General features: G+C 58.4%; 110 protein-coding genes and 2 tRNA genes (1 of these 112 cut by a window edge). 66 read left to right on the top strand and 46 right to left on the bottom strand.

The genetic code is table 11. From position 1 onward, the window contains the following. Positions 1-95 precede the first annotated feature (95 nt). From ACFQY0_RS01260 to ACFQY0_RS01235, 6 genes are all read left to right on the top strand, one after another. Positions 96-353 carry a FeoA domain-containing protein gene (locus tag ACFQY0_RS01260; protein ID WP_379708254.1) on the top strand — a complete coding sequence of 86 codons (258 nt, stop codon included), beginning with the start codon at positions 96-98 and terminating at the stop codon, positions 351-353. Positions 354-368: 15 nt separating this feature from the next. Further along, entirely contained in the window at positions 369-2,249 is a 1,881-nt protein-coding gene (feoB, locus tag ACFQY0_RS01255; protein ID WP_379708252.1) for a ferrous iron transporter B, read from the top strand. A 1-nt stretch (position 2,250) separates the two neighbouring features. Further along, a complete protein-coding gene (locus ACFQY0_RS01250; RefSeq protein ID WP_379708250.1) occupies positions 2,251-2,376 on the top strand; it encodes a hypothetical protein in 126 nt (41 codons plus the stop codon). A 27-nt stretch (positions 2,377-2,403) separates the two neighbouring features. Further along, entirely contained in the window at positions 2,404-2,661 is a 258-nt protein-coding gene (locus ACFQY0_RS01245; RefSeq protein ID WP_379708248.1) for a hypothetical protein, read from the top strand. A 328-nt stretch (positions 2,662-2,989) separates the two neighbouring features. Further along, positions 2,990-5,977 carry a beta strand repeat-containing protein gene (locus ACFQY0_RS01240; protein WP_379708246.1) on the top strand — a complete coding sequence of 996 codons (2,988 nt, stop codon included), beginning with the start codon at positions 2,990-2,992 and terminating at the stop codon, positions 5,975-5,977. A gap of 35 nt (positions 5,978-6,012) precedes the next feature. Then, entirely contained in the window at positions 6,013-6,804 is a 792-nt protein-coding gene (locus ACFQY0_RS01235) for a PEP-CTERM sorting domain-containing protein (RefSeq protein WP_379708244.1), read from the top strand. 361 nt (positions 6,805-7,165) lie between these two features. On the opposite strand, the gene ACFQY0_RS01230 is transcribed toward ACFQY0_RS01235, so the two are convergent. From ACFQY0_RS01230 to ACFQY0_RS01205, 6 genes are read right to left on the bottom strand one after another with little or no spacing between them, the layout of a single operon-like run. Beyond that, positions 7,166-7,831 carry a response regulator gene (locus ACFQY0_RS01230; RefSeq protein WP_379708242.1) on the bottom strand — a complete coding sequence of 222 codons (666 nt, stop codon included), beginning with the start codon at positions 7,829-7,831 and terminating at the stop codon, positions 7,166-7,168. 46 nt (positions 7,832-7,877) lie between these two features. After that, positions 7,878-8,951: a sensor histidine kinase gene (locus tag ACFQY0_RS01225; RefSeq protein ID WP_379708240.1), complete on the bottom strand. Its 1,074-nt coding sequence runs from the start codon at positions 8,949-8,951 to the stop codon at positions 7,878-7,880. Then, positions 8,945-10,183, bottom strand: a complete 1,239-nt coding sequence (locus ACFQY0_RS01220; RefSeq protein WP_379708238.1) for a hypothetical protein — start codon at positions 10,181-10,183, stop codon at positions 8,945-8,947. Before ACFQY0_RS01220 ends, ACFQY0_RS01225 begins: the two co-directional genes overlap by 7 nt. Before the next feature lie 33 nt (positions 10,184-10,216). Then, positions 10,217-12,220, bottom strand: coding sequence for a cytochrome c biogenesis protein (locus ACFQY0_RS01215; protein WP_379708236.1), 2,004 nt, complete (start codon positions 12,218-12,220; stop codon positions 10,217-10,219). Position 12,221: 1 nt separating this feature from the next. Further along, positions 12,222-13,454 carry a cytochrome c biogenesis ResB family protein gene (locus ACFQY0_RS01210; protein WP_379708234.1) on the bottom strand — a complete coding sequence of 411 codons (1,233 nt, stop codon included), beginning with the start codon at positions 13,452-13,454 and terminating at the stop codon, positions 12,222-12,224. A gap of 48 nt (positions 13,455-13,502) precedes the next feature. After that, the gene (locus tag ACFQY0_RS01205) at positions 13,503-14,132 is read right to left on the bottom strand and encodes a hypothetical protein (protein ID WP_379708232.1); all 630 of its coding nucleotides are present in this window, start codon (positions 14,130-14,132) and stop codon (positions 13,503-13,505) included. Positions 14,133-14,390: 258 nt separating this feature from the next. Here ACFQY0_RS01205 and ACFQY0_RS01200 point away from each other — a divergent pair, with 258 nt between their 5' ends. Next, the gene (locus tag ACFQY0_RS01200; protein ID WP_379708230.1) at positions 14,391-15,272 is read left to right on the top strand and encodes a phosphatidylserine decarboxylase; all 882 of its coding nucleotides are present in this window, start codon (positions 14,391-14,393) and stop codon (positions 15,270-15,272) included. A 108-nt stretch (positions 15,273-15,380) separates the two neighbouring features. On the opposite strand, the gene ACFQY0_RS01195 is transcribed toward ACFQY0_RS01200, so the two are convergent. Further along, entirely contained in the window at positions 15,381-15,806 is a 426-nt protein-coding gene (locus ACFQY0_RS01195; protein ID WP_379708228.1) for a gamma-glutamylcyclotransferase family protein, read from the bottom strand. A gap of 172 nt (positions 15,807-15,978) precedes the next feature. Then, complete coding sequence (gene obgE / locus ACFQY0_RS01190) at positions 15,979-17,025, bottom strand: GTPase ObgE (protein WP_379708226.1); 1,047 nt, start codon at positions 17,023-17,025, stop codon at positions 15,979-15,981. A gap of 138 nt (positions 17,026-17,163) precedes the next feature. Here obgE and ACFQY0_RS01185 point away from each other — a divergent pair, with 138 nt between their 5' ends. Beyond that, positions 17,164-17,712, top strand: a complete 549-nt coding sequence (locus ACFQY0_RS01185; protein ID WP_379708224.1) for a YqgE/AlgH family protein — start codon at positions 17,164-17,166, stop codon at positions 17,710-17,712. 306 nt (positions 17,713-18,018) lie between these two features. On the opposite strand, the gene ACFQY0_RS01180 is transcribed toward ACFQY0_RS01185, so the two are convergent. Continuing rightward, positions 18,019-18,399, bottom strand: coding sequence for a YraN family protein (locus tag ACFQY0_RS01180; RefSeq protein ID WP_379708222.1), 381 nt, complete (start codon positions 18,397-18,399; stop codon positions 18,019-18,021). After that, complete coding sequence (locus tag ACFQY0_RS01175; RefSeq protein ID WP_379708220.1) at positions 18,386-19,009, bottom strand: ribonuclease HII; 624 nt, start codon at positions 19,007-19,009, stop codon at positions 18,386-18,388. Before ACFQY0_RS01175 ends, ACFQY0_RS01180 begins: the two co-directional genes overlap by 14 nt. Before the next feature lie 223 nt (positions 19,010-19,232). On the opposite strand from ACFQY0_RS01175, the gene ACFQY0_RS01170 reads away from it, so the two are divergent. Further along, on the top strand, positions 19,233-20,003 hold the full coding sequence (locus tag ACFQY0_RS01170) for an SDR family oxidoreductase (protein ID WP_379708218.1): 771 nt from the start codon (positions 19,233-19,235) through the stop codon (positions 20,001-20,003). Between the two features lie 5 nt (positions 20,004-20,008). Here the strand turns inward: ACFQY0_RS01170 and dgt are convergent, their stop codons facing one another. Further along, positions 20,009-21,298, bottom strand: coding sequence for a dGTP triphosphohydrolase (gene dgt, locus ACFQY0_RS01165; RefSeq protein ID WP_379708216.1), 1,290 nt, complete (start codon positions 21,296-21,298; stop codon positions 20,009-20,011). A gap of 277 nt (positions 21,299-21,575) precedes the next feature. Between dgt and ACFQY0_RS01160 the strand changes: the two genes are divergently transcribed. From ACFQY0_RS01160 to ACFQY0_RS01140, 5 genes are all read left to right on the top strand, one after another. Further along, positions 21,576-23,492: a cation:proton antiporter gene (locus tag ACFQY0_RS01160; protein ID WP_379708214.1), complete on the top strand. Its 1,917-nt coding sequence runs from the start codon at positions 21,576-21,578 to the stop codon at positions 23,490-23,492. A 14-nt stretch (positions 23,493-23,506) separates the two neighbouring features. Beyond that, entirely contained in the window at positions 23,507-25,189 is a 1,683-nt protein-coding gene (locus tag ACFQY0_RS01155) for a DUF4407 domain-containing protein (RefSeq protein ID WP_379708212.1), read from the top strand. A 143-nt stretch (positions 25,190-25,332) separates the two neighbouring features. Continuing rightward, on the top strand, positions 25,333-25,854 hold the full coding sequence (locus ACFQY0_RS01150) for a type II secretion system protein GspG (RefSeq protein WP_379708210.1): 522 nt from the start codon (positions 25,333-25,335) through the stop codon (positions 25,852-25,854). Between the two features lie 83 nt (positions 25,855-25,937). Next, positions 25,938-26,726: a class I SAM-dependent methyltransferase gene (locus ACFQY0_RS01145; RefSeq protein WP_379708208.1), complete on the top strand. Its 789-nt coding sequence runs from the start codon at positions 25,938-25,940 to the stop codon at positions 26,724-26,726. A 241-nt stretch (positions 26,727-26,967) separates the two neighbouring features. Beyond that, complete coding sequence (locus ACFQY0_RS01140; RefSeq protein ID WP_379708206.1) at positions 26,968-27,732, top strand: hypothetical protein; 765 nt, start codon at positions 26,968-26,970, stop codon at positions 27,730-27,732. Positions 27,733-27,940: 208 nt separating this feature from the next. Here the strand turns inward: ACFQY0_RS01140 and ACFQY0_RS01135 are convergent, their stop codons facing one another. The 3 genes from ACFQY0_RS01135 to rpsN form a co-directional block, all read right to left on the bottom strand. After that, entirely contained in the window at positions 27,941-29,377 is a 1,437-nt protein-coding gene (locus ACFQY0_RS01135; protein ID WP_379708204.1) for a hemolysin family protein, read from the bottom strand. Between the two features lie 7 nt (positions 29,378-29,384). Continuing rightward, the gene (locus ACFQY0_RS01130) at positions 29,385-29,645 is read right to left on the bottom strand and encodes an FmdB family zinc ribbon protein (RefSeq protein ID WP_379708202.1); all 261 of its coding nucleotides are present in this window, start codon (positions 29,643-29,645) and stop codon (positions 29,385-29,387) included. Between the two features lie 61 nt (positions 29,646-29,706). Next, entirely contained in the window at positions 29,707-29,976 is a 270-nt protein-coding gene (gene rpsN, locus ACFQY0_RS01125; protein ID WP_379708200.1) for a 30S ribosomal protein S14, read from the bottom strand. 165 nt (positions 29,977-30,141) lie between these two features. Here rpsN and ACFQY0_RS01120 point away from each other — a divergent pair, with 165 nt between their 5' ends. The 14 genes from ACFQY0_RS01120 to ACFQY0_RS01055 all read left to right on the top strand — a co-directional run bounded on the left by ACFQY0_RS01120 (position 30,142) and on the right by ACFQY0_RS01055 (position 41,141). Next, entirely contained in the window at positions 30,142-31,041 is a 900-nt protein-coding gene (locus ACFQY0_RS01120; protein ID WP_379708198.1) for a D-alanyl-D-alanine carboxypeptidase family protein, read from the top strand. Positions 31,042-31,083: 42 nt separating this feature from the next. Beyond that, the gene (locus tag ACFQY0_RS01115) at positions 31,084-32,205 is read left to right on the top strand and encodes an aminotransferase class I/II-fold pyridoxal phosphate-dependent enzyme (protein WP_379708196.1); all 1,122 of its coding nucleotides are present in this window, start codon (positions 31,084-31,086) and stop codon (positions 32,203-32,205) included. Between the two features lie 226 nt (positions 32,206-32,431). Beyond that, positions 32,432-33,691, top strand: a complete 1,260-nt coding sequence (locus ACFQY0_RS01110; RefSeq protein WP_379708194.1) for a tyrosine-type recombinase/integrase — start codon at positions 32,432-32,434, stop codon at positions 33,689-33,691. Further along, positions 33,688-34,263 carry a hypothetical protein gene (locus ACFQY0_RS01105; RefSeq protein ID WP_379708192.1) on the top strand — a complete coding sequence of 192 codons (576 nt, stop codon included), beginning with the start codon at positions 33,688-33,690 and terminating at the stop codon, positions 34,261-34,263. Before ACFQY0_RS01110 ends, ACFQY0_RS01105 begins: the two co-directional genes overlap by 4 nt. Positions 34,264-34,318: 55 nt before the next feature. After that, positions 34,319-34,534, top strand: a complete 216-nt coding sequence (locus tag ACFQY0_RS01100; protein WP_379708190.1) for a helix-turn-helix domain-containing protein — start codon at positions 34,319-34,321, stop codon at positions 34,532-34,534. A 182-nt stretch (positions 34,535-34,716) separates the two neighbouring features. Further along, complete coding sequence (locus ACFQY0_RS01095; protein WP_379708188.1) at positions 34,717-35,469, top strand: hypothetical protein; 753 nt, start codon at positions 34,717-34,719, stop codon at positions 35,467-35,469. Next, positions 35,466-36,833 (top strand): primase-helicase family protein, encoded by a 1,368-nt coding sequence (locus ACFQY0_RS01090; RefSeq protein WP_379708186.1) that lies wholly within the window; start codon positions 35,466-35,468, stop codon positions 36,831-36,833. Before ACFQY0_RS01095 ends, ACFQY0_RS01090 begins: the two co-directional genes overlap by 4 nt. Positions 36,834-37,563: 730 nt before the next feature. Further along, positions 37,564-37,812: a hypothetical protein gene (locus tag ACFQY0_RS01085; RefSeq protein ID WP_379708184.1), complete on the top strand. Its 249-nt coding sequence runs from the start codon at positions 37,564-37,566 to the stop codon at positions 37,810-37,812. Between the two features lie 3 nt (positions 37,813-37,815). Next, positions 37,816-38,613, top strand: coding sequence for a head maturation protease, ClpP-related (locus tag ACFQY0_RS01080; RefSeq protein ID WP_379708182.1), 798 nt, complete (start codon positions 37,816-37,818; stop codon positions 38,611-38,613). Positions 38,614-38,622: 9 nt separating this feature from the next. Further along, the gene (locus ACFQY0_RS01075; protein ID WP_379708180.1) at positions 38,623-39,171 is read left to right on the top strand and encodes a hypothetical protein; all 549 of its coding nucleotides are present in this window, start codon (positions 38,623-38,625) and stop codon (positions 39,169-39,171) included. An 80-nt stretch (positions 39,172-39,251) separates the two neighbouring features. Further along, positions 39,252-40,094: a hypothetical protein gene (locus ACFQY0_RS01070; RefSeq protein WP_379708178.1), complete on the top strand. Its 843-nt coding sequence runs from the start codon at positions 39,252-39,254 to the stop codon at positions 40,092-40,094. After that, on the top strand, positions 40,091-40,315 hold the full coding sequence (locus tag ACFQY0_RS01065) for a hypothetical protein (RefSeq protein ID WP_379708176.1): 225 nt from the start codon (positions 40,091-40,093) through the stop codon (positions 40,313-40,315). Before ACFQY0_RS01070 ends, ACFQY0_RS01065 begins: the two co-directional genes overlap by 4 nt. A 206-nt stretch (positions 40,316-40,521) precedes the next feature. After that, positions 40,522-40,968 (top strand): hypothetical protein, encoded by a 447-nt coding sequence (locus ACFQY0_RS01060; RefSeq protein WP_379708174.1) that lies wholly within the window; start codon positions 40,522-40,524, stop codon positions 40,966-40,968. Further along, on the top strand, positions 40,965-41,141 hold the full coding sequence (locus ACFQY0_RS01055) for a hypothetical protein (protein WP_379708172.1): 177 nt from the start codon (positions 40,965-40,967) through the stop codon (positions 41,139-41,141). The genes ACFQY0_RS01060 and ACFQY0_RS01055 overlap by 4 nt, the downstream gene beginning before the upstream one ends. Positions 41,142-41,297: 156 nt before the next feature. Here ACFQY0_RS01055 and ACFQY0_RS01050 read toward each other — a convergent pair. Beyond that, a tRNA-Leu gene (locus ACFQY0_RS01050) sits at positions 41,298-41,381 on the bottom strand. 137 nt (positions 41,382-41,518) lie between these two features. On the opposite strand from ACFQY0_RS01050, the gene ACFQY0_RS01045 reads away from it, so the two are divergent. Continuing rightward, positions 41,519-44,476 (top strand): M16 family metallopeptidase, encoded by a 2,958-nt coding sequence (locus tag ACFQY0_RS01045; RefSeq protein WP_379708170.1) that lies wholly within the window; start codon positions 41,519-41,521, stop codon positions 44,474-44,476. A 94-nt stretch (positions 44,477-44,570) separates the two neighbouring features. On the opposite strand, the gene ACFQY0_RS01040 is transcribed toward ACFQY0_RS01045, so the two are convergent. Further along, positions 44,571-45,578, bottom strand: a complete 1,008-nt coding sequence (locus ACFQY0_RS01040; RefSeq protein WP_379708168.1) for a hypothetical protein — start codon at positions 45,576-45,578, stop codon at positions 44,571-44,573. Positions 45,579-45,752: 174 nt separating this feature from the next. Here ACFQY0_RS01040 and ACFQY0_RS01035 point away from each other — a divergent pair, with 174 nt between their 5' ends. Further along, on the top strand, positions 45,753-46,388 hold the full coding sequence (locus ACFQY0_RS01035; RefSeq protein WP_379708166.1) for a metallophosphoesterase family protein: 636 nt from the start codon (positions 45,753-45,755) through the stop codon (positions 46,386-46,388). Positions 46,389-46,531: 143 nt separating this feature from the next. Here ACFQY0_RS01035 and ACFQY0_RS01030 read toward each other — a convergent pair whose 3' ends face one another. Then, positions 46,532-46,810, bottom strand: coding sequence for a hypothetical protein (locus ACFQY0_RS01030; RefSeq protein WP_379708164.1), 279 nt, complete (start codon positions 46,808-46,810; stop codon positions 46,532-46,534). Positions 46,811-46,944: 134 nt separating this feature from the next. On the opposite strand from ACFQY0_RS01030, the gene ACFQY0_RS01025 reads away from it, so the two are divergent. Further along, positions 46,945-48,105, top strand: coding sequence for a class I SAM-dependent rRNA methyltransferase (locus ACFQY0_RS01025; RefSeq protein ID WP_379708162.1), 1,161 nt, complete (start codon positions 46,945-46,947; stop codon positions 48,103-48,105). Between the two features lie 9 nt (positions 48,106-48,114). On the opposite strand, the gene ACFQY0_RS01020 is transcribed toward ACFQY0_RS01025, so the two are convergent. Further along, positions 48,115-48,612: a hypothetical protein gene (locus tag ACFQY0_RS01020; RefSeq protein ID WP_379708160.1), complete on the bottom strand. Its 498-nt coding sequence runs from the start codon at positions 48,610-48,612 to the stop codon at positions 48,115-48,117. 91 nt (positions 48,613-48,703) lie between these two features. Here ACFQY0_RS01020 and ACFQY0_RS01015 point away from each other — a divergent pair, with 91 nt between their 5' ends. Together ACFQY0_RS01015 and ACFQY0_RS01010 are read left to right on the top strand one after the other, a co-directional pair. Next, positions 48,704-49,627 (top strand): SAM-dependent methyltransferase, encoded by a 924-nt coding sequence (locus ACFQY0_RS01015; RefSeq protein WP_379708158.1) that lies wholly within the window; start codon positions 48,704-48,706, stop codon positions 49,625-49,627. Between the two features lie 42 nt (positions 49,628-49,669). Continuing rightward, the gene (locus ACFQY0_RS01010) at positions 49,670-50,392 is read left to right on the top strand and encodes a L,D-transpeptidase family protein (protein ID WP_379708156.1); all 723 of its coding nucleotides are present in this window, start codon (positions 49,670-49,672) and stop codon (positions 50,390-50,392) included. On the opposite strand, the gene ACFQY0_RS01005 is transcribed toward ACFQY0_RS01010, so the two are convergent. The 3 genes from ACFQY0_RS01005 to proB all read right to left on the bottom strand — a co-directional run bounded on the left by ACFQY0_RS01005 (position 50,384) and on the right by proB (position 53,868). Further along, the gene (locus ACFQY0_RS01005) at positions 50,384-51,574 is read right to left on the bottom strand and encodes an MFS transporter (protein ID WP_379708152.1); all 1,191 of its coding nucleotides are present in this window, start codon (positions 51,572-51,574) and stop codon (positions 50,384-50,386) included. The two genes, ACFQY0_RS01010 and ACFQY0_RS01005, sit on opposite strands and share 9 nt — an antisense overlap. Before the next feature lie 223 nt (positions 51,575-51,797). Beyond that, entirely contained in the window at positions 51,798-53,060 is a 1,263-nt protein-coding gene (locus ACFQY0_RS01000; protein ID WP_379708150.1) for a glutamate-5-semialdehyde dehydrogenase, read from the bottom strand. A gap of 46 nt (positions 53,061-53,106) precedes the next feature. Continuing rightward, positions 53,107-53,868, bottom strand: coding sequence for a glutamate 5-kinase (gene proB / locus ACFQY0_RS00995; RefSeq protein ID WP_379708148.1), 762 nt, complete (start codon positions 53,866-53,868; stop codon positions 53,107-53,109). Between the two features lie 110 nt (positions 53,869-53,978). Between proB and ACFQY0_RS00990 the strand changes: the two genes are divergently transcribed. From ACFQY0_RS00990 to ACFQY0_RS00945, 10 genes are all read left to right on the top strand, one after another. Then, positions 53,979-54,200, top strand: coding sequence for a ribbon-helix-helix protein, CopG family (locus tag ACFQY0_RS00990; RefSeq protein ID WP_379708146.1), 222 nt, complete (start codon positions 53,979-53,981; stop codon positions 54,198-54,200). After that, positions 54,187-54,441: a type II toxin-antitoxin system RelE family toxin gene (locus ACFQY0_RS00985; RefSeq protein WP_379708144.1), complete on the top strand. Its 255-nt coding sequence runs from the start codon at positions 54,187-54,189 to the stop codon at positions 54,439-54,441. Before ACFQY0_RS00990 ends, ACFQY0_RS00985 begins: the two co-directional genes overlap by 14 nt. 63 nt (positions 54,442-54,504) lie before the next feature. Then, the gene (gene hisI, locus ACFQY0_RS00980) at positions 54,505-54,942 is read left to right on the top strand and encodes a phosphoribosyl-AMP cyclohydrolase (RefSeq protein ID WP_379708142.1); all 438 of its coding nucleotides are present in this window, start codon (positions 54,505-54,507) and stop codon (positions 54,940-54,942) included. 118 nt (positions 54,943-55,060) lie between these two features. Beyond that, entirely contained in the window at positions 55,061-55,408 is a 348-nt protein-coding gene (gene rplS, locus ACFQY0_RS00975; RefSeq protein WP_379708140.1) for a 50S ribosomal protein L19, read from the top strand. Positions 55,409-55,537: 129 nt separating this feature from the next. Then, entirely contained in the window at positions 55,538-56,458 is a 921-nt protein-coding gene (locus tag ACFQY0_RS00970; RefSeq protein WP_379708138.1) for a hypothetical protein, read from the top strand. 43 nt (positions 56,459-56,501) lie between these two features. Next, complete coding sequence (locus ACFQY0_RS00965; RefSeq protein ID WP_379708136.1) at positions 56,502-57,263, top strand: YdjY domain-containing protein; 762 nt, start codon at positions 56,502-56,504, stop codon at positions 57,261-57,263. Positions 57,264-57,265: 2 nt separating this feature from the next. Next, entirely contained in the window at positions 57,266-58,423 is a 1,158-nt protein-coding gene (locus ACFQY0_RS00960; RefSeq protein ID WP_379708134.1) for a prenyltransferase/squalene oxidase repeat-containing protein, read from the top strand. 126 nt (positions 58,424-58,549) lie between these two features. Then, positions 58,550-59,149, top strand: a complete 600-nt coding sequence (gene pgsA, locus ACFQY0_RS00955; protein WP_379708132.1) for a CDP-diacylglycerol--glycerol-3-phosphate 3-phosphatidyltransferase — start codon at positions 58,550-58,552, stop codon at positions 59,147-59,149. 74 nt (positions 59,150-59,223) lie between these two features. Beyond that, positions 59,224-60,615 carry a ribosome biogenesis GTPase Der gene (der, locus tag ACFQY0_RS00950; protein WP_379708130.1) on the top strand — a complete coding sequence of 464 codons (1,392 nt, stop codon included), beginning with the start codon at positions 59,224-59,226 and terminating at the stop codon, positions 60,613-60,615. Between the two features lie 168 nt (positions 60,616-60,783). After that, the gene (locus ACFQY0_RS00945; RefSeq protein WP_379708128.1) at positions 60,784-61,758 is read left to right on the top strand and encodes an ABC transporter ATP-binding protein; all 975 of its coding nucleotides are present in this window, start codon (positions 60,784-60,786) and stop codon (positions 61,756-61,758) included. 133 nt (positions 61,759-61,891) lie between these two features. Here the strand turns inward: ACFQY0_RS00945 and dnaN are convergent, their stop codons facing one another. The 3 genes from dnaN to ACFQY0_RS00930 all read right to left on the bottom strand — a co-directional run bounded on the left by dnaN (position 61,892) and on the right by ACFQY0_RS00930 (position 66,566). Continuing rightward, complete coding sequence (dnaN, locus tag ACFQY0_RS00940; protein WP_379708126.1) at positions 61,892-62,989, bottom strand: DNA polymerase III subunit beta; 1,098 nt, start codon at positions 62,987-62,989, stop codon at positions 61,892-61,894. Positions 62,990-63,114: 125 nt separating this feature from the next. Beyond that, a complete protein-coding gene (gene dnaA, locus ACFQY0_RS00935) occupies positions 63,115-64,563 on the bottom strand; it encodes a chromosomal replication initiator protein DnaA (protein ID WP_379708124.1) in 1,449 nt (482 codons plus the stop codon). Between the two features lie 341 nt (positions 64,564-64,904). After that, positions 64,905-66,566 carry a sodium:solute symporter family transporter gene (locus ACFQY0_RS00930; RefSeq protein ID WP_379708122.1) on the bottom strand — a complete coding sequence of 554 codons (1,662 nt, stop codon included), beginning with the start codon at positions 66,564-66,566 and terminating at the stop codon, positions 64,905-64,907. A 34-nt stretch (positions 66,567-66,600) separates the two neighbouring features. On the opposite strand from ACFQY0_RS00930, the gene ACFQY0_RS00925 reads away from it, so the two are divergent. The 5 genes from ACFQY0_RS00925 to ACFQY0_RS00905 all read left to right on the top strand — a co-directional run bounded on the left by ACFQY0_RS00925 (position 66,601) and on the right by ACFQY0_RS00905 (position 70,123). Then, a complete protein-coding gene (locus ACFQY0_RS00925) occupies positions 66,601-66,846 on the top strand; it encodes a hypothetical protein (RefSeq protein ID WP_379708120.1) in 246 nt (81 codons plus the stop codon). 91 nt (positions 66,847-66,937) lie between these two features. Next, positions 66,938-67,672 carry a 3-deoxy-manno-octulosonate cytidylyltransferase gene (gene kdsB / locus ACFQY0_RS00920; protein WP_379709396.1) on the top strand — a complete coding sequence of 245 codons (735 nt, stop codon included), beginning with the start codon at positions 66,938-66,940 and terminating at the stop codon, positions 67,670-67,672. Positions 67,673-67,694: 22 nt separating this feature from the next. Beyond that, the gene (locus ACFQY0_RS00915) at positions 67,695-69,323 is read left to right on the top strand and encodes a CTP synthase (RefSeq protein ID WP_379708118.1); all 1,629 of its coding nucleotides are present in this window, start codon (positions 67,695-67,697) and stop codon (positions 69,321-69,323) included. A 12-nt stretch (positions 69,324-69,335) separates the two neighbouring features. Then, positions 69,336-69,881, top strand: a complete 546-nt coding sequence (locus ACFQY0_RS00910) for a DUF4136 domain-containing protein (RefSeq protein ID WP_379708116.1) — start codon at positions 69,336-69,338, stop codon at positions 69,879-69,881. A 167-nt stretch (positions 69,882-70,048) separates the two neighbouring features. After that, positions 70,049-70,123: transfer RNA gene (locus ACFQY0_RS00905), tRNA-Arg, on the top strand. 113 nt (positions 70,124-70,236) lie between these two features. Here ACFQY0_RS00905 and ACFQY0_RS00900 read toward each other — a convergent pair. The 5 genes from ACFQY0_RS00900 to purD form a co-directional block, all read right to left on the bottom strand. Beyond that, complete coding sequence (locus ACFQY0_RS00900) at positions 70,237-76,224, bottom strand: alpha-2-macroglobulin family protein (protein WP_379708114.1); 5,988 nt, start codon at positions 76,222-76,224, stop codon at positions 70,237-70,239. Between the two features lie 158 nt (positions 76,225-76,382). Beyond that, entirely contained in the window at positions 76,383-77,303 is a 921-nt protein-coding gene (locus ACFQY0_RS00895) for an aspartate carbamoyltransferase catalytic subunit (RefSeq protein WP_379708112.1), read from the bottom strand. Then, positions 77,293-78,165, bottom strand: a complete 873-nt coding sequence (locus ACFQY0_RS00890; protein ID WP_379708110.1) for an NfeD family protein — start codon at positions 78,163-78,165, stop codon at positions 77,293-77,295. Before ACFQY0_RS00890 ends, ACFQY0_RS00895 begins: the two co-directional genes overlap by 11 nt. Beyond that, a complete protein-coding gene (gene pyrR / locus ACFQY0_RS00885) occupies positions 78,162-78,686 on the bottom strand; it encodes a bifunctional pyr operon transcriptional regulator/uracil phosphoribosyltransferase PyrR (RefSeq protein ID WP_379708108.1) in 525 nt (174 codons plus the stop codon). The genes ACFQY0_RS00890 and pyrR overlap by 4 nt, the downstream gene beginning before the upstream one ends. Beyond that, positions 78,686-79,945 carry a phosphoribosylamine--glycine ligase gene (gene purD, locus ACFQY0_RS00880; RefSeq protein ID WP_379708106.1) on the bottom strand — a complete coding sequence of 420 codons (1,260 nt, stop codon included), beginning with the start codon at positions 79,943-79,945 and terminating at the stop codon, positions 78,686-78,688. Before purD ends, pyrR begins: the two co-directional genes overlap by 1 nt. A gap of 394 nt (positions 79,946-80,339) precedes the next feature. On the opposite strand from purD, the gene ACFQY0_RS00875 reads away from it, so the two are divergent. Both ACFQY0_RS00875 and ACFQY0_RS00870 read left to right on the top strand, forming a co-directional pair. Next, positions 80,340-81,584, top strand: a complete 1,245-nt coding sequence (locus ACFQY0_RS00875; RefSeq protein WP_379708104.1) for an MgtC/SapB family protein — start codon at positions 80,340-80,342, stop codon at positions 81,582-81,584. Positions 81,585-81,592: 8 nt separating this feature from the next. Beyond that, on the top strand, positions 81,593-82,297 hold the full coding sequence (locus ACFQY0_RS00870; protein WP_379708102.1) for a TVP38/TMEM64 family protein: 705 nt from the start codon (positions 81,593-81,595) through the stop codon (positions 82,295-82,297). 23 nt (positions 82,298-82,320) lie between these two features. Here ACFQY0_RS00870 and ACFQY0_RS00865 read toward each other — a convergent pair whose 3' ends face one another. The 3 genes from ACFQY0_RS00865 to ACFQY0_RS00855 form a co-directional block, all read right to left on the bottom strand. After that, positions 82,321-83,691, bottom strand: coding sequence for an NAD-dependent succinate-semialdehyde dehydrogenase (locus ACFQY0_RS00865; RefSeq protein WP_379708100.1), 1,371 nt, complete (start codon positions 83,689-83,691; stop codon positions 82,321-82,323). A 149-nt stretch (positions 83,692-83,840) separates the two neighbouring features. After that, positions 83,841-84,056 carry a DUF3008 family protein gene (locus ACFQY0_RS00860; RefSeq protein WP_379708098.1) on the bottom strand — a complete coding sequence of 72 codons (216 nt, stop codon included), beginning with the start codon at positions 84,054-84,056 and terminating at the stop codon, positions 83,841-83,843. A 106-nt stretch (positions 84,057-84,162) separates the two neighbouring features. Then, entirely contained in the window at positions 84,163-84,813 is a 651-nt protein-coding gene (locus ACFQY0_RS00855) for a PRC-barrel domain-containing protein (protein WP_379708096.1), read from the bottom strand. A gap of 351 nt (positions 84,814-85,164) precedes the next feature. Here ACFQY0_RS00855 and ACFQY0_RS00850 point away from each other — a divergent pair, with 351 nt between their 5' ends. From ACFQY0_RS00850 to ACFQY0_RS00840, 3 genes are all read left to right on the top strand, one after another. Next, on the top strand, positions 85,165-86,730 hold the full coding sequence (locus ACFQY0_RS00850) for an NAD(P)H-dependent oxidoreductase (RefSeq protein ID WP_379708094.1): 1,566 nt from the start codon (positions 85,165-85,167) through the stop codon (positions 86,728-86,730). Positions 86,731-86,903: 173 nt separating this feature from the next. Beyond that, on the top strand, positions 86,904-87,797 hold the full coding sequence (locus ACFQY0_RS00845; RefSeq protein WP_379708092.1) for a glucose 1-dehydrogenase: 894 nt from the start codon (positions 86,904-86,906) through the stop codon (positions 87,795-87,797). A 246-nt stretch (positions 87,798-88,043) separates the two neighbouring features. Continuing rightward, positions 88,044-88,238, top strand: a complete 195-nt coding sequence (locus tag ACFQY0_RS00840; RefSeq protein WP_379708090.1) for a CsbD family protein — start codon at positions 88,044-88,046, stop codon at positions 88,236-88,238. A gap of 84 nt (positions 88,239-88,322) precedes the next feature. Here ACFQY0_RS00840 and ACFQY0_RS00835 read toward each other — a convergent pair whose 3' ends face one another. Next, a complete protein-coding gene (locus ACFQY0_RS00835) occupies positions 88,323-89,039 on the bottom strand; it encodes a ubiquinone/menaquinone biosynthesis methyltransferase (RefSeq protein WP_379708088.1) in 717 nt (238 codons plus the stop codon). A 3-nt stretch (positions 89,040-89,042) separates the two neighbouring features. Then, complete coding sequence (locus ACFQY0_RS00830) at positions 89,043-89,513, bottom strand: GNAT family N-acetyltransferase (protein ID WP_379708086.1); 471 nt, start codon at positions 89,511-89,513, stop codon at positions 89,043-89,045. A 266-nt stretch (positions 89,514-89,779) separates the two neighbouring features. Between ACFQY0_RS00830 and ACFQY0_RS00825 the strand changes: the two genes are divergently transcribed. The 4 genes from ACFQY0_RS00825 to nagZ all read left to right on the top strand — a co-directional run bounded on the left by ACFQY0_RS00825 (position 89,780) and on the right by nagZ (position 92,364). Further along, positions 89,780-90,148 carry an Hsp20/alpha crystallin family protein gene (locus ACFQY0_RS00825; RefSeq protein WP_379708084.1) on the top strand — a complete coding sequence of 123 codons (369 nt, stop codon included), beginning with the start codon at positions 89,780-89,782 and terminating at the stop codon, positions 90,146-90,148. A gap of 12 nt (positions 90,149-90,160) precedes the next feature. Then, positions 90,161-90,556 carry an Hsp20/alpha crystallin family protein gene (locus ACFQY0_RS00820; protein WP_379708082.1) on the top strand — a complete coding sequence of 132 codons (396 nt, stop codon included), beginning with the start codon at positions 90,161-90,163 and terminating at the stop codon, positions 90,554-90,556. Between the two features lie 433 nt (positions 90,557-90,989). Then, a complete protein-coding gene (locus ACFQY0_RS00815) occupies positions 90,990-91,286 on the top strand; it encodes a KH domain-containing protein (RefSeq protein ID WP_379708080.1) in 297 nt (98 codons plus the stop codon). A 4-nt stretch (positions 91,287-91,290) separates the two neighbouring features. Next, complete coding sequence (gene nagZ, locus ACFQY0_RS00810; RefSeq protein WP_379708078.1) at positions 91,291-92,364, top strand: beta-N-acetylhexosaminidase; 1,074 nt, start codon at positions 91,291-91,293, stop codon at positions 92,362-92,364. A 131-nt stretch (positions 92,365-92,495) separates the two neighbouring features. Here the strand turns inward: nagZ and ACFQY0_RS00805 are convergent, their stop codons facing one another. From ACFQY0_RS00805 to ACFQY0_RS00790, 4 genes are all read right to left on the bottom strand, one after another. After that, positions 92,496-92,849 (bottom strand): dihydroneopterin aldolase, encoded by a 354-nt coding sequence (locus ACFQY0_RS00805; RefSeq protein WP_379708076.1) that lies wholly within the window; start codon positions 92,847-92,849, stop codon positions 92,496-92,498. Then, positions 92,846-93,895 carry an NUDIX domain-containing protein gene (locus tag ACFQY0_RS00800; RefSeq protein WP_379708074.1) on the bottom strand — a complete coding sequence of 350 codons (1,050 nt, stop codon included), beginning with the start codon at positions 93,893-93,895 and terminating at the stop codon, positions 92,846-92,848. The genes ACFQY0_RS00805 and ACFQY0_RS00800 overlap by 4 nt, the downstream gene beginning before the upstream one ends. 151 nt (positions 93,896-94,046) lie before the next feature. Then, positions 94,047-94,418: a DciA family protein gene (locus tag ACFQY0_RS00795; RefSeq protein WP_379708072.1), complete on the bottom strand. Its 372-nt coding sequence runs from the start codon at positions 94,416-94,418 to the stop codon at positions 94,047-94,049. A gap of 1 nt (position 94,419) precedes the next feature. Beyond that, positions 94,420-94,656 (bottom strand): ferredoxin, encoded by a 237-nt coding sequence (locus ACFQY0_RS00790; protein WP_379708070.1) that lies wholly within the window; start codon positions 94,654-94,656, stop codon positions 94,420-94,422. A gap of 134 nt (positions 94,657-94,790) precedes the next feature. Between ACFQY0_RS00790 and ACFQY0_RS00785 the strand changes: the two genes are divergently transcribed. Together ACFQY0_RS00785 and hemQ are read left to right on the top strand one after the other, a co-directional pair. Continuing rightward, complete coding sequence (locus ACFQY0_RS00785; protein WP_379708068.1) at positions 94,791-95,705, top strand: hypothetical protein; 915 nt, start codon at positions 94,791-94,793, stop codon at positions 95,703-95,705. Positions 95,706-95,713: 8 nt separating this feature from the next. Continuing rightward, positions 95,714-96,544, top strand: a complete 831-nt coding sequence (hemQ, locus tag ACFQY0_RS00780; protein ID WP_379708066.1) for a hydrogen peroxide-dependent heme synthase — start codon at positions 95,714-95,716, stop codon at positions 96,542-96,544. Positions 96,545-96,548: 4 nt separating this feature from the next. Here the strand turns inward: hemQ and ACFQY0_RS00775 are convergent, their stop codons facing one another. Next, a complete protein-coding gene (locus ACFQY0_RS00775) occupies positions 96,549-97,739 on the bottom strand; it encodes a S1C family serine protease (RefSeq protein ID WP_379708064.1) in 1,191 nt (396 codons plus the stop codon). Between the two features lie 23 nt (positions 97,740-97,762). After that, on the bottom strand, positions 97,763-98,749 hold the full coding sequence (locus ACFQY0_RS00770; RefSeq protein WP_379708062.1) for a S1C family serine protease: 987 nt from the start codon (positions 98,747-98,749) through the stop codon (positions 97,763-97,765). 100 nt (positions 98,750-98,849) lie between these two features. On the opposite strand from ACFQY0_RS00770, the gene ACFQY0_RS00765 reads away from it, so the two are divergent. Together ACFQY0_RS00765 and ACFQY0_RS00760 are read left to right on the top strand one after the other, a co-directional pair. After that, on the top strand, positions 98,850-101,216 hold the full coding sequence (locus ACFQY0_RS00765) for a transglycosylase domain-containing protein (protein WP_379708060.1): 2,367 nt from the start codon (positions 98,850-98,852) through the stop codon (positions 101,214-101,216). A gap of 126 nt (positions 101,217-101,342) precedes the next feature. Continuing rightward, positions 101,343-103,055 (top strand): transglycosylase domain-containing protein, encoded by a 1,713-nt coding sequence (locus ACFQY0_RS00760; RefSeq protein WP_379708058.1) that lies wholly within the window; start codon positions 101,343-101,345, stop codon positions 103,053-103,055. A 30-nt stretch (positions 103,056-103,085) separates the two neighbouring features. Here the strand turns inward: ACFQY0_RS00760 and ACFQY0_RS00755 are convergent, their stop codons facing one another. The 3 genes from ACFQY0_RS00755 to ACFQY0_RS00745 form a co-directional block, all read right to left on the bottom strand. Then, positions 103,086-103,571, bottom strand: coding sequence for an MgtC/SapB family protein (locus ACFQY0_RS00755; protein ID WP_379708055.1), 486 nt, complete (start codon positions 103,569-103,571; stop codon positions 103,086-103,088). Between the two features lie 33 nt (positions 103,572-103,604). Continuing rightward, positions 103,605-103,868 (bottom strand): hypothetical protein, encoded by a 264-nt coding sequence (locus ACFQY0_RS00750; RefSeq protein ID WP_379708052.1) that lies wholly within the window; start codon positions 103,866-103,868, stop codon positions 103,605-103,607. 209 nt (positions 103,869-104,077) lie between these two features. Beyond that, the gene (locus ACFQY0_RS00745) at positions 104,078-105,535 is read right to left on the bottom strand and encodes a glycoside hydrolase family 75 protein (RefSeq protein WP_379708050.1); all 1,458 of its coding nucleotides are present in this window, start codon (positions 105,533-105,535) and stop codon (positions 104,078-104,080) included. A 169-nt stretch (positions 105,536-105,704) separates the two neighbouring features. Between ACFQY0_RS00745 and ACFQY0_RS00740 the strand changes: the two genes are divergently transcribed. Continuing rightward, positions 105,705-107,078, top strand: coding sequence for a sulfatase family protein (locus tag ACFQY0_RS00740; protein ID WP_379708047.1), 1,374 nt, complete (start codon positions 105,705-105,707; stop codon positions 107,076-107,078). On the opposite strand, the gene ACFQY0_RS00735 is transcribed toward ACFQY0_RS00740, so the two are convergent. Next, on the bottom strand, positions 107,068-107,487 hold the full coding sequence (locus tag ACFQY0_RS00735) for a GAF domain-containing protein (protein WP_379709393.1): 420 nt from the start codon (positions 107,485-107,487) through the stop codon (positions 107,068-107,070). The genes ACFQY0_RS00740 and ACFQY0_RS00735 overlap by 11 nt on opposite strands. A 104-nt stretch (positions 107,488-107,591) precedes the next feature. On the opposite strand from ACFQY0_RS00735, the gene dnaX reads away from it, so the two are divergent. The 4 genes from dnaX (at position 107,592) to polX (ending at position 112,565) form a co-directional block, all read left to right on the top strand. Continuing rightward, positions 107,592-109,076, top strand: coding sequence for a DNA polymerase III subunit gamma/tau (gene dnaX / locus ACFQY0_RS00730; RefSeq protein WP_379708044.1), 1,485 nt, complete (start codon positions 107,592-107,594; stop codon positions 109,074-109,076). A 122-nt stretch (positions 109,077-109,198) separates the two neighbouring features. Continuing rightward, positions 109,199-109,504: a YbaB/EbfC family nucleoid-associated protein gene (locus tag ACFQY0_RS00725; protein WP_379708042.1), complete on the top strand. Its 306-nt coding sequence runs from the start codon at positions 109,199-109,201 to the stop codon at positions 109,502-109,504. A gap of 76 nt (positions 109,505-109,580) precedes the next feature. Then, positions 109,581-110,597 carry an endonuclease/exonuclease/phosphatase family protein gene (locus ACFQY0_RS00720; RefSeq protein ID WP_379708040.1) on the top strand — a complete coding sequence of 339 codons (1,017 nt, stop codon included), beginning with the start codon at positions 109,581-109,583 and terminating at the stop codon, positions 110,595-110,597. A 243-nt stretch (positions 110,598-110,840) separates the two neighbouring features. After that, on the top strand, positions 110,841-112,565 hold the full coding sequence (polX, locus tag ACFQY0_RS00715) for a DNA polymerase/3'-5' exonuclease PolX (RefSeq protein WP_379708038.1): 1,725 nt from the start codon (positions 110,841-110,843) through the stop codon (positions 112,563-112,565). A gap of 210 nt (positions 112,566-112,775) precedes the next feature. Here the strand turns inward: polX and ACFQY0_RS00710 are convergent, their stop codons facing one another. After that, complete coding sequence (locus tag ACFQY0_RS00710) at positions 112,776-113,321, bottom strand: hypothetical protein (RefSeq protein WP_379708036.1); 546 nt, start codon at positions 113,319-113,321, stop codon at positions 112,776-112,778. A 72-nt stretch (positions 113,322-113,393) separates the two neighbouring features. Beyond that, a protein-coding gene (hrpB, locus tag ACFQY0_RS00705; protein WP_379708034.1) for an ATP-dependent helicase HrpB crosses the window boundary here: on the bottom strand, positions 113,394-114,383 show its end. It continues 1,617 nt past the right edge of the window; the window shows 990 of its 2,607 coding nt (coding positions 1,618-2,607); its start codon lies beyond the right edge, outside the window — the gene reads right to left on this strand; its stop codon occupies positions 113,394-113,396.

The raw sequence follows: 114,383 nt of genomic DNA, 5'->3' as shown, positions 1-114,383 counted from the left end.
CATTTCGGAAGCACAGCTTACGGGATGCCGAAAGCCTGCGAAAACTCCTTTTTCTTGTTGCAACACGATCTCAATTACCGGACCTTCTCCACGTCATGTCGCAAGTGCTCGCCCACGAACTGGAAACCGATAGCATGCAAAGCCTTGCTCAGGCGACGGTGGGCTGTGATTTCCACATCAAAATGCTGGATGGCCCTGCTTGCGACCAGCTTCGCCGCCTCGGTTTCTGTGAAACCATGCAGGTCCGCAAGCTCGCCAACGGACGCAACATGATTTGCACCGTCTGCGGCACCCGGATGGCCCTGAGTCGCGATCTTGCGCATCAGGTAAAAGTTGTCCCAATTCCCGCCTAAGCCCCTTTGGCAACCATGGAGGATGGATTCGAAACGGTCGCTCTGGCCGGCAACCCCAACGCTGGCAAAACCACACTTTTCAACGCCCTGACCGGTTCCACCGCCAAGGTCGGTAACTATGCAGGCGTCACCGTTGAACTCAAAACCGGCCAGACGTTCACGCCTCACGGCCGGAAGCTTGAAGTCGTCGACCTCCCCGGTTGCTACTCACTGGAGGGCGGTTCGCCCGATCAGGAAGTCGCACGCCGCGCACTTCTCGGTGAGATCGAGGGGCGCAAACGACCGGACCTCGCGATCTGTGTGGTCGATGCCTCAAACCTCGAACGCCATCTGATTCTCGCCATGGAGGTGATGGAAACCGGCATCCCGGTGATCCTCGCCCTCAACATGGTCGATGTGGCCGAGAAAAGCGGTCTGCGTCTCGACCCCCAGAAGATTTCCGAAGAACTCGGCATCCCCGTGGTTCCGATGCAGGCGAATTCCGGCAAGGGCATCGTCGAGCTCAAGCAGGCCATCCGCCACCCTTTGCCACCTGCCGCCAGAACGCCGTGGAGCGATGCCGAAGATCCCGCAGATGCCCGCCGCAAGTTCGCCTACGGAATTTGTGAGATCGCCGCGCGTCGCCCGAGCACGCAGACCGGCACGCTTTCCGACAAACTCGACCTCGTCTTTCTCCACCCCATCCTCGGCTGGATCTTCCTCATCGGCATCATGCTTGTCGTCTTCTGGTCGATCTTCTCGTGGGCCAGCATCCCCATGGGCTGGGTCGAGTCCGCACAAGGATGGCTCGAAGGACTTGTCGAAAGCTCCATGGCCGAAGGCGACCTGCGCGATCTGATCACCGGCGGCATCATTGGAGGCGTCGGCTCCGTGGTCGTTTTCCTGCCGCAGATCCTGATGCTGTTCTTCTTCATCGGATTGTTAGAAAGCTCCGGCTACATGGCGCGCGCCGCCTACATCATGGACGGCCTGATGTCGAAAGTAGGCCTCAGCGGAAAAGCCTTCCTTCCCCTGCTCAGCTCTTACGCCTGCGCCATCCCCGGCGTCATGGCCACCCGCACGATCGATTCCGCCAAGGAACGACTCGTCACCATCTTTGTCGCCCCCTGGATGAGCTGTTCCGCTCGACTTCCGGTTTATCTGCTTCTCGTTCCGATGCTTCTCGGCGGCAGCGAAGGCGGACTCACCCAGGCCCTCATTCTAACAGGCATCTACGTTCTCGGCACACTGACCGCCTTTGTCGTCGCCAAGATCCTGCGCAGCCGGCTGGGTCCTGATGACGTGACCCACCACTTCATTCTCGAACTCCCTCCGTACCGGGCTCCGCAGTGGGGATACATCTTCCGCCACGTCGCCGACCGGGGCTGGGCCTTTGTTAGAAAAGCGGGCACCGTGATTCTCGGGCTGATGATCCTTCTCTGGGCGGCTCAAACCTATCCGAAGACCGATAGCGAAGACCCGGCGGTCCAACTCGATCACTCCATTGTCGGCCGCATTTCCCACGTCATCGAACCCGTGGTCCGCCCGATGGGCTTCGACGGCCGCACCGGCACCGCCATTCTCACCTCATTCGCCGCGCGTGAAGTTTTCGTCGGCTCGATGGCCCAGCTTTTCCGTGTCGAGGAAAGTGACGACGAGGACGAGACCGTCAACAACCTCCGCAGCACGCTTGCAGAGGAAACCTGGGAGGACGGCAGCCCCATGTTCACGCCCCTGACGGTGATCTCACTGCTGATCTTCTACATTTACGCCCTTCAATGCCTGCCGACCTCTGCGGTGGTGGCACGTGAAGCCGGTTCGTGGAAGTGGGCGATCGGACAGTTCTTCTTCATGTCCTTTTTCGCCGCCGGCGCCTCTCTGGTCGTGTATCAGGTCGGATCCATGCTAGGTTTCTGATATGGAAGACTGGCAATCATGGGCCGCCGCCGGCATCGTGCTGATCACCCTCGTGATCTTCCTCGTCCGCGCCCTACTCCCCAAGCACGGCAAAGGCCACTGCGACGACTGCTCCTGCGGGAAATAGCGGGAAATAGCGGCTTTCGGGAAGCGCTTGACCAAGAGGAAATCGAAACGAGTCAGCATTCCATTGGGTGTCTGCCTCAACACCAACGATCGCCGAAGAGAGATCTCTTTCTTCGAGCACATGGTGGAACTTCAGCAGGATAGTGGCGCCGGGGACGAACTCCGCGGCGAAATTGATTCCAGCAATGCGGCGCACGGCGTGGCTGTCGCAATCCGCATCCTCGAGAGCCTCGTCGGCCATGCCCTTCCTCTGCCGCGGGTGGTAAAGACGCAGGATGCGCTCTAAGATTCATAAGACGACGGCTCCGTTTGTCACCGGGACAGTGGGTTCCAAGCGCGGTGACTAACCCATCCCGGGGAACGACTTCCTCGCCCGAAGCCAAGGGCCTCTCACCCTTCGCACGCTTGCACTTCTCTGTCTATACCGGGTCAGAATTTCCCTGCTGATGATTCATGAGCAACACGGTCGGAATCCTATCTCGGCGGCTGCCGGGACTCAGCCACCGCTTCCCCAAAATCCGCACCACGCAAATACATGATAAACGAAACCACGTATTCACGCGGTATACAGAGCCCCTCGATCTCCTTAGCTTCAAATTCCCTAAGAAAACCCTATGAAACCCTCTCCATTCTCAATCTTCAGAGCATCAGGCCTTGCCATGCTCTGCGGAGCCGCCGTTCCTTCCATTAGCTTGGCAGATTATGTGTGGCCCGCCACTGACGGAACTTCCAACTGGGATCAAAATTGGGAGAATGCTACCGTTGCTTCCGCAAACTCCCCCTTCAACTTCCTGCCTGCGGCTTCGGTGCCTGACACCGTCTACCTCAGTGATGACCAAGTGGTCGAAGTGGACAGTGCGATCGATATTGTCGCTGGAGAGGTCATCATCAACGACTTGAGCGAACTTAGCGCCACGCTGAATATCAATCCCGGAGGCTCCTTGACTACGGGTATGGTGACCCTTGGACTTGGCAGTGGTGAGGGCTACTTGAATGTTCAAGGAGGCACCCTTTCCGCTTCCGGCATAACGATTACGGCGAACAACCCACTGAACGAGGTCAACGTCAGCAGCGGCACGCTCAATACCGGCACCATCACAGCAGGCGGCGGGAGCTTCCATGTGAGCGGAGGCACGGTCAATACATCGGAGGACGCCCCCCTCACCATCACGGAAGGAGAGTTCAATCTATCGTCCGGAACCGTGACACTCACCGACCCGATGCCTGGCAGTGGCACCTTCTATCTGATGGGGGGGAGCAGCACGGGCCCTCTGAATATCACCGGCGGCAGCCTTATCGCGGCCGGTTCTACAGCGGCCAGCGAAACGTTTGCCATCAGAGGCACGGTCAATATCAGCGGAGGAATTCTCAGTGCCATGGTAGGGAATACATTTTTCTCCAATAACCCCGTAATCAACGTTACCGGCAACGACGCAACCATTGATTTCCAAATCCTCAGTATCAACTCTGCGGGCCGCGCGGGAACATTTAACTTTAAGTTCGATTCTGACGGGGTCAGCCCGATCAATTGCGCAACCCGGATACGTTTGCCCAATGCAACCATCACCGTGGATGGATCCAATTACACCGGCGGACCAGGTGTCTTTCCTCTCATCGCGTCGGGCAATGTCGGAAATCTTGTAAACGATGCGCCACTCTCGGCCACCATCATCAATCCCTTCCCGGGCTTGGACGCCGATATCAAGTTCCAGTCGAATGGCTTGGTAGTGGTTCTCACCGAACCGATTACCAATGCATCGACTTGGGATGGTGAAACCGACGCCGATTGGGCCGTCGCCACCAACTGGGCCGCTGACCTGGCACCCGTGGCGGACGACACGCTCTTCTTCTCGGGAGTCGCCAACACCGCGACGAACAATAATCTAACCGCCGGAATCCCGTTCAAAGGCATCAACTTCACCAACAGTGGCAACGGCGAGGGTTTCACCCTTGACGGAGAAAGCATCCAACTGACGGGAAATATCAATTCCACTGCCGTAGCGACTCCTGGCGTCGATGCCATCGTCGACACTATTTCACTGAACATGGAGCTCAAGGGTGACGATCGCAGCATCGATCTCGGCGCGAACCACGATCTTGCGATCTCTGGAGTCATCAGCGAGGATGCCTCCCCCCGGGAACTCAAGAAAACCGGTCTTGGAACCCTGACTCTCTCGGGCGCAAATTCCCACACAGGCGGCACCACGCTCAGCGGCGGCTTCCTGGTCGTCAACAGTGACGGCGCACTAGGCTCCGGTGCACTGACAGTCGCTGGCGGTACCATTGGCAACACCAGCCTCGGGCTTGTAACCCTTGCCAACCCCGTGACCATTGGCAGCGCGGCGACTTACAACAGCACCTCCGATCTGGTGATGAACGGAGATATGACCCTCGCGGGCAACTTCACGATTTCCGCGACTACGCCCGATACGACCTCATGGACTCTCAACGGGGTGATCAGTGATGGCGGCAATGGCTATCCTTTAAATAAGTTCGGTGCCGGCAATCTGGTCGTCACCAATCCGGCGAACTCATTCACGGGACCAATCAGTGCAAACAATGCCAGAAACCTCAGAGTGTCGTCTATTGGAATGAGCGGAGTCAACAGTGCCGCGGGAGCCGGGTCCCTGATCAATGTTAGCAACAATGCAACCTTGAGCTACATCGGCACCGGCGACACGACCGACCGCGCCCTCAATCTGGGTGGTGGCGGCAGTTCCGCTCTCGATAACAGCGGAACCGGGCCGCTCATCTTCACCGGAGGGAGCTTCACCAATACCTCCACTGTCGCTAAGAACTTCTTCCTTCGCGGCACCAACGCCGACGACAATGAGCTCGACATGGTCTTGACGGACAGCAGCAATGTCGGTGCCTTTCCACTGTCTGTTGTTAAAGAAGGAGCCGGCAAATGGAATCTCTCCGGTGCCAACACATATACCGGAAGCACGACCGTGAATGGAGGAATTCTGGCACTCTCCGCCGCAGCTGACCTCTCTAACGCCACCTCCGTTCTGATCAACACCGGTGGGGTCCTCGATCTCGCCGCTGGCCTCAACATCACCGTCAGATCACTGGCTCTCGACAATGGTGCGCCGTTGGCGGACGGAACCTACGGATCCAGCACCTCGGGCGCGACCAATGCCGGTGTGGCCGATCCGGACCTCTACTTCACCGGTGCTGGCATCCTCACCGTTGAACTCGGTGATCCCTACGTCACCTGGTCAGGTGGAGCAGAGTTCGAGGCCGATGCCAATGGCGACGGCGTAAGCAACGGCCTCGCGTGGATCCTTGGTGCAACTGATCCAGATGCCAATGCCCTCGGCTTGCTTCCGGTTCCTGTCCAAACCAGCGGCGATCTGAGCATGGTGTTCGCCCAAGTGAACCCAATGGCTCCCAATAAGCTCTTCGTTGAATACAGCAACGATCTCGGTGGATCGGACCCATGGCATTCCGTGCAAGTCCCCACCACCAGCAGCACCGTGGATGACATCACCTTCACGATCACTCCCGGCAGTCCGTCATCCAGCGTCAGCGTGTCGATCCCTGCCTCCAAGTCCTCGAATGGCAGACTCTTCAGCCGTCTCACAGCGACTGAGAACTGAGACGGGGACTTAGCTAACCACCAAACAAACCACGTATGAAAACAAACTCCAGAATCAAACTCCTCCTTACCACCGTCGCCGTTCCAGCAGTGCTCATTCCAGTCAGCAATGCGGCTACCATCGTCGACGACAATTTTTCGTCAGGAAACACCACAAACAATGCCCGCTTTCGTTATGATCAAATTGATCTTGGTTGGTATAAGGACGCCAGCTCCGATTGGACCATCAGCTCTGGAGTGCTTTCAAACCCCGGCACCACGACGGGAATCGCTTCGGAGGGACCGGTTGGTCAGTTGATTTCAACTTTAGGATTGGGTGCCGGCTTGACCCAAATCAGCGTCTCGTTCGACTACACTGTGGGTGCCGGAACGTCGCTCTATTTTCATCTCATCGGCTGGACCCAGAACGGTTCCCCGGATGCGAACGAGATTATCGGAAACACCCAGCCCCAGAATGGGGGACTTCAAAATCAGGGAGATACCGATTTTGGCGACGTGAGTATCCTTACCGGTGCCGATCCCGGAAACGGAACTGCGGATACAATCTCGTTTGCGGAAAATACCTCGGGCACCTACAGCCAGACCTTCACCCTCACGGGCTATTCCTGGAGCGTGGATGAAAGCCCAGGGCTGACGGGAAGCATCACGAGTGTCCTCGATTTCGACTTCATACAGGTCGCCTTCGCTACCGACATGGCCAATGCCGATGGCTCCGGCGCGGTCTCCATCGACAATTTGAGTATTCAAGCCATTCCCGAACCGAGTTCCGCCGCCCTGCTCGGCTTGGGCCTTTCAGGACTGCTGCTTCGCCGTCGCCGGGTGATCTGAACGTCTTTCCTACATCCAAGTCCTCGCCCGGTTCAGCTCGGGGACTTTTCAGTTGCGTGGGGCACGGCGTCGGCAGTGCCCCACGCCTTTTTATTAACTTAAAGCCAACACCAGATCCAGCACGCGAAGTCTATCCCTCCATCATAAGCGCCAAAACCCTGCAATTTGGAGCAGTCAGCACAGATTAGAGCATCAGTCGGACCGATACCACTTCCGCCAACGGGGGTCCCAATGTCATGACAAACCATTGGACCTCCGTCACACTTCGGTGAAACCCATTTGAACTCCATCGGATATCCTCTACTTCTTTTGGTTCTGGCAAGCGAATGCCCTCGACGGGCAAGCGGCTCCCGTTCCGAAATTAAACTTCGGGCGGAAATATGCCGACCCGGTAGGCCCTTCTCACGGCGGCCGGAGCATTATTGACGTCGAGTTTTTCGTAAATATGGCGCACGTGAGAGTCCACGGTGGGATACTTGATTCCAAGGCGGTCACAAATTTCCTTTTTCGACAGCCCATCAGCCAGTAACTCAAGAATTTCAACCTCCCGATGGGTCAGCAGATGATCCATCACTGCGGTGGATGGTTTCGATTTGATAACGTCGACGAGATAGCGGGCGATCGTCGGATCCAGGCTGGCACCACCGGCGATGACGCTGCGGATCGCCCCCTTAAGCTGTTGGACGCTGGATGATTTCAGAAGGTAGCCCGCTGCTCCCAAGGTGATTGCCTGAATGACATCGGCTTCGCTATCCGACTGGCTGAGAATGATGATCTTGGCACTCGGCACCTTCTCCCTGAAGTAGGGAAGTGCTTGCAGTCCACTCATTCCAGGCAGGCGCAGGTCCAACAGAACGATGTGAGGAGCGATCGCCGACTGATCCTCCCTGAGGCTGCCAAGTGCCATTTCTGCAGTGGTGAATTGGGCGAGTATTTCCATCTGAGGTTCATCCTCGAGAGCAAAGTGAATCACATCGCGGTATTCGCAATTGTCTTCGACCAGCATGATTCGGATGGGAGAGGTCATTGGAAATTTCGGCTTTTGATGAGGGACGTCGGATCTTGATACTCGATCAACTCCACCACCGTGAAGTCTGCAGTTGCAATATGACGCTTGTTCCGCCCGAGTCGGGATGCTCCACGCTGACGACCCCGCCCATCAGGCGGGCGCGTCGCTGAAGGGCAGCGGGAACCTCACCGGAGAATCCGCAGCCATCATCAGTGACTGTGATTACGATGTCACGGTTATTGGCAGAGACGCTGATGGAGACCTGGCTGGCATGCGCGTGGCGGATGATGTTGGTGAGGCACTCCTTGTAGAACAAGAAGATGTCCACTCGTCTGCGTCGCTTCAGACCGTTCAATATGTCCTCACCCTCGAACGAAATTTCGTGATCAAGATCCGCCAGCAAACGGGCGGCATCCCGCTTCATTTCCTCCACCAGATCCTGGCACACATCGCTGGCTTCCATCATGTTTGCACAGATACGCGTGGCGGTTCCCGTCCGCTGGGTGAGACTGCGGATTCGTCTAACGGTTTCAATCAGACGGTCAGGCGAATGCACCGAATTTTCCGCGATATCACCGAGCATACCGATGGCGTAAAGATTTGCACCCAACTCGTCGTGGAGATTGGCTGCAATGCGTTCACGAACTCTCGCTTCCTGTCGGATTCTCATGCTGCGCCCGTAAAGAATGACGCATCCAATGATCAAAACCAAGGCGAGGATCGCCCAACTCATGAAAGTCATGATCGATTTCTGTCGCGCATACTGTCGATTCAAGGCGCTGGTCACGGCACTCCGCTCGTTTGTCAGCTCGTGACGCCGTGCCAATTGATTCACCCATTTTCGGAGCGGAAGGATTCTCCCGTAGAGGTTCTCTCCGTCGGTCAGGGCGGATGGGGTTCTATTCACATCTCTCGATTTGATCGAAACCGTAACCTCGCGACCCAGCGCCACATTTCGCCCATGGGAAAGAAATTCAATCTCGGCAAAGCCGACCCGCAGCGTGCTATCTGGCATCTCGAGCGAAGGTCCCGGCTCGATGACCGACAGCTTCACATACCGACAATTCGTTTCCGGAATGTTCCACATCATGAAGGGGCTGATATCGTTGCTGCTTTCCCGTCGATAGTCGATCAGCACGGTCTCATCCGAAAATCCGGAAGTTTCGCCCCGGCAATACGGAAGTGCCTCGGAATTCCCATGTCTCCCGCGAAAGCCTGAGGCACCGTATCGTCCTGTTCCACTGCATGAAGGTGGATTTCCGATAGTGGGTATTCGGACCCGAGATCCAATGTCATGTCAGGCAGCAGACCGGAATCGCTTACATAGGCCAGACTTTGTCCCCCTTGAGGGGAGTTCATCACATAGGGCATGGCTCCATCCACCAAAAACCTTCGGCCCCAGGCACCTGACACATCAGCAGGCATTTCGAATGAGGTGGTGACCGGTTGATGGAGAGCGACATTATCCGGGCCGCTGAAAACCAGCAATTCCGAGAGCTGAAACACATACCTTCCGTCAAAGCCACGCGGGGTGAGGCGGGAGACCTCAACCCTTACCCATGAAGCCATCACACCCCCGCAAGGAACCACCAGAGGCGCGATCCGAGGCAGAAGTGCATCCGACTCCGTGTATTCGGCAAGCACGGTGCCATGCGGGTCGTCAGCAGTACCAGCAAGCACTTGGAAGACTAAGGGAAACGCGTCGGCCTGAAAGCTACCGTCAATATCCCTCCGCAATACCGGAACCAGCACCACCTGATCGATCTTCTGGGTTTTCCCCAGATCGATCTCCATCCAACTCGAGTGATCCACAACCTTATACCAAGGTGATCGGCAACCGATTGAACCCACACCGCTGCGAAGGCTTAGATCTGCCAACTCCTTTAGTTCACATTCAATCGCCTTTAAACGGCTCTCCTTTGCGGAGATCGACGAGTCATCTGTCTTCGTGCATCCAATGAAACAGAGAGCGAAACAAACGAAAAATAGATAAGCTGCTTTCATAATTCCGCCAGCCCCTCGGAACTGGTCGCGAATCGACTCTCTGATGGTGATGGCGAACCCGATCATCATCAAGGCTGGAAACATGCTCAGCCACCCGACCCGCAACCCTTCTCCGGACAGATCGCACAAAATGGCGCTCCGCCCACCACTCATTGGACGATGACGACCAAGCCCCTTTCGCCCGCCCTCCGGTCCGGCTCGACGGCTGTTCCAGGGACTTTCCGCAAAAAGGCCAATTTCTAGGGAAGCGCTGAACTGAGAGGAAGTCCTCAAAGAATCCCGGCTGATGACCCATGACCGACAATGTCGGAAATCCATCTCGGCGGCTACCGGGACTAAATCAGAGCTTCCGTAGTCGCGGACCAATGAGGATGCGACTAATGTCGCTTCTCCTTGATCCTACCCTTCCACTTCCTTCAAGCCCTTCGAGGACTTCTCCTCCGAAGCCTGGAAGTTCTCCACGGTCCGGGCAATCAGGCCGAAGACGATCAGCAGGGCGACGAGGCCGTAAAGGAGCCAGATGTACTGCCCTCCCTCGGCGAAACCATAGCTGTGCAAACCAGTGCCGAGGAGATTCACACCCCACCAGGAAAAGGTCACCACGGCGGCCATGAAGATCGCCGCCAGATGAATCCCCCACTCCCGGAGGAAGCCACCAAGACGCGCGTGCAGGATCGCCAGATTCATCAGCACGATCAATAGCGCGCCATTCTCCTTCGGATCCCATCCCCAGAAGCGACCCCAGGAATCATTCGCCCAGATGCCACCGAGCACGGTGCCAACCAGCGACAGGAACAAGGTCAAACAGACCATCCCGTAAACCGCCCGCGTCAACGAGCGACGCAGGTCCTTGTCTCCGCCGTCCAGGCGCAAGCCGCGCAAGAGCACGTAGATCATGCCAAGCAAAGCCGTCACCAGGCCGCCGGCATACCCGAGCGTGATGCAGATCACGTGGGTCGTCAGCCAGTAGTTCGAGCGCAGCACTGCCACCAGCGGGTCCATGTGATCCTTCGCGTCGCCGACTTCGAACATGCGCGCCAGCAGGATCAGCATCACCCCGGCAATCGGCAGCGCTCCGAGCGCGAAGCGACGCTTTGTTAGAAGCTCGATCAGCGCACCCAGAATGATCACGGCCGCGCAGATGAAGATGATCGTATCGTAGAGATTCCCGACGGGCGGGCGTTGCATGATAATGCAGCGTTTGACGATTGGAATGATCACAAACACCAAACCGCAGAGCGTCGTCGCCCACACACTCCAGGTGAAAATCGTCCCTGCCAATGTCCGCCCCGTCATCCACATGCCGATCGCCAATACCGTTCCCATCAGGAAAAAGACCAGCGCATAGAGGAACCAATTCATTTTATAGTAATCAGCCTCAAGCTGGATCTGTGCGTATTCGCCACGCGCTTCAGCCCGTTCGACGACGCTGTCCTTGAACTCGCCGAACCTGGCGCGGAACACCTCTTCACCCTCGGGCAGGGCCCGTGCCGTGGCCTCCATCAGCGCGATGTCCTTGATCGACTGTTCGGCTTCACGGGTTTTCATCTGCATGACATTCATCACGCGCTCCCCCGGACTCAGCCATTTTTCATCTTCCTCGTTCGAGGAAGGAAAGACAAAGAGTCCGAACTTCGCAGCGTTTGCCCCATTGATGATCTGCTCAAGCAGGCTCTGAACGTGGGCAGGAATCGGTGTCTTCTCTGCCTGGCTTCGCTGGAGCACTCCCTGAATCACCTCAGCCGTGGCCATCACCGAGCTCACATCCGCACGCTTCGGGTGATCATCAGAGCCACCCAAGGACTCCATCACCAGTCCGCCGCGGGCCATTCCAAAGGTGCCAAGCAACTGCTCATAGGTCTGCACATTGCTCGCCAGCGCGATGATCTGCTTCTCCATCCCATCGCGACGCTCGGCAGGAATCTCGCCGTAGCCCCTCGCCAGCTCAAACAAACGATCCCGGCCCGGCTCGAGGTCCTCATAGCTGTAGCGGTCGCGTCGATCACCCGGCTCCACACCGATCGCCCGCAGAATTTCCGAATCCTCGATTCGGAACGACGGCATCTGGATCGAATACTGAGGCCTGAAGAAGACATCCATCAGCCACGCCAATGGCTTGATGCGGATCTTCTCCCCACCCTCTTCGGGCATGATCTCCATCGAGCGCGCCCCATAGATGCGGAGCATGGAAAATCCCGCATAAGTCGTCAGCGGCTTGATCCGCCCCCCATCTTGGACCGGCAAGGTGTCGGCAAGTTCAAGCGTCTCCTTGTCCCAAGGCTTGTAGCCTTCCACCACCCGGACTTCATCCGGCGGCGTGGCATTATCATAGGTCTTCTTCAGAGCCACTACGAAGAGCAGCAAGCCGAGTCCGAAAAGTATCCAGCGAGCGGGTTGGTTCATCTCAGGCTTTGGTTTGGGAACGGTTGGACGCACCGAGGTACGACGAGAATTTCATGACGAAGTGGATCAACAGTCCAACAGTGACCACATAAAGACTGTACTCCGGCCATTTGTCCGCCGGATTGGAAACGACCTCGAAGCCCGAGAACTGAGGCCCTTGCTGCATCTGCGGACCGCCACCCATCGTTCTTTGGAAGAAGGTAAATCCTCCGGCTCGCATCGGCTCATTCATCTCGATGCGCAAGCTGACCGGTTCGTCCTCACCGTCGATGCGCAGGATGTCACTGTGGAAGGACTTCGGCTTGCTGGAATTCGGATAATACTCCGACTCCGCGTCTTCAAGCTTCACCGTGAAAGGAACCGGAATGGTTTGCTTCACCATTCTAACAGCGAATTTCTTCCCACCGGTTTCGATCGACACGGGAGGATAGTCATCGAGCCCGCTTCGTCCGTTCGGCACGGCCAAAATGAAGTAATCACCCATCGTTCCATCCTCAAATACCGCACGGGCGTAGCAGGCAGGTCCATTCAGCTCACCCTCCTTTTCCTTCTCACGCTCTTCCAGAGTCCAGCCGTCCACCGTGGGATTCCGCGAACCTTCACCGCCAGGCCGGACCTGGGCGTTGACCAGCCATCCGGTGATCTCCAGATCAAATGGCTCGCCGGGGAACTTCACCAAGCGGCTGTCCCTTTGTTCCAGCCCACTCAACTCCTTGCCGCGCGCCACACTGACGTCACCGCTGACTTTCCCATCGACGACCTCCAGCACCTCAATCGTCGGCTCGGTCAGCGAGATCGCATAGTCCGCCTGATCCCCTTCCACGAGCATCATCACCCCGCGCTCTTCATAGAGCTGGGCCACCCCACCGGCCGCGATCATGAAAATGATCCCGAAATGGGAGATCAGCACGCCCGCCGTTTTCCAACCTTTCCGAGCGCGGATCAGACCGCCGCAGATCATGTTCACGAGGAGCAAGGCACAGACCCAGTAGCCGCCCGGAAGCGGGATGATCAGGGGGCGCTTCAAAGTCTCCGGGAAGACCCATAGCTCTGCCGGCACCCACCAGGCCCGCCAGTGAAAGTACTTGTCGAGCGTCGCCAGCAGACCGTGCTCAACCTGTTCCAGCGTCGCCAGCCAGGTGAGAATGCCGAGAAGCACCAGCAGGATCGTCGCCAGTCCAAATCCGGACAGCAGCTTCCACACCTTGAGGGGCAGTGAACTTGATTGACTCATGAAATCTTTTGAAAAAACGCCCCGTCCTTACGTCGCGGCATGCTCCGATCATTCAACCGGTTTCAACCCGCTCACGAAGGCGCGCAGATTGGCCTCCTCCGCCGCGACTTCGGCCGCCGGCCCCACCATTTTCACGGTGAAAATATCGCCGCCTTTCTCGGCCACGATCCCCCGAAGCGCGTAGTCGGATACATTCGGACGCCCCATCCCCGGAGCGTAGTCTCCCTCGGCCTTCAGCCAAACACCCTCGAAACCCACCACCGAAGCCTTTTCCAACTCCGCCATCCCCGCCGCATCGATCGCCGGGCTGCCAAACTGTCCCATCCAGCGGTTCACGTTGTCGACCACTCCTCCGCGACTCATCGAAACCGAAACCTCACCGCCCGTTCCAAAGCTGTAGTTGAGCAGGCGGAAAGCATTTCCCGGCAGCTCGGTCCAGCCTTCCGGCAAATGATCCGCCGCAACAGGAGACTCCGGTGCCTCGCCCGAGGGCATGCCGGGCATCGAAGGAGCCGGCATTCCGGCGCCATTTCCGAAGCGCTCGTTGCTCGTGGCATCCAACTTCAGATTCTCATCGCGCATCGTCACCGGCCGCGTCTCGGAAGCCGTCGTCTCGGACCGTTTTTCGCAGGCCCCCAGCGCCAAGGCCGCAGGTATCACCAAAGTGAGCATTCTCATCGCGCGTCCGATAGCGCCGTAAATCAGGACAAGCAAGGGGGATCGGGAACCAAAAAGTCGGAATCCGAACGCCGACAACAAAATCGCGCGGAAATCCGCGAAATCGAAAAAAGACACTGAGCTTGGCGCTCTTGGCGACTTGGCGTTTCAGAAACAGCGGAGAATCCATAAACCTTCGTTAACGCCCGCCTCTCAGAACTCTCGAAATTTCCGCTATTCCGTGATTCCCTCATCCCAATTGTCCGGCATTCTCCCGCTGTGGATCCGATCCAGTATTTCAACCGCCACAGCGGGCAGCTCGAGACCGAAAAAGTCTACGGCGAGGGCTTCCTCAACTTCTCCTACGCCAACCCGCTCGGGGCCATTCCGCTTCACGCGATGGTCAAACGCGCCGCCTTCTCGAAATGGTATGGCCAACGCATGGATGACCCCAAGACCCGTGCCAAGATCGCCCCCTTCCTCGAAACCTACGGTCTCGATCCTGCCGACTTCGCCGACTCGCCCGATTCCTACGCCAGCTTCAACGAGTTCTTCTACCGCAAGCTCAAACCGGAGGCCCGCCCGATCGATCCCGATGCCCCCGCCGTCTTCCCTGCCGACGGCCGCCATCTCGGATTCCCGAAAATCAGCGCCATCGACTCCTTTTTCGTCAAGAACCAGCGCTTCGATCTCGGTCAGCTGCTTGCCGACGACGAGCTCACCAAACGCTTCGCCGACGGCACCCTCGTGCTCTCGCGGCTGTGCCCGGTCGACTACCATCGCTTCCACTTTCCCTGCGCCGGAACTCCCGGAGAGACCCGCCTCATCAACGGCCCCCTGTTCTCCGTCTCGCCCATCGCCCTGCGTCGCCGCCTCGCCTACCTCTGGGAAAACAAGCGTACCATCACCCGCCTCGAAACTCCCGATCTCGGTCTCGTCCTCTGCTTGGAAATCGGCGCCACCTGCGTCGGCTCCATCCACCAGACCTACACCCCCGGTCAACCTGTTAGAAAAGGCGATGAGAAAGGCTACTTCGCCTTCGGCGGCTCCTCCACCATTACCATTTTCGAGCCCGGTGCCGTCACCCTCGCCTCCGACCTGTTAGAGAACACCGCCAAGCAGATCGAGCTCTACGCGAAAATTGGGACCGCGATGGCCTAGGAGGCGGCACGCCCCCGTGCCGCAACGCAGGACTCCCCTCCTCCAATCAGTTGCTGCAATCTAGACCCGCCAGGTTCCTCGATAGCGCAACAGTGCCATCCCGCCCCTTTACCCACCATCATGGAACTTCCTCGGTTCCGTCGTCTCGAAGTGCATCCAATTCCCGCTCTCCATCCACTCGAGCGAATCGACCTCACCCTTCCACTCCCAAATCCAAGCCTCGGTCTGATCTCCATCCCACTCATTTACTGCCCGCGCCGAGTGCCCGGAGAAAACCGTAACCTTTGTTCGCCGGTATTCATCCCCTTCAAAGGCGTCCAACTCCCTGAGCTGATCCTCGCTCACCCTCCACAGTTCGCCCTCAACCTTACCTCCGGTCTCATCGAGAACCACAGCCGGATACCAATCCACCTTGTAGAGCCGACCTTTCACAAAGCCCGGATAGAGCCACTCCGCCCCCTCCATCCGAAACGCATTCGACGCCCCGCGCCTCAGCGTTCCGTAAACAAAAACGAGATGCGCTTCTTCACTCATGACGACCTCCACACTCTAACGGCTCTTCCTCACTCCACCAACCACAATTGCTCCAGGTATTGGAGCGCGGATCTTTAGTCCGCCCGGACAGCGATTGGAGTATGGCCGATCGATGGAACGCTCACTTTCTCACCTCGTCGGCAATGCGGACTAAAGATCCGCGCTCCAATCATCACCCGCGATACCCAATTTCGTTATCGAGGTAGTTTCTCAAATCATCCATCCCTTCCCCGGACTCAGCGGACACGGGAAGCACCTTGATCTTTGGAAAGCGTTGCTCGAAAATCTTCAGGTTCTCTTCAGCTCCTTCGACGTCCATCTTGTTGGCGATTACCATCCAGGGGAAATTCGCCAACTCCTCATCATACTCCTTCACTTCCTTACGAAGAATCTGGAGATCAGAAATCGGATCGCGTCCTTCACTCCCCGCGATGTCCACCACGAAGAGCAGCATCCGACAGCGGGTGATGTGACGCAGGAACTCGTGACCCAAGCCACGGTTCTCATGCGCCCCTTCGATCAAGCCCGGAATGTCCGCCAGGGTGCAGCGCCGATATCCCGGAAACTCCACCACGCCGACCACCGGCTGCAGCGTCGTGAAGGGATAGTTCGCCACCTTCGGCTTCGCTTCTGAAAGCTTTCCGATCAGCGTCGATTTCCCTGCATTCGGGAAACCTACCAGACCCGCATCGGCGATCCGTCGCAGCTCCAAATAATAGACCCCGACTTCACCCTCCGTCCCCGGAGTGCTCTCGGTCGGAGTTTGATGGGTCGCCGTCTTGAAATGCACGTTGCCTTTGCCACCAATGCCTCCTTCACAAATCCGGAATTCCTGCCCTTCCTCGGTCAAGTCCACGACCGGCTCCAGATCGATGCCTTCGTCACTGCGCTCCATCTGAACCGCCTCCTGCATGCTCTTCGCATTCGAGCGGTAAACCACTGTGCCCGGTGGCACCTTGCCAATGATCGTTTTGCCGCCCTTGCCGGTCTTCTTGTGCTTGCCGCCGGGATTGCCGTTGGGCGCGATCAGCTTGGGATCGAAATGATACTGACGCAGGTGATCCGTCGAAGAATCGACCTTCAGGATCACGTGGCCTCCGTTGCCACCGTCACCTCCATCCGGTCCACCACGGGGGACGAACTTCTCACGACGGAAGGAAACGTGACCGTCTCCCCCGTCGCCTGCTTTGGCGAAAATCCTGATATGATCGATGAACATGCTTGCTGCGCGGTATGCTGCCTGTGGCCTGTGAGCTTTACAATCCTTCCCGTCCAGTGATTTCACAATGAGAATCAGGCTCTTCTTCTCGAAGATCTCCTTTTCCCCGGCCAATTCGGGCTTACCTTCGGTCCAGCAATGTCCGATTCGCAGATCAAACTTGAAGGCACCCTCATCCTAGCCGACCCCTCGTTGCGCGATGGTTTCTTCAATCGATCCGTCATCCTCCTTGCCAGCCACACCGCCGAGGAAGGAGCCCTCGGCCTGATCCTCAATCATCCCACCGGCCACAACGTCGGGCATTTCCTCAAGGACGAGGCCTTCGCCAATCTGGCGAAGATCCCCGTTCACATCGGCGGACCGGTCGCCAAAGAGCAACTGAGCTTCTCCGCCTTCTGGTGGAATCCTCACGACGGCCTCCATTGGCAACTCCGCCTGCCGGCCCACGAAGCCATCGAGCGATCCAAACAACCCGGCATCATTGTCCGCGCCTTCGTCGGGTATTCCGGGTGGACCCCCGGACAGCTTGAATCCGAGCTGCGCCGCGACTCCTGGATCCCCGCCCGCCCCGAGCCCTCACTGCTCGGCAGGGAGCACAATGAAAAACTCTGGTCCGAGATCCTCAAGGAGATGTCTCCCTATCACCGGATCCTCGCCGAGGCCCCGGAGCATCCCGAGGCGAACTAACTCGGCCATTCTTTCTTCATACAGAGTGGAGAGTAACACCGCTTCACCAAGACCGGTTACCGCTCGATCCTGTGAATAACTCCGGTTTCAAACAGTCGATTGCTTCGTGGCAAAGCGATTTCCACCACATACACACCGTTACGTTTTCGTCGTATTTATCGTCTTATTCGTCTAGTCTTTCGTTCTTTATGGGCATTTTAAAATTGTTGATTAAAACAATAAATCACCTCTTGAAATCCTGATTAAAACAATTGATTCAAACGAGAAGATCTCATCTGGTGACTCTGTGAATAACAGTGAATATCCTTAAGTCACATTCTCCACGCGGTTCACCCGGGGCTTTTCTCCATCGAGCAAGACCACCTCGATCACATCGTATCGCCACGGGATTTCTCGGGTCCCGAGGAGTCGTAGCCACTCATTCGCGCCACGCCGGATCAGCTTCCGTTTGGCTTTGTTCACGGCGTCCAGCGGCCGACCAAAATCCGTGGAAGTCCGCGTCTTGACCTCCGTGAAAAGCAGGAGGTCGTCCTCCCTCGCCACGATATCCACCTCCCCTCCCTGAGGCGCCCGGAAGTTGTTGTAGAGCACCTTCACCGCTCTCGCCCGGAGCCAAGCCCGTGCGATCTTCTCACCCCTCCGCCCGATTTCAGCCGGCGTCACCCGCTCACCGTCACGCCCCGTCAAACGGCAACGTGCATTGAGCGACGGGCTGAAACGAGCGACGATGAATGCCACAGGGGCCATGACGACGGAGCGCTTCAAGATGAATCTTGGTACCATATCCCTTGTGTCGCTCAAAGCCGTATTCCGGAAAGTCCCGTGCGTAATCCAGCATGCGGCGATCCCGTGAGACCTTGGCAATGATGCTTGCCGCCGCGATCGAGAGCGAAAGCCCGTCGCCCTTCACCACCCCGTCATGGGACCAGGGAAAGCCTGGCACCGCCAGTCCGTCGACCAGACAGTGATCGATCTTCAACTTCAGTCCTTTCACGGCCCGGGCCATCGCCGCATGGGTCGCTCGCAGGATATTCACCCGGTCAATTTCCTCCGGCTCCGCAAACGACAGCGACCACTCAAGCCCCGGCACCGCCAGAAGTTCTTCGTAAAGACGCTCCCGTTTCTTCTCGCTGAGCTTTTTGGAGTCGTCGAGCTCCGGGCAATCGAAGCCCTCAGGCAGCACCACCGCTGCCGCCGATACCGGCCCCGCAAGCGGACCGCGTCCCGCCTCATCGACCCCCGCGACGAGCGAGAACCCACGGGACTGACAACCAATTTCGAGGGATAGATCAGGCATCTTAGAAATTCGTCAATGGCACTTCTTGGCGTACCACCTGACCCGGAAACGATTGCGACCCAGCTCCCGGGATGCGACAAAAAAAGGCCCACTCCGCGCTACCAAATCCGTCGTGGCAATCACACCTGAAAACGATTCCGACAATGACCCGCCACCTCAGCAGCCGATTGTCGACAATCTTACACTTGCCATGATTCGTCAGCTTTGAGACACACGGCTCCACATGAGCGTTCTCAATCAATTCAGTCTCGCCGGAAAAACCGCAGTCGTCACCGGGTGCAAACGAGGAATCGGCAAGGGCATGGCGCTCGCGCTCGCGGAGGCAGGGGCAGACATCATCGGTGTCAGTGCCAGCCTCGAAAGCAAAGGCAGCGATGTCGCCAGGGATGTCGAGGCCACCGGCCGCAGATTCTCCGCATACACCTGCGATTTCAGCGACCGACAGTCGCTCTACGCCTTCATCCGGGAACTCGAGACGGAGCACCCGGTCATCGATATCCTGATCAACAATGCAGGCACGATTCTCCGCGAGCCCGCCATCAGCCATCCCGATGAATACTGGGATCAAGTCATGGAAGTGAACCTCAACGCCCAATTCATCCTTTCCCGCGAAATCGGCAAGGCAATGGTCGCCCGCGGTTCCGGCAAGATCATTTTCACGGCATCACTGCTGACTTTCCAGGGCGGCATCACCGTCCCTGGCTACGCCGCATCGAAGGGAGGCATCGGCCAACTCACCATGGCTCTCGCCAACGAATGGGCTGGCAAGGGAGTCAACGTCAATGCGATCGCTCCCGGCTACATCGACACCGACAACACCGAAGCCCTGCGCAATGACCCGGTACGCAGCCAGGCCATCCTCGGACGCATTCCTGCAGGTCGCTGGGGCAAACCCGAGGATTTTGCAGGTCCCGCCGTTTTCCTCGCTTCAGAAGCCGCGAGCTATGTCCATGGTACGACGCTCCTAGTAGATGGAGGCTGGATGGGACGCTGAGCACCTCACCCGATCAAATCGCCGATCGAGCCGAAGTCGGGTGTGAACAGGCGTTTGTACATCCGTGCCGCATGGCCATCAGTCATGCCGGCCAGAAAGTCACACACCAGCCGGGCGCGTTCGCCTTCGCTCGCAGCTCCCTCGATTTCCAGCGCATCCTCTTCCGGCAAAAGCTGAAAGTGCTGACCGTCGATGGGGTTGCCCTTCACATAACGCTCCTCGAGCACATTCCATAATCCGCGCAGGAGATGACTCCCCTTGTGTTCGAGCTGCTTCAATTGTGGAGAAAGGAACACCACATCATAGGCGAGCTTCTTGAACACTTCGGACTCGGCCTTTACTGCGGGATCGATCGATAGCCGGAATCGGTAGCGGTTGCTCTGGGCGCTGAGGAAATTGACGTCGCTCTCCAGACGGCAGGCTCTGATGTATTTGCCGATACGGCTCCCCACGAAAGGATCCACGCTTTGCCTCCGCATGGCGGTCGCGAGATGCCCCAATGGGCTGCCCTCCCCGCATGAAACCCCATTTTTCTCCGCCCAGCGGTCAAGCCTCTCGATGGTGAGAAATCCAGCACGCACACTATCGGAAAGGTCGTTCAGGGAGTAGGCCGTGTCGTCCGCCCAATCCATGATCTGGCATTCGATCGACTTGAAGGAATCGCGCACCTTTCCCGGTGTGAACTCGGCGGGAAAATCGTGGCCACCCATCGTCCAGTCCAACCACTGGTTCTGAAAATCGTAGATGAAATGGTTTTTCGGAAGCTGCTTCTCAAGATACTTTCTCTCGCTCCAGAGCGACTTGTATTTCAGCACCGCATCGAGAAAAGCTCGGCTGGGATCCATTCCCGTCCCTTTTACGGAGAAGATCCGTTCGGTGAGGAGACGAAGCGTCTGGGCATTGCCCTCGAAGCCTCCCCATGCCGCCGTCAGATGGTTGAGGGTTCGCTCACCGGCATGGCCGAACGGAGGATGTCCGAGATCGTGAGAAAGACAGGCCGCCTCAACCAGCTCGGGATCGATGTAGAAGTCCTCAGCCAAGGGTTCGCCCATGGACTTGAGCCAGTGACAAATCGATCGTCCAATCTGCGCCACCTCCAGCGAGTGCGTCAGGCGGGTGCGATAAAAATCATACTCTCCGCTCCAGAAGACCTGAGTCTTGTTCTGAAGTCTGCGGAATGCCGGGGTGTGGAGCACCCGATCCCGATCCACTTGAAAGGGCGTCCGAAAATCCCCGTCGCTTCCCTTTCCCGAGCGTCGCTCGGTATCGAACTCTCCGTAAAACCGATTCCCCATTGCCCCGCCTATCTATCCCGAATCAGCTTGGCCGGGCAAAGCAATTCGGGATCCAGGCCAGGATTGCTGGATGTGGTGCGTCCCGACCCGATCTGGAACAAATTCTGCAGTAAGAGGTCCAAAGCACGACCCTTCCCGCCAGTTCGTTTTTCTGCGAAGGCGCTGCGCACCATCCTTTCGTCACTTCTATTCACGCTGCGGATCGCGTTGCGACCTCCGAATTTCCTGCAATTTTTCCGTCGCCGAGCCTCCCATCTCCATTAGAACTACCCCGCGCATGCTCGACTCTCTTTTCCTCGCCGCGGCCAGCCATCACGCGATGTCGTCCCTCCTCTATCTCACGCTGATCCTTGCCCTCGGCGTGCTGGCTCAGTGGCTCGCCTGGAAGTTCAAGCTCCCTTCCATCCTGCTGCTCCTCGCTTTCGGTTTCGGCCTCGGTCAATGGACGGGCGTCCGGATCGACGACTTCCTCGCGGCCGGCAATGGCCACTCCAGCCCGTTGCTCTCAGCCGTCGGTCTTTTCGTCGCGATCATCCTTTTCGAGGGCGGTCTGACTCTCAGGTTCAACGAACTCAGGGTATCCGGTCTGCCGATTCTGCGGCTCTGCACCATCGCCGTCGGCATCTCAATGGCTGCCACCACGCTCTTCATGTGGAAGGTTCTGGGCTACGACATCCGCCTGGCCGCCCTAACCGGTGCGATCCTGACGGTCACCGGTCCGACCGTGATCGCCCCGCTGCTTCGTCACGTCAATCCCACCCGCAAGATGGCGTCGATCGTCAAGTGGGAGGGCATCGTCGTCGACCCCATCGGTGCCGTCCTCGCCGTCCTTGTTTTCAAAATCGCGCTGTCAGCCGATGTCGACGCCGCCTGGGCCGCCACCGGGATTGCAATCGGGAAGATGCTGCTCGTTGGAGTGCTCGGGGGATTTCTTCTCGGCAAGGTCATCGAGTGGCTCCTCCGCCACCACCTGATTCCGGATTACCTTCAGCCGGTCTTTCTCCTCGCCGTCGTGGCCGTCGCATTCACCGGGTCGAATCAAATCGAGAAGGAAGCCGGCCTCGTCACCGTCACCGTGCTCGGCATTGTCCTCGCCAACCAACGCACGGTCTCCGTCCGACACATCCTCGAGTTCAAGGAGAACCTCCGCACGCTCATCATCTCATCGCTCTTCATCGTGCTGTCCGGTCGAATCGAGCTGGAAGATCTGAACAACTCCCTCGGGAAAGGATTGGCTCTGCTTGCCTTCCTGATTTTCGTCGGTCGCCCGCTATCCGTCTACGGTTCACTCATTGGCTCCACCAATACCACCAGAAACGAACGCACCTTCCTCGCCTTTCTTGCGCCCCGAGGGATTGTCGCCGCGGCCGTGACCTCCATTTTTGCCCTCGAATTCGTTGAGGCGGCGCGCAGCGGCCAGTACTTCGGTCCCGAAGCCGATACCATCGCCCGACAGTCGAACGAACTCGTCGCCCTGATCTTCCTGGTCATTATTGGAACGGTCGCCATCTATGGTTTGACCGCCTCGCCACTCGCCCGACTCCTTGGTCTCGCCTCGAAGAACTCCTCCGGCATTCTCTTCGCCGGAGCCGATGCCTGGGCCCGCCTCGCCGCCAAGAGCCTGCACGACGATGGCCACCGGGTGATGCTGCTCGACACCAATTATACCAACATTTCCACCGCCAAGATGCTCGGCCTCGAAGCGCATCGAGCCAACATCCTGTCCGAATTCGCCGAAGAGGAACTCGATTTCAACGGCCTCGGGTCCCTCATCGCAGGAACCCCGAACGATGAAGTCAACTCGATCGCATCCTACCGCTTCATTCATCAGTTCGGCCGTGCCGGGGTCTGGCAAATCGCGCCGCTCGATCGCGACCAGCATCACAAAACCGCCGCCGCCTCCGAGCTCCGCTCTCAAACCTGCTTCAGCGGTGCCCCCAACCACCCGACGCTCCAGCGTCTCGTTGCCTCCGGAGCGGAGGTCACGAAGTCCAAAATTACCGACGTCTTCACCCTCGAAGACTTCCACGCCGCCTACCAGGAGCAGGCTCCGATCATTCTTTTCCTGGCTGATGAAACCCGGGGCCTGCGCCCCGCTCCGGCGAAAATTGAAAAAGTCGCCGCCGGGACAACGCTCTATGCCTTGGTATCCAAGCCCGAAAAGGCTTCTGAAACACCTCCCGAGATCCCATAGTATTCATCCATTCCATGCTTCATTCCCTAAAACGCCTGTTCTTCTGGCTCTCCGGTGCCGGAACCGAGACCCTCGAACAGTGCCCCACCTGGGAGCAGCGAAAATACGTCGCCTTCGGAGCGACCGTCCTCGTCCCCTGCGCCTTCGCCTTCATTGCCAGCGCCTACGCGCTCTCCACTCTTACCAGTGACCCGCGCGTCATCTACTCCGTCGCCACTGTCTGGTCGCTGATCATCCTGACCATCGACCGCGCGCTGCTCGCCGGCTACCGCCCTTTCCAATCCTGGTGGCGGAAACTCTCCCAGTTTGCCTTGCGACTTTGCGTCGCGATCCTGATGGGTTTGACCATCGCCCACCCGCTCGTCCTGCTGCTTTTTCGCGATACCGTCAGCTCGGTCATCGAAGAGGATCGAGCCAAGGAAATCGAACAGGTCCGCGCCGAGTTCACCCTCACCAAGGACCGCGCCAACAAGGAAATCGACAGCTTGGAAAACGCCGTGGCCGGCTTACGTGAGAATTGGAGTGAGACATTTCAGGCCAAGTTCATCATTCAGGAGCGGGAGGATGCCGACTCGGCAATTCCGGGACTCACCGCCGAGCAGCAGAAGGAACTCGATAGCTCGATTGCCGATGCCACCGCTCCATTCTCCGAGCGACTGAAAATCGTGCAGGGGCAGTACGACGAACTCGCGCCCCAATATGCAACGGTTCAAACCGAGCTCGGTTTCTGGCAGTCCGAATACGAAAAGGAACTCAACGGCCAACGCTCCGGCCTTGTTGGCGAAGGCCCGCGTGCCCGCTCGATCAAAACCGATCAACTCGAACCCCGCCGCACCGAAGCCCAACGCATGGGCGGGCTCCTCGAACACCTGACGTCCGAGAAGACGGTGCTGCAGTCGCAAATTCGCGCCGCAGAACAATCCACCGTTGCCGCCTTCGAAGCCAAACTCGCTGAAATCGAACTCGCCAATCGGGCCGAAGCCGAACGTGTCAATGCCCTCAAACGCCAAGTCGAGGAAGATCAGGCCGAGGCCTTCGTCACCCAACAAAACGGTCTCCGTGAAACGATCAAGCTCCAGATTGACACGCGACTTGAAGAACTCAAACGCGCCCAGACCGCCCTCGCAGAAATCGCGACGGAGGAACGCAACCGCATCACCGGGCTTCAGGAGGAACCCCGACGCGATATCCTCACCCAGACCCTCGCCCTCCACCGCCTCTTTGAAAACGGCGCCGAAGGCGGCAAGTTCGCCTTCTACACCTACATCGTTCTAACAGCGCTGTTCATGCTCGTGGACACCATTCCGCTGGTCGTCAAATTCTTCACCAAGTCCGGACCCTACGACACCCTTCTCGATCGCGATGAGATCGCCTACGAGTCCGAGCACCAGGCTTTCCGCACCAGTCACCGTCGCTACATGGATCAACTTGCCGGCGGCAACCTGATTGCCGTCACCCGTAACAAGCGACTCGAGCACGCGCTCGTCGACGGCGTCGAGCACTCCCGCGCTGCCCGTGAGTTCCTCGATTCCATGATCGAAATGGAGAAAGCCTTTGAAGAGAAGATGCGCTTCGAGCAGGCAGCCGCCATTCACGCAGGTCCCGAACGCATTGCCGCCCTGGAAGCCATGAAGAAGTCCTTCTACGACGACCTCCACCGCCGCATGGAAGTTTTCTTCACCAGCCAGCACGCCTGAGGCGCAGCTGAGCCTTCAGGGTCAATCGCCATCAATAGGGGCCTGACATTGAAAATCCGTTGTCCATTCACTCCGGTACGCGTTCCCACGTCTATGCCGCCCAAGACAGATTCGCTCCCAAGCGGTTTTAGGGAGATGGCCCCATGTCATCTCGAGTCACCCAGTTTCCTTTCTTTACCCTCCTCGTTACTCTAACGATTCTTACCACCTCATCGCAGGCCAGTGCAAAGCGCACACGAATCTCCGGTGACTTCAACAGCCTCGGCGCGGCTGTTAGAATATACAAGACCACAACCGGCATTCTTCCCGATCCGGAACTCGGCCTTGGATGCCTGGTCCACCGGCCCGCCAGTCTGCCTCCGCAAGCAAGATGGACTCAACTCCTGGACGAAGTCCCCACGGACCCATGGGGGATTCCCTACAGCTACGTCGCCGGGGATGGCTACCCGAGCGGATTCGGCTTCTATAGCCCAGGAAAAGATGGGATTTCAAGGACTCAGGGAAATGATCCCGATGACATCAATTCCTGGTCCGAGGAATCACGGGAGCCACTGATCGATCTAAAACTCCACTGGAAAACCGCAGGCTTCCTCATTTTCGCGACTCTCACGATCGGTTTCCTCATCGGAAAGATCAGGTATCAGAGACGTATCAACCCTGCCTAATCCCCAACCTGACACAAACATCGCCGTCGCTTTCGTCGAACAAAGCTTTGCGCCTCAGGCGACTTGGCGTTTCAACTCTCCCCGTGAGCAGCCACTACACCTCCCTCGAAGCCGAGCTTCACGATGTCTTCTGGTCGAGTGAGGAGTCCCCGGAATTCGAGTGGCTCGATTCCCTTCTCAAGAATCACCCGGGAAGAGCCTTGGAGATCGGTTGCGGTTCCGGTCGTCTGCTCCTCCCCCTTATCAAGAACGGTCACACCATCGAAGGCCTTGAAAGCTCAAGCGAGATGCTTGAAATGTGTCGCATCTCCGCCCAAGAGCAGGAGCTTTCACCGACACTCCACCTCGGAGATATGACAAGCTTCGCCGCATTAAATCCCTATCACTGCGTCCTAGTCCCCGCCTTCACCTTCCAGCTTTCGGACGATCCCATCGCCACCCTGAAAAACTTCAAGAAGCTCCTGATTCCGGGCGGCCTTCTTTATCTCACCGTTTTCATCCCCTACGCCGAGATCGACGGTGAACTCCCCGAAAACGAATGGTATCCGGATCACGAACTCACACTCCCCGACGGTCGTCACGCCAGCATTCGGACGAAACATCAACTCGATCGAAGGAAACGCCTCCTCAAACGGGAACATCACTATCAACTAACAGACGGAGAAGAGATTCGAGAGCACCGCTCGAAACAGAGCATCCGCTGGTTCAGCGCCCACCAACTCGCGAAACTCATCGCTGATGTCGGCTTCATCGTCGAGACGGCGGTGGCGGACTTCGACGAACAACTCGCCGTCGACGAAGACTCCCAGATCATCACCTTGGTTGCCCGGAAGAAGAGCACCAGCGCGACCGCAAATCCGCGGAGCGAGTAATCAAGGTTCCAGCCGGTTAGGTATCGGCGGTTGACTCTCGTTCTGACATCCAGGGAGACGGCTCAATGCCGCGGCTTGGCTCGCAACCCCCATGAATTCATTACCCTCTGATCTTTATAGGGTTACACTTATCCACGACTCCCCTTCGACGGACTCGAGGAATCCAAAAGGGGCACAATCAGCTGGCACAATCTCTGCTATCGAGGAGCCCGAAGACATTATGAAATATAGAACATCTTTATTGCCGATCCTGACTATCTACTCCGTCGTGGTGACTCAGAGTATCGCCAGCATTACTTTGGTCGACGAGCCCTTTGATTATCCAGATGGGAACCTCGTCGGCAACGGCACGTGGACCGCCTATTCCGGTTTGGGCAATGGCCCTGTGCTTGTCTCGTCCAGTCAGATTTCACTGGCCCACAGCTCGAGTTCGAGTGCTCGCGAAGATGCGTTGGTTCAATATACTGCCCAGATGGAAGGCGTCATCACTGCCACTTTCAGTTTCTCGGTGAGCGACGATACCAAGATTGGCTTCAACACCTTCAACAACTACAATCCTAACCCGAGCTACTTCGCGGGATTCAAAACGGGCACCAGCTCGTCAACCAGCAGCTTGTCCAGTCTCCTCTACATCATCGACGCAGGGTCGACGCCATCCGATACGGCTGACTTTCGAATTGGAATCAGGTCTCAAACTACTGCAGGGAGCATCATCCCAGGTACCTTGGATTTGCTCTATGATACCACCTACGATGTAACTCTTTCCTACGACTTCGCGACCGGGCAATCCTCCGCAACTCTTGGGGGCGAGACGATCACCACCACGACCCCTACCTCGTCGAGCCCAACCTTGGACGGATTCTTCTTCCGCCAGGGAACCAGCCTCAATAATGAGTCCTTCACGGTCGACAGCCTCACCATCGTCAACATTCCGGAACCAACAGTCGCTCTTCTCGGATCCCTGGGGACCTTGGCGCTTCTTCGTCGCCGCCGGCACCTCGCTTGATCACCTTTCCCGGAGCGGAGCGTGCGCCCCAGAGCTGCCGCTCCGCTTTTTTGTAATCTCCCCTCAAGGTCTCCAGCAGGATCGACACTAAATGTGCCGTAGGCGAGCGTCACTCCAAGGAGTCGGTGGATCCGCAATCTCGATCCCCTTGCCGCTAGACCTAGACAGCGACAGCCAAACTCGCTGAGGTTCCCGTCGTGGTTGCCACTTAGGCTTCTTCCGCGCTCTCTTCACCTTCACCAGCGATGGCGACCTCAAGCTTGCGGAAATGGATCTGACCGACCCGACGTCCGTCGGTGCTGGTGACCTTCGCTTCCCAGCCATTGATCTCCATCGTCTCGCCGACTTCCGGGAAACGTCCCAGCTGCTGGGTGATGTAGCCACCAATGGTCGTCACCTCGCCACTTTCCAGCTCAAGAGCCTCCTCGACGTCCGATAGATCATTCAAAGTCAGTGAGCCTTCGATCACGAACTCCTCGTCATTGATCCTTACGAACTCGGGATTCTCGTTGTCGAACTCGTCCTGAATGTCACCAACGATCTCCTCAATCACGTTGTCGAGGAACACGATGCCCACCGGCGTGCCGAATTCATCCACCGCCACCGCGAGGTGAGCACGCTCCTTGAGGAAAAACTTCAGCAGCGCATCGAGCGGCATGGTGTCGGGCACCAGTTTCAAGTCGCGCTTGATCCGCATCAGATCGGGATCCGGTTCGCCGACGATTTTCAGCACGTCCTTGATGTGGATCAGCCCGATGTGGTTGTCGAGGTGCCCACCCTTCACCAATGGAAAGCGGGTATGCTTCGTGCGTCGCGCCATATCGACCGACTTCTCGAAATCCTCATCGGCATCAAGCACCACAACATCCTGGCGGGGCGTCATCACATCGCGCACCCACAGCTCATTCAGCTCAAGCGCATTGATCGCGATCTCGCGTTCGGTATCCGTCACCTCCATCGCATCACCGCTTTCGGTCACAAGCAGGGCGAGTTCCGCAGCGGAGTGGACATGCTCACCTTCCGAGATCGGATCGATGCGGAAAAGCTTCTTCAGAAGCAGGTTCGCCGTGCCATTCAGCACCCGGATCGCCCAGTGGAAGGATTTGTAGAAAATGTGAAGCGGACCAGCGAGCAACAAGGTCGTCGCCACCGACTTACGGATCGCAATCGACTTCGGCATCAACTCGCCAATGACCACATGGAGGAAGGTGAACGACGCAATGGCCAGCGCGAATGAGATCCATCTCACCGGCTCGAAGGTCGTGCCCATGACTACCACCGACTCCGGCATGCCCGCCTTGAAAAGAACCGGGGTCACCAATGCCTGCACAAAAGGCTCACCCAGGAAACCAAGGGCCAAGGAAGCAATCGTGATCCCCAACTGGTTGGCAGAAAGATAGCCATCGAGGTTCTCCACCACCTTCATGGCGGTTTTGGTACTTCCGGGATGGTCTTTCTCGTGGGTCTCAATCTGGCTCGGACGGACCTTTACGATCGCAAACTCCGAGGCCACGAAGAAGGCATTCAGCAAGAGGAAGAAAGTAATCCCCGCAATGTAGAGCAGAACTTTCCCGGCACCCGGCCAGTCATGCGCCAACTCTCCACCAGCTGAAGCCAGAAGTCCTATTTCAAAAAATACACTCATTCGACGTTCACAGTTTCTCGTAAACGCCCTTGTCCCGCCGTTCCATGACGGTAAACCCTGCCTTCTTCGCATCGCTCACCGAGAGCGGCTTCAGAATTTTTGGCGTATTGATCCGCGAGATGACCTTGCGGACAGGGTTACGACAAGTCAGGCACTTCTCAAGGGGTGCCCGGTCGATGGGTCGCCGGAGTTCAAAACCCCGACTGCAAATTCGACACGATCGCTCAGGATCGTCCGGTTGCTCTGAAATGTATTCGTAGATTGGCATTACTCGACGGGAGGACGAGCAGTTACCGCCTCCCGTCAAACTAAGCAGAAAACAGGCCGGATTACCAGCTCGACTTGGTCACGCCCGGAAGCATGCCATGGGAAGCCAGTTCGCGGAAACTGATACGGGAAAGACGGAAACGGCGGATGAACGCACGGCGACGGCCGGAGTGCTCACAGCGGTTGACCAAGCGAGTCGGGCTCGCATCACGCGGAAGCATGGTGAGTCCAATATAATCCTTTTCGGCCTTCAGTTTGTGACGAAGGTCGGCGTACTTTGCGACAGTGCGCTTTTTGCGGTCGTTGCGTGCAATCCAGCTTGATTTAGCCATAATTCGGGGCGCGGGAAATACCCCACACACGGGATGATGCAAGCCCAAACTAGCTTTTTCTCTACTTATTTTCCTAAGCTCAAATATTAGGAAATCCTAATTACTCGCATCGCCGTCAACAATCCCCCTTGAGCAGGCGGCCCATCCACGCTTTTATCCGCGCCCATGCTCCGGCACACGACTCTCCGCTTCCTCGCCATTTCTGCATTCGCATTCGCCATTTCTTCCTGCGGGGGGGGCGAACCGAATCTCTATGATCAGGGAAAAACCCATCAGCAGACCGCCAGCACCCCCGTCCGGGTCGGCACCATTCCCAAACAAGCCCCCCCTCAGGTCGTAGGTGAAAGCGCGATCGTGATCGATGCCGAGTCCGGCCGGGTTCTCTACGCCAAGAATGCCGACTCGATCCGGCCCGTCGCCTCGACTCAGAAGCTGGTGACGGCATTGACGGTGATCAGCGCTGGCAACGTCAACAAGCAGGTCACGATTCAGTCCAGCGACACGCGCTGCGAACCCACCAAGCTCTATCTGCGCCCGGGCGAGACCTACTCGCGCACCGATCTGATGCGCGCCCTCATTGTGAAGAGCGGAAACGATGTGGCCCGCGCCCTCGCCCGCGACGTTGGAGGTTCCCAGGAGGGCTTCGCTGTCATGATGAATCGCAAAGCCGCCTCGCTTGGCATGCGCCACTCGAACTTCGTCAACCCTAACGGACTGCCCGCCCAAGGCCAGTATTCCACCGCACGCGATATCGCCATCGCCGCTCGCGCCGCCTATCAGGTTCCGCTGATCCGTTCGTGGACACGAATCAAGTCCTACACTTTCCGGTATTCCGATGGACGCACCAAGTTCCTTGAAAACACCAATCGCCTGCTCAAGAGCGTCCCTTACTGCGACGGCATGAAAACCGGCACCACCAATGCTGCCGGCCGTTGCCTGGTTTCAAGCGGCACCCTCAACGGTCGTTCCGCGATCGTCGTCGTCCTCAAAAGCAACTCGGCACATATCTGGAAGGACTCCGAGAAGCTCCTTCGCTGGGCACTTGAAAGAGACGCCGCCGAGTAAGCCGCCCCGCAGGGCTCCCAGCCAGCAAGTCCCCGCCCGCGCATGCCAAGCCCCCAGGAAGAGCTCGACGAACTTGCCAGTCACGGCCTGCTTCGCACACTGAAGCCACTGGATTCCGCTTCCGGTCCGCAGGTCATACGCGACGGCCGCCCGCTGTGGAATTTCGCATCGAACGATTACCTCGGCCTCGCCAACGATCCTCGTCTCGTCCGCGCCTTTCAGGAGGGCCTCTCGCTTTTCGGTGCGGGAGCGGCGGCCTCCCGCCTCATCACCGGAACGCTTCCGCCTCACGATCGCTTCGAACAGCAACTTGCCGCCGCCAAGCGATCAGAGTCCGCGCTTCTCTTTTCATCCGGCTTTGCGACGGCACTCGGCACCATTCCTGCCATTGTCGGAAAAGGTGATCACATCATCCTCGACAAGCTTTCACACGCCAGCCTGATCGATGGCGCCAAGCTTTCCGGAGCCACCATTCGCGTCTTTCCTCACAACAATGTCGAACGACTTGCAGAGCTGTTAGAATCCATCCGCGCCAAATCATCCCGACGGATCCTCATTCTAACAGAGTCCGTTTTCTCGATGGATGGTGATCTTTGCCCACTGCGCGAAATCGTGTCCCTCAAGGACAAGCACGATGCCCTGCTGCTGCTCGATGAAGCCCACGGTTTCGGAGTGCTCGGCCCCACCGGCATGGGCCTCGGGGAAGCCCTCGGACTCCAGGATCATATCGACTTTCACATGGGCACCCTCAGCAAGGCGGCTGGCCTATCGGGTGCCTACATCACCTGCTCGGCCATCTGGCGCGATCTCCTGATCAATCGCGCCCGCTCGTTCATCTACTCCACCGCTCCGCCACCGGCCCTCGCCCACGCGGCTTCCACCGCCCTGGATATCATCGTTGCCGGCACCGAGCTGCGTTCCCGTCTGCAGGAAAACATCCGCCTCATCGCTCCCGATGCCACGACCCCGATCATCCCTCGCGTGCTGGGCGACAACAATAGCGCGCTGAACGCTTCAATCCGACTCGCCGAAAAGGGATTCATCGTCCCCGCCATCCGCTATCCCACCGTCCCTCGCGGCACGGCCCGTTTGCGCATTTCACTCTCGGCAGCCCATCAGGCCGATACGGTGAGGGATCTTGGTGAAAAGCTCGCCGAGCTATAATCCCGAGCAATCTTCCGCTCAGTTCTTCGAAAGAGACTCCTCTTCAAAAAAGGATGGTACGCGCGAGAGGAATCGAACCTCCACGGGATTGCTCCCACATGAACCTGAATGAGACGGGGACGCGTTAATTGACTGATACTCAATACCCATTTTTCCCGTTTTTCCTATTCACCTTGCATTTTCCCGCCTTTTTGGGCACAAGTGGGCAACTTCAACTCACTACCCGATGCCCGCCAAGCCTGCTCTCGAACCTGTTTTCAATAAATCCCGCAAACGCTGGCGGGTGGATGTTCCCGCTTCCATGTCCGACACGGGAAAGCGAATCCGAGTGCACTTCAAGACCCGAGATTCAGCCCGCGAATATATCGATCGCATCGAAGGCAAGGAAGCTCCCGACAAGGCAATTGATCCGCGACTTGCTCAGGACTCTAACACCGCCCGGGAACGACTCGAAAGTGCGGGTCTGCAAATCACCCTCGCCGAAGCCATCCGGGAGCTTGTGGAGGCAAGGGAAGCCATTGGGGGATCGGGAAGCCTACTCGAAGCCGCCCTTGCCTACCGCGCCGCTCACACAGCCCGCAACGCATCGAAGCTCTTCGTGGATGCTGTTACGCTCTACTTGGCGCTGAAGGAAACCGAGTTGCGAGAAGTCACCTTGAAAGGCTACCGCTACACACTCCAAACCGCTCTGACACCGCTCGACAACAGAACCCTTGCCGACATCACAGCAGCAGACCTCGACGCATTGCTTGGCGGACTCACGCCGTCGACGCGCAAGGTTCACATGCGGAATCTGGGAGCGTTCTGGAGATGGGCCGCGAAGCCTCCGCGCGAATGGTGCACCACGGCACCGCTCGAAGCTCTGGAATACACCACGAAGGAGACAGAAGCCGACACTGTAGTATTCAAGCCCGCAGAAGCCCGCGCACTACTCGAAGCCGCCGAGGGGTATTCACCGAATGCCGCTTGCGCCTTTGCTCTAGCAATTTTCGGAGGGATCCGGTCTGCCGAGTTGGCGGGTCTATGCTGGTCTGACTTAGGAGAGGAGCACGTCGAAATTGGCGCAAGCATCGCGAAGAAAGGAAAGCGGCGACTCGTTCCGATCTGCCCTGCCCTGGCAGCATGGATCGAAGCCTACCGGCCCGCCGATGCAGACCCGGAGGATTTCATCGTCGGAGCTAACTGGGTGGAAGTCTCGAAATTAGTTCGCCGTCGTGCCGGGTGGAACGTTGTCGCTCGATTGCTTGCCAAGCCGCCGAAGCCGACCCGTGGACCATGGCCGAAGAACGTCGCACGTCACACTTGCGCGAGCATCTTGGTAGCAACTGGCGAACCGCTCGAGACTCTGATTTTCCAGTTCGGCCACACCGGCGGACATGACCTATTGCGTCGGCACTACGTCGGCCGGATGACGAAGAAGCAGGCACTCGAGATTCTGAGTATCGGACCCAAAGGAACAAAAATCAAAACCATCAAAGCAGCATGAGTGCAGGACGAAAGAAGGGTTTGAAGAAAATGCCACCACTCAGTCCGAACACACTAGCGATGCTCCCGGGGCGTTGTGAAGTTCGAGATGATGGCAAGCTGGCAGTGCTCACAGGAGCGAGCAAGAGCGAAACCTTGTTCGCTATCGCGGCTTTTCCTGCGGCCATCGAGCCTCGGCTTGCAAGGTTGGTGTTCGATATCCGAATGATTAGGAGCGGGCTGGAGGGTATGAGCAAGAATGAGTGGAAAAAGGAGCAACAAGAGATCGTTAGTGATTACGAAGAGACGTTTTCAATGATTTCATCGGTGGCTATTGCGGTTGGTGACGATGCCTTTTTCATGCAAGTGGCCGAGGCAATCCGGCACGTCGACAAGCACTTAGAAAAGAGCCGGGGAGATCAAGAATACCCGCTAAGGGTTCTGGTCCTCCGGTGTCTTCAATACTTCAGAATGAAGTCAGCAACGGTATCGGAGATGAAAGCGTGCTTAAGTGAGCTCACGCCTAAGGAATTCAGCGACGACCAGATTCGTGCTGACCTGAAGGCATTGGGCAAGCTAAAGGTCACCACGTAAAGAATGCAATTCTTCCCGTGTTCCCACATCCTGAAAAATGGGAAGAGTGGGAAACGTGAAATCAATCACGTATCCAACGAAGCCGGAGCAAGACAACACGCTTGCTGAAACCAAACGCCGCCCCCTTGTCCGGGCGGAAGTCATCGCCAAGCATTTCGACGTCCACAAGCGGACCGTCGCGCTTTGGGCAGAGAAAGGAGTGATTCCATCGGTCCGAATCGGTGGCGCTCTCAGATTCGACATGGAGGCCGTGCTGGGGGCAACGAAATGAGCCCCGGCAAACAAAGAGCCCTCCCCCAGCGGGAGGCCGAGGAAGGGCAGAAGTCGAAGCAGCATCGACAAGCTACCACCACTGCCGCCGATATTCAAGCACCGCCTATCAACGACATTCACCGGTGGGTTATGAAGGCCGCGTGGGCATGCCGTAGGGCCGGGATGAATGCCGGGGCCGCCGTGGCTACCTTGCAGAGCTACGATGGAACTCTTCGCCGTCGATTCCAGCACCGGGAAGTCGAAAGCACTGTAGAGAAGGTTTACTCCACCACGATCGACAAGTGCGGGGACTACTCAAAGCCGCCTGAGCTTCCGACCTGGAACAAGCGGGAAACTCTACGGCTTCACCGGGAGATCAATGCGACAGCCGACACGCTCCGCGAACTTTCACCCATGGAGGATCCGGAGACCATCAGCCCGGAAGGAATCATCCGCAGACTCTTCCCCGATCCGGAAACCCTGCTTTGCATCGGGCGTTCAAACCGGGAATTCAAGACCGCTACCTTGGCGGGATTCGATGACCTCAAAAACCACCAATTCATTGTCGCAGCGCCGATGATTGCGCGGTGGGGAAAAACTCAGACCGGAAAACCATCGCAGCACACGAAGGAAGCGACGGGGCCGCGTGCATACATCGTTTGCGACTTCGATGATCCGCCGCCGGAACAACACCCTTCGATCATCATGCAGTTGATGAAATTCAGAGGGGCCGCGCTGGTCCTGTCATCTGGGGGAAAGTCAAAGCACGCATGGTTCCCGACCACTCCACACACGGACCGGGACCGCATCTTTTGGCGGACATGCCTCGCCCTCGGTGCAGACCCGGCGCTCTACCGGAACCACTCGCAGTTCGTCCGCATGCCGAACGGAACCCGCGACAACGGGAAGCCGCAGGAAGTCGTCTATTTCAACCCTAACAACATCACCCAATGAGCGAGACAATTGAAGAGTATCACGACAAGCTCGTGACGGGTGACGATAAGAAGTTGCGCTTCGATCCGTCGGGCGTGTTCTACGATTCGGTGAAGAGTCAGTATCTCGTCGACGTTGGCACCCATTATCGAAGCTACACCCGAAAGGCTCCTGTCCTAGCTGGAGTGACCCGGCACTTTGTGACCCGTGGCCATGACGAAAAGGAATCGAAGGAAGAGGCGAAGAACCGCATTGCCGACGCCGAAATCGACAACGCTGTCGACTGGAGCGGATCCATTGCGGGACACAAGCGGGGCATCGTTCGCAAAAACGGTTTGTCGCTACTGGTGACCAGTGAGCCGACACTACCGGAACCCGCGCCGGGAGCATTCCCGACAATCTCCGGGATCATTCGCGACGCATTCCCTGAGAATGAAGCGAGGATCATCTTTAGCGGATGGCTGGCTGGGGCAATTCGTGCTGTCCGATACGGGATCCATCAGGCTGCGCCTTTGCTCGTCATGGCGGGGACCGTCAACACCGGGAAAAGCCTCCTCGCATGGATCACCGCGCAGTTGCTTGGAGGACGTGTCGGCCACCCGTTCACGGCATGGAGTGGGACGCTCCCATGGAACGACGATCTCGTCGGGGCCGAGCTTCTATTGATCGACGACAGCGTCGGGACTACCGACATCAGAAAGCGGAAGGAATTCGGCGCTCGGTTCAAGGAAGCCATCTATGGCGGCGAAGTCCAAGTGAATCGAAGGAACGTGTCGGCCATTTCACTTCGCCCCGTGTGGCGCGTCATGGTCTGTTGCAATGACACGCCGGAATCCTTGGCCATCATTCCCCCAATTGACGATGACCTCGACGACAAGGTGATTCTCCTTCGCGTCAACAAGATCACCGTTCCGCCTGGGACATCGACACCGGAAGGCAAGCTGTCATTCCAGAAGGAAATCCGCGCCGAACTCCCAGCGTTCACCGCATGGCTTGAAGGAATGACTATCCCCGATGCCCTAGCAGATAGCCGGGCGGGCGTTCGGGCATGGCGAGACGCGGAACTCGAGGAGGCACTTGGGAACATCGCTGAGGAGTCCCGACTTGAAGACCTGCTTCGTATCGCGCTCGACCGGGGGGCGTTCAACCTATCCCCAGGTGAATCGAGGGAGGTGCCCGCTTGTGACATCGAAGCGACCCTTTGCGACGCTGACAGCCCCGTTCGGAGTCAGGCTAACAGCCTCCTGTCGAAACACTATTCGATCAGTGGGAAGCTACTCGGAAAGCTCGCAAGGCAGGGGTCGGAGATCATCCAGAAATCGAAGGCGAAGACGGCAATTCAACGCTGGATTGTCAGCCGGCCACTCCGCGAACCAGTGGACTAGTGGACCATGTTTTTACCTTTATTCGAAAAATAAACGAAGAATCAACGATTGCTGACCATGGAAAATTCTACGAAGTCAGAAACTTGCTCCACTAGTCCACTCCCCTCGACCACTCGACTAGTGCTGTCACCGGAACAATCCGACCTGCTAACCGACACCGGGGAAGCCTGCTTTGCGCTGGTCGCAAAAGCATCCGCGCCAACCGATCCGAAACGCTGGGTGCTCCATCTACTGCCCGTGTCGATCAAGCTGGCCAACGATGGGACCGCCGTTGCGCTGGGGACCAAGCGAGCAGTCACACCACGAACCCCGAAGCCGAAGCCATGAGCCGACGAGGAAGAAGGAACAACAGCACGAAGCAGCACGGGACGCTGACACCGGAGCAGCGGAAAATGCGACGCGAGATCGTGCTAAGCCGGGAGGTAGCCCGGGCGTGCACAGTATGGCTTGAGAGTCGCGGCATCCGGTCGGAGTCGTGGAAGGGTAAGCCTGACGGACAGGGCGCGCAGGAGGCGAATACGGGGCAGGACACCCCCCTTGAAAGGCTTCCGTAGCATCAGCAGTGCTCATGCGACGCGTCGCCCATGGGAATCGGGCGCACCTTTTAAACCTTAGGACACAACTAAGGTTAGTCATGAAACGCAACCCCCCCACAGGGAGATTCGCCCCACATGCAAACTAATTGCATTTGCAACTTGCTTGCATCGGACAAATAGTGTTCATTCGTCCCGTGCTCAAGCGAACCATACCCGATGCAGAACTTGGCGAAATTCTCGGAGTCGATCCGCGCCAAATCCGACGTTTCCGCGACCGTGGAATCGACCCTGAAAATCCTGCCGAGCTGATCGAAACCCTCGCAACCCAGAGCAGGACCGGAGCCCTCTTCTTCTATCTGAGCCGCGACGGTGTAATTGAGAAATGCAATCAACAGATCGCCGCCGCCCGCAGACGCGTGGCTTTGGCCAAATACGCTCAATAAATCATGCACATCACACTAAATGACGTCATCCATCAGACCCTAACAGACCGGGTTATTGATGGACTCTCCAACATCAATCGAGGCGAAGAAATCACCCTCGACATCGACAGCCCCGGTGGATCCGTTAGGCACGGATACAAGCTCGTAAAAGCCCTTCGCAAAGCATCTGCCAACGGCTCTAAGATCACCGCGAACATCACAGGGACTGCCGCGAGCATGGCCTCAATCATCGCCATGGCCGCCGACAAGGTTCGGATCGAGAAGAGCGCCGTGTTTATGATCCACGATGCTTCCATTTCGCTCGGTGGCAATCCCGCCGAACTTCGGGAGCTGGCGAGCATCGTTGACGAGCTTTCGAATGACCTGGCCGACATCTACTCTGCCAGATCGAAGAAGCCCGTCGGCGAAGTCCGCAACATGATGAAGGCGACCACGTATTTCACCGCAGAAGAGGCCGTGAAACATGGCTTCGCAGATGAAGTCTTTGAGGCATCCGCGCAACTCCCTGAAACCCTGCTTGAGCGCATCGCAGCACTCGAAAAGGAAGTCTCGAACGCCAAGACCTCGACCTTGCCGCCTGCGTCCGCTGCACGCCGTCTGGAGATCGCAGCACGCAAGACCGCTCAGGCCCTCACAAAAGATCGCGCTGCCACGAAATATTTCGGGACCACTGCAACCGAAATCCTCGCTTTGCCTGAGGACGAGCAACGGAAACTCCCCGCCGCCACACTTATAACCGCCGCCCGGTTTGGCACCACAGCCGAGGCCGCGAAAATCAATCAACTCCTCAAATCCAACTGATCTAACATCATGACCAAAATTTCAAAAACGAGGGTAATCCCCAACGTCCAGCTCGAAAGCTTTGATCCTTCGGCTGCCGATAAAAAACGAATCACGGATGCAATCACCGAGCTTGCAAGGCTCGACGGTATCCTCGCTGAAATCACCGACCTCCGCGAATTTCTAGACTCTGCCGGGGCACGTTTCGCCGCTGGTGAATTGACCATGGCCGAGGCGGTTTCCACGCTGGCAGTGTCCGCGAATTCGACTGACCGGGGACTGCTTCAATCAGCACTGAGGACGCCGATCAAACGAGCAATCAAGACCACGATTGCCGACGTGGCCGACGTCCTCGACGCGTTCCACGACGACAAGGAAGCGCAACTGAAAACGAAGTGCGCGGACCTTGAAGCCATCGAACGTCAATCGGCTGAGGAAGTCGGTATCCATGCCGACGAATTTGCACCTAGCGACACACTCTGCCGACTTCGCGAGTCATTCAAACGCTGTAAAGCCAACCGTGGATGCGGTCGGGAAGCCCTTCACAACGTCGCCCGTGAACTCGGGATCGACGTCTAACACTCTCTGCGGTTCTAGGTTCTCCACAGAGTAAAAGTCCCCGCTCGGGTTGGTTTCCGAGCGGGGCACCTTTTCAAAATATGAAGGCAAAATCATTCGGACTCACATCGTCCTCATTTATCCCACAATCGGACTTCACGGCACAGCAGAACGAGGGCGGACGCTGGACGGCTACACAGTCCTTTCTCGTCCTGCAATCCGCGATGGACGTATTCACGGGGCAGCAGAGACTTATGCCTGGCGTTGCCGCAACCGCGCTGGATCCAGACTTACCGGACTTCTATCAGTTCCTGAAGTTCCAGAGCTTTGAGATCCGGCACATGGAAGCCGGGTGGGCGACCATTGACGCGAACTACGTCGGCTTCTGGTCTGCCGGATATGGGGGTGATAGCGACGAACTTCCGACCACCTACACTCTAGGCGGCTCGATCGAAGAGGAATCCATTCTCAGCCATCCGAAAGTAGTGGCGCTTTCAAGTGGTGAACGCCAGTTACTGGCCGCCATCGCGGACGGGACCGTTGAATGGGACGCTGGAGAATCGAAACTTGGGACTCGGAACCAAGACACCGGGGAATTCGTCCAATGGGACGAGGTGGCGCAGGTGATCGTTTCGCCGGATGCCGTGTTTGCGGCCGACCGGCTATCTGAAGGCGTCGTCTCCTACAAAATCCCGCGCTTCTCATGGACCATGCAAGAGGAATCGACCAGCCCGATCTCGACATCTCGCGTGAACAATCTTGGAAAAATCGACAATCCGGAGGGTGACCCGATCGAGCCTAACGGGTCTCGGAACTGGATGCTCGTCGCCGCTGACTCCGTGCAGAACGGCACATCCGGCGCGGTCTACTCAAACACGCTCACTTGGCTCCTTTCGGACCGCGACGGGTGGGACAACTTTCTATATGGAGACCTCGAGGAATGATTATTCCGCCCTCACCCTCTGCACGCGTTGAACTCCTCATTCAACTTGCCGGGGAAATCAGCATCTTGCGCGAACTTGGCGACGACTTGACCGCCGTCCAGCATGCGACGCTTCAGAGGCTCACACGCGAACGTGACGAGCTTATGAGGGTCTCAGGCATCCGGCGAGCGGTGGCCGCGATGCAGCGCCCCGAGGATCCGCTGACGGCCGATTTCCACTGACCACTTGACGGCGCCACCCGCGCCTGATTGGCTCAGACCCGACGGCGTTGAAGAGCCGTCCCGCATCTCAACCGTCGGACTTATCACCTGACAGCGGAACTCAAGAGAACTAGGCCCCGTTTCTGATCTACTGCCAAGGGTGATTCCTTGTCGGGAAAGCGCTTCAACGCTGATCGGAGACGGGGCTTTTTCGATACTGAAACAACATGAGAACGAAAACCAAGGCCGCGAAGGCCAAGCATGCAGGAATCAAAGAGATCGAGTCAGGAACGATACGATACGAGATCGTGAAGCCCTCGGTCGCTTTCAAGCTCGATGTTCCTGTCTCCCTATTAAAGGCACTGTGGGGCGTTTCGCTGTCCCGTTGCATTTCCCGCGTCTGTCCGAAGGACATGGATGACCTGCCCTATCGAAAGCGGAACTGGAACCGCCCGTTTCGGACCACGGGGTGTTACATCGCGCCGAAGAGCAAGCTGATCGAGAAGCTGGACCCGAACGAAAAGACCGACGACTGGCGAATCGAGATTCAGGAGCCATGCTTCACCGCTTCGGAGGCGATGGCGAAAGAACTAGGAATCGAGCTTCGCGACGTGTTCCTCGCCGCGCTGGCCTACACAGTCGAAGTGAACAAATCGGAAGGCCGCAAATCATGAAGCTGACCATCAAACCGCCCAGGAAGCGCTCAGAGATCGCCAAGGAGATCGAGGAGCTTGTCGCCAAGCACGGAATCCCCAAGCGGGAGCTTGAGCGCCTGCTACTCGAAACAGGGCTTCAGCAGTTCAAAACTGATGGGGTGACGATCCGGAAGTGCACATCCATCAATTGATGGATCTGGACGCAGAGACCCCGTCGGCGATGCTGGCGGGGTTTTTTCGTGTCTGGGATGGTCGCCGCAGGTTTGGGCACACTTTGGGCACAGTTCCCGACTCTAACAAAAAGGCCCACCACGAAGGCGAGCCATAAGTCCTTGAAAACCAAAAGATACGCGCGAGAGGAATCGAACCTCCACGGGATTGCTCCCACATGAACCTGAATCATGCGCGTCTACCAATTCCGCCACGCGCGCGTTTTGTGTCGATCTCTCGACGGGCGGGGAAAACATCATGCAAACTCCATCTTTGCAACACGAATTCGTGGAAAAATCACCGAAGCCCTGTCGCTTAGCCGTTGCCAAGTCCGGCCACCAACTCCCAACCTCCGCTCATGCGCAATCCTGCACCTGTCATCCTCTCGCTTCTCCTCGCAGCAGCGGCCCTATTTCTGATCCTTCGAAAACCGGAGACCCCTCAGGAAAAGGCCACCGATCCCCCACCTCCAGTAGCGGAAGCGGTCGATGCCCCGCCCGCAGAAACCGGGGAAGACAGCGACCCTGTCGCCGCCTCAGCCACCAGCACCACCTGGCCCCAGGACAAGAGCGACATCCCCGCCGACCCGAAAGCCGTCTTCGGCTCCCTCGATAATGGCATGCGCTACATCATTCTACCGAACGCCGAGCCTCCGAAGCGCTTGTCACTTCGCCTCCACATCGCCGCCGGCTCCCTGATGGAGGCCGAGGACCAGCGCGGCGTCGCCCACTTCCTCGAGCACATGGTCTTCAATGGCTCGAAGAACTTCACGCCCGCCGAACTCATCCCAAGAATGCAGCGCCTCGGCATCGCCTTCGGTGCCCACGTCAATGCCTACACCTCATTCGATGAGACCGTCTACATGCTCGACCTCCCGGAACAAACTGAAGACACCATGAAGCTCGGCTTCACCGTGATGCGCGATTTCAGCGATGGCGCCTTACTTAAGGAAGAGGAAATCGACAACGAACGTGGCGTCATCCTTTCGGAAAAAACCAGCCGCGACTCGGTCGGCTACCGCATGATGCAGAAGCAGTTTTCCCAGCTCCTGCCGGACTCACTTCTCGAAAAGCGTTTTCCCATCGGCACCGAAGAAGTCATCAAGACCGCACCGCGCGAACGATTTGTCGATTTTTACGAGCGCTACTACACGCCGTCCCGCATGACCTTCATCGCGGTCGGCGATATGGATCCTGCGGTGATTGAAACCAAGATCCGTGAAACCTTCAGCAGCCTGCGCAACCCGGAGAACCCCGGAAGCGATCCGGACATGGGTAGCGTGACCTCCGTCGAAGGCCTCAAGCCTGCCATCTTTGCCGACAAGGAAGCCACCGGCACGGAGCTTGGACTGCTCAGCGTCGACACCCACACCCCGCGGATCGACAGCAAGGAAACCCGTATTTCAAGAATGCCCCTGAGTGTGGCCAACTCGATCCTCGGGCTGCGTTTCGACCGCCTTGCCAAAACCGAGGGCTCTCCGATTCTTGGTGGCTCCGCCAGCAAACAGGACATCTTCAACTTCGTCGAACTCGGCAGCATCGATCTCAACGTCGCCGACGACCGCTGGGAAGAATCAGTGCCGGTGCTCGAACAGGAATTCCGCAGAGCGATGGAGTATGGCTTCACCTCCGCCGAACTCACCGAGGCCAAAGCCAACCTGCTCAACGCCTATCAGCAAGCCGTCAAGTCCAAGGACACCCGCCCTTCCAACAGTCTCGCCACCGCCATTGCCGGATCGATCAACGACGGTCGCGTCCTGACCACTCCGGAAACCGATCTTGCGATCGTCGAAGCCGGTTTGGAAACGCTCAGCGCCGAAGACTGCCACAAGGCCTTCGTCGATTTCTGGGAAGGCCGCGGGATGCACCTCATCCTGACGACCAAGGTCGCTCCGAGTGATGCCGAGGAAACCCTCGCAAAACTCTATCAGGAATCCACCACCCAGCCCGTCGATCCCCCGAAAAAGGAAGTGCTCGCCTCCTTCGCCTACACGGAATTCGGAGAGCCGGGCACCATTGAGTCGAAGGAAGAAATCACTGACCTCGGCATCACCCAGCTGAAGCTATCCAACGGCGTCACGGTCAACCTGAAGCCTACCGATTTTGAAAAGAACCGCATTTCGATCTCGACGCGAATCGGCAGCGGCCGGCTGACCATGCCTCCCAACAAAGTCGGGCTCGCCGAGTTTGCAGGAGCAGTGATTGAAGGCGGCGGCATCGGGGAACACACCGTCGATGACCTTCAGCGGATTTTCGCAGGCAAGAACATCGGTTTCGGCTTTGCCGTCGGCGATGATGCCTTTGGTCTGAGCGGGCAGACCACGCCTGAAGACTTCGACCTTCAGATGGCGGCCATGACTGCCCAGATCCTTCATCCCGGGTATCATCCCGAGGCCATCACCCAGTTTCGCAAACAAATTCCGATGCTCTATCAGCAGCTCAAGCACACCTCGGCCGGCTCGATGCAGGAAATGAGTGCCTGGCTCAGGGGCGACGATCCCCGTTTCAGTTTTCCGAAGACGGCTGACACCTTCCTCAGTTATACCGTGGATGACATCCAGCCATGGATCGAAGAATCCTTCACCAAGGCCGACATCGAGCTGAGCATTGTGGGTGATTTCAAAAGCGAAGAAATCCTTCCTTCGATTCTCCGGACCTTCGGAGCGATCGACAAGCGACCTGCGCCCGAGGAATTGCCGGCCGAGGTCCGCAAGGTCGCCTTCCCGGAGAGTCCCCAGAGCAAATCCTTCAGCTACGAAAGTAAGATCGCCCAGGGCCGCGCCATCCTCATCTGGAAGACCGAAGGCATTCGCCACAACCACGAGCACTTCCGCCGCCTGAATCTTCTCGGCGACATCCTCGGTGATCGTCTCCGTGAAGAGATTCGCGAAAAGCTGGGTGCCTCCTACAGTCCTCAAGCCGGCGTCAATGGCTCCACCGCCCTCGATGACTTCGGCTTCATGCTCACCCTCAGCGAAGGCAAACCCGATGACATCGAGAAACTCGTCGAGGTCAGTGAGTCGCTTGCCGCCACGCTCGCCAAAGAAGGCGCCACCGAGGATGAACTCGACCGGGCCCGCAAGCCCGCCCTTGCCGACATCGACAAGAACCTTCGCGACAACGGATACTGGCTCTCCAATGTGCTCTCGGGTAGTCAGCAGGAACCGCACAAGCTCGAACTCGCGCGGAACCGCAAGTCAGACGTCGAATCGATCACCCTTGAGGAGATCAACGATCTCGCCGCGAAATACCTGACTCCCGACAACGCCATCAAGGTCACCATCAAATCCGAGGAAGGCGTCCAAACGGCGGAGTGAGGCCTTCTCCGCTTCCGTTTCACCTCCCCAGTTGAGACAGCCCAGGAATTAATGATCCGGGCTGTCGCAGCAGGCGCCGAGCCGCCCCCCCGGCTCAGCCAAATGCCTTCAAGAATCCCACCTCGAGGGCGAGTTGTTCCTGAGCGTTGGTCTCCAGAGTCACCCGCAGATCCTCGATCGCCTCCATGCGCTGCAGCAGACCCGTTAGAGACTGCGCCGCTGCCACGCCCCGCATCGAATCCTCGCATTCAGGGAAATCCAATCCGGCGGCGCCGCTTTTGATCCGCAGCACATCTGCCAGCCACGCCTGAAGCACGTCAAACAAGCGTGCCCGCTCCGCCAAATACTCGGACTCCGCCACCGATTTCAGCGCTTCTTCCCGACGTTTCAGCCAGTCACCTTCGACGGCATTCTTGAGCGTCTTTTCCTCCTCCTTGAGAATTTCGTGAGCGGCGGCCTCGGCCTCCGCCTTTTTCCGCGCGAGGATCAGGGAGAACACCGACTTCAAGCCCAGCGCCACCGCTGGAGACCCCAGGCCTGCCGAAGCCGCCATGTTCAGCGACTCGATCAGTTCAGCGCCCCCCTCGCCCGTAAGGTCCAGCTTTCCGACCAGCGGCATCCGCACACAGCGTGAGATCACCGTTGGCAACAAAGCTCCCGGTGTCGCCGTCAGCAACAGCAACAAAGTCCGTGGTGGAGGCTCCTCCAAGGTTTTCAGAAAGGCATTCTCCGCTTGAGGCATCATTCGATCGGCATCCACGATGACCCCGACCTTCCAGGCATCCGGCCCGGCCACCATGTGCAGCGACTTTTCCAACTCGCGCATGTCCTCGACCCGGATCCGACGAGATTTCGACTGCGGGCGCAAAATTCGCACCCACTCCCCCTGGAGTTCATCCAGCGGCGGCACCTCAACCTTCACCGGCTCGCCAAACAGGTCCATTCCTCCGCCGCCGCTTCCTTGAAGCGATTTCACAATCCGCGCCGCCAACTCTTCTTTCCCTGATCCCCTTGGTCCGCTGATCAAAAATGCATGCGCCAAGCGCTGTCTTTCGTGAGCTCCCTCAATCAAAGAAACCGCCTGATCCACCGTAAATGCCATCGCGCCCGAATGCTGCCGAGCTCCCCTCATCTCCGCAACGTCAAAGGCGGCTCCAAGCCGCGAAAGAAAGAACCTCAACAGCCCACCAAAACCCCTCAATGAACCTCGCAAATTCCAAACCTTGCGGCAAAATTTGCCACAGGGTAGAACTCAACTTAGCTCAGAAAAAGAACCATGAACTCTCTCTGCATCGTCGCGGACACCCACCGCAAGCACCGCGAATTGAGCATCCCAGAGTGTGATATCCTGATCCACTGCGGAGACTTCTGCAGTTTCCGAAGGGAAGATGAGAAGACGCTTCATGACGTGGACACATGGTTCGCCGAGTCTCCAGCCAAGCAGGTTGTTTGCGTAGGTGGGAATCACGATTTCCTCCTCCAAAGCAGGGAATTCCAATTCAGCCATGGAACCCTACTTGAAGACAGCATGATCGAGATCAATGGTTTGCTGATCTATGGAGCCCCCTGGTGCCCCGATCTATCTGGATTTGCCTACTATGCCACGCAGGAGGAATTGATCGATCGATGGGCAAATATCCCGAGTGGAGTCGACATCCTCGTCACCCACACACCTCCCTTCGGAATTCTCGACACACCTTCGTCCGGAACCGGTCATCTGGGCTGCCCCCACCTGCTCAAAGAGCTTCGGCGGATTCAACCACGTTTGCACGTCTTCGGCCACATCCACGCCAGTCGCGGTGCCCAAGAATCTCAAACCACCCGCTTCATCAACGCGGCAGTCGTTGGAGGCCGCCAATTCGAAGTCCTGCACGCTCCGACCATGGTCTCACTATCCACCCGAATTCGCTGAACAATAGACATAGCTCTTCTTATCCTCCCTCCCCCCCTTCGTTATCTTCGTTTCCTCCCGAAAAAATCCTCTCCAATGCCGAACAAAAAGGCCGACTGCATCGCTGCACCCGGCCTTCTCAAAAATTAAATGGACGCCTGAGCTTACTCAGCGGTCGGAGTCTCACCGGAGTCCTTGGTCTCCTCATCGACCTTCTTCGCCGCCTTCTTGGCTGGAGCCTTCTTCACGGCCTTCTTGGCGGCGACTTTCTTGGCTGGAGCTTTCTTGGCTGCCTTTTTGACCGCTTTCTTTGCTGGATCAGCAGCCTTCTTGGCAGCCGACTTCTTCACGGCGATGCCGCCGAGCTTGGCTTGTTCCTTCTTCCGCTTGAGGTAGTTCTTCCTGCGGCGGCGTTTGACGGTGGTTCTGTGCTGCTGTCCCATGATCTTGGAGGGCAGGGATTTAGATGCCTGCCGCCGACCTAGCAAGGGGAATCTCGCGGATATCTTTCCTGCAGAGCGCAAATGCTGTCAATTCGTCCTCGCCTACACCCCTTCTCCGCTGTTTCTTCCCGCCCATGCCCGGCCTCATCATCGCTCCCCGCGCCCGAATCTATCACGGTCACGAATGGATTTACGGCACCGAAATCAAAAAGACCTTCGGTGACCCGCAGCCCGGCGATGTCGTGACCCTGAAGGATTTCCGCGACCGCCCGCTCGGATCCGCCATCTATAATCCGAATTCCCAGATCGTGGCCCGACGCTTCTCTCGTCGCCGTCAGGATCTCGACGCCGACTTTTTCCTTCGTCGCATTCGTCAATCAATCGACCTGCGCCGTCGCGTCGGCATCGATGAAACCCTCTGCCGTCTCGTGTGGAGCGAGTCCGATGGAATCCCGGGACTGATCATCGATCGCTATGGCCCGAATGTCGTGATCCAGACCTTGACGCTGGCAATGAGCCAGCGCCTCGACCTGATCACCCAGGCCCTGCGCGAGCTCATTGCCCCCGAGGCAATCATTCTTCGGAATGACTCCCCCGTGTTGAAAGCGGAGGGCATCGAACAGGAAATCCGCATGCTCGAAGGTGCCAACCCCGGCCCCTTCACCGTGCGCGCCAATGACCTCGACTTTGAGATCGACGTGATGGACGGGCAGAAGACCGGACTGTATCTCGACCAGCTCGAAAGCCATGCGGAAGTTGCGAAGCTCGCCAAGGGCAAGCGCGTGCTCGATTGCTTTACCAACCAGGGTGGCTTTGCCCTCGCCTGTGCAAAAGCCGGTGCCGCCAGCGTCACCGCCGTGGACATCTCGGCGAGCGCCTGCGAAAGCGCCCGCCTCAATGCCGAGCGCAACGACCTCAAGATCGAGGTCATCGAGCACAACGTGTTCGACTACCTTAAGGCCTGCGAAGACCAGTTCGACCTGATCATTCTCGATCCGCCGAGCTTCACCCGCAACAAGAAGACCCTCAGCGGTGCCATGCGTGGCTACAATGAGATCCACCTGCGTTCGCTCAAGCTTCTCGACAAGGGCGGCCAGCTCTCCACCTTCTGCTGCTCGCATCACGCCAGCCGCGAACTTTTCCTACAGAACATTGTCTCCGCTTCCACCGACGCGAAACGCAGCTTGCGCCTCGTCGCCGAGCACTCTCAGCGTCGCGACCATCCGGTTCTCCCGGCCATCCCCGAGACGAGTTATCTGAAAGGCTTTACCGTAGAAGTCATTCCAACCCGGTAAGCCCCGGACTCAGAGAATCTCTTCGGCCACCTCCGACCCCTCCTCCTCAGGAGCGGTCTCCGGTTGCTCCGCTTCAGGAATCTGCGGCACTCGGAAAAACTTCTTCTCCTCGGTAAAATGCGGGTCCGCCATCAGCGTTCCCGGTTTGACTCCGGTCACGTCGATCCACTTGCCGTTGTAAGGGCTGATCACAAATCCCGGCTTGTCGGGAACCGGTTCCGCCACGGGAATCTTGGGTGCCTCCACTTCCTCCTCGCCCGTGGCAGGTGGAGGTTTCACCGTCTTCGTCTTATCCGGGGGCTTCACTCCCTCCACCGTGGAAATGATCTCATCGACCTTCTTTAGTGGGGACTCGGATTTCCGCTCGGGCGTATTCGCGTCCCGACCTTCTTCCTTACAAGCGACGAATAACAGCGTCGACGCAATCAAGATTCCCAATCCCTTCACTGTCTGCATGCTCTGAAGTATCAGCGGCGGGTCAAGCACTCGTCGTTTAAATCGTTGCATCGGGTTGTCATATTTTTGCTCTTCGACCAGACTTGTCCCGCCGATGTTCCCCTGGACTGACCCACATGAGCCCCTGAGATTTGATCGTTTCATGGCCGCTGCACTGCACGATCCGGACCAAGGCTACTATGCCCGCCGTATTCGGGGCGTGGGTCAACGGGGTGATTTCACGACCACCGCCGCCATCTCTCCCGCCCTCGGAAAGGCCATTGCCGCCTGGGCAAACCGGACTCTAACCAGCGAGGGATGCGGCGACCTGATCGAGCTCGGCCCCGGTGAGGGAACCCTCGCCAAATCGGTCCTCGGCCATCTTCCCTGGCATCGACGCCTGCGCACCCGACTCCATCTCGTCGAGTCCTCGGCCACGCTGCGCGAAAAACAACAGCGCCTGCTCGGCAACAAGGTCCGCTGGCACCGAAACATCCAGGATGCCCTCGATGCCTGTGACGGGAAGGCTTGCCTCTACTCGAACGAATTCGCCGACGCCTTCCCCGTCCGCCGATTCAGAAAATCCGGTGACCACTGGGAGGAACTCTCCCTCCTCCCCGATCGCGAAGTTTGGTTGCCCATCGCCGAGCTTCCCAGCAGCACCCTTTTCCAAACCCCATGGGCCGAGCAGCAAGTCATCGAAGTCCACGAGAGTTATCATCAATGGCTCACGCAAATGCTGCCTCATTGGAGGAAGGGCCGTCTGCTCACCATCGATTACGGTGCCCGCGACAAGGACCTCTACCACCGCCAACCCGGTGGCAGTTTACGCGCCTACTTCCACCACCAATGCCTCACCGGCTCCGAGGCCTGCGCCCGCCCAGGGCATCAGGACCTCACGACCGATATCAATTTCAGCGACCTCTTGCATTGGTCCCATTCAGCCACTGAACTCATCGCCCTCACTCCTCAAGCCGAGTTCCTCGCCCCCTTCATCGACGCAGCGAACCCTGCCGACCAATACGCCATCGACCCCGCCGGCCCCGGCACCGCCTTTCTCTGTCTCGACCAACGAAGAATGAGCTAGATCTCAAACTTGCAAGCCGTCCAGCGCATGCCATTTTCCCTCATGCTTCGCGCCCTCCTATCGCTCGTCGTTCTAACGGTCACTACCAGTGCTTTTGAACTCCCCGCGAGTTCGACCCAATGCGTCGTAGGCGTTGCCAAGGACTGGAACGCCTCACATGTCACGCTCACCGCTTATGAAAAACGCGGCACGCAGTGGGTCAAGGCACTTGGTCCCTGGCAGGGACGACTTGGAAAAAGTGGACTCATCTGGGGATTGGGCATCCACCCGAATGCACCCGGTGCCAAACTAAAGAAGGAGGGTGACGGGCGAGCCCCTGCCGGAGTCTTCCACATCGGTGGTGCGTGGGGATACGATGCGGCGATCAAGAAGCACCCGAATCTCTTCTACCGGCAGATCACCAAGCGGGACCTCTGGGTCGAGGACAGCGCATCTCCCAGCTACAATCGTCACCTCATCCTCGATCACGAGCCAGCGACAACCTGGGAGAAAAAACAGCAGATGCGCCAGGGCGATCACGCCCATTCGCTCAAGCTCTTCGTCGCGCACAACGCCCCACCCAAGGTCAAACCCGGCGGCGGCAGCGCCATCTTCTTCCACATCTGGCGCGGCGGCGGATCCAAGCCAACCGCCGGTTGCACCACCATCGAGGAAAATCACCTGCGTGAACTCATCGCCTGGGTTGATCCTAACAAGCAACCGCTCTACGTGCTCCTCCCGCAATCCGAGTACGCCGCCAAACGCGCCGCGTGGAAACTACCTTGAAGGATTACTCGGCGCCACGCCCTTGTAGAGCGCGACGAAACCGACGGTGATCATGACGATCACCGCTGCAAGAATCGACCAGTAGCTCGTCCAGCTCCCGTGCTCACCCACGACGGCAAAATCGTACAGTTGCCGCACCGCAATCGTCCCGATCAATGACCCGATGCCCCCGCTGAAAAGCGCCAGCAGTCCCTGCGCCTGACTCCTCATTTCGATCGGCACCCGCCGATCAAGAAACAACTGAGCGGTGATGAAAAAGAAGGTGTAGCAGAAGCCATGCAACGAAATCCCAATCATTAGTCCCGTCCGCGTTCCATCCATCCCTGACCAGGCGAACAAGGCATAGCGCAGCACCGACAAACCCAGCGCCAGAGTCAGTAGGGTCTTCACCCGAAAGCGGGTCATCAGCGATGCCATCAAGACCATCGCCACCACCTCACTCACCTGCCCCAGCGCCATCGTCGCCGACGCCTTCGTATCACCGAGCTCCGCGAGATGCTTCGGTGCCCACATGTAAAAAGCCGCAACCGGCATCGACCAAAGCGCCGCCACGGAAAAGAACACCAAGTGATCCCTTTCTTTCAACAAACGGAACGCATCCATTCCTAACAAAGTCCGCCACGACCTCGAACGCCCCGGTGGTGGCGTCGACGGCAAATAGAACGCAGCGAAACCTCCAAGCAAACGAACGCCCGCCGCCGCGTAACCCGACACCACCGTGCCATCGGCATTCAGCACGAAACTCGTGATCAGCCCCGCAATCGCCCAACCAAAAGTCGCCCCCAAGCGAACCAAGGGAAACTCACGTTCCCCCGAGCGCAAATGCGCCATCGAGATGCTCGCCAACATGCTCCACATCGGTGCCGAAATGATCGCACAAAGGAACATCAGCACGAGAAACACCCATGCCGGGCATCCCAGATCGAGAACCAGAAACGCTCCGCCTAGGAGCACTGAGCTGATCAGGCCAAGCCAGCCCATGACCTTCTCGCCGGAGAAACGGTTGTCCGCCAAAGCGCCGACACACAGCGGCGATATCAGCGCCGCGACCGGACCCGAAAGCCACGCCCACTGCACCACCATGCTGTCGAAACCCCGTTCGCTCAGAAGATTCGTCAGAGCCGGCACATAAAAACCCGGCGACATCCCGAGCAGGAAAAACATCAGACCCAAGCCGCCCATGATCCTCCCCGGGCTTCTATCAGGTCTCCGCTCCTCAGACACATGCGGAGCCTACGTCGCCATTTCCTCCGAGCAAGCCCCGCGAGCCTCCCGCGTCCCATCAGGACAATTCCATGATCGCCCCAGGCTTTCCACGCCGTCGTCCTGGCCAAGGAGACAGCCCATCGCTCCCGTCAGCCAGGAATCGCGTCGCGTTGCGACGCTTCATTTCACGACCCGTCCCTCACCCCCGGATCTGCCCCTCGCCCCGGACCCGGTACTGATAACTCGTCAGCTCCCGCAATCCCATTGGCCCGCGAGCATGCAGCTTCTCCGTCGAAATCCCGATCTCCGCGCCGAAACCAAACTCTTCACCATCGGCAAAGCGAGTCGAGACGTTGTGGAAAACGCAGGCCGAATCAACCGAGTTCAAAAACAACTCCGCTCTGTTCTCATCCGCCGTCACGATGCAGTCCGTGTGGTGGGATCCATGTGTGTTGATGTGCGACACCGCGTCCTCAAGCGAATCCACCACCTTGATCGAAAGTATCAAATCAAGGTACTCCGTTCCCCAGTCTTCCTCAGTCGCGGGGAGACAATCGATCTGCACCTGCGTGTGTTCACAACCCCGCAACTCCACACCCTTCGCCTTCAAGGCATCCGCCACCACCGGCAAGAAGCTGCCTGCGACTTCCGAATGCACTAACAGCGTCTCTAGCGCATTGCAGACACCCGGTTTCTGAGTCTTGGAATTCACCACCAGGCTCACCGCCATGTCGAGGTCCGCGGTGGCATCGACATACACGTGGCAAATCCCATCGTAGTGTTTGATCACCGGCATCCTCGCCTGGGCAACCACCGTTTCGATCAGTCCCTTTCCTCCCCGAGGAATGATCACATCGAGCCACTGGTCCATCTGGCACAGCGCCGTGACGCTCGACCGATCGGTGAAAGGCACCAACTGAATCGCATGGTCCGGAAGTCCTTCTTTGGCGCCGGCCTCCTGCAAAGCCTTCGCAATCGCACGATTCGAATGAATCGCCTCAGAGCCACCACGTAGAATCGTCGCATTGCCGGTCTTGAAACAAAGCACGGCCGCATCGCTCGTCACATTCGGCCGACTTTCAAAAATGATCCCAATCGTCCCGATCGGCACCCGCACCTGCTCGAGGCGCATGCCATTCGGCCGCTTCCACTTTTCCATCACCTCACCCACAGGATCGGGCAGCGCGGCAACCTGTTCGATCCCGCCCGCAATCGCATCCACCCGCGCCTCATCGAGCCGCAGCCGATCCAGCATCGCCTTCCCAAGCCCCTTTTCCTCGCCCGCCGCGATGTCCTTCGCATTTGCCTCGACGATCTCCGCCGTCGCCGCACGCAGCCCCGCGGCCATCGCCAGCAGGATCGCATTCTTTTTCTCGGTCGAGAGTTGTGACAGCTTCAGCGCTGCCGCCCGCGCCTGACGCGCCATGGTTTCTACCGCTGCCTGGACTTCGCCTTCCTTCATGCGCGGAATCAAACAGCCCTTTGCTCCGCATGCAACCCCAAGCAAACTAGCTCACGAGAAAGCGCGTCGATATCCCGCTCTCGCCGGCAAGAATCCGCCCCAGCCTCTCCGGCCGGCGTCCATTCGCAATGTGCGTTTCGATTCCCGAATCGACCGCCAACTTCACCGCCTTGAGTTTCGAAGCCATCCCGCCGATTGAGAACTTGCCCTGCTCATTTTTGACGAAGCCCATCACGTCATCGACGTTTGTCACCTCGGGGATCAAGACGCTGTCATCCGGTGAAAGCAGACCATCCACACTGGTCAGAAGGATCAGGCGCTTCGCCCCAATCAAGCGCGCCACGTTGACCGAGAGCATGTCATTGTCACCCACTTTGAGTTCCTGCACTGCCACCGAATCGTTCTCATTGATCACCGGCACAATCCCCTTCTTCTCAAGCAGGCAATCAAGGGTGTTCCGCACATTCCGGCTGCGAGCCTCCGTTCTCAAATCTTCTCCGGTCAACAAAACCTGGGCGACCGACAAATCGAAATTCCGAAACAGGCTTTCATAAATGTGCATCAAGCGAGCCTGGCCGACCGCTGCGCAGGCCTGCTTGGTCTCCAACTCGGAGGGATAGCCTTTCAGCCCGAAAGCCGAGACTCCCGCACCAACCGCCCCCGAGCTCACGAGCAAACAGCAATGACCCTGCTCCGTCAGTTCCGCGATTGCTGTGACCAAGCGCACCAGCGATCCTCCATCGAGCGTTCCATCGCTGACTTTCGTCAGCACCCCAGTGCCTGCCTTGATGACGGTAAGTGATTCCATAGCCGAAAAGCGCCGCCCCTATGCCCGCAAACCATCGCATGCGCCAATGCAAATTAAGCCGACTCGCAATCCAAATTGACGCCATGACGCCATAGCGCTAATTTGACCCCATGAGCAAGGCCACCCTGTACTTGGATGATCCGATCCACAAAGCACTGCGCCTGAAAGCAGCCGAAACCCGCCAGTCCATGTCGGAACTCGTCAACGACGCCCTCCGTGCAAGCCTTCACGAAGACCTCGAAGACATTCAGGATTGGAGGGAGCGAAAAAACGAGCCGACCCTGAGCTTCGAGGATTTCGTCAAGCAACTCAAAGCCGATGGCGTCCTATAAAGTCGAGTTTGCGAAACAGGTTCAGAAGGACTTTCGAAAAATCCCCAAGCCCGATGCCGAAAAGATCCTCCGGCAGATCGCCGAGCTCGCCACGCAGCCCTTCCCCTCAAATTCAAAGAAGCTCAAAGGCGAAGAGCTCTATCGGGTTCGCATCGGCAACTACCGCGTGATCTACGAAATCCACGGCGACCGCCTGGTGATCACCGTCGTCAAAGTCGGACACCGCAAAGATGTTTATTAAAGCAGGTCGTCGAAAACCGAATCCCGCTTGCCCAGAACCCCATCCAGCCCTAAAGCCTCCCCCGTGAGCACTTTCCCAGCACGCGGCGACAAGAAGGAGGTCGAAGAAGGCCTCGGATTCACCCCGAAGTTCGATGCCGACGGCCTCATGCCGGCCATGGCCATCGATGCCACCACCAAGGAGCCCCTGATGCTCGCCTACATGAATGCCGAATCCCTCCAGCTCACGCTGGAAAAGGGCGAAGCCGTCTACTGGTCGCGCAGCCGACAGGAAATTTGGCACAAAGGCGCCACCTCGGGCCACGTCCAGAAAGTTCGGGAGATCCGCACCGACTGCGACCAGGACGCGATCGTCCTCTACGTCGAGCAGATCGGCGCCGGCGCCTGCCACACCGGTCGAAGCGGTTGTTTTTACCGGAAAATCGACGCTGCCACCGGTGAAATGAGCTTCATTGGCGACGGCAAGGCCTTCGACCCGGAGAGCGTCTACGGAAAGGGCTGAGAAATAACCGAAAACAGCGAATTTCGCGGTTGCAAATGGGAATAAGTTCCCCTAGTTCTCCCGCCCCTCGCGCAGACGGGGAATCATTTTCGCACTATTTAAAGCAAAGGACGACGCCATGGACATCATCAATAAGATCGAGCAGGAGCAACTGAAGGACGAAGTTGCAGACTTCAACGTTGGCGACACCGTCAAGGTTCACACCCGCGTGGTGGAAGGCGGCAAGGAGCGTATTCAGATCTTCGCAGGCATCGTCATGGCTCGCCGTGGTTCCGGTGTGAACGCATCGTTCACCGTCCGCAAGATTTCCTACGGTGAAGGCGTTGAGCGTGTTTTCCCGCTCCACACCCCGCGCATCGCCAAGATCGAAGTTTCCCACAAGGGCAAGGTTCGCCGCGCCAAGCTTCACTACCTCCGCGAGCGCGTTGGCAAGAAGGCCACTCTCGTGAAGAGCGCTGAGAAGTGATTCTCTGAGAAGTGATTTTTCCAAAACGCGCCCCGGTCTGATCCGCGGCGCGTTTTTTGTGCCCGGCGATTGCGGCCCTCCCCACATTCCCCCTTGGCGAGCGCCTTCACCTTCTCCATTTTCCCAGCCGTGCGACGCGTCCCACTACCGATAGTATTCCTGCTCTGCATCGCGGTTGTCGGCACCATCTGGTGGCACGGCACCAGGGATTATGACTTTCTGAAACCTCCCTCGCCGACCGAGATCGAGTTCGCCCGGCAGCGTGCCGCCGGCGAGCTCGCGCAACCTTCCGACCTCTTCGCCGTAGAGACCCTCGCGGAGGAAACAATCGCTGAAATCCCTCCGCCGGAACCACCTCCGGCTCCACCGCCACCCACTCCGGTCATCGAAATCGGCGACCTCAGCGCAGAGCCGGAACTCGACGCCTGGACGGACGAAGTCGACAAACCCGCCGCCTCCTTCGTCAATCTCGCCTCGAAGCTTGAGGCTGACACCCAGTTCGCTTGGGCGCTCCTCGCCTGGGAACGAGTCATCGATCACAGCAAACCTTCCGGTGAAGAACTTGAAGCCGCGCTTAACGGGATTCGTCGCATCCGGGCCACCCAGGCTCCATGGAACGATGACCCGAAAGCCGCCACGGAACTCATCATGAATGTCGACGCTCCGGGCGATCGCTTGAAGCTCTCCATGAAAGCCGCCAATGAGGCCGCCGATGCGGTTGAGAAGGCGAGTTCAGGACTTCTCATGCTCTCATCCACCGTGCGCAAAGGTCGGGCCACCGCTGCCTCACCAAAGCTAAAGGTGACCCTCACCTCCAAGGAGGCCAGCGAACCCCCATCGGTCGAAACACCTTCCCCTGAAGACGCCGAGGACATCAAGAAAGAGATCCTCCGCTCTGTTTTCAAACTCGTCGCTTCCAAGCTCGCTCTTCGAGACGACCTGCAACCTATCTCACTCCCCCAATCTGGCGAAGAGCCTGCCGACTCCCTGGAGTGCCGGATTACCCGCCTCGCCTGGATGAAGTTTGCGGAATCCAGCGCTTCTCCCTAAGAGAACACTGGACCGTCGCGTTTTCTCGAGGAAGCTATCACCTGTGACCCTGCGAATCCTACTGCCCCTGCTCCTCCTGCCCGTCGGCCTCCTCGCCGAGGAACCGACATCGCCCCCCAAGTCCGTCGAACCACGCAGCCTCCCCGCGCCCGACCAAAAGGTCGCCGAACACCAAGCCGACGTCACCCGACTCGACGATGGCCGCGTCAAAATCGGCGAAATCCTCATCGACCCGAAGACCCGCGAAATTCGTTTCCCGGCCGAGGTCAACATGGACGAGGGACTTCTCGAATTCATCGTCGTCCATGAGAACGGCAAAATCCACGAGTCACTTCTGAGCACCAAGATTTCCGCCACGAAGCTCAACATCGCGATCAAGCTACTTCACTACAAGGCGTCGCGGGAACTTTACCTGAAGCTCGAAGAGGACGGCAGCCTCAGCAGCGAGTTTGAAACGGCAAGCCCCGAGGAAAGCCAAGGAGCAAAAATGAAGATTGGCTTCGAGTGGCAGGAAGAAGGCGCCACCAAATCCGCCTCGGTCAACCAATGGATTTCCCACGCCGCCACCGAACAAGCGATGCCAAATGACCCCTGGGTCTACGGCGGATCCTTCGTGGTCGACGGCACTTTCGTCGCTGAAAGCTCGGGCGACATCATTGCCATTTTCCTCAGCAATGCCGCGATGATCAACTTCGCCGGCAAGGACAATCAGAACGACGACGTCTGGCTGCCCCACCCCAATCGGATCCCGGAAATCGGGACACCCGTCACCGTCGTCATCTCACCATTCGAAGCCAAGAAATAATCATGAAGTCGATCACACTCATCGCCCTCGCCGCCAGTGTCGTCACATCCTTCGCACAGGATGCTCCGGACAATCCCTACCTCTCGCTTCAATTTGAAATGAAGCAGGCCATCGCCCGCGGAAACACCTGGCTGGCCAAGCAGCAAAAAGCGGAAGGCTACTGGGATGACCCCGAACTTCCCGCCTTCACCGCGCTCGCTCTAACAGCTGCTGTGCGCGATCCCTCCCTCGACCTCAAGAAGCCATTTCCTGAGAACATCGACAAAGGTTTCAAATGGCTCCTGGAGCAGCAGAAGGAGGACGGTGGCATCTACAACCGCGGCCTCAGCGTCTACAACACCGCCACCTCCGTCACCGCTCTAACATCCGCCGCTCGCGATGTCTACGAGCCCGCCATTGTCCGCGCCCGCAAGCACCTCATCGGTGAACAGTGGGACATCGGCAAGCCGAAGGAAACCGACCATCAGAACGATGGTGGTATCGGCTACGGCTCGCACAACGACCGTGCCGACATGTCCAACACCTACCTTGCTCTGGAAGCCATCGCACTTTCCGATCAGGTGATCGAAGACGGAAAATTCGGCGATCAGCCGAAGCTCGATTGGGATGCGGCCCTCACCTTCATAAGTCGTTGCCAGAACCTCGAGGAAACCAACGACCGCGAGTGGGCCTCGAATGATCCGAAAAACAAGGGCGGATTCATCTACGGACCCAATCAAACCAAAGCCGGTGAGGAAAAGCTGCCTGACGGTCGCACGGCCCTTCGCTCTTACGGCTCCATCTCCTATGCCGGTCTCCTGTCGCTCATCTATGCCAAGCTGGAACCCAGCGACCCACGCGTCGTCGCGGTGAAGGAATGGCTCGGCAAGAACTACACCCTCGATGAGAACCCGGGCATCGGCCAGGAAGGTCTCTACTATTACTATCAGGCCATGTCGAAAGCGCTCTCGGCCGCCGGCATCGACAAGCTCCCGCTCGAAGGCGGCGGCAGTGCCGACTGGCGCAAGGATCTCGCCGGCAAACTCCTCGCCAGCCAGCGGGAAGACGGACGCTGGGTCAATGACAACGGCCGCTGGATGGAATCCAACCCCGTCCTCGTTACCGCCTACACCGTCATGGCCCTCGAGCAAATCTACCACTCGATCCCCGGCAAGCCGTAAGAAGGGCAGACACTCCTTTCCGCCGAACCAATCTCGAGAGTGATCTCGGCCAATGAAGAAAAAGATCTTCAGAGGCCTCATCGCCATCCTCGCTTTTCAAAGCAGAACATGCTTCCCTGCTAGCGAATGACCTTCGCCAGCAAAATCACCGTCACCCGGATCCTCATGGTTCCGGTCTTTGCGGTGCTCGCCATTTACTACGGCAAGAGCATTGAGGAAGGTCATCCCGAAGAGTGGCTCCGCTGGTGGGCGCTCGGCATTTTCATTACCGCCTCCGCCAGCGACGGGCTCGACGGCTGGATCGCGCGACGCTTCAACCAGCGATCCAAGTTCGGCGCCACCATCGACCCGATTGCCGACAAACTTCTGCTTCTCACCGGCATCATCACGCTCAGTCTCGTCGACTGGGGGGAAAACGGCTGGCGCATCCCGCTCTGGTTCTGTGCCCTGGTGATCGTCCGTGACTTCGTCATTCTCGGCGGCTGTGCGATCCTCCACTACACGAACCATTCGCTGGACATCAAACCCCACTGGTCCGGCAAAGTCTGCACCGTCACCCAGATGTTTGCCCTTGGCTGGGTCATGCTCCGCGTCGTCCCTTTCGACCCGATCTATCCCTGCATCGTCGCCGCCATCTTCACCCTCTGGTCCGGCTACGTCTACCTCCGCCGAGGCATGCGCCGCCTGAGAGACTCTCCCGACACCCAGCCGGACTCGCTTATCTGAGGAAATCTCCGGTTCCATGGCTTTCGGGACGGATTCCACTCGCCTATTCCGGTCGCTTTACCGACTCTCCCGCCATGCCTACTGTCGCCATCGTCGGACGCCCCAACGTCGGGAAATCCGCCATTTTCAATCGGCTCGCCCAGCGCAAGATTGCCATCGTTCACGACCAACCCGGCGTGACCCGTGACCGCATCTCCGCGCCCTGCAAGGCGACCGAGCACCCCTGCATCCTCATCGATACCGGCGGCATCGGCTCGACCCTCGACGACGGCTTTGCCGAACAGGTCACTCTGGAAGCCGACATCGCCCTCGACACCGCCGACCTGATTCTTTTCGTCGTTGATGCCCACGAAGGCCTCACCACGATTGACTCCGCCCTTTCCGCCAAGCTTCGCAAGGCCAAGTCGCCCGTCCTGCTGGTGATCAACAAGGTCGACCACGAGAAGCACGAGAACTCTTTCGCCGACTTGAGCCGCCTCGGCCTTGGTGACGGCATCGCCATTTCCGCCGAACACGGACGCGGCTTCGATCGCCTCGTCGGCGCCATCGACGACCACATCGCGCCGCTCGCGGGCGAGATTGAAGAAGCCGTGGAAGAAGCGGAAGTCCGTGGCATCCAGCTTGCCATCGTCGGCAAGCCCAACGCCGGCAAGTCCTCGCTGATCAACGCCATCCTCAAGGACGAACGCACCATCGTCTCCGACATTGCCGGCACCACCCGCGACGCCCTCGACGTCCCCTACGATTACGAAGGCGAGCGCTTCACCCTTGTCGACACCGCCGGCCTCCGTCCGCGAGCAAAACGAGACACCTCCGTGGAAGTCTTTTCCGCGATGCGTTCCGAAAAGGCCATCCGCCGCGCGGACCTCTGCCTGCTCGTCATCGACCTCGCCGCCGGCGTCAGCGCCCAGGACCGGAAGATCGCCCAGTTGATCGTCAACGAGCAAAAGCCCTGCCTGATCGTCCTCAACAAGTTCGACCTCTTCCATCCCGGTGCCTCGATGAAAGAGCGCCAGAAGGAAGCCGATGAGCAAGTCCGCCGCGAACTCTTCTTCCTCAGCTACGCGCCCTTCGTTTGCGTATCCGCGAAAGAGGGACAGGCGGTTCACCATGTTCTTAAAGAAGCGCTCAAGATTCGCAAGGCGGCACAGAACGTCCCCAGCACCGGAGTTCTCAACCGCATGCTCAAGCTCGCCTTCCAAAAGAACCCGCCTCCAACCGTCGGCCGCGGCACCAAGCGCCTGAAGCTCTACTACGCCACCACTGCCATCAACGAACGCTACCCGATCATCCCGGTTCCGACCTTCGTGCTTTTCGTCAACGACAAGCAGTTGATGAACCCGAGCTACCAGCAGTATCTCAGCAACCAGCTTCGCGAAGCCCACCCCGCCCCGGCCATCCCCGTGATCTTTTCGATCCGCTCCCGCCGCCGCCGCGAACTGGATTTCAAGAACAAGGAGTATTGAGGTTTCCACTCCAAGTAGGACGAGTTCACCGTTTTTTGGACCAGGATGGATAGGATCGATTGGATTTTGAACCTGAGCTGATACCAATTTCCCGAAGCATCATTTCCATCCCATCCATCCGATCCATCCTGGTTCCTCTTCAAAAACCAGTCTGCCTCTCTTGCCGCCATGCCTCTTCTCGACGTCCGCAATCTCACCACCCGCTTCCACACTCGTAATGGCGTCGTGCATGCCGTCGAGGATGTCTCATTTTCGGTCGAGGCGGGTGAAACCCACGGCATTGTCGGCGAGTCCGGCTCAGGAAAATCGGTCACCTGTTACTCGCTTCTCGGCCTGATCCCGAAGCCCCCCGGACGCATTCATTCAGGCACGGCAAATTTCGACGGCGTCGATCTCCTCAAAGCTTCCGAACGCGATCTTCAGAAGATCCGCGGCAAGCGGATTTCGATGATCTTCCAGGATCCGATGACCTCGCTCAATCCCTTCATGCGGATTCGCGACCAACTCACGGAGCCCCTCGAAATTCACGAAGGCATCCGTGGCAGGAAGGCCGTCGCCCGAGCTATCGATGCTCTTGCCGAAGTCGGCATTCCCAAGCCCGAAACCCGCATCAACTCCTTCCCCCACGAGTTCTCCGGCGGCATGCGTCAACGCGTGATGATCGCCATGGCCCTCATCACCCGACCCGAGCTCCTCATCTGCGACGAGCCGACCACCGCGCTCGACGTCACCGTTCAGAAGCAGGTTCTCGATCTGATCCGCGACCGGCAGCAAAAGCTCGGCACCGCTGTCGTCTTCATCACCCACGACCTCGAAGTCGTCTCCCAAGTCTGCGACCACGTCTCCGTGATGTACGCCGGACGCATCGTCGAACGAGCGACCAGGGCCGAACTTTTCCGCAAGCCGCTCCACGCCTACACCCGCTCACTTCTCCAGAGCATCCCCGCCCGGCATGAGAAAGGAGAGGAGCTCTACACCATCCCCGGCCTGCCACCGGACATGACCGATCCCCCCGTCGGCTGTGCCTTCCGTCCTCGGAATACTTTGGGAAATGCCGACGCCTGCCTGACCGATCACTCACCCGAACTGAGCGAGATCGAACCCGAGCACTTCGTCCAGAACTGCCCCGGCTGCCTGGCGTAGCCCAAGGAGCAGCGACTTCAGTCGCAGAGTTTTCATGCCTGCCCCATGCCTCCGCCCCGATACAAGAAGGGCGGACATTGCTGCCCGCCCTCACTTGAAATCAACACGGTTGTTGCCGTTAGAGTTTCTTAACTCAGCTCGTCACGCGCATCGGCATGATCACGTAGAGAAACGTTCCTTCAATGCGGACCACACCAGGGCTCATCTCATCGATCAGATCGAGATAGATGGTCTCTTCGTCGAGATTCTGCAAGGGAGCCTTGAGGAACTCAGGATTGAAAGCGATCTGCAGCGCCTTGCCGTCGTAAGGAACCTCAAGCGTCTCACGTGCCTCACCCACATCCGGAGAGTTGGCGGTCACTTCGACCTTGTTGTCGCTGAAGACCAGCTTCACCGAGTTCGACTTGTCTGAAGAAAGCAGCGAAACACGACGCACGGTTTCAAGCATTGCTTCACGTGGCAGTTCGACCCGTTCGCTGGAATCTCCTGGGATCACCTGACGGTAGTTCGGGTAGTTGCCTTCGATCAGCTTGCTGACCAGCAGACTATCACCGATCGAGAACGAGACCTGGCTTCCGCTCAGTTTCACCAGCACCTCACCACTGTCGCTCAGCAAACGGAGCAACTCCTGAACCGCCTTGGTCGGAACGATCACGTCGATTTCCTGGCTCGCAGGAAAATCCAAATCGTTCTCAATCATCGCCAAACGACGACCATCGGTTGCCACCAAAGTCAGCTTGCCTTCACGGAAGGAAGTATAAATGCCGTTGAGCACGTAGCGCGTCTCATCGGTCGAAATCGCATACACCGTCTTTTTCAGGCCATTGCGCAGCAACTCCTGGGGAATCCGATACTCCTTGGCGTCCGCAAAGTCCGGAAGCGGCGGGAAATCATCCTTACCAAGTCCAATGATCTTGAAGAACGATGGCCCGCACTGAATCGACGCCACGTTCTTTGCATCAACCGTAATCTCCACCTCGCTGGCCGGAAGTTCGCGAATGATGTTCACCAGCTTCTTCGCCGGAAGCGTCGTCGCACCGGGCTTATCAACCTTGGCTTCGACGGATCCCGTGATCCCGACATCGAGATCCGTGGTGGTCAGCCTCAACTTCCCATCTTCGGCGACGAGAAGAACGTTGGAGAGAATGGGCAGCGTGGTGCGGGTGCTGACGACGTGCTGGACCTTTTGCAGGCCGTCTAGGAGTGCCTCTTTGGAAATACTGAACTTCATTTGGCGGTTTTGCTGGCCAGATGCTCACTGCTTTTACGAGGCCTTTGCAAGCCCCGTTTGTCCTAGATCGCGGATATCCCGAATACAGCGGCACTCGCTGAATTTTAAAAACTTTCGCAATCGCCTTAGCGTCTGAGGTCCCCCACGATCCGCTGGATCTGATCGTTGGTTTCCGCATCAAGTTCGATCCGCTCTTTGACCTTCTTCACCGCATGAATCACCGTCCCGTGGTCCCGTCCGCCAAAGGCCTCACCGATCTCCACCAGCGATGACTTGGTCATCGTCCGGCTCAGATACATCGCGACCTGACGCGGTCCGGCGATGCTTGCTGGCCGACGACGGCTGGTCATGTCGGCCAGGCGAATGTCGTAGTGCTCCGCAACCACGCGCTGAATCGCATCCACTGTGACCTGCTTGCCGTTCTCCTCACGCAGCAAGTCACGCAAAAGGTGCTCCACCTTCTCCAATGTCACCCGCTCGCCTGCAAGCGAGGCAAAGGTGCCGACCCGCATCAGTCCGCCTTCGAGACGACGCACGTTGCTGCCGATCCGTTCTGCAAGCATCCGGATGATCTGCTCGTCCACCTGGATCTTCCACTCCTCAACCTTGCGACGAAGGATGGCCAAGCGGGTTTCGAAGGCGGGAGCCTGAAGCTCCACCGTCAGACCGCACTCGAAACGCGAAACCAGACGAGGCTCCAGATTCTTAATTTCGCTCGCCGGACGATCACTGGTTAGAACCACCTGACAGCGACCATCGAGCAGGGTATTGAAGGTGTGGAAGAATTCCTCCTGAGTCCGGTCCTTGTTGCCGAGGAACTGAATGTCATCGATGAGCATCACCTCTGCCGAACGATAGCGGCGACGGAAGCGCTCGAGATCTCCTTTGCGCACGGCATCGATGAACTCGTTGGTGAACTTTTCGCAGGTGAGATAGACGACCTTCGAGTTTCCAGTACGGCGGAGCCACTCCTGGCCGATCGCATGCATCAAGTGAGTCTTGCCGAGTCCCGGTCCGCCGTGAATGAACAACGGGTTGTACCCCTGCCCCTTGCCCTTCGCCACGGCTTCACAGGCGGCGTGAGCAAACTGACTGTTCGCACCGACCACGAAGGACTTGAAAGTGTGCTGAGGATTGAGACCCGCGACCTTGAGTCGCTTGCCAAAGCTTGCCTCCTCATGAGTTGCCTCCTCGGCCTTGGTCTCAGGAAAGAAGTCTTCAGCGGAGCTGTCGATCTTCTCTTCCGTAGGAGCGGCTTCTTTGACCACCTCACTGATCACCAGCCTGACCTCGTTCACTTCGGGCAGCGCTTGATTCACTGCCACTTTCAGTTCGTTCAAATAGTTCGTCTCGATCCATACCTGATGAATCTCATTAGGCACCGCCACCGATGCCACCCGGTCTTCGACTGAGTGCAGACTTGCTGCGCTGAACCAACGTTCGAAAGCATCCTTGCTCACCAATCCGCTAAGCTCATCGCGTGTTCGCGCCCAATGCGGACATGTGCTTTCAGTCGCACTTCCGCCACTTCCGCCAATCCTCTCTGAATCCACACATCCAGCCACCTTTTCCATCTTCTGCTCGCTAGGGTAATTTAAGTTATCACGTCGAACCGCCATTCAGATCAACCACACTGACCGCGTCGACGGGGAAGGTTTAGAGGACCAGGCTGCGTCCTGTGAAAGCTTTTCAGCACAACCTAACAGACGCGCTCCGTTCGTCCGATTCCACAAGCGTTCCACGGCTTTCTTTTTTAAAAACTTGACCCGGAAAGTCCTTAAACTTGCTAAACTAAATCGAACCCGCGCCTCGCCCTCCCAAGCATTTCCCACTAGAAATCAAGCGCTTCCGTAGCCTCCAGGCAGTAGTGGATTCGTGTCGCTTTCGTCACCCTCCCTCTGTCCTCTAAAAACTCTCAGTCGTGTTCCCGACCTACTCGGATCGACTTCCCAAGCGGCAACATCGCGCACCCCAAGGTTATCAACGCGTTAACGGGAAACATCCATGGAAAGGCAATCTGTGGACGTGATTCAACAAGCCAAGCGACCGGGAGTCCCATGGCCGCGAGCAGGCTCGGCAACTCGGGCCTCATCCAGGCCACCAATCCCACGGACACCACGACACCCAGCAAGACACCTTCCAAAGATTTCTTCCCTGGCAGGATCGCCGCCAACAAAATCCCGAGCAGTGGACCGTAGGTGTAAGAGACCATCCCAAAGGCAAGGTCGATGAGGTTCTTGCTTCCCGACTCCCTGCGTTCTCCTTCCAACCAGATCGCAAACAACGAGAGGAAGACAGCCCACATGACGACCATCATCCGCGAGAGCTTCACCATCCGGGCACTGCCTTCCTCGCACTCCATTTTCTTGCGTCCCAGCACCGCTGAAAGAGTCGTCTGCGAAAGCGCGGCCAGTACCGAGTCCAAGCTCGAAATTGCCGCGGCAAAGGCTCCCGCCAAAATCAGGCCCGTCAGCCCGACCGGCAGCACCGTCGTGATCCACACCGGGAACACATTGTTCGGATCCTGTGCAAATGCCGCCGCTTCATCAGGCGTCATTCCTTTCACCTGATACCAGGCGAAAAGACCGGAGCCCACTGCCAGCATCAGCAAGGTCGTCACCAGTGAGACACTGCTCCAAAGCATCGCTTTGCGCGCATCCTTCTCACTTCCGCAGCAGAACATCCGCTGGGCATTGAGCTGGTCGGTGCCGAAGGCCGCCAGATTCTGGAAAGGCATCGCAATCACCCCGACCCAGAAGGTGTAGTTCAGCATCTTATCCGTCCACGGTGCGGTGAAATCAAAGATCCTCATCTTGTCGACGCTTCCTCCATCAGGCAGCGGCACTCCGGTATTGATCGCAACGATCTCGTTCCATCCGAGGTGTCCCACGAGCCAGCCCAAAGCCAGCACGCCCCCGAGCACAAACACGCAGAACTGGATCACATCCGTCCAGATCACCGTCCGCATGCCGCCCATCAGCGTCCACACCACCGCGAAGCCGCCGATCGCCCAGATGCAGGTATTCATGCTCAATGGTGTCACCGTTTGCAGAATCAGGGCCGTGACCAGCACCCGCACGCTCTGACCGAGGATCGCTCCCATCGAGAAGAGCACCGTTACCAAGCGCCTCACGCCCTCGCCAAGCCGGTTGCCCATGAAGTCATACGGGCTGTAGATTTCCTTCCGGTAATAGAGAGGCACCAACCAGTATCCCACGATTCCCCTCGCGATGACCGAACCGACCCCCCACTGCAGATAAGTCCAGTCGCCCTTCAGCGCAAACACCGCACCCGGCACTCCGATGAAAGTCAGCGCACTGATCTCCGTGGCGATCATCGATCCCGACACCGCCCACCAGGGCATCGACCTTCCACCCAGGAAAAAGTCCTTCACCGTCGCCGCCTTGCCACTCATCAGGTGGCCGATCCATGTCGTGAGGCCCATGTAAAGCGCCACTACCACCCAATCAATCCATGTGAAATGCACGTCAATCGCCCCAAGGAACATGGCGCAAACTAGCGAGCCGCGCCCCCACTCGTCCACGTCCGAATTTTCCCGCTCGGAACGCTGAGCCATTGCCCTCCCCATCCAAAGCGACCACCCTTTCCCCATGCTCCACCCCGATCTCGCCGCGCTTCTGAAAAGCCGCATTTCCATCATCGCCGATCACGAGTTCCGCGACCGCGACTCCGACGCCCACCTCGAAGCCCTCAAGCAAGTTTCCGAGCAGATCATGAAGTGGCATCGAACCCACCAAGGCACCCTCCCCGCGCGACTCGAACACTTCCTCAGCGGCTGTTCCTACGACAAGGCTCTCCGCTTTCTCGAGTCCGATGGCACATGGTCCGGACATTGATGCGTAAAAAACTCGTTCCGCCTTGCCGCGTTCCGCCGCCTAACCCTAGTCTGCGCGCAACGCATTTCCTGTGAGTTCCATTCCGAACGGCATCCATATTACCGGCATCCTCCCAGCTCGCTGGGGGTCCTCCCGCTTCCCCGGAAAGCCCCTTCACCTCATCGCAGGGAAGCCGCTCATCCAGCATGTCTGGGAACGCTGCTCACAATGTTCGCGCCTCGATGACCTGCTCATCGCCACCGACGACGACCGCATCCTCGCCGCGGCCGAAGCTTTCGGTGCTCGTGCCGTGATGACCTCGTCCGAGCACCCGACCGGCACCGACCGCATTGCCGAAGCCATTCGCTCGCTTCCAGACACCACCCACGTCGTCAACATCCAGGGCGACGAACCGCTCATCGATCCCGAGCTCATCGACGAGCTCGCCGCCACGATGGCCAGGGTCCCGGAACTCGACATGGCCACCGCCGCCAACCCTCTCGATCCCTCCGATCCGAATGTCGACGATCCCAACGTCGTTAAAGTCGTCACCGCACTCGACGGACGCGCGCTTTATTTTTCCCGATCGCCTCTTCCCTTTTTCCGCAATCCAGTCGATGGCCTCCCCGTGCTCCGGCACAAAGGCATCTACGCCTACCGCCGGAGCTTCCTCGAAAGATTCGTCACCTGGCCTCCCTCACCTCTGGAGCAGGCCGAGTCCCTCGAACAACTCCGCGCCCTCGAAAACGGGGCTTCCATCAAAGTCCTGACCACCACCGACACCTCACCCGGCGTCGACACTCCCGAACAAGCCCGCGAAATCGAACGGCTCCTTTCTTCCCTTTAATCACTGCTCACTCGGCACTCATATGAAATACATTTTCGTCACAGGCGGCGTCGTCTCATCCCTCGGCAAAGGTCTTGCTGCAGCCTCCATCGGCACTCTTCTCGAAAGCCGCGGCCTCAAGGTGCTGATGCAGAAGTTCGACCCCTATCTCAACGTCGATCCCGGCACCATGTCGCCTTATCAGCATGGCGAAGTCTACGTGCTCGACGACGGCGCCGAGACCGACCTCGACCTCGGCCACTACGAGCGCTTCACCTCCGGCGTGCTTTCGCAAATGAACAACCTCACCTCCGGTCAGGTGTTCGATTCCGTGATCAAGAAGGAACGCAAAGGCGAATACCTCGGCAAAACCGTGCAGTTCATTCCGCACGTCACGGACGAAATCAAGAGCCGCCTGCAGAAGGTCACCGAAGACAACCCCGACGTCGACGTCCTCATCACCGAAATCGGTGGCACCGTCGGCGACATGGAAGGTCTGCTCTTCATCGAAGCACTCCGTCAGTACGCTCTCGAGGTCGGGAAGGAGAACGTCTGCTTCATCCACGTCACCCTCCTTCCCTTCATCAAGGCAGCCGGCGAGATCAAGACCAAGCCGACCCAACAGTCCGTCGCCAAACTTCGCGAGCTGGGGATTCAGCCCGACATCGTCATCTGCCGAACCGAGGCCGATCTCGACGAAGACAACCGCCGCAAGATCGCCATGTTCTGCAACGTCGAGAAAAAGCACGTCGTCGCCTTCCGCGATGTCGCCCACTCGATTTACGAATGTCCCCTCGATTTGCGTCGTGACAAGATCGACCGCCTCGTCGTCGACAAGATTGGCCTCGGACACACCCCGTCGCCGGCACTCGAAGACTGGGAGCGCTTCGTTCAGAAAGTCATCCATCCGAAGCACAGCATCACCATCGCCGTGGTCGGAAAGTACATCGAGCTTCAGGACGCCTACAAATCAATCTACGAGTCACTCATCCATGCTGGCGCCCATCACGACACCAAGGTGAACATCGTCCGCGTCGAAGCCGAAGCCATCGAAGATAACGGCGCCGCCTCCGCGATCGGCGATGTGAACGGCATCCTCGTCCCGGGCGGCTTTGGTGACCGTGGGATTGAAGGGAAAATCCTCGCCGCCCAATATGCGCGCGAATCCGGCATTCCCTACTTCGGCATCTGCCTCGGCATGCAGATCGCCACCATCGAGTATGCTCGGAATGTCTGTGGTCTCGAAGGTGCCAACTCCACCGAGTTTGCCAAGAACACCAAGCACCCCGTCATCTGTCTGCAGGAAGAGCAAAAAGGTGTCGAAGATATGGGAGCCACCATGCGCCTCGGCTCCTGCGAAAGCATTCTGTTAGCCGGCACCCGCGCCTCCGACCTCTACGAGGGAGCCGCCCGCGTCAGTGAACGTCACCGCCACCGCTACGAGTTCAACTCCGACTACCAGGACCAGCTCCTCGAAGGAGGGCTCGTCATCTCAGCGGTGTCCGCAGAGGAAGGACTCGTCGAGATCATCGAAGTTCCCGAGCACCCCTTCTACCTCGCCGCCCAGTTCCACCCCGAGTTTCGATCCAAACCTAACAAACCTCATCCTCTCTTTGCTGGTTTCATCAAGGCCTCCCTTGATCGTGCCAATGCCGAACTCACCATCTCGTAACTAAAAGAAACCATGATCGCTAGAATCGCTCTATCCGCCCTCGCCTTCGCCGTCATCTCCTGTTCCTCGGTCGATATGCCGAAAGGCAGCAGCAAAGGCTACACCTCGGCCCGTCTTGTAAGACCTGAGAAACCGCCGACTTATGACAAGGACATCCCGAATCAGGCCAGCGCCAACCGGATGATCCAGAAGTCCCTCGCAGCCAACTTCCGCGCCAACAACTTCCAGGTCGGCGAAGGATCTTCCGACTTGATCGTCGGATACCTCGTGCTGGTTCAGAACAACTACTCGACCCTGGCGCTCGACGACTACTTCGGCTACGGCCGCGATTCCGACGCCATCGTCGACAAGGCCCAGTCGATCGGTGTGGTGAAAAGCACTCGCCCGGACGCCTTCGAAGCCGGCACCATCGTCGTCGATGTCATCGACGCCAAGACAAACGAACTCGTCTACCGTGGCCATGCCACCCGTGACATCTTCAAGAACACCAGCGACGCCAGCCGTCAGGCCAACATCAACAGCGCCATTACCGAAGCTCTTCAGGACTTCTTCCGTTGAACCTCTAAGCATCATCCAATGCGCAAACCGCCCGGTTTGTGCGCGTCGCGGCGGACCACCTGGTCCGCCGTTTTCGTCGACACCTGAAGCCAACAGTTCTCCTTGCCAATCCCCCTGAGTCTTCGTAAGACTCCGGCCCGCCCGGCAAGCCCGGGCCCAGGCATTCAGGACCCGTATTTCAACGGATAGAATGGTGGCCTCCGAAGCCGCAGATGCAGGTTCGATTCCTGCCGGGTCCACCAGCCTTCGCCAAGGCTACGGCTGGCAAGTCAGCATTCCCGCAGTTTCGCGGGCATTCGTCGCATCCCACGCCCGGCCAGACACGGACCATGCGACTCCAGTCGCGCCATCCCTCTCACTCCGCTTTTATCTCCAGACTCCCACTGTGAGCGGCAAACTCCGGCGCATACATGCAGCGCACCTCGGCGATTCCCGTCTGGTAATCCCCCGCATGCTGCACACGCACGCTGGTCTCAAACACATGCGTCCCCGGCGGTAGGCGGTCGATGAAGAAGTGGCTCGCCGTATCACGCGTCACCTCATAGTAGCCGAAGCCATCCTGCCAGCGGTAGCCGCTGAGTACATTCAGCGGCTCCGTCCCGCTTCCCCGCAGATCCTTCAAGTGGATGAACTCCATCGCCCGATCGTTCTTCAGAATCACCCGAGTCACCAACTCGTCTCCCACCTGCACCGGTCCATCCAGCGGCATCAGCACCGGACCCTTGTCGGAATTCTTCCGAATGAAGAGCGACTTCTCCAGCTTGAGCTGATTTCCCTCATCCGAAGTTACCTTCGACATGTCCTCCAAGTGCTGCCAGTGCACGCTCGCCCAGCTCACCCCATCATCTGATTTCTCAAGCTCGATCTTCCCAAGTTCCGGCTTCACCGCCTCCTCGACCAAGCGGCTTTCATAAAATCCGGTTCCCGCTTCGATCATTTCCGGCTTCACCTCCTCGCCACCGAGCGAAATCTTCAGCAAGGCATCCGAGCCTAACAGGTTCCTCCCACCCATCAGTAGCGAGTAGACCGCATCCGCCGTCGCCTTTGTCGTTTTCCAATCTGCGACCTGCTTCTGCTTGATCAGCCACACCTGACAGTCATCGACCGCCTTGTCATCCGCATCGATTTCCCGGAATGCCTCGATCATCATTGCCTGCGTCTCGATCGGCGCCTGCCACCACCACCAGCCTTCACCTTCACCGTCCTTCCAGAACATGCCCTGTTCTTCGGTGATCTTCGCGTGCTCCTTCAAAGAACGCGTCACCAACTGCGGCACTTCCTTGTCGCCCAGGCGATGCAGAGCCAGCGCTGCATGCGCCCTCGACATCCGGCTGGCCAAGCTCACCCAATACTCGCGGGCCTGATCCGCAAAGTAATCAAAAGCCACCTTGTCGCGTTGATTCAGCGCCTTGTCCTTCAGGAAAAAAGTCCGAGTGTAAAGGTGGTGAGCCACCCACGGTGACAGATGGTTCTGCCCCCGGTCCTTCTCCGCGATATCCTCGTAGTATTCCGTCAGCCGCGCATCCAGCGGTCCCAGCGCCCGCAAGGCTGGCGTGATATCCGTCTCGACGCCCAGCGCCCGCAAGCGCGCGAATCCCGTCGTCACGTAGAGCGAAATGTACTCACTCCCCCGACCACCCGGGAACCACGGCCACAAGCCGTCGCCCAGCTGCATTTCATTGAGCTTCCGCAGCGCCTTCTCCAGCTCGCGATTCATGTGGTTCTCATCGAAAAGCATGCCGACCCGACGCCGCGCTTCCGACTCATTGGTCGCCTCACGCAGCCAAGGAGTCTCCTCTAACAGAATCCCTTTCAGGTCGGCGTTCTTCATCAGCGGACTATCGAGCGCCTTCCCGTCCGCCTTCCACTGATCAAAGATCCTCCGCATCTTCGGATCGCTCTTCGCAATGTGCCGCGCCAGGGCATTCGCATAGTAGCGGTTGAAAGTCTGCTCCGAGCACTCGTGCGGGAACTCCATCAGGTAAGGTAATGCCATCACCGCATACCAGGCCGGCTGCGAAACTACCTGCACATGCAGGAAGCGGTTCTCCAAAGTCTCCGAATTCCCGCTCTCCAGCAGCTTGGTGAACTCAAACTCCTTCGTCCCCGCATTCCGGATCGGCAGCGACATCGACTCCGTGACCAGAATTCGTTTTGAAATCACCGGCAACCATCCCTCTTCACCATCCGAAAGATTGCCACTCGAAGCCACCGCCTTGTATTTCAAAAAGGCCGCGCCGTCCGGCACCGAGAGCTTCCATTTCAGCGTCCGACTCTCCTTCGCCGGAACTGCAAACGCCTGATCCGGCACCGCAACACCAAGTGCCGCCGTGCGATCCTCATCCGTCGCCGCATCCGCCAGCGTCAGCCTCGCCGTTCCGGTTTGCTCCTTCTCACTCTGGTTCGTCACCTTGACCGTGAACTCCAGCACATCGCCCTCGCGAAGGAAGCGCGGTGGATTGGGCTGCACCATCAGGTCTTTCGACGTCACCGTTTCCCCCTCTAACAACCCCGAACGGAAATCCGCATCATGCGCCATCCCCATGAAGCGCCACTTCGTCAGCGCCTCAGGCATCGTGAAAGTCATGCGAATCATGCCATCCTCATCACTTGTTAGATCCGGATAGAAAAACGCGGTCTCCTGAAGATTCTTCCTCGCCACCACCTGATCGACATCTTCTTTGGCCTCCGCATCGACACGACCCGGGTTGTTCAGGATTGCATCGATCGAATTCCGCGTGATCGCCCCATCTCCAGAACGTAAACCTCCCGCCGCCTCCATCGCCATCGTTGCCCTCGGCACTTCATCCAGCGCCATGCCCTCAAAGGAATCAACAGCTCCTTTCACTCTGGAAAAGCGCCGACCAAAGCCGCCTCCTCCATCCCCCCATCCACCACCATACACGCTCATCACCCCCCCGCTGTAGACCTCCAATTCACCAGGATACATCCGAAACAAGGGCCCCACACCATGCATTGAGATCGAATCAAACCTCGCACGCTGCTGAAAGTGACTCATCCCACTACTGAATCTCCACCCCCCATAATAACCGCCCTCCCGCCTGAGAATCCCAGCAAGTGTCTGGAACCCATGAGGCGCATAGGCATCAAGCGAGGCGTCATACATCGTCGCCACCATCTCCGCCACGGCCGCCTCGCCGTCAGCACCTTCGATCACCGCCGTCCAGGTTTCCCTGGCTCCGGGCTCCAGTTTCGAGACGAGATGCTCCCACCTCAGTTTCAACTCCTTGTTCGTCCACGGCACCTCCACTTGCCGCTGGAACTGATGCAAGCGGTTCATTGCCACCTGCCGCACCACCACCGTGATCCCCCCTCGCTGCTTCTCTTCGATCGGATAGGAAAAAACCTGCTGCGTCCGGCCTTCAGCTGACCACTCCCGCTTGAGCAACTTCTGATCCTGATACCATTCCACACAAGCCCGCGCCTCGTCGTGACCGCTTCCCCAGAGCAGTGAAACCGAGCTCCCCGGCTCCACTTTCCAATTCGGCGAACCGGTAAAAAAGGGCATCATCGTCGGGAAATCATCCGCATCCGGCGATACCACCTCGATCCCTAACAGCGCCTGAACCTTGCGACCATTCGAATCCTTGCTTTCAAAGACCAGACGATAGGCACCGGCGTCCAACACCGGCTCAATCAGAGCTTCTCCCTTGTCATCCGTTTCGACCGCCAACTCCTCAACCACCTCACCCGGCTCCCAACGATCCGGATCCACCGAAGGACGCTCATCACCTTCCTCCAACTGCGGATAGCCACCTCCCCCTGATTCCGGTCTTGGACAAATTTCGGGTTCCTTCAATCGATGAATCTTCACCACTCCCTTCGCCGAGCGGCCTTCTCCATCGTGCGACTCCGTCCGAAGCTTGACCTCGAGCTTCTTCCCGGACTCCAGCCACTCCTCAGCTGACATCGATGCCTTCAAACTCGTGTAGGCCACCGACACCCGCCGCGTCGACGAACGGGTCTCGCCCGCACCATCGGTCACATCCGCCACGATCTCAAAATCAAAGACCGGTTCGACATCCTCCTTCACCGACTTGTCCGGCTTTGCCTTGAAAACAATCTCCACCGAGCCATCGGCCCCTGTTTCCGAAACCCCGTGAGCGATCTCCTCGGCATTCGAGGACATCGGCGGCACCCACCAGCACCAGCGTGCCCACACCGGCAAGCGCGAGGTCCGCGTCACCCTCCATGACACCTTGGCTCCATCCACGGCCGCACCGGTGTAAGCCTCAGCCCTCACCTTGACTTTTACCTGCTCTCCAAGCGCCGCCGCTTCCTTCGGAGCATCGATCTCGGTAAAGAACTTCGGCCGCTTGTATTCCTCCACCCTGATGACCGCGCCTCCGGAAACTCCGGGTACGTTGATCATGCACTGCCCGAGCACGCTTCCCTCGGGCGCAGTAAAAGTTCCCGAAAACGAGCCTCGCTCGTTGCTCATCACATCGACTCTTGAAAGCTCTTTTCGATTCGGGTCCAGGAAAACCACCGCTCCCCTTTTTCCAGCGATCACCTCATACTTCGACCCCTCCTGGTTCTTTACCGTGAAAATCCCTTTGAAATGCACTGTCTGTCCCGGCCGGTAGATCGCGCGATCGGTAAAAAAGACCACCATCTCCGAGTCCCTCTCCTTCTGTAAGCGCCTGCTGCCCACATAGATTCTTGCGACGGCTCGCTCCCGCTCCCGACTTGCCACCACAAGATGGTGACCGTCGTGCTGTTTCTTGAAGCGGAAGTAGCCCGACTCATCCGTCGTCGTCTGCTGACTGCGGATCAGCGTGGTCCACTGAACCCACGCACCCACTTCCACCCCAGCCAAAGGAGCCCCGCTCACGGCGTCGACCACGTGCCCGTCCAGAACGCCATCATTCCTCGCGCTGACGATCATCGCCAGCGGCGTGACATGAATCCCGACGACATCCAGGCTGTTGTTAGAAAGCGAAAAGTCCTCGTCCGCACTCGCCACCAGCACGTGGTAGCCATTCGGCAGATCTTTCGGTGTCTCCAGCCATGCACTCCGTTGAGAGAAATCGCTCTCATCGACCAATTCGCGATCCCACGCCTTCAACGGATCCCCTTTCATCATCGCCGGAAGCCATTGCTCCTGATCCGGCAGCGGATCACTTGTTAGAGTCGCTTTACCCGGCTTGAAGCTCATCGAATAGACCCGGAACCAAACTCGATTCAGATTCCGGTAAGTTACCCGGATCTCCTCGCCAGCGGGGGTCCATTGGGACTCGGTTGAAAGATTCAAGTCCCTTCGTTCAAGGCGATTCACGCCATTCTGGCAGAGCTTGCCAAAGTCGTGATCGGGATAGGCGTCGGCACCCGCCTGGAAAACCGCGTGGGCTTCCTTCGTTCTTTCTTGCGCCTCAAGCATCTTTCCCAGGTCCTCCCGAGCCCAGGCACTGATCGGATTGCCTGCATTCCGCTCGATGAATTCCTCCAGCGCCTTCTCCGATCTTTTTTCTTTGGCATCTCCGACCGAAACCAGCTCCGCCCAGCGAAGCCGCTCCAGATCTGCCAACAAATAGGCATCCTGCTGTTCGTCCTTCTGATGAAATTTCAAGAGCTTCTGATGGATCACCAGTGCCCTCAATTTTGGCGAAGTCGCATCCTCCGTCTCCGGCTTCCACGCCAAAAATTCATCCACCGGTCCGAAGACCGGTGAGTCGACCGCGATCTCAAACGCATCCACCGGACGCGACACCGCGACCTCCTCAGATTGATAGAACTCCAAAGCCCGCTGCGCCACAAAGTCGAACATCGTCGGCCGCCACTCGTCACCAAGCTCGCCCTTCTTGGTCAGCATTGAGAAATCCGTTACCGGAACCCTTTTCAAAGCCTCCTCATCGTCCAAAGCCAACTGCATCCGCTGATCGATGTCCAAAAGAATCCGCGCCAGATCCCAGGTTTCCAGATCATCGCCCGCCGGCTCGCCCGTCGAACTCCGCTGCATGAACTTCCACTGATTCCGCAGATAATAGCCATGCATCCATCCCGCCGCCAAAGCACGCAAGATGGGTTTCATCGATTCCGGAGCCGTCTCAAGCTCCGCATCCAGCTTCTTGATCACCGTCGCTTCCCCCTCGATCTGCCCTTCGGTCGCAATCCGCTGAGCCATTGCCCGCGCCGCCTCGTCCCAATCTTCCGCAGTGAGTGCCAACTTCTCAATTTCCTTCAGCAGCTCAATTTCCGTCTTCGGCTGATCTTTCTCCCGAGCATCCCAGACCTTCCTCCATGCCGCCTCACTTGGCGAATCATCCGCCATGGCTGTTAAAAGACACGTCCAGAGACTGAAGATAACAAGAAACGCTTTCATGGGTGGAAATGGAAAAGTCAACTTACCTACATTGACCCAGGCATCACCCATTGTGACACCCAAATTCGAATTTTCTCGGCCCCAATATGGAGAAGGACTTTGAAAGTCCTTCCGCATCACCCCAGAACAACGGACTTCAGAAGTCCGTCGCCATATTTTCACCCCGTCACCGGCTTAAGCCAGTAAAGCACCGCCATCCTCACCGCGATGCCGTTCTCAACCTGGGTATTGATCAGACTGCGACCGTAATCCAGAGCCTCATCGCAAAGCTCCACTCCGCGATTCACTGGTCCCGGATGCATCAGGTAGATGCCTTCGCCATCCAGTCGCTTGAGCCGCTCCGTCGTCACTCCGTAGACCTTGTGATACTCCCGCAGACTCGGAAAAAACTGCACGTCCTGACGTTCCATCTGCACCCGCAGCAAGTAGACCACATCCGGCTTCCACTTCATGGCTTCATCGTAATCCGTGAACCGAGTCACGCCGTCAGCTCCCGTCTTGGGAACCAGTGATCCCGGCCCAAGGTGCGCGACCTCGACACCAAGACGACGCAGCACCATCGTGGTCGAACGCGCCACCCGGCTATGAAGAATATCCCCGATGATCAGCACCCGCTTGCCTTGCGGCTCCGGGAAAACCTCCTTCAGCGTGAAGGCATCTAACAGCGCCTGGGTCGGGTGCGCATGCGCGCCGTCACCGGCGTTGACCACGCTCGCCTTCGTCTGCTTGGCGATCATTGCAGGAAGTCCGCTCCGGCCGTGCCGCACCACGATGTAGTCCGTGCGCATGGCTTGCAGCGTCTCCACCGTCTCCCTCACCGACTCGCCTTTCACGACCGACGACTGAGCGACGTCGAAGTTGGTCACATCCGCCGACAGGCGCTTCGCAGCCACTTCAAAGGAAGAGTGAGTGCGCGTCGAGGGCTCGTAAAAGAGCATCAGGACCGACTTCCCCTTCAGCGCCGGAACCTTCTTAACCGAGCGAGTAAACAGCTCTTTGAAGGGCACCGCTTGATCGAGCAACAGGTCGATTTCCTCGCGGTCGAGAGAAGAGATATCGAGTAGATCTTTACGCGCCATGGAGTTCGGGAAAGAAGTAGAGGGTTCCGAAGACAAGGACAAGCACCGCGACAATCGTCAGTAAGGCCGCGTGCACCTGAGACATCGGTTTCTTGAAGTAGATCCACAGCGCGCCGAGCAGCATCACCGCCACCCCAGCGCCCATGATCCCAAATAGGATCATCGAATAATTCGGCAGATCCACCGCCGTCTGCAGCCATTCGAAGGGCAAATCAAATTTCGAAACGTTCGCCGCAATCGCCCCGAGGGCCGCCACGATCATCAAAATCACCCCCAGTCCGTAGATCCCGATGAGCAACAGCACTCCCGCCGTCTGACTGGCCACAAGCAGGGCCGGCGATTCGACGCCAGGCAAGGGGTTGCGGCGCAAGCGCGCCAGCTCTTCATCGCTGTGCTTTCGCGTCGGCAGATTGACCCCGCCCGCCGAGACGGGTTTCGTCGCCTTCTTCAGAGGGATTCGTTCACCTTCGCGATGACGTCGGGTCGGAAGCTTCCCCGAATCCTTCGAAACCTTCTTCGGTCGATCCACCGGCAGGCGCTCGGACTTCCGCAACGACTTGAGCGGCGCGCTCCTCGCCTCGTCCTCGACTTCGGCGTCGAGAAGCACCGGTTCCTCCACTGAAAGTGAGGGCGTCGGCTCTGTGGCTTCGACCTTGATCACCGGTTCCTCAACCGTCACCGGAGGCTTTTCGACTTTCTTCTCAGGCAATGGAGGTGCCGGAGCAGGCGCCTTCATCGCTGCCGGAGCCGGAGCCATCATGCCCGGCGGCCCCGGAGGCGGTCCATCAGAAGAAATCCCCAGCGACTCGCGCAGTGCCGCAAGCTCTTCCGGAGTCTTCTTCTTTTTAGGTAACGGGCTCACTGGGCTTCCTTGATCTCAATCTTGTCCTCTCCGTCCGTCGCATCGAGCGATACATACACGTGGTCACGGCGTGCCGTCTCCAGCTCGATCCCTACGAAATCCGGCTGGATCGGCAGTTCACGGTGGCCGCGATCAATCAACACCGCCAACTCGACTTTCGCCGGCCGACCGTAGTCGGAAAGCGCGTCCAAGGCCGCGCGAATCGTCCGGCCCGTGAACAGCACATCATCGACCAGAATCAGCCGCGCCCCTTCGAGCGGAAAATCAATCTCACTACCCTGAAGTTTCGGGTTTTCATGCAAGTGCTCGAAATCATCGCGGTAGAGCGAAATGTCCAGCACCCCGAACTTCGGTTCGAGCCCCGCAGCATTCAGCGCCCGCTTCACCCGTTCCGCCACCTCATCGCCGCGACTGCGAATCCCGATCAGCGCAAAGGGAGCGTCCCCCGCCCGCTCACGGATCTGCTCCGCCAGCTTCGCGACGCCTTCGTCGATTTCCTCTTTTCCAAGAATTTTGCTCATCAGTCTTCGAAATGGAGGATTCCGATATCGCGACGGCGCTGCAAGCCATCGAAGTGAATCTTATCGGCCGCCGCGTGGGCGGCGGTCACGGCCGTTCCGCGATCTTCCCCGCCGGCGACCACCGCCAGAACGCGTCCGCCGTTGGTTTCCCACGCCCCGGAAGATGACTTCTTCGTCCCCGCATGATAAACCCGCGCGCTGCCGATATCTTCGGTTCCTGAGATCACATCACCGCTGCGCGAGCTTTCCGGATAGCCGGCCGATGCGACCACCACACAAACACTCCATCCCTCATCAAAGGTAATTTTCGATGGATCCAGTTCGCCTTTCGCCCCCGCCAGGCAGTAGCCCGCCAGGTCGCCCTTCACCAAGGGCATCACCGCCTGGCACTCCGGGTCGCCGAAGCGACAGTTGTATTCAATGACCTTCGGCCCGTCCGGCGTCAGCATCAGTCCGAAATAGAGATACCCTCGATAGGGCAATCCCTCGCGCTGCAGACCCACCACGGTCGGCTCGACAATCTCACGCTCGATCCGCTCTAACAAATCGGCAGGAATCAATTGGCGACTTGCCACCGCGCCCATACCCCCGGTGTTGGGACCCGCATCACCTTCACCGATCCGCTTGTAGTCGCGCGCCGGGGTGAAAATCTGATATTTTCCGTCGACCACCGCGGCGAAAATCGAAACCTCCGGGCCTGTGAGAAACTCTTCGATCAGCATCCGCCCGGGGCCGAAGCGACGCTCCACCAGCACCTCGTTGAGAAAGGCCTCGCCCTCACGCTCCTCCATGCAGACCGCCACGCCCTTGCCTGCGGCCAAGCCGTCGAACTTCAGCACGACCGGATACTTTCCGGCGATCGCCTGACGTGCCTCTTCAATGGTATCGACTCCGACGCCGCCGCCCGTCGGGATGCCATTTCTTATCAGGAATTCCTTGGCGAACTCCTTGGAGGCTTCCAGTTGCGCCGACTGCTTGTGCGGACCCCAGCAGGGAATTCCGGCCCTCTCGCAGGCATTCGCCAAACCATCGTCCTTCACCAGGTAGCTCTCCTCGCCGGCCACACAAAGATCGATGCCCACGGCCGACATCCATGCCAGCAATTCCTCGACGTCACTTCCCACTTCCACAATTTCAGCCAACTCAGAAATCGCATCGCTGCCCGGATAGCTGAACATCTCATGCTCACCTGGAGACTCCTTCAAAGCTCTGATCAATGCGTGTTCGCGACCGCCCTTTCCTACCACCAAAATCTTCATGTGCGCCTGTTTTCAGCCAATGAGCGGAGCATTGCAAGGCCACAAGGGGCAGGCTGTCGCAAACCGCGTCAGCCAGCGGCACTCCCCTCGAAAATCCCCCCTCTTCTGCCAGCTCCTTCCAGACGCTCGACTCCGCAAAATGCTCGATCGAAGGATGCAAGACGTCATCTGCTTGTGCATTTTGCATTCGCAGTTCGGGCGCTTTGCTGCGGCCACATCTCATTGCGGGTCAGGACGTGTCAGAAGCGACGCAGGATTCTCCTGCTAGAAATGCGCCAAGCCACCTTCCGCTCAGCCAATCGGCCCGCGATTCCACTCTCGGCAAGACTCTTGCTAGAAAGACCGGTATTCCAATTGGCCGGCCACGCAGGCCAGCAGCATCGACACCGCCACCATGCCCGACGACCTCTACATCCGAATCGCCCTTGCCCTCGGCCTCGGCCTGCTCATCGGGATGGAACGCGAACGTGCGGATAAAAGCCCGGGGGGCGTACGGACCTTCGCACTCATCGCCCTCTTCGGGGCCGTCTGCGGGCTGATGTCGTTTGGCCTGGGCGTGTGGGTGGTGGTGGCAGGCTTCCTTTCCCTCACCGCACTCGCTGGAATCTCCAATCTGGTCGAAGCCCGCCGGAACCCTGAGCATGGGGGCGGACTGACGACCGAAGTGGCGGCCTTGCTCACCTTCAGCGTCGCGGCCTACCTCATCGAGGGCGACAAATCCCTCGCCGTCATGATGGCAGGAGTGATGGCCCTGCTCCTTCATTTCAAAACCCCGATGCACTCCTTCATTGACCGTCTGAGTCAGGAGGAATTTCGGTCCATCATGCAGTTCGTACTGATCAGTCTGGTGATCTTGCCGGTACTGCCCAACGAAACCTACGGTCCTTACGACGTTCTGAATCCCTTCAAGATCTGGCTGATGGTGGTGCTGATTGTTGGCATCGGCCTGATTGCCTTCATTGCCTACAAGCTCTTCAGTTCAAAGGCTGGCACCTTGTTAGGGGGGCTGCTGGGCGGCCTCATTTCCAGCACCGCCACCACCATCAGCTCGGCCCGCGATACGAAAGGGGCACCCGAGCGCGCGACAGCCGCCGCTCTGATCATCATGATCGCCACCGCCGTTTCGATCGTGCGGGTGCTCATCGAGGTTTTCACCGTGGCCAACAGCCACTTCTGGGCCATCCTTCAGCCCTTCGCGGTGCTCTTCGGGGTCTTCCTGCTCCTCACCTACTACATCTACCGGAAACGCTCCGACGAGATCATCGACCTCGATGAACCCTCGAATCCGGCACGCCTCAAGCCCGCCATTCTCTTCGCCTTGATGTATGCCGTGATCCTTCTGGGTGTCGCCGCAGGCAAGGATCATTTCGGCAACCGCGGACTTTACATCATCGCCGGACTATCAGGGCTGACCGATGTCGACGCGATCACCCTTTCCACCGCCAATTTGCTCAAAAAGGGTGAAGTCGAAGTCAGCACCGCGTGGCGCTTGATCATGGTCGGCACTCTCTCTAACACCCTCTTCAAGGGCGCCGTCGTGGCAGTTCTCGGTGCTCCGGAACTGTTCAAGAGAATCGCGCTGCTCTACGGCATCTCCATTGCCGCTGGAGTTGCGATCATCTTTCTCTGGCCCGCCTGATCTTCTCCATGTCTACCGAATCCGAGACCTCAGACCAAAAGGAGTCCACCAAGCCGTGGTCACTCATCGCAAGTGCTGCGATCCTTCTCACATTCGCCATCAGTGTGGCGGCTTCCCAGGAATTGCGCGACTTCCTGGTGGATGCCTGGAACATTCTAACAAGCGGCGATCAGGAGCGCATCAGCCAGTGGGCCGATGGCTTTGGAGCCTGGGGGCCGTTGATCATCATTCTGATGATGGTCCTCCAGATGTTCCTGATCATCGTTCCTTCCTGGCTTCTCATGGTAGTGGCGGTGCTCGCCTATGGCCCATGGTGGGGAGCTTTGATCGCCATCGGAGCGGTTGCGGCGGCCTCGAGCTTTGGCTACGCCATCGGAAACCTCATCGGCGAACACGGACTTGAACGCCTCATCAACAAAAAGACCCTCGATAAAGTTCAGAAGGAAACGGAGCGTTACGGCATCTGGGCAATCGTTGTGACGCGAATCAATCCCCTCCTGTCGAACGATGCCATCAGCTTCGTCGCCGGATTGATCCGCATGGGCTACTGGAAATTCCTGGCAGCAACCGTCGGCGGCATCTTGCCGCTGACGGTCGCCATCGCCGTCTTCGGCAGCGACTGGGAAAAGATGAAGACCACCTTGATCTGGATCTCAGTAATCAGCTTGCTGGGCTTGGTTGCAAAGGTCCTGATCGACCGGCGAAAACAGTGAGCTGTGAGAAAAATAGGGCGGCTTCAGGATTCCCCCATGTGGATCAGCTTCTTGTTCACGAACTCAAGGATTCCCAGTTTGGACAACTCGCGGCCGTAGCCGGAATTCTTGATACCCCCAAAGGGGAGATCCGCTTGTGAATTGGTGGGCTGATTGACGAACATCATTCCCGTATCCACGGCTTCAGCCACCCGACGCGCCCGATCCGGGTCGGAGGTATAGACCGATCCGCCCAAGCCGTAAGATGAGTCATTTGCCAGCTCAATCGCCTCCTGCTCGTCCTTCACCACATAGACCGTCGCCACGGGCCCAAAAAGCTCCTGGTCGTAACTCGGCATCTCAGGCGTCACATCAGTGAGGATGGTGGGATTGAAATAGGCGCCCTTCCGTTCGGGACGGCCACCGCCAAGCACCACCTTTGCACCGGCATTCACCGTATCGTTGACCTGCTTCTCGAGACGTTGGGCTGCCTCTTCGGAGGAAAGCGGGCCGACATCGGTGTCTTCGTCAAGCGGGTCGCCGAGCTTCATCGACGACATTCCCTGCTTGAGCCCTTCCATGAATTTTTCCGCCACCTTCTCCACCACGATCATCCGCTTTGATGCCACACAGGATTGCCCGGTATTAGTCATGCGACCTTTGATCGCCATCTCAACGGTTTTCTCCAGATCCGCATCCTCAAGAACGATGAAAGGGTCATTGCCACCCAGTTCCAGCACACTTGGTTTAAGGTTCTTACCCGCCACTGCGGCTACCGAGCTTCCTGCCGCTTCGCTGCCCGTCAATGAGGCACCGCGGACGTGTTTGTGGGAGATCAGGAGATCGACGAATTCATGCGGTATGAAAAGATTGGTAAAAACGCCGTCGGGCAGACCGCATTCCTCCAGCAGGTCGCCGATTTTCGCGGCACATTGGGGCACGATTCCAGCGTGCCGAACCAGGGCGGTATTCCCTGCCATGAGGTTCGGAGCGATGAATCGCACTACCTGATAGAATGGAAAGTTCCAGGGCATGACCCCTACCAGAACACCTAAGGGAGTGTACTGGATGTAGGCTTTCGCTCCGTCCACATCCATCGCGTGGTCCGCTAAAAACTCCTCGGCGCCCTTGGCATAGAATTCTACGATCTCCGCACAGAACTCGATCTCATATCGACTTTCTGAAATTCTTTTGCCCATTTCCAAAGTAATCAACTTGGCCAGCACTTCCTGACGCTCTCTGAGCAAGCCGGCAAATTTCATCATGACCTCCTTTCGCTCGGAGAAACTCGTGTGGCGCCATCGGCCGTAAGCTTCATGGGCGTTCTCGAGGGCAGCCAATGCCTGCGATTTCGTAAGCGGCTCGAAGCTCTTCATGAGCTCTCCATTGGCGGGATTGATACTTTTAATAGACATAGGTTTTCTGCGGGTTCAGACGCTCAGAACGGAACGCCGTTTTTTCTAAAATTGAAGATAGCATCGGGATTCAGGCAGTCCACAGACATCGCTGGGCGATGGGACGGCTGAACCCCGATTCTGAAATGCGGCCATCATGCCGCTGTTATTTAAATCATCCACGTGGTGTTCGCTCTGGCTCTACCTCGTCCGCTCAACGCCGGCTTCCGGCGGGGCGAGGAGGAAATTTTCTCCAATTCGGACTTGGGCATGGATGCATGCATTTGCTTTGATGCTCCACGAAGAGACGAAGCTTTGACCTCGCCCCTTTTGGCGGCGAGTGCCTCCCGGGCGGATCTTTGCTGTGACTTCGATACTGACTTCATCAGATTTAACGGATTTGCTCTCTTAATAAAATCGTCGACAGGTCCCAATCGGCCTCCTTCCCGAATCAGAAAGGAAGCCGCTTGTGACCGTCAGCAATCTCTGCGCTTATTCGTTGACGGAGGAATCCTCGTCGGTTCCATCGATCGCGTCAGCGGCCTTTTCAAGTGCGTTACTGGTGGCTTCCATCGTCTTGTCTGCCGCATTCTGGACAGCCTTTTTGGTCTCGTCGTATGCGTTTTCGGTGGCGCTTTCGACATTGTCACCGGTGCGCTCCATGGCGCGGCCCATGCGTTCCATCCTAACTTCCCAGTAGTCGTAGATCGGACGGTCCTTGGTGCGATCGGTAAAGGTTGATTCGTCGCCCGTGTGGTAGGTGGGAGCCGCAGCAAGCTGCTCTTTCGTGGTATCGAGGGCATAGGTCACCTCGTCGGGTTCACCCTCCTTTTGCTTCACGTGAAAGCGCTCCAGCGGCACGGCGACCTTGTGATCCTTTTCGAGGAGTTCATCGGCGTTGATCACCAGCAGAACCCGCTTTCCGGATGCTTTCACCAGCACACTCGATACGCTTCCAAGTTTGTTTCCTTTAAAGTCCCATACCTCTTTGCCTTCGATGGAGTCGGCCGTCACATAGTGGGTGATTTCATCCTTCGGAGTGTGGGGGTCGCTTCTCTTCTGTTGAGCGTCAGCCACGGCAAATCCTGTCAGGGCAAGGCTCATGCAGGCGGCGATCATCTGGCGGGTCGTTTTCGTTTTCATGATATCTGTGGGTTGTTCTTGGTTTTTCACATGGATTCGGGAGATCGGGTCTCCCGAACAAGTTCACCACCCCCATCGCATGCCTTGTGCCATCGCCCCACAGCCCAGGTGGCGATTCATGGAAAGCCATGATTTCTAGCGACTAACACGTCCTGAGGCTCCACCCACCACGCGCTTATCTTCAAGGCCCTTGCTGTGCAAATTGTAAGATCCGAGCGCTTGTTCCACGCATTTTGCAACCGGTGGATGAGCCCAAGCTCCCTTCGTTCGCTTTCGCCTGCTGGCACACATCATGCGCAGGCATTTTCCTCGGATATCTCCCAAGCCCCCACCAATCCGCTCGAGCTTCGCATGCACCAAGAACCCGAAATCCCGGACCTCAGAATCGCACTTTTTCTCGGCCATCCTCGCTCAGATTCCTTTTGCGGTGCCCTTGCCATGGCCTATGCAGAGGGGGCCAGTGGAGCGGGTGCAGCGCTCCGAATCTTCCACCTGGGCGATGGAGAATTTTCTCAAGACCTCATCACATCCTCTCCCAACGATCAGGATCTGGAACCGATGCTCGAGCAGTGCAAGGATGCCATCGATTGGGCCGATCATCTCGTCTTCGTGTTCCCGACCTGGTGGGCGACCATGCCGGCGACCCTCAAAGGCTTCCTCGATCGGGTGCTGCTGCCGGGCTTCGCCTTTGAGGTCAATCCTCATGCTCCGAGTGGCTACTCACCGCTGCTCACCGGCAAATCCGCCCACTTGATCACGACGATGGATTCCCCGGCCTGGGTTTACCGCTGGATGTACGGCAGGCCGGGCGATCGGGCGATGAAAGGGGGCATTCTCGGCTTCTGCGGAATCAAACCTGTCACCAGCACCTGGATCAGCCGCGTCAAACACCTCAGCGTCCCCGAGCGAGAACGCGAAATCGAAAAAGTCCGTCAGCTGGGAGGCCAGTCCCGGATCAAGTATCAGCAGTTGGTCAGGCGGCGCACCTTCGCCGCCTGGCTGCGCGCCGTGAGGCTTCAGTTCTACGGCATGACTCTGCTTTCCTATGCCCTCGGTGCGCTGGCAGCCCTGCGTTGGACCGAGGCGACGCTTTCGTGGCCCGCCTTGCTTTCGGGCTTCGTCGCGCTGTTCCTGATCGAGTTCGGATCCGTGCTCTACAATGAGATCCATGACCGCAAAACCGACCACCTCAACGCCCATGCCGGGCCCTTTACCGGAGGCTCGCGAGTGCTTGTCGACGGTTCCCTCACCGTCGATCAGTTGCGCCGGATTGCTCAAGTGGCACTCGGTGTGGCAGCCCTACTCTTCATCTTCCTCCTGGGAATGATGGCGTTGCAAGGATTGAGCCCGACCTGGCTGGCGTGCGCCGCCGGCTTCCTGTTCTCCGCCTATATTGTCGGCCCGGGATACACCGCGCCGCCATTTCGCTTCGTCTACCGAGGCTTCGGCGAAATGATCGTCGCTTTCAGCCATGGTCCCTTCATGCTGGTGTGTGGTTGGCTCGCCCTCGGCGCCCCGCTCGATGACTCGAGGCCATGGCTCCTTAGCCTTCCCATCTTCTTTTCAGTGCTGGGAGCCATCACCCTCGCCGGGATTCCGGATGCGGATGCCGATCGCCAGGCCGACAAGAATACGCTGGCGGTGCAGCTCTCAACCGACGGCGCAGCATGGGTCGCAGCAACCGCTTCGGGAATTGCCGTGGTCCTGCTTCCTATTCTCGACCAAATGCTCATGCCGGACGACGGGCTCTGGATGAAGATGCTGATTCCCATCGCCATCCACTTCAGCATTTTGCTCGTGTTGATCTCCCGCTACCAGAAATCCGGCGCTGGCTGTCGTCGGATCGACAGCATCCTTTTCACTGCGCTCTCCCTGATCCTCTGGTTCAGCATCGTCCCTCTTCTCGAACTATGTTGAGAAGTAAATTCTCGCCTGATCCCGTTGCAAGATTCCCCCTTGCATGTTGCGCTTTGCAGCTGAATCGGTCAGCCGCCTATCGATCGAGAACTTGTTAGCGATTCGAAAGCGTCGTCTCCGGGACTCCACCCGGGCCCAGCTCATGTTGGCATATCTCTTGCGAAAGCCGGCGCATGGGAAACAAATCAAGCGAACGCGGGCAGTCATCGAAAGATCAACAACGCCCGGCTCAAACTCAGAGTCAGCAGCCGGGACGAGAGGCGGAAATGCAGCCTCAACCCGAATACCGACAATCAGGAAGGGAATCTGCCGGTCTGCTGACCGGACGGGTGGCGCTCATCACTGGCGGCGACTCGGGCATTGGCCGGGCCACCGCTGTCGCCTTAGCCCGAGAAGGCGCTGACATCGCCATCGTCTATCTCGAAGAAGACCAAGATGCCGCAAAAACGGCGGATCTGGTGACTCACGAAGGTCGACGCTGCGAGGTCATCCAAGCCGACATCCGCGAAGCAAATAGTGCCGCCCTTGCCGTCGATCGAACGGTCGAGCGCTTCGGTCAACTCGATATCCTGATTAACAATGCCGCCGAGCAGCACCCTCAGGAGTCGATTCTCGACATCGATGCCGAGCAGCTTGAACAGACCTTTCGATGCAATGTCTTTCCCCTCTTTCATTTTTCGAAAGCCGCCCTGCCTCACCTGCGCAAGTCCGATGCGGCATCGATCGTCAACACCACCTCCGTCACCGCTTATCGAGGCAGCCCAGGCCTGATCGACTACTCGGCGACCAAAGGCGCCATCGTTTCCTTCACACGCTCGCTATCGCAGCAACTTGCGAGCGAAGGGATCCGCGTCAACGCCGTCGCTCCAGGGCCCATTTGGACACCCTTGATTCCGGCCACGTTCCCTGAAGACAAAGTCGCGAAGTTCGGATCCGACGTCCCACTGGGACGAGCCGGTCATCCATGGGAAGTGGCGGAGTGCTTTGTGTTTCTGGTCTCGCAGGATGCTTCATACATTACCGGTCAGGTGATCCATCCCAACGGCGGAGAGATCATCAACGGCTGAGAGCCGGCCGTCACCGCGAGAAAGCTCCACGCGCAACTTGCAACCATTCGGGCCCTGACATTGCAAACTTGGCACCTCCATGATGACGGACGCCGCGCTCATCCGTGAGCCCACTCCTCCTCAAGCCCTGTGTTTCCGGGGATTACCTCAAACTTCTCAGCCATGGCACAGCTCCTGATAGAAGCATACCGAGGTTGCGAAACCCAAACTGGCCGAGCCACCTCAATCTAACAACAACACAAACTCATGAACGAACTCACCATCAAAGGAAATTGGAACATCGCCAAAGGAAAGCTCAAGCAACGCTGGGGCGACCTCACCGATGACGATCTCGATTACATCGAAGGCAAAGAGGAAGAGCTTGTCGGACGCATCCAAAAACGCACAGGCCAAAGCCGTGAAGCGGTTGAAGAGGCCATCCGAGAGTCCTCCGCCCGATAAGCGATGACGCCCTGTGAAGACGGCCCCAAGCTCTGCTTGCGGGCCGTTTTTCTTGCTAGGATGCAGAGGCGGATTCGAGCGAATCTAGGAACCGGCTCCAGCCGACGCAGCTTCTACCGCTTCCCCGACGTAGATCGTCGCCACACCAAAGGTGACCGGCTCCACTTCAATTTCGGCGTAGCCACACTTCTTCATCAATGTGGCCATCTCCTCGCCCATCGGAAACTCTTCGATGGATCCCCCCAGGTATTCGTAGGCGTCCGTCTGCCTCGTCAGCCACCCGGCCAATTTTGGCAGGACACGGTGAAGATACCACTGGTAAGGTTTTTTCAATGGGGGCTCAGGCAGGGAAAAATCGAGCACTAACAAGCGTCCCCCCGGCCGCAGCACTCGACGCATCTCATTAAGCGCACCCTCGTAGCTCACCATATTGCGAAGTCCGAAGGCGACGGTGACCACATCAAAACTCGCGTCTTCAAAGGGCAGATCCATTGCATCAGCCACCAGAGTCTTTGCCAGCCCCCGCTCGGCAGCATGGGCCAGCATCTCGGCGCAGAAATCGCTGCCCACCACCTCGACACCCGGACAGACGTCCTGGATTTCCAAGGCCAGATCGCCCGTCCCCGTCGCCACATCAAGCACTTGCCGAGGCTTCCAGCGGCGCACGATACGCGCGACCTTCTTGCGCCAAAGGATATCCGTTCCCATGCTCAGCACATGGTTGGTCGTCACGTAACGATCCGCAATTCGTGCAAAGGCCTCTCGAACGTAGGCCGGATCCTGAATGGTTCCCTCACCCATCGTTTATGGAAGTAAATCGCTGTAGGTTCCAGGATCGCTGCCAGGAATTTCAATCGCCCCGCAGGCCTTCTCATAAAACTCCCTGGGTCCGACTCCGCCGATGATCCCATAGGCGTAGCCCAACTCGCGAAGGCCCTCGAGCGCTTTGAACAACAGCGCTTTTCCGACCCCCGATCCGCGTGCCGCTTCCCCCACTCCCGTTGGTCCAAAGAAGCCCCGTGAAGTCGTATCGCAGCAGGCAAAACCAATCACCTGCTTGTCTTTGGTCGCAATGAAACAGGCAATCGGCTGACGACTCATCGCCACCTCCACCTCGCTCACCCATTTGGGGGAAAAGTTCGCCGCCACAAATTCGCTCACGGTGTGCCTTTCAAAGGCGCGCGCCCTCCTTAGCACAATCCCCCGAGACTCTACCCTCTCGTAGAGCTCCCGGGAATCCGGGAGGTCATAGAGCCGCACCAGCATGTCGATCATGCGCCTTCCCTAGACCATGCCTCCATCCCCGCAAACTAAGAAATCACGCCCGGACCCGGAGCACCGAACCCAGCCAACCTCCCGCCGCGTCAATCCGTCCCGACATTTTGTCACGACTGCGCCAGTTTTCGCCACTTTCTTGCCATGACCAGGATTCCTGAAAATCCCGCTATCCTCTGATTATCAACAGCTAAATCCATCATCACCCCCACTGGCACAACAGCTGCAATCCTATCCCCGACAAATCAAACTAATCCACTACAACCATGATACTTCCACAACACCTCCGTAATTCGAGTCCATGGCTCAGTGACTTCGGTCGCCTCTTCGACACCGCCTTTCAGCGGGTTTCCCAAGGCCCCCGCGGTCTCCGAGTCCATGAAAATGACCAGCACTGGACACTCGAGGCCGACTTCCCCGGAACTCCGAAACAAGACCTCGAAATCGAAGTCCGGGAAGGCGCGCTCCATCTCGGCATCAAGTCCGACAACGAACTCACCAACAGTTACCGCCTGCCGCTCGGCAAACACATCGATGCCTCCGGCATCAGCGCGAAGCTCGATCTCGGCGTGCTCACGGTCACTTTGCCGAAGGCCAAAGCCGACACTGAAACCCACCGCATTGAAATCCTCTAACCAAACCAACTTATGAATAACGACACCACTTGCTGCGAAACTGACGGATGCAACACCGCCGTCGCCGAAAAAACAGAAACCACCATCCGCTACACTGAACCGACATGGAGCGCCGACCGGCACGATCAGGGCGTCGACCTCGAAATCACCCTTCCCGGGGTTAAGAAGGAAGACCTCAACCTGGAAGTTCTCAGTCGGCATCTCCAACTCGAAGCCAAACGGGCCGCGCAGGAAAACAGCGGAAAACTGATCTACGGTCAGCCCGGTCCAGAGGGCTACCGTCTGAAACTCCGACTTGGTGATACCCTCGATGGATCCGCCCTCAAGGCGAGCCTTGCCGATGGCATCCTCAAGGTCTCGATCCCCCTCACCGAATCCGCCCAACCGCGGAAAGTCGAAATCAACTGAAGTGACACACACTTCGGGCGCGTGATCGTTGCGGCCTGCCTCCCGGCAGGCCGCATTTCTTTTCCCAGAGCCCAGAAATTTCGCATCAGTTCGCAGGGCGATCAAGTTAGGGAGAGAATCGGCTCCAGCTGAATTTTTTCCGACCAAGATGGATCGGATCCCCCGTCGCCAAGGCTATGGCGGGACTGGTGGGTAGGATTTTGAAATCATGGTCCTCAGTTCAGGCTAAAATTGAGGTTCAACCATGACGATCATCACCAAGATAATTGGATTTCGCTGCCTTCATCCTATTGATCCCATCCATCCTGGTCCAATTTCTTCCCTAGCTTGATCGCCCTGCATCAGTTCACGAAATTTCGCTGTTCCCCCGGTCTTCTCACCTTCCCCATCCTGAAGAGTTGAACCTCTCACCAAGCTCGTACAAACTCCCCCCATGCAGGTGATCACCGATCAAATCCGCAATTATCTCCAATACATTGCCGTTCAATTCATTGAACACCCGGACCGCGCTCAGCTCAAAGTTGCCGAGCTCGGCCCTAACCGCCTGCGTTTCAAGCTCATCCTTGACCGCTCCGACGTCGCCCTGCTCATCGGTCGCAATGGTTTCAGTGCCTCCGCCATCCGAGGCGTGGTCAAAGCCGCCTCCGAGCGCGCCAACGTTCAGGCCACCCTTCAGATTCACTCGCATGAAGAGGAAGAGGAAATGATCGCCCGCGAAGCTCAGGCCTGAGGGAATGAACGGCCACCACCTGCTTCTCGGCTTCGCCGGACCCGAACTCTCCAGCGAGGAAGCCAAGCTCTTCAAAAAGCTTCAGCCCGCCGGGTATATTCTTTTCACGCGGAACATCGTCTCCGCCGCGCAAACCCGCGCCCTCACCGATTCGCTCCGCGCCCTTCACTACTACGAACCGATCATCGCCATCGATCAGGAAGGCGGACGCGTCACTCGCACCAAGGACATCGCTCCCGCACTTCCTTCCGCCAACGAACTCGCCGCCCACCACAACATGGGCACCAGTGCCAACGCGGGCGTTCTAACAGCCGACCTGCTGCGCCTGCTCGGCTTCAACCTCAACTTCGGTCCGGTCCTCGACCTCGACCACCATCCCGACAAACAGAACGCGCTTCGCGGTCGTTGCTGGGGTCGGGATCCGCAACGCGTCATCGACCACGCCGGCATCTGGAACCGCTGGATGCGGAAGCGCTCGATCCTCACCTGCGGGAAACATTTCCCCGCCTGCGGACGTGCCCTCAGCGATCCCCATCACGATCTTCCCGTCAGCAAGGCCACCAAAAACGAACTGCTCGCCGAAGACGTCATTCCCTACACCGCACTGATGCCCGAGCTCGACAGCATCATGCTCGCCCACGTCCTCTATCCCGCGCTCGATCCCGAACTTCCCGCATCACTTTCTCCGCGAGTGGTTAGAGAGTTCCTGCGCGGCCAGCTGGGTTTCGACAAGCATCTCGTTCTCACCGACGACCTCGACATGGGAGCCATCGCCGATCGCTTTCCCGACAACACCGACGTCACTGCCGCCCTTGAAGCTGGCAACGACCTCGCCATGATCTGCCACAAGATTGAGCGCGTCGAAGACGCCGCCCAGCGTATCAGCAAGCTCCCCCCCCACGTCCTCCAGGACTCCGAGAAGCGCCTCGAAAAGTTCCTCAAAAGGATCCCAGGCCCGCTTCTCTGGTCGCAGGAAAAGTGGGACAAGACCTGCGCCGAAATCGACGTCCTCCGTCAGGAAGTCCCCATCCTCGAAGACAGCGCTGCCATCGCCACCTCTCCCGTCGCCGACTACTGATCAGCACGGATCAATCCCCGATGCCGGAGGCATCACAGACAATAGCCGGGGGTCGAGCGCAGCGACCACCCCCGGATCCCATCCCGAGCAAACCCGACCCTGAAAGGGTCGCAGAACGGCGTGTCTCGGACCTAAACCGACTTCCTCAACTCCACTCCCACCCACTCGGTCTGCGGCAAAATGAACTTCCGGATCTTCACCGTCACCGCCTTCGCCGAGTGACGAGAAAGCACCAAATCCGCGATCTCATCCGCGAGCGTTTCAATCAAATGCCGTGAACCTGTTTCGGCGAGTTCCTCGATCTCCAGACATACGGCGTGATAGTCGACCGTCGCGGAAATCTCATCGTTCATCTTCGAGAAGGCAGCCTTGGGATGCATTTCCACATCCACCAGAAGATCCTGCCAATCCGCACGCTCTTCATCCGGCACACCGATCCGCGTGCGGACCTTCAAACCACTGATCCTGATGACCCCTTCGTTCATGACTTCCGTTCAAGCAGGCCCCCATTGATCGCTTCTTCCAGCAAAGTCCGCGTCGGCTGATTGAGATCCAGTTCAAGAGCCTCCGTTGCCGTCAACCAGCGAAACTCCTGAGCCTCATCATTCAAAACCACATCACCCGAAGTACGACGAACCAAGTAGTTCAGCAAAAGAAAGTGCTCCGGCGTCTGAAACTCCTCCGAGTCGATGCAGTCCTGCACCATCACGAAACGGACATCATCCACCTCAAGATTGGTCTCCTCGCGAATCTCGCGCTTCAGGGCATGTTCCGAACTTTCCCCGCGCTCGATTTTCCCTCCGGGAATCCCCCAGCGGTGACCCCACTTGTGGGTCCGGATCATGAGAAGCTTCCCCGCGTCATCCTCAATCAAGGCACCCACCGTGGCCACCGGACGTTTCTTTTCCCCCGGTCTTTCCATCAAGCGACGAAGCCCGGCAAGATCCGCGACCGTGATGTGCGGCTTCGCCAAGGAAAGCGGGCCCGGATGCGTGTAGCCGGTCAGCACCGCTACCGAAGTCAGCTTGGCATGATGCGCGGTATCGATGTCGTGAGTCATATCTCCCACAAAGGCACTCTCGTTCGGATCCAGCCCATGCCGCTCGATCAACTCAAGAATCACCTCGCGTTTGTCGAGCACGCCCGCATAGGTCGCTTCGAAAAATTCTCCCAACCCGAAATCGCCCAACTGCTTGTGGAAGGCCGTCTCATCCATGCTTGTCAGCACGAAGGCGCGGATCCCCATTCTCCGGCACCACTCAAGCTTCTCGCGCGCATGGGGAAGCACCGTCACCGGCGCCTTCGACCCATAGAAAGCCGATCGGAAATGAACTTCCAATTCATCCAGACCGACCTCCGGCAAGACCTCTTCGTAGAACTCGCGATACGGTAGGCGGAACGAGAGACGGAATGCCTCCCGGTCCAACGGCGGTTTCCCATACACGCCAAGCACGTGATTGGTCGCCTCGATCACTGGGCCCAGGTCGTCGACCAAGGTGCCCGACCAATCAAAAATCAAATTACGGAACATGATGAGCTTCGAACTGCTGAACCAATGAAAGGCAACGAGCCACGGAATACACAGAATCCACGGAAATGGAATATGAAGATCATGGATCAGAAAACTCAGCCACTTCAGCTTCCGTGCATTCTGTGTATCCCGTGGTCACAATTCTTAAATTCTAACCAAGCGCAAAACGGATTGATTTCACCACGCCATCCCCCGCCGCCTTCTTCAGATTGGCAAGGAGCTGTCCCTTCATTTGCTCCAGGTGAAAGCGCATCGCCGGCTGGAGCACCTTGAGCGTGAGGCAGCCGTTCTTCAGCGATTCCGGGGAAGCATTCCGGGCGACGAACTCGCCGGCGATCTCCTTCCACATTTCGCGGAGCTTCTCTACTTCGATGCCATCAGCCGCACCCGCCGCTTTGAGGATCTCGGCGACAAATTCGCCCGGCTGGTGGACTCGCGAGTCGAGGTGTTCCGGCTCGTCGCCTCCTCGCCATTCCCTGAGAATGGCTCGGCGGAGTCTCGCAAGCCGGTCCTTTGATCCCATTTTATTCGTCTCCGTCCTCGCCGATTGCCTCAACCGGACAACCTTCCATCGCCTCGCGGCACTGGGCGATTTCCTCGTCATTCTCCGCCTGCTTGTAGACGTAGGAATACCCTTCGTCGTCGGAGCGGGTGAAGTTGTTCGGTGCCGTTTCCCGGCAGAGGTCGCAGTCGATGCACTGGCTATCGACGTAAAACTTTCCAGCTACGTTCTCTTCGTTTTTGTCTTCGCGGTCGGCCATGATGAGTTAGCGGGTGATTCGCTGCGCCTTGAATCGCGTGGCAGCGCCCCTCTTGCAACCCTTTTTGACGGTTCAGAAGCCATGCTTTCCACTGGTCAATCCGGCACGCGGTTCCTAAGACCCTTCCTGCACCCATGCCTGACGAACCCGAAAAGCCGAAAAACCTCCCTGGCCGCCAGCGCCCACTCCTCTCGGAGCTCTCAAAGGAGACGAGGGAGGAGGACCTTTGGGACCTTGAGGACAATTCGAACCCCAGCACGTCACCACCGCCGGCCCAGGCCGGACTTCCCCGCGAACCCTTGGATTCACAGCCGGATGTCAGCGCAGAGGCGTCTCCCGCTGCGTCTCCCGCGCCCATTGATCAGGCCTCACCATCATCCGTGCCCGAGGAGGACCACGGTGAAAACCTCAGCGCTCCGCACGAGCCCCAGCACGTCGAGCCGACGACCCCTCCAGAGAAGTCCGAGGAGACTTCAAGCGCGCCTGCCCCCGCTTCTCGCGAACTCGGAAAGAGCGAGAAGATCGGTCTCGCCGCATTCGGCGTCGTCTTCCTGCTGCTCGCGATTTGGTGGGGTGTTGGCCTTTTCTCAAGTGTCACCACGACCCGCATGGGAGACGACCAGCCGGAGTTTCCTGCCGAGGGAAAATTTGTCACCATCAACAGCGCGGAGACCTACTGGCGCAAACCGATCCGCGAGGGTGCCAACCCCGATGTCGCGCGTATGGAAGTCGAATTCATTCCGGTCATCAACGTGCTCATCGAAAGTGGCAATACCGGTGTCCTGCGTGCGATCTTCCGCAACGAACAGGGCGAATTCGTCGGCGATAGCATTTCCAAGAAATTCTCCAATGGCGTCTTTGAGCAGAACTCCCAGACGGAGATCGAGTTCTCCGCGACGGACGGATTTACGAGTTCCGCTGAGTTCAATGGCTACCGTGTCGGCACCGACCGCTGGTCCATTGAAGTTTTCGAAGGCCCATCGACAGAGGCCTCTGGAAGTGAGTTCAACCTCCTCTTCACCGCGCCCATCTCTCCCAATCTCCAATAGTCTCCATCATGTCTGAAACTGCTTCAATCTCCCCACTCGTGCCCCGTGAAGGATGGCACGTCATGCACCTATTCTATCAGGTCGATCATGCACAGTGGTCGATCCTTGATAAGGACGAGCAGCGTTCCGCCAAGACGCGCCTGACCACCCTCATCCAGGAAATCCGCGCGACGCCCGACACCCACCTTCTGACATTCGCGATCGCCACGCCGAAGGCCGATATCGGCTTCATGCTCCTGACGCCTGATCTCCATGTGGCCAATGCTTACGAAAAGCAGCTCACCCTGTCACTGGGGCCGGAAGTTCTCAGTCCGGTCTACTCCTATCTCTCGCAAACCGAGAGTTCGGAATACACCACCACTGCCGAACAGTACGCGGAGGAAACCCTCAAGGGTGAACAGGGTCTCGCCGAGGACAGCCCGGAATTTGCTTCGGCGATGAAGGAGTTCGAAGAGCGCATGGCCCACTACCTCCAGCACCGTCTCTACCCGGTTCTCCCGGACTGGCCGGTCATCTGTTTTTATCCGATGTCGAAGCGCCGCAACGGTGCCGATAACTGGTACTCACTCAGCTTCGAAGAACGCAAGAAGCTCATGGCGGGTCACGCCCGTGTGGGACGGACCTACTCGGGACGGATTCTTCAGCTCATCACCGGCTCAACCGGCCTCGACGAGTACGAATGGGGCGTTACCCTGCTCGCCAAGGACACCATCGACATCAAGGCGATCGTTTACGAAATGCGCTTTGACGAAGTCACCGCCCGCTACGGCGAGTTCGGTGACTTCTACATCGGCATGCAGCTTCCGCTCGACCAGCTCTTCCGCCGAGTTTGCCTGTAAGGTTTCACTCGCCGATGCCCCCCATCTCCAGATCCATTCGCTCCAGCAGCGACTGCATCTCTTCGAGATGTCGGCGGAGTCGATCGGCGGAGCCGGGATTCATCGGGACGGCCCGCGGGCGGGACTGATTCTGTCTCATCGTCAGCTGCTGGTCGTTGCGCCCGGGAATCTCGGCCAGCTCGGGCGAGGTCGACTCCTTGCCGAGGATCGCAGCGACGTCTGAAGCGGGCAGGATGTAGCTGCGTGTCCGATCGGTGCGGGAAATCGTCATGCCGATCACGTTGCCTTTCAGGTCCACCACCGGACCCCCGCACTGATTTGGCTTCAGCTGCATGTCGGTCTGAATCACCGTGGGAAACCCGCTACCCACCACACTCAGCGGCCCACCCATTGCGCGCATCACATTCAGCCGGGCTTGCGGAAGTTGGGGAAACTCGGGACGACCCTTGAGCTCGACCTGGAGTTCAAGCTCCTTGCCACCGCGCAGAACTTTCATTCCCAGCTTGGCTCCGGGTTCGTGATTGAGAAGCACGGCCCGCAGTTCAAACGCGCTGTCCACCTTCACTCCACCCAGCTCAAGAATCACATCCCCGGCTTTCACCCCTGCCATCTTCGCACCGCCATCCTCCATGACGTTCCCGACGAGAACGCCCTCACCCTCGTGGCCGCCCTTGAGCTCCACACCAATGAAAGCCTGATCGGTCTCCCGCAGAATCCGCTCACTAACAGCAACCACGCCCACGCGCAGAGGGTTGTCATCGGGGCCCGCCGCGACGAGAAAACGCCCGACCGGCGGCGTCTCCTCCACGCTCCAGGTGATCGGCGTAAAGCGGGCTCCTTCAAGCTGAAGCATTGCAATGTCTTCGTCCTGATAGACGCCGAGCACCGTCGCATTCGCCTGTCGGCCGTCACCACCGACGACTTGGATCGAATCGTAGTTGATTCCGATCTCGCTCCACTTTGTCAGAACCTGGGTCCCATCACCGACAACGGTGCCGATCGCCACCTGTCTTCCTTTCACCCAGACCCAGACGGTCGAGGCGGAGACCTTGCGGGCTACAGGACGAACGGCCTCATAAATCTCGGCCGACTGACGCCGCGTTTCCATGCGTTCTTCGGGCCGCTGCAAGGGCACGTCCTGAGCGGGAAGCAAGCTTGTCGCTCCCAGCGCAAACAACACCAGCGATGCTTTCATTGATCGATTCATTGATGCATTCATTACCTGAAAAGTTGATCTCTCCTCACGAGTTCCATTTCCACCTCAATCATCTGGCGGCCGCGTTGGATTCCGATCTTCACATTGTCCCCTGCGGAGAACTTCGCAAGGAGAAGGGTGAGTTCGCGCCCTCCATTGATCCGGTCACCCGCGACACTGCGGATGATGTCGCCCGGTCTCACCCCGGCCTTTGCCGCCGGAGAGCCCGAAGTCACTTGTTCCACCGGCACACCGCCATCCCGAAGCTCCCGCCCCATCAGGATCCCGATCACGGGGCGCTCCTGATTCGCCAGTGGATTGAGCTGAAGCTCACCCCAACTTTCGCCTGCGATCAGCCGCTTCCAGTCTTCGCGAAATCCGTCAATCCCCGCGTGGTTGTTGTTGTCGAGCCCCTGGCCAATCGACGAGTTGATCCCCACGACTTTCCCATCCAGATCAAACAACGGGCCGCCGGAGTCGCCCCCAATCAAGGTGCAGTCCGTGGTTAGAAAATTGCCGGGGCCATCCGAAACCACCCGCCCGAACCTCATCGGAGGAGTTCTTGCCGGGTCGTAGCCCTCACTGTGACCCATCGCCACCACCCAATCCCCGGCCTTCAGGGGCTTTGACTCGCCCAACTCGGCGAATGGCCATGGCCCTTCATCCTTGATCCGGGCCATGCCGATGTCCTTGGAGTAGTTGGAGCCCAGGACCGTGGCCGTGGTCTGTTTCCCATTTGGAAACACCACCTCAACCTCCTCGACCCCATCCGTGACGTGAGCCGCGGTCAAAATCAGACCATCCGCCGAAGTGATTACCCCGGATCCGGAGGCTCCGGTGTCAGCGGCGATGAGCGCCACCGTTGCCGGCATCACTTTTTCTGCCAGCGCCTCGGTTTTCTGCTCAATCTTGAGCAAATCGTCCAATCCGCGCAGCGGTTCCCGAGCCACCGCAGGAGCCAGCAAAATCGCCAACGCGGCAATCCCATGAATAATTCCGATTTTCTTCATCGCTTTATCACCGAACATAGCGACGCAATCTCCGCGCTTTGTCTCCGTGTGCGACAAACATGGCGCGTCCCGCGCTCCAGCGCTACCAACTTTCACATCCATGCCCAAACGTTCTTCAAAGGACTCATCCTCCTCAGGCTCTGAAAAGGGGAGAAACCGCCGTCGTAACAAGCCCGCCCGCAAGAAGCACGGGCTCGGCACCCTGCTCCTCTTCTGGCCCTTTGCCCTCTGGCAGAAAATCACTTCCGCCTTTCCTTTCATCATCCGCCTCCCGGCCCGCCTCATCGGACACCCGGCGATTCTCTCGCTCTATTTCCTGATTCCGCTGTCGATCTTCTACTACGGCCGCGCCCGGCAGTTCGACATGGCAAAGGTCTCGGAAATGCCCGAGCGAAGCATCGTCCTCGATCGCCGCGGTGAAGAACTCGGTCGCATCCACGGCGAAAAGCGCGACATCATCACCTTTTCGGACATCGCACCGGAATTCCTCTCCGCCATTCTAGCCCGGGAAGACGAGCGATTCTTTTCCCACGGTGGTGTCGACTGGATCGGCTTCGCTCGCGCAACCCTGCGCAACATCAAGGATCAGTCGATGACCCAAGGAGCGTCGACAATTACCATGCAGCTGGCGCGCAACAGCTACCAACTCCAGGCAAAACCCCTATCCTTTTCCCACATGGTCCAGGAACTCGACCGCAAGTTCCTGGAAATCGCCGTCTCCTACCGCATCGAATCCAACTATGCGAAAGAGGAAATCCTCACTCACTACGTGAATCGCATTTTCTGGGGCCACTCGATTCGAGGCATCGAGGAAGCCTCACGCACCTACTTCGAGAAACGCGCCAAGGATCTAACACTTTCCGAGTCCGCTTTGCTCGCCGGCATCGTCCGCGGACCGAATGCCTTCTCGCCTTTCAAGGACATCGAGAACTCACGCTTCGAGCGCGACAGCACGCTTCAACGCATGGTCGACGCCAAAGTGCTCAGCCAGGAAGAAGCCGACGCCGCCATGGCCGAGTCCATCGACGTGCGTCCCGAGTGGCGACGCGTCTTCCATGACTCCTGGGCCATGGACGCCGTGCGCCGCGAACTCGAGCGGATCCTGGAAGAGGAAAACATCGAGTTCGGTGGTCTTCAGATCACCACCACGATCGACAACCTCGTTCAAAAGAAGGCCGAAGAAGCGCTCGATCAGCACCTTCGGAAATTCGAGCGCGGCGGCGGATACCAGCATCAGACCCGTGCCCAATGGCTCGCCTTGCCCGAGCCGCGCCCGGCGCCCCAGTACATTCAGGGCAGCGTCGTCGTCATCGAGAACCTCACCGGTGCCATCGTCGCCACCGTCGGCGGACGGGATGCCGATGAGTCCAAATTCAACCGCGCCAGCCAGGCCAAGCGCCAGATCGGATCGACCTTCAAACCCTTCGTCTACCTCGCCGCCTTTGATCACGGTTTGCGCCCCGACACCATGCTCAGCGACGACCCGCTGCGCCGCGGCGAAGTGAAGGGCGCCGGTGGCTGGTCGCCATCGAACTCAGACGGCAAATTCCTCGGCATGCAGCCCGCCTCCGTCGGTCTGATTCGCTCACGCAATACCATGTCGGTCCGCGTAGGTGCCTTCGCGGGAATCGACTACGTCAAGGAGATCGCCACCTCGGTCGGCTTCGAGCGCGAATTATCCAGTGACCCGACGGCTTTCCTCGGCACGCTCGACGCCTCACCCGAAGAGCTCGCCTCCGCCTACACCGTTTTTCCCAACCGTGGGGTCCGTTTTCCACCGCGCTTGATCGCAGAAATCCGGAATCGCGACGGTGGCGTCGAGTACCGCAACCCCCTGATTTCCTACGAAGCGGTGAAGCCCGGGTCGGCATGGACGACGTCCCGCATTCTCCACCAGGTCATGGAATCCGGCACCGGTGCCAGCGTGAAGCGACTCGGCTTCAACAAACCCTGCGCGGGAAAAACCGGCACCACCAACGACTACCGCGACGCGTGGTTCGTCGGCTACACCTCCAGTCTCACCTGCGCGGTCTGGGTCGGACTCGATCAGCCGAAGAAAACGATTGATCGGGGCTATGGCTCGACCCTCTCGCTCCCCGTCTGGGCCGAAGTCATGAAGACCGCCGATCGACTCGGCTACAAGGCGGATGGCCTGGACTCGAAGCTCTCATTCCAGGACTGCCGCATTTGCCGGGTCTCGGGAAAGCGTGCCACCCCCGCCTGCGAAAGTGCGGGTGAAGCTTACAGCGACAGCATTCCGATCGACCTTGTCCCGGCCGAGACCGACATATGCCTCCAGCACGTCGAAGATGTTTCTGAGAAATCCGGAAATCGTCCGCCGAAAGCTGTGCCGGTCGGTGAATTGCCCCCGACAGAACAAGCCCCGAAAGCAATCCCTGCGGACGAGGAAGTTCCCCGGGCAATTCCCGTCGAGGAGGACATTCCCCGCGCCATCCCGGTCGAGTAGCCGGTGGAAATTCGACATTCGGGATTGGATAATTGAGGGAAATTCCCCACGAATTCCGCCGCGGGGAGGCCAGCGATCGCCTCCCCAATGACCTGATCTCACCTACCCCATCCCCACGAAGTTCCCTTGTCCACCTGGCGACCAGCATCCCGATTTCCCAAATGGCTCTCATGGATTCCCGACTGGTGCCATGCGCCATTGATCTGGATGCTACGTCTCGGCATCGCTGCCCTGATCGCCTTCCTCGCCGTTGCCTTCTTCTACTTCCTCCAGTCCTCGAAGTTCGATCTCGATGAAGTCGCCGCGATCCCCGCACGCACTACGATTCTCGATCGCAACGGAACCGAAATCGAAGTTGCCTGGGGCAGCAATCGACGGCTCGCCCGACGGCAGGACCTGCCCGACTTCATGATCCAGTGCCTCGAGGCACGCGAAGACGCCCGCTTTTACGAGCACAACGGCGTCGATTTCCGTGGTCTCGCCCGCGCTACCATCCGCAACATCAAGGACCGCGACTTTACTCAGGGCGCATCCACCTTGAGCATGCAGCTCGCCCGCAACACCTTCGAAATGCGGGCCAAGTCGATTCATCGCAAGCTGTTAGAGATCGCCCTCACCCTGCGGATCGAACAGCGCTATTCGAAGGACGAGATCCTGACCCACTACCTCAACCGCATTTACTTCGGCGCCGGCTGCCATGGAATCGAAGAAGCGTCCCGCTCCTACTTCGGCAAATCCGTCTCCCAGCTCGACAAAGGACAGATCGCCATGCTGATCGGCATCATCCGCGGTCCCCACCTCTTCTCGCCAACCCGCAATCTCCCCGGTGCACGCGCCCAGCAGGACGAAGTGCTCGACCGCATGATTGCCATGGGTCGCATCGACGAGGCCGAGAAAAAGCGCATCGAAGCCCTTCCGATCAAGCTCGTCCCCTCCGAACACCGGAGCAGCGAACGCTCCTATGCCCTGCACGCCATCCGGGAAGAACTCGCCGAGATTCTCGAAACGAGCGACATCCGCCTCGATGGTCTGATCGTCCACACCACCCTCGCCACTGACTGGCAGCTCCGTCTGGAAACCGACCTTTCCGAAGCCCTCAGCGAAGCCGAGAAGGCGCCGGGCTGGGACAAGCCGACACACGCCGGTTACCAGTCCGGGGAGACGCCCGAATACCTGCAATGCGCCGCCGTCACCCTGGAATCGGAAACCGGCTCGGTGCTCGCCCTCATTGGAGGTCGCGACTTCCTTCACTCCCGCCTCGACCGCACCGTGCAGGCCCGTCGCGATCTCGGCACCGTCATCGAACCATGGATCGCTGCGGCCGCAGCCGAGCGCGGCAAGCGTGTCATCCCCGGAAACCCCCTTCTAACAGGTCGCCAGATCGGCCCCGCCGAAACGGAGCGCATCATCAAACGCTGCGGCATCGGTGGCCCCTTCCTGACAACCGAAGATCTGTTTCGTGGCGGCGTCGCATCCACGCCCATGGAACTCGCCACCGCCCTTACCACCCTCGTATCCAACGGCAAGCGCCCCCAACCTTTCCTGATCCAGAAGATCAGCAATGCCGACGGCAAAACGCTTTTCACCCGACAGACCTCGCGCAGTCAGGCCATCTCCAGCAATGCGGCAAAGGAGGCTTCGAGCATCCTCAAACAGGTTGCCGGCACCCGTTCCTATACCGGAGCCACCGGTTCGGGCCGCGACGCTTGGCTGCTCCGGGTCGGCCCTACTGGTTCGACGGTCGTCTGGCTGGGATTCGATTCCCCCGAACGCATCGCCAAGAATCCTCACATCGATAAGATTCTCGACGACCTCGTGAAACGGCTTGGCAACAACTAGGCCTTGCGGAGCGGATTCCATCCCGAGATCCTACCGGTTAGAACCGGTCTTGCCTCCCTCGGAATCATGGCTCTTTCGGGTTTTGTTCGGCTTCAGGAAGTCCATTCCGTGGAGAACCACCAGCACCATCACGGTGATGCCCGCGGCCATCAGGTGAAATGCCAGACCGACCATCATTCCCACCGCGGCCGTCAGAAGAATCGACGCAGCGGTCGTGAGGCCCCGAACCCGGTCCTTGCCCCGCGATACGAAAATCGTGCCGGCTCCCAGGAAGCTCACTCCCGTCACCACCGCCTCGACGATTCGAATCGGATCGAAACGCATTTGATCGCCCGCATCCATCGACCGCTGCACGAAAAGTTCGCCCAGGATCACAAATAAGGCCGAAGCGAGACCGACCAGCATGTGCGTTCTAACACCAGCGGATTTGCCAGCGGCTTCCCGCTCCCATCCGAGCGCTCCACTCAAAACCAGAGCGATGAGAGCACGGACGAATACCGTCAGTTCGACTTCCATACGGCAAGGGGCTCCGAAACCTGCCCGGGAGCTTTATTCTGGTTCCACCCGGATTGCCTTCTTTTCGGCCGCCCGTCCGTCGCCCTCGGAAAGTTGACGATCGATGTCGTCGAGCATTTCATCAGACTGGTCGGAGTTTTCCTCGTAAAGGTCCTCTACGGTCTCCCGCAATTCGTTTTCCGCCTCTTCGAGCCCCATCTTGACGGACTCCAAATTAGGATCCTCATCGACGTATGGAGGAGCGGCAGGCGATTTAGGATCAGGTGAGGCTGCTTGTTGGGGATCGAGTGGAGTCATGATGATTGGATTGGGGTTCCCCTCTCTCCTTGCAGACGCTGTTCCAATCCGCCCCTCGCCCGAGCAGAAGGCCGGCCTCCCCGCCTATATCAAGGGATTCGCGGATGGAGACCCGGGAGTGCTGCCACCCGGAACTGGAAATTCGGTTGCGATATACCCACCTGGGTTTGCGATTTGCACATCTGCATCTCGCGGTTCTTCCCTCCGAATCATGGAGCTTCGGAACCCTCTGCCTCACCACCGTCCACCGCGCCATCAGGCTCAGCGGGCGTCTCAGTTTCCTGCCTTTCCGGATCATCGGTGGCTGGCAGCTCCTTCTTCGGCAGCAAATCCTGCCACTGATAGAGCTCCGCCCCCTCGCCGATTCCCCCGACCTCACCAAGCAGCTCCCCACACTTGCTACGCCAGGCATCGTAGTTCGGCGGCCCTTTCTTCGCCTCGCGGCTTCCGGGAAACACAACGTAGGTCACGGTTAGATCGGACACCGGACGACTGTAGGGAGATGCTTTCGGATTCAACTGCTTTGCCATCCGCAACGATGCTTCGCCCACCTTGAAGGTCGGTCCTCCATCCCCGACAATCGCCGGATAGAGCATCTTCTCGTGCACCACCACGGCATAATCTCCGACCTTCGGCGCATACACATCACCCGAGGCCGTCAGGAGGTTCACGGGAATCACGATGAAGGGGTCATACTCTGCGATCAGGAAGCTGCGATACTTCATGTCTTCGATTCCCCGTTTGAGATACACAATGCGATCCCTCAGCCACGCCTTCCGCTCCGCCGTCGTCCCGGCATCCGCCAATTCACGATTCGCATTTCCGATCCGCTTCTCCCATCCATCGACCATCGGGTTCGGCGTCTTGGTCTGCTTCTTCCACCCGTAGCTCGTAAACGGCTGATAGTAGGTCGAGTTGACAATATTGTCGGGCATCGTCGCAAGCCGATCTCCATCCGATCCATCGGACACCACATCCATCTCCGCCTGCATCAGAAAAACCCGGCGATTTGTCTGCGGATGGCGCATGTTCAGGATCGTCTCGCAGTCGTAGAAGTTGTGTTTCGTGAGCAGCTCGGTGAGCTTCGTCGAGTCCCTCTTCAAGCGCTGGGTCTTGTTGTCATAGAGCTGATAAAACCACCTCGAGACCTCGGCCTTCTCAAGCATCACTCCGAGCCCCGGAAGGAGTTTTCCCAAATCGGGATTCACCGATTCGAGTTCCTCAAGCGTCTTCGAGGGTGCCGGCACTTTTACGCTGAGCGTGTACTCCGCGACGTAGGATCCGTCATCGACCCGCTCTTTCGAGGCCAGTCCGCCCTTTTCCACCTTTACCTGGGTCTTGAGGGGAATCCCCGAACGCAGCTTCGTCACATCGCCACCGGTCGCCGCCGAATGCTCGTCAATCCTCGGCAAAACCTCTGGCTCACCGGCTTTCTTCGCCGCCGCAGCCTGCTTTTTCGCCTCCTCGGCGTTCTTCCTCAGCTCTGCAAGTTCCTGCTCATACTTCTCGCGCAGACGCGCTTCCGCTTGCCGCATGATGTCCTCTTCATCGATCTCCCGGGCCACCGCCGCCGGCTTCAAACGTTGCTCGATTTTCTGTAGAACCCGCTTCCCCTGAGGCGTGAAAGGCGTCGCCGCGATCCCGAGCGCAACCAGGAATATCGACACACGAATCCACGGAAATCCTCCTTTTGAAGTCTTCCGTTGCCTTACCCCCTCGATTTGATTTGGGTCCAGTTCACTCATTTCCTAACTGACTTATCACATCCAACTTCGTCCGCCATCCCGAATCGGTAAGATTCTCTTTCGCCCCGACGTTTCACTACGAGCCACATCGATGAAATTCTCCTTTCTCCACCTTGCCCTCTGTTTCCTCACCACCCTGCCAGCCCTCGCGCGCGACCCCAACGTCATCCTGATCTTTACCGACGACCAAGGCTACAACGACCTGAGTTGCTTCGGCTCGGAAACCATCAAGACACCCCACATTGATGCCCTCGCGGAAAAGGGACTGCGCCTCACCGACTTCCATGTCCCCTCGCCCGTCTGCTCACCCTCCCGCGCCGGACTCCTCACCGGCTGCTACCCGAAGCGCGTTGGCATGCACCAGCACGTCCTCTTCCCAAAATCGACCTATGGTCTGAACCCCGAGGAACTCACCATTGCCGATCATCTGAAGGCCAACGGCTACGCCACCGCCTGCATCGGAAAATGGCACCTCGGTCACCTCCCCAAATTCCTTCCGCGCGCCAACGGCTTCGATTTCTACTTCGGGATTCCCTACTCGAACGACATGAACCATCCGGCGAATCAAAAGAGGCCGAAGCTTCCGAGCGACGAGCTCTGGGCCGACCAGAAAACCGCCGTCACCCTTTGGAACACCCCGCTCATCCGCAACGAGGAAATCATCGAAGTCCCCGTCGACCAGCAAACCATCACCCGCCGCTACACTGACGAGGCAATCCAATTCATCACCTCTAACAAAGACCGCCCCTTCTTTCTCTACCTCCCCCACAGCATGCCGCACATCCCCCTCTATGTGCCCGACGATGCCTACGACTCCGATCCCGCCAATGCCTACAAGTGCGTGATCGAACACATCGATGCCGAAACCGGACGCCTCACCCGAACCCTCAAGGAGCTCGGCCTCGAAGACGACACCATCATCATCTACACCACCGACAACGGCCCTTGGCTTAAGTTCAAGAACCACGGGGGCTCCGCCAAGCCCCTCCGCGATGGCAAGGGCACGACCTTCGAGGGCGGCCAGCGCGTTCCCTTCATCATCTCCTGGCCCGGCCACATCCCCGCCGGAGGAAAGTCCGACGAACTCACCAGCAGCCTCGACCTCTTCCCCACCATCGCCAGTCTCACCGGCAAGCCCCTCAAGCCCGCCAAGAAAATCGACGGCATCGATATCAGCAAGGTCCTGACAGCCGGAGAAGAGTCACCCCGCGACGAATTCCTCCACTACACCTCCAGCGGCGAACTCGACGGCCTTCGCCAGGGCGACTGGAAACTCCTGCTTCGCAAAAAAGGAGCAGGCAAGCCCCAGGTGCAACTCTACGACCTCAGCAAAGACATCGGCGAACGCACCAACCTCGCCTCCAAGTATCCTGAAAAAGTCACCACGCTCCAAAAGCGCATGACCGAGCTCGACGCCGAAATCACCACCAACGCCCGCCCCGTCGGCGGGAAGTTCAACAGGTAAGCCGAGCAAGGATCCGCTCCAGCCATTCCCGGTCGATGTCATCGAAAGCCCCCTTTTCCTCAGAATCGACGTCGAACACCGCGACCACGGTGCCGCTCCGGTCGCGCACCGGCACCACGATCTCACTTTCCGATCTCGCATCACACGCGATGTGCCCCGGGAACTCGTGCACATCCGCCACCACCTGAGACTCCCCCGTTTTCCAAGCCGTCCCACAGACTCCGCGACCCCAGCCAATCCTCGCGCAGCCCGGCGTCCCCTGATACGGCCCGATCACCAGCCCGGCGCCGACCACCCGATAAAATCCGGTCCAGAAGAAATGCGGCATCGTTCCGTGCAGCACCGCCACCGCGCCGGCCATCCGCGCGACTTGGTCCGTTTCGCCCTCAAGCAGACCGGAAATCCGCATCTCAGCCTCGCGATAGAGGCCCAATTTCTCGTTGGAATCAGGAATCACGCCGCGAATCAAAACCGGGGGCTGACAAACGCGCAATCCTACATACCTTCGGGGGCGTGAGCTATCAGGTCTTCGCCCGGAAATACCGCCCGAAAACATTCGACGACGTCCTCGGACAGGACCACGTCATCAAAACGCTGCGCAACGCCATCGAACAGAAGCGTCTCGCCCACGCCTACCTCTTCGTCGGCCCGCGCGGCACCGGGAAAACCACCACCGCGCGGATCCTCGCCAAGGCCCTCAACTGCCCCGGCGGCCCGATGGCCGACTTCGATCCCGACAACGACCTCTGCGTCGAAATCGCTGAAGGCCGCTCGCTCGACGTCCTCGAAATCGACGGTGCGTCTAACAACTCGGTCGACGACATCCGCCAGATTCGCGAAACGGTCAACTTCGCCCCCGCCCGCGGCCAGTTCAAGATCTACTACATCGACGAGGTCCACATGCTCACCAATCAGGCCTTCAACGCCCTGTTGAAGACCCTCGAAGAGCCGCCGGCGCACGTGAAGTTCATCTTCGCCACCACCGAGCCTCACAAGATTCTCGCCACCATCCTTTCCCGCTGCCAGCGCTTCGACCTCCGCCCGATTCCAGCGGAAATCATCGCCCAGCACATGCTCCACATCGCGAAGGAGGAAGGCATTACCCTCGACGAAGCCGCCGCCTGGGCCATCGCCAAGGGTGCCGACGGAGGCATGCGCGACGCCCAGTCGATGCTCGACCAGCTCGTCGCCTTTTGCGGCGATACCATTCACGAAGCCAACGTCCTCGACATCTTCGGCTTCACCTCGCGTGAAACCGTCGCCTCGCTCATCAAGGCCCTGCTCGACCGCGAGACACCCCGCGCTTTGGAAGTCGTCCAACGCGAAGCCGAAGCGGGTCGCGAGCTTTCCCAGCTTCTCAACGAACTCATCGGCTGCCTGCGAGCCCTGCTGATCGCCGGTCTCGATGCCACCACCAGTGCCGAAGGCATCCCCGCCGATACCTGGAAGGCGCTGAAGGAATCCGCCTCCGGATACTCCCCGGACCGCATGCTCGCCGTCATCGACGTCTTCGCCGAAACCGAAGGCCGCATGCGCTGGGCCACCAACAAGCGGCTCCACCTCGAGCTCGGCCTCATCAAAGCGATCCAAGCCCTCGGCGAGATCCGCATTTCCGATGTCATCAAGGTCCTCGCCGGCGCCGCCGATCAATTCCCTTCAAGAAGCGGGGATTCAATTCCCCCGGACAAGCCCAGCACCCCGCCCCAAGAGTCAAAACTTCCCGAACCAAAACCCGAGCCCGCCGCTGAAGCCGTGGCGGCACCGACGCCAGTCGCGACACCCGCTCCAAAACAGGAAGCCAGCGGCCCTCTCGACATCGATGCCCTCATCGATGCCGCCCCCGACGTCGCCGTGGAACCGCCTGCCCCTGTCAAACAGGAGGAACCAAGGCCCGAGCCTACTCCCGAGCCCGAAGCCCCAAAGCAGGAAGAAGACGATTTCTATCAGGATCCCCTCATCCAGAAGGCCCTCGTCATGTTCCAAGCCACCCTCAAATAACCTAACGGGGCAACAGCCCCCACTTCTGTTTTAGCATTGGAAAATTGAGAATTGGAAATTCAGTCCATCAGTTCACCAACTCCACCCCAATCAACTAACCCCCTTTTTTCACCAACAACGATATGAACATTCAGAAAATGATGAAGCAGGCCCAGCAGATGCAGGCCGGAATGCTCGCCAAACAGGAACAGCTCGCCAACACCGACTTCGAATCCTCCGTCGGCGGCGGAAAAGTCACCGTCATCGCCAATGGTGCCGGCGACGTCAAATCCATCCGCATCGATCCTGCCGTCGTCGATCCCGAAGACGTTGAGTTCCTCGAAGACCTCGTCCTCAAGGGCGTCCAGGAAGCCATTGCCAAAGGAAAGGAAGCCACCGCCAAGGAAATGAAAGGCCTTACTGGCGGCCTTGGCATCCCCGGAATGTGATTCCCGAGGGGCCTCCAAGTGCCAACTCCACTTGGCCTTGGAAAACTGAGTATTGGAAATCCCGCCACTGCGGCCTATGCGCACCACCCCGTTGAGCCGCCGTGCCGCCTGGTTGCTCATCGGGCTGTCAGTGGCACTGCACCTCCTCACGGTCTTCGCCTTCGCTCGTCAGCCCGACAAGCTCGCCGCCTTTACCGTCATGCCCATTTGGGTTTGGGGAGCCCTTGGGGTCATTCTCTCATCCATCGCGACCTACGTTTTACGCGCGCCCCTACCACTCGCTGTCACCGCCCTCTGGGTCCTGACGACCCTGCTCGGATCGGACGAAGCCCGGGTCATCGGCAACCTGACAAAAAGCCCTCCCCATCGCGGTACTCCTGCCGCCATCGATGGCGTCCAGCCCATCCGGGTCATCACCCTGAACTCTTCGATGTTTCGCTTCGGGGATCCATCCGACGACATTGCCGTCTGGGAACCTGACATCGTCATTCTTCAGGAAGTCAGCGCGATCCATGTCAAAAAAATCGCCGATCGTCTTTATGGAGGTCACGGTGACTATCGTGCCTTCGCCCTCAATGGCATCGTCACCCGCTGGAAGATCAAAAGAGAAGTCCGCAACCCGGACCCCAAGTTTCTTTACTTCAATCACAACGTCACCATCGAGCACCCCACGAAGGGAGACATCGAGGTGGCCAACGTCCACCTATCGTCCGCCTCCACCAATCTCCGCCTCTGGCAAAAACAATGCTGGCGGGACCACCGCGACAACCGCAAGCGACGCCAACTTGAAATCGCCGTGGCCCTCAAGATTCTCGAAGAGACCACCACCTTCCCCGGCGCCCAGCCCGTGATCTTCGCTGGCGACTTCAACGCCCCTCCCAGCGATCCCATCCAGCGGCTCATGGAAGCTCATTTCGATGACGCTTTCCGTGTCGCAGGCACCGGCTGGGGCAACACCTTCCAACGCCGAATCCCGATCCTCCGTCTCGACCGCATCCACGTCACCCGGCAATTCACCCCTGTCCGGTGCCGCGCCGTCACCACCCGGAAATCGGACCACCGCATGGTCGTCGCCGATCTGCTGCTGGACTGAAAGCTCAAACGGACCGCCGACTCTAGTCGGCTCCTCCAATGGTGAGGAACCTGTCATCCGTCAGTCGGGCTTGGGGGAACAGGATTCTGGGGCTAGAAAGGCAGGAGGCATGGGCCGCGACCGCGTCGGTTGTCTGCCCGACCTCCGGATCCTGACACCTGTTCTCCAAGGCCCGCAGAGCCCATCCACTATTCTGCCCCCATAATCCCTTGCGCCTCCTTCACGTTGCGTTTCAATCCCCGCATGCCCGAAGCCACCCGCGAATCCCTCGCCGCCGTCCTCGACGAGATCGCCCTGCTCCTTGAAGTCGAAGGAGCCAACCCTTTCAAAACCCGCGCCTACCGCAATGGCGCGGAGATCGTCCGCACTCACGACGAAGACATCCTCGCTCTCGCGAAAGCCAACGAGCTCGGCAACATCAAGGGCATCGGTGAAGCCCTCCAACAGAAACTCCACGAACTCGCCACCACCGGCAAACTTGAGTTCCACGAAAAACTCCGGGGCAACTACCCTGATTCCTTCTTCGATCTCTTCGACCTCGAAGGCATCGGACCGAAGAAAGTCGGAGCCCTACACAAGGAACTCGGCATCGACTCGATCGCGGCACTGAAAACCGCCTGCGAGGAAAACAAGGTCGCTGCACTCTCCGGCTTCGGCAAAAAGACCGAGCAGAAGATTCTCGAGTCCATCGCTCGACGCGAAACCTTCGCCGATCGCTTCAGCCTCGTCGTCGCCGCTCCCATCGCCGAAGAAATCCTCGACCAGCTCCGCGCCCACCCCGAAGTACTACGTGCGCAGTACGCCGGCTCCCTGCGTCGTTCCAAGGAAACCGTCGGCGACCTCGACTTCATTGTCGCCACCAACAAGCCGGCCGAGCTCACTGATTACTTTTCCAAGCTCGATCTCGCCCACGAGATCATCGTTCTGGGCGACACCAAGTGCTCGATTCGCCTCGAGAACGGGCTTCAGTGTGACCTCCGGGCCGTCTCCAACGCCCAGTTCCCCTTCGCGCTCCAATACTTCACCGGCTCGAAGGAGCACAACGTCGCGGTCCGTTCCCGCGCCTTGAAAAAGGGCCTCTCGCTCAACGAATACGGCTTCACCGGCAAGGGTGAGCTCCCCGATGTCCATGACGAGCGCGACATCTACAAAGCCCTCGGCCTCGACTACGTGGAACCTGAACTGCGCGAGAACCGCGGCGAGATCGAAGCCGCCGATGCTGGAGAACTTCCCCAACTCGTCAGCTGGGAGAACCTGCGCGGCACCTTCCACAACCACACCACCGAATCCGACGGCAAAGCCACCCTGGAGGAAATGGCCCAGGCCGCCATCGAGCTCGGTCTGCGCTACCTTGGCATCGCCGATCACTCGAAATCCTCCCCTCAGGCCAACGGACTCCACCCCGACCGCCTCCTCCGTCAGGTCGACAAGATCCGCGCCTGGAACGAAAGCCACGGCGATGAACTTCACATCTTCGCCGGCTCGGAAGTCGATATCCTCAAGGACGGTTCTCTCGATTTCAACGATGAGATCCTCGCCCAGCTCGACTACTGCGTCGCGTCCGTCCACAACGCCTTTTCCCTGAGCGAAGACGACATGACCAAGCGCATCATCCGGGCCATGGAGAACGAACACGTCACCATGATTGGCCACCTGACAGGTCGCATCCTGCTTCGTCGCGATGCTTACGCGGTCAACCACGACAAGATCATCGACGCCGCCGCCCGCACCGGCACCATCATCGAGCTGAACTGCAACCCGAAGCGCTTCGACATGGATTGGCGCTGGTGGCACAAGGCCCGCGACAAGGGGGTGCTCACCTCCATCAATCCCGACGCCCACCATCCCAGCCAACTCCAGTTCCTCCGCTTCGGTGCCAACATCGCCCGCAAAGGCTGGCTCCGCAAACAGGACGTCCTCAACACGCGCACACTGGAGGAAGTGAAGGAATATCTGGGTGTGTCGTAGCCACCCGTCGCCCCCAAGTTTCCTTCTCCCATTCAAGCTCGTGTGCGAGATCATCAAGCCATGAGCACTGAAGACCATCCTGGTCCAATTCCTTCCCTAGCTTGATCGCCCTGGCATTGATCGACAGCTTTGAAATTGAGGTAGAAGCGAGGCCGCAACTACTTTCAAATTTCTGCAGTATCTTCGGTTCCGAATAAACTCAGAACCTCCCTACCAAGGCAAAATCGTCTCCCAGACACTCGCCTTCGCGCAATCGACGACCGCCTCTTCCTCACTGATCCGGCGGAAGCCGCCTTTTTTTCCTAACTCATCGAGCCCGCGTCTCACCGCCTTCAGTTCAATCCCCAGTCCGCTGACTCGCAGCAGCACATGCAGCGCAATGATCAGCAGTCCCACGGCGAGGATCCAGGACGGTGCCACCCGCTGAAAGATCAATGAGAACACGAAGATGATGCCCACGAGCACGGGCAGAATCTTCAAGCTCCACCAACCGGTGCGCCGTTGCTTGGCCAACACCAGCCCGTCCCTTTCTAACAAACGCAGGCCACAGTCCCTCAGTGCACTGCCCAAAGCCGCTGCATCCTTGACATCATTCGGCTTTTTCCGGGGTTGTCCGAGCTTATCACAAAGCTCGGACACCGACATCGAGCATCCCACGCGACGTCCCTTGTCGCGAACCCGCTTCCAAAACCACCAGCGTGCCACCCACGCCGCAATCAGCACGAGAAGCGAGAGGACAATGAGTAAACGGGGCACGCCAGAGCTTGGAAGGTTCAAGTTCCAAGTGCCAAGTTCCAAATGAAGGGTTCGTGGGACCAGTAGAACTTCTCACTTCTCACCGCGCGGGTCTTCCGGCCAGGGGTGCTTCGGGTAGCGTCCCGCCAGATCTTTCCGCATCTGCGAGTAGCCGCTGCGCCAAAAGCTCTCCAGATCCTTGGTCATTTGCCAGGCCCGCTGATTGGGTGCCTGCACGTGGACCAGCACCGGCACCTTTCCCCCTGCAATCGTCGGCGTTTCCCAAACTCCGAACAAATCCCTCACCCGCAATCCAATCCACGGGTCCTTGCCATACTCGTACGTCACCTTGGCTGAGCGACCATTCACGAGATCCAGACGCTCCGGTGCATAGCTGTCCAGCACCGCCCGCTGCGGAACGCTCAGCCACTCCTTCAAAACCGGCCACACCGCTGCGTCCTTGATCTCCTTGTAGCTCGTCGCGCCATGACAAATCTGCGCCACGGCGGCCGCCTTGTCGTCATCCCCCCAACATGGCATTTCCATCTCCGGCATCCACTCGCTCAGGCAGGCCAGCCTTGCGCACCACTGCTCCACCGCCGCATCCCACTTTTTCAGAACCAGCTCGCCCCCCAGAACCCGCCTCGCCAGTTCCTCCGCCGCCGCATCCAGATTCACTCCCTGATCGCTGTCTTTCGACTCCAGCACCAGGTCCCTGAAGCGCAGCTCCCGGCGCGCCACCACGCGACGTCGCGACTCGTCCCAGGCGGCGCCATCGACCTCCTTGAAGTCTTCCGGAAAAATCTCGCGGAGCCAAGCCAGCTCCACCGCCGTGGCCCTCTTCAGATAGGTCACCACCTCACGCCCCTCCACTTCGGTGATTTCCGCCGCCACGAATGCCGCCGAGCGCTTTGCCGCGCTTTGATCATCGAGCTTGCCTTTGCGCTTTCCGACCAATCGACACGCCAAGGTCGCCTCCCCGACTTTAACTCCCAGGCGGTCGCTGAAGCCCGCCAGCATCGCGTGCCCCACCGCCTCCCGCCTCGCGGAAAAATCCACCGCCTCGGTCGGCCAGCCTCGCTT

The sequence above is a fragment of the Haloferula chungangensis genome (assembly GCF_042664875.1).
GTDB classification, from domain to species: Bacteria; Verrucomicrobiota; Verrucomicrobiia; order Verrucomicrobiales; family Akkermansiaceae; genus Haloferula; species Haloferula chungangensis.
The sequence above is the reverse complement of the archived record's forward strand: the minus strand, read 5'-3'. Positions and strand labels throughout refer to the sequence as shown.

Bases quoted from the DNA above. Each gene is read 5' to 3' on its own strand.
- ACFQY0_RS01260 (WP_379708254.1), top strand. From the start codon at position 96: ATGTCGCAAGTGCTCGCCCACGAACTGGAAACCGATAGCATGCAAAGC.
- feoB (WP_379708252.1), top strand. From the start codon at position 369: ATGGAGGATGGATTCGAAACGGTCGCTCTGGCCGGCAACCCCAACGCT.
- ACFQY0_RS01250 (WP_379708250.1), top strand. From the start codon at position 2,251: ATGGAAGACTGGCAATCATGGGCCGCCGCCGGCATCGTGCTGATCACC.
- ACFQY0_RS01240 (WP_379708246.1), top strand. From the start codon at position 2,990: ATGAAACCCTCTCCATTCTCAATCTTCAGAGCATCAGGCCTTGCCATG.
- ACFQY0_RS01235 (WP_379708244.1), top strand. From the start codon at position 6,013: ATGAAAACAAACTCCAGAATCAAACTCCTCCTTACCACCGTCGCCGTT.
- ACFQY0_RS01230 (WP_379708242.1), bottom strand. From the start codon at position 7,831: ATGACCTCTCCCATCCGAATCATGCTGGTCGAAGACAATTGCGAATAC.
- ACFQY0_RS01215 (WP_379708236.1), bottom strand. From the start codon at position 12,220: ATGAACCAACCCGCTCGCTGGATACTTTTCGGACTCGGCTTGCTGCTC.
- ACFQY0_RS01210 (WP_379708234.1), bottom strand. From the start codon at position 13,454: ATGAGTCAATCAAGTTCACTGCCCCTCAAGGTGTGGAAGCTGCTGTCC.
- ACFQY0_RS01205 (WP_379708232.1), bottom strand. From the start codon at position 14,132: ATGAGAATGCTCACTTTGGTGATACCTGCGGCCTTGGCGCTGGGGGCC.
- ACFQY0_RS01195 (WP_379708228.1), bottom strand. From the start codon at position 15,806: ATGAGTGAAGAAGCGCATCTCGTTTTTGTTTACGGAACGCTGAGGCGC.
- obgE (WP_379708226.1), bottom strand. From the start codon at position 17,025: ATGTTCATCGATCATATCAGGATTTTCGCCAAAGCAGGCGACGGGGGA.
- ACFQY0_RS01185 (WP_379708224.1), top strand. From the start codon at position 17,164: ATGTCCGATTCGCAGATCAAACTTGAAGGCACCCTCATCCTAGCCGAC.
- ACFQY0_RS01175 (WP_379708220.1), bottom strand. From the start codon at position 19,009: ATGCCTGATCTATCCCTCGAAATTGGTTGTCAGTCCCGTGGGTTCTCG.
- ACFQY0_RS01170 (WP_379708218.1), top strand. From the start codon at position 19,233: ATGAGCGTTCTCAATCAATTCAGTCTCGCCGGAAAAACCGCAGTCGTC.
- dgt (WP_379708216.1), bottom strand. From the start codon at position 21,298: ATGGGGAATCGGTTTTACGGAGAGTTCGATACCGAGCGACGCTCGGGA.
- ACFQY0_RS01160 (WP_379708214.1), top strand. From the start codon at position 21,576: ATGCTCGACTCTCTTTTCCTCGCCGCGGCCAGCCATCACGCGATGTCG.
- ACFQY0_RS01155 (WP_379708212.1), top strand. From the start codon at position 23,507: ATGCTTCATTCCCTAAAACGCCTGTTCTTCTGGCTCTCCGGTGCCGGA.
- ACFQY0_RS01150 (WP_379708210.1), top strand. From the start codon at position 25,333: ATGTCATCTCGAGTCACCCAGTTTCCTTTCTTTACCCTCCTCGTTACT.
- ACFQY0_RS01135 (WP_379708204.1), bottom strand. From the start codon at position 29,377: ATGAGTGTATTTTTTGAAATAGGACTTCTGGCTTCAGCTGGTGGAGAG.
- ACFQY0_RS01130 (WP_379708202.1), bottom strand. From the start codon at position 29,645: ATGCCAATCTACGAATACATTTCAGAGCAACCGGACGATCCTGAGCGA.
- rpsN (WP_379708200.1), bottom strand. From the start codon at position 29,976: ATGGCTAAATCAAGCTGGATTGCACGCAACGACCGCAAAAAGCGCACT.
- ACFQY0_RS01120 (WP_379708198.1), top strand. From the start codon at position 30,142: ATGCTCCGGCACACGACTCTCCGCTTCCTCGCCATTTCTGCATTCGCA.
- ACFQY0_RS01115 (WP_379708196.1), top strand. From the start codon at position 31,084: ATGCCAAGCCCCCAGGAAGAGCTCGACGAACTTGCCAGTCACGGCCTG.
- ACFQY0_RS01110 (WP_379708194.1), top strand. From the start codon at position 32,432: ATGCCCGCCAAGCCTGCTCTCGAACCTGTTTTCAATAAATCCCGCAAA.
- ACFQY0_RS01105 (WP_379708192.1), top strand. From the start codon at position 33,688: ATGAGTGCAGGACGAAAGAAGGGTTTGAAGAAAATGCCACCACTCAGT.
- ACFQY0_RS01090 (WP_379708186.1), top strand. From the start codon at position 35,466: ATGAGCGAGACAATTGAAGAGTATCACGACAAGCTCGTGACGGGTGAC.
- ACFQY0_RS01080 (WP_379708182.1), top strand. From the start codon at position 37,816: ATGCACATCACACTAAATGACGTCATCCATCAGACCCTAACAGACCGG.
- ACFQY0_RS01075 (WP_379708180.1), top strand. From the start codon at position 38,623: ATGACCAAAATTTCAAAAACGAGGGTAATCCCCAACGTCCAGCTCGAA.
- ACFQY0_RS01070 (WP_379708178.1), top strand. From the start codon at position 39,252: ATGAAGGCAAAATCATTCGGACTCACATCGTCCTCATTTATCCCACAA.
- ACFQY0_RS01065 (WP_379708176.1), top strand. From the start codon at position 40,091: ATGATTATTCCGCCCTCACCCTCTGCACGCGTTGAACTCCTCATTCAA.
- ACFQY0_RS01060 (WP_379708174.1), top strand. From the start codon at position 40,522: ATGAGAACGAAAACCAAGGCCGCGAAGGCCAAGCATGCAGGAATCAAA.
- ACFQY0_RS01055 (WP_379708172.1), top strand. From the start codon at position 40,965: ATGAAGCTGACCATCAAACCGCCCAGGAAGCGCTCAGAGATCGCCAAG.
- ACFQY0_RS01045 (WP_379708170.1), top strand. From the start codon at position 41,519: ATGCGCAATCCTGCACCTGTCATCCTCTCGCTTCTCCTCGCAGCAGCG.
- ACFQY0_RS01040 (WP_379708168.1), bottom strand. From the start codon at position 45,578: ATGGCATTTACGGTGGATCAGGCGGTTTCTTTGATTGAGGGAGCTCAC.
- ACFQY0_RS01035 (WP_379708166.1), top strand. From the start codon at position 45,753: ATGAACTCTCTCTGCATCGTCGCGGACACCCACCGCAAGCACCGCGAA.
- ACFQY0_RS01030 (WP_379708164.1), bottom strand. From the start codon at position 46,810: ATGGGACAGCAGCACAGAACCACCGTCAAACGCCGCCGCAGGAAGAAC.
- ACFQY0_RS01025 (WP_379708162.1), top strand. From the start codon at position 46,945: ATGCCCGGCCTCATCATCGCTCCCCGCGCCCGAATCTATCACGGTCAC.
- ACFQY0_RS01020 (WP_379708160.1), bottom strand. From the start codon at position 48,612: ATGCAACGATTTAAACGACGAGTGCTTGACCCGCCGCTGATACTTCAG.
- ACFQY0_RS01015 (WP_379708158.1), top strand. From the start codon at position 48,704: ATGGCCGCTGCACTGCACGATCCGGACCAAGGCTACTATGCCCGCCGT.
- ACFQY0_RS01010 (WP_379708156.1), top strand. From the start codon at position 49,670: ATGCTTCGCGCCCTCCTATCGCTCGTCGTTCTAACGGTCACTACCAGT.
- ACFQY0_RS01005 (WP_379708152.1), bottom strand. From the start codon at position 51,574: ATGGGCGGCTTGGGTCTGATGTTTTTCCTGCTCGGGATGTCGCCGGGT.
- ACFQY0_RS01000 (WP_379708150.1), bottom strand. From the start codon at position 53,060: ATGAAGGAAGGCGAAGTCCAGGCAGCGGTAGAAACCATGGCGCGTCAG.
- proB (WP_379708148.1), bottom strand. From the start codon at position 53,868: ATGGAATCACTTACCGTCATCAAGGCAGGCACTGGGGTGCTGACGAAA.
- ACFQY0_RS00990 (WP_379708146.1), top strand. From the start codon at position 53,979: ATGAGCAAGGCCACCCTGTACTTGGATGATCCGATCCACAAAGCACTG.
- ACFQY0_RS00985 (WP_379708144.1), top strand. From the start codon at position 54,187: ATGGCGTCCTATAAAGTCGAGTTTGCGAAACAGGTTCAGAAGGACTTT.
- rplS (WP_379708140.1), top strand. From the start codon at position 55,061: ATGGACATCATCAATAAGATCGAGCAGGAGCAACTGAAGGACGAAGTT.
- ACFQY0_RS00960 (WP_379708134.1), top strand. From the start codon at position 57,266: ATGAAGTCGATCACACTCATCGCCCTCGCCGCCAGTGTCGTCACATCC.
- pgsA (WP_379708132.1), top strand. From the start codon at position 58,550: ATGACCTTCGCCAGCAAAATCACCGTCACCCGGATCCTCATGGTTCCG.
- der (WP_379708130.1), top strand. From the start codon at position 59,224: ATGCCTACTGTCGCCATCGTCGGACGCCCCAACGTCGGGAAATCCGCC.
- ACFQY0_RS00945 (WP_379708128.1), top strand. From the start codon at position 60,784: ATGCCTCTTCTCGACGTCCGCAATCTCACCACCCGCTTCCACACTCGT.
- dnaN (WP_379708126.1), bottom strand. From the start codon at position 62,989: ATGAAGTTCAGTATTTCCAAAGAGGCACTCCTAGACGGCCTGCAAAAG.
- dnaA (WP_379708124.1), bottom strand. From the start codon at position 64,563: ATGGAAAAGGTGGCTGGATGTGTGGATTCAGAGAGGATTGGCGGAAGT.
- ACFQY0_RS00930 (WP_379708122.1), bottom strand. From the start codon at position 66,566: ATGGCTCAGCGTTCCGAGCGGGAAAATTCGGACGTGGACGAGTGGGGG.
- ACFQY0_RS00925 (WP_379708120.1), top strand. From the start codon at position 66,601: ATGCTCCACCCCGATCTCGCCGCGCTTCTGAAAAGCCGCATTTCCATC.
- ACFQY0_RS00915 (WP_379708118.1), top strand. From the start codon at position 67,695: ATGAAATACATTTTCGTCACAGGCGGCGTCGTCTCATCCCTCGGCAAA.
- ACFQY0_RS00910 (WP_379708116.1), top strand. From the start codon at position 69,336: ATGATCGCTAGAATCGCTCTATCCGCCCTCGCCTTCGCCGTCATCTCC.
- ACFQY0_RS00900 (WP_379708114.1), bottom strand. From the start codon at position 76,224: ATGAAAGCGTTTCTTGTTATCTTCAGTCTCTGGACGTGTCTTTTAACA.
- ACFQY0_RS00895 (WP_379708112.1), bottom strand. From the start codon at position 77,303: ATGGCGCGTAAAGATCTACTCGATATCTCTTCTCTCGACCGCGAGGAA.
- pyrR (WP_379708108.1), bottom strand. From the start codon at position 78,686: ATGAGCAAAATTCTTGGAAAAGAGGAAATCGACGAAGGCGTCGCGAAG.
- purD (WP_379708106.1), bottom strand. From the start codon at position 79,945: ATGAAGATTTTGGTGGTAGGAAAGGGCGGTCGCGAACACGCATTGATC.
- ACFQY0_RS00875 (WP_379708104.1), top strand. From the start codon at position 80,340: ATGCCCGACGACCTCTACATCCGAATCGCCCTTGCCCTCGGCCTCGGC.
- ACFQY0_RS00870 (WP_379708102.1), top strand. From the start codon at position 81,593: ATGTCTACCGAATCCGAGACCTCAGACCAAAAGGAGTCCACCAAGCCG.
- ACFQY0_RS00865 (WP_379708100.1), bottom strand. From the start codon at position 83,691: ATGTCTATTAAAAGTATCAATCCCGCCAATGGAGAGCTCATGAAGAGC.
- ACFQY0_RS00860 (WP_379708098.1), bottom strand. From the start codon at position 84,056: ATGAAGTCAGTATCGAAGTCACAGCAAAGATCCGCCCGGGAGGCACTC.
- ACFQY0_RS00855 (WP_379708096.1), bottom strand. From the start codon at position 84,813: ATGAAAACGAAAACGACCCGCCAGATGATCGCCGCCTGCATGAGCCTT.
- ACFQY0_RS00850 (WP_379708094.1), top strand. From the start codon at position 85,165: ATGCACCAAGAACCCGAAATCCCGGACCTCAGAATCGCACTTTTTCTC.
- ACFQY0_RS00845 (WP_379708092.1), top strand. From the start codon at position 86,904: ATGGGAAACAAATCAAGCGAACGCGGGCAGTCATCGAAAGATCAACAA.
- ACFQY0_RS00840 (WP_379708090.1), top strand. From the start codon at position 88,044: ATGAACGAACTCACCATCAAAGGAAATTGGAACATCGCCAAAGGAAAG.
- ACFQY0_RS00835 (WP_379708088.1), bottom strand. From the start codon at position 89,039: ATGGGTGAGGGAACCATTCAGGATCCGGCCTACGTTCGAGAGGCCTTT.
- ACFQY0_RS00830 (WP_379708086.1), bottom strand. From the start codon at position 89,513: ATGATCGACATGCTGGTGCGGCTCTATGACCTCCCGGATTCCCGGGAG.
- ACFQY0_RS00825 (WP_379708084.1), top strand. From the start codon at position 89,780: ATGATACTTCCACAACACCTCCGTAATTCGAGTCCATGGCTCAGTGAC.
- ACFQY0_RS00820 (WP_379708082.1), top strand. From the start codon at position 90,161: ATGAATAACGACACCACTTGCTGCGAAACTGACGGATGCAACACCGCC.
- ACFQY0_RS00815 (WP_379708080.1), top strand. From the start codon at position 90,990: ATGCAGGTGATCACCGATCAAATCCGCAATTATCTCCAATACATTGCC.
- nagZ (WP_379708078.1), top strand. From the start codon at position 91,291: ATGAACGGCCACCACCTGCTTCTCGGCTTCGCCGGACCCGAACTCTCC.
- ACFQY0_RS00805 (WP_379708076.1), bottom strand. From the start codon at position 92,849: ATGAACGAAGGGGTCATCAGGATCAGTGGTTTGAAGGTCCGCACGCGG.
- ACFQY0_RS00800 (WP_379708074.1), bottom strand. From the start codon at position 93,895: ATGTTCCGTAATTTGATTTTTGATTGGTCGGGCACCTTGGTCGACGAC.
- ACFQY0_RS00795 (WP_379708072.1), bottom strand. From the start codon at position 94,418: ATGGGATCAAAGGACCGGCTTGCGAGACTCCGCCGAGCCATTCTCAGG.
- ACFQY0_RS00790 (WP_379708070.1), bottom strand. From the start codon at position 94,656: ATGGCCGACCGCGAAGACAAAAACGAAGAGAACGTAGCTGGAAAGTTT.
- ACFQY0_RS00785 (WP_379708068.1), top strand. From the start codon at position 94,791: ATGCCTGACGAACCCGAAAAGCCGAAAAACCTCCCTGGCCGCCAGCGC.
- hemQ (WP_379708066.1), top strand. From the start codon at position 95,714: ATGTCTGAAACTGCTTCAATCTCCCCACTCGTGCCCCGTGAAGGATGG.
- ACFQY0_RS00775 (WP_379708064.1), bottom strand. From the start codon at position 97,739: ATGAAAGCATCGCTGGTGTTGTTTGCGCTGGGAGCGACAAGCTTGCTT.
- ACFQY0_RS00770 (WP_379708062.1), bottom strand. From the start codon at position 98,749: ATGAAGAAAATCGGAATTATTCATGGGATTGCCGCGTTGGCGATTTTG.
- ACFQY0_RS00765 (WP_379708060.1), top strand. From the start codon at position 98,850: ATGCCCAAACGTTCTTCAAAGGACTCATCCTCCTCAGGCTCTGAAAAG.
- ACFQY0_RS00755 (WP_379708055.1), bottom strand. From the start codon at position 103,571: ATGGAAGTCGAACTGACGGTATTCGTCCGTGCTCTCATCGCTCTGGTT.
- ACFQY0_RS00750 (WP_379708052.1), bottom strand. From the start codon at position 103,868: ATGACTCCACTCGATCCCCAACAAGCAGCCTCACCTGATCCTAAATCG.
- ACFQY0_RS00740 (WP_379708047.1), top strand. From the start codon at position 105,705: ATGAAATTCTCCTTTCTCCACCTTGCCCTCTGTTTCCTCACCACCCTG.
- ACFQY0_RS00735 (WP_379709393.1), bottom strand. From the start codon at position 107,487: ATGCGGATTTCCGGTCTGCTTGAGGGCGAAACGGACCAAGTCGCGCGG.
- ACFQY0_RS00725 (WP_379708042.1), top strand. From the start codon at position 109,199: ATGAACATTCAGAAAATGATGAAGCAGGCCCAGCAGATGCAGGCCGGA.
- ACFQY0_RS00720 (WP_379708040.1), top strand. From the start codon at position 109,581: ATGCGCACCACCCCGTTGAGCCGCCGTGCCGCCTGGTTGCTCATCGGG.
- polX (WP_379708038.1), top strand. From the start codon at position 110,841: ATGCCCGAAGCCACCCGCGAATCCCTCGCCGCCGTCCTCGACGAGATC.